This window comes from Litorimonas sp. WD9-15 (assembly GCF_050271975.1).
GTDB lineage: Bacteria > Pseudomonadota > Alphaproteobacteria > Caulobacterales > Maricaulaceae > Litorimonas.
This window is the reverse complement of record NZ_CP189850.1, coordinates 2516343-2631685: the sequence shown is the minus strand read 5'-3', so window position 1 is coordinate 2631685 and position 115343 is coordinate 2516343. Positions and strand designations below refer to the sequence as shown.

The following is a 115343-nucleotide window of genomic DNA, read 5'->3' as shown; positions in this document are numbered from 1 at the left end:
TATACAGACCTCAGAAAAGAATGGAGCCCAGATTTCAGTGCTGTCCTCGGCAACCGTTGGGACACAAGTGCGGGCGAGTTTGGCCTCCTGGGTTCGTTCTCATCCTCAGAGCTTCAATCTGAGTTGCACGGTTTTCAAATCGGTCAGGTCATTCCTTTCAATACAGGCGACCAGATAATCGCCTTGCCCAATGGTTTTCAATTGCGGACCAATGAGGTCGACCGTGAGCGTGAAAGTTACTATATAGCCGGTCAGTGGCAGGACCCGTCGGGTGATCTCAGGTTGACGGCAAAATATTCCCGTATCGACAACGAGACAGAAGGGAATGAGCGAACACTTGAATTCTTTGGGGATGGTGAGAGCTTCGGAGCATACAGTGTTGATGGCCTCACGACGACGCCATTTTCTTCATCGGGTATTGCGCAATGCAATGGGTCCAACGATCCTTCCCCTACAAACCCGACTTGCGAAATTACTGTCCCTGTAACGGGTCTCTACGAAACGGGTGTTATCAATAACAGCCTCAGAGACTGGACGGGTGCACGCGGTGCTAACTTTACGAATTTGGGGATTAATCAGGTTGATAAATCCACAACAGATGACATTAGTTTGAATCTGAAGTGGCGCCCATCCGATCAATGGTATGTTCAACTTGATGGGCATAGAACCACAGCTGAATCAACCCGGGAACGTCTGTGGGCCGGATCACGTTTCTTCTCAGATTTTACAATTAATGCAGACCTCGACAACCCGAGTGTCGGGCTTCTTCCCAGAACGGACAGTAATCCTATCCGCCGTGCTGGTGGCGGTGCTCCGACGAGCGGCATTCTTTCGGATCCATCAAACTCTTTCCTTCTTTTTGCGGCTGATGAATTCCGCGATAACGAAGGCGACATGTATGCACTTCGTGGTGATATTGAGTATGAATTCGACAATGATGGTTGGTTTGACTCTGTGAAGTTCGGCGCTCGATATGCCGAACGTGATCAGGTCAATCGTCAGGCTGGCTTGAATTGGGCGGGTGTAGCTCCGCCTTGGACGGGTGCAGTGGAAAGTAATGGCTTCCAAGGTGGATATCTACCTTACACAGAGCTTAATACTCCCGGTTTTGAAGTGGTTGACTTTGCCGGTTTCTTCAGAGGTGGAGTCGTTCAAGGCGCTAATTCTTCCGTTGTTTTTGCCGATCGTGAACTCATTCAAGATTACGATGCCTTCGTCGCTGCTATCTTTAGTGATATTAACATCTCCAATCCCGACGAGGGTTTGAATCCTGACTGGAATCCATTGCGCGACACTAACGGAGTAGTAGCGGCTAATACGGCGTTTGGTGGTGACGGCGTGACCCCATATAGTAGTGATCGGGGGTCTATCGGTGATGTTACCGAGAAAACACAGAATTATTATGCCAGGCTTGATTTTGGCAACGAGTTTAACAACGGTATGTCAATCGAAGGAAATGTCGGTGTCCGTTACACAAAATCAGATGTGAGCGGTGTTGGGGGGTTGAACTTCGGAAATCTACTCTCCGCCGAGGGGCAAGCAGGTAATCTTACGGCGAATGATCTGAGGTTGCTCAACTTTATTCCGGATGCGGTAGCGTTTTCGCAACAAGAAAGCACTGTGAGGGAAGGTACCTTCAGTTCAACCGATTTCTGGCTTCCATCTTTGAATGTAAAATGGAACTTGAATGACAGCAGCTTAATTCGATTTGCGGCAAGCGAAACTATTACCCGACCTCGAATTGACCAACTCAATGGAGCTCAGTTTGCCAATGTTCAAAATCTCTTTATCTCCACTGATGATCTCGATGTGCCCGAAGATGAGCGGATTATTGACATCACGACACAACAGATTGTAATCAGTGGTGGCAATCCAGATCTGCAGCCGATTGAATCGACAAACCTGGACCTCTCTTTTGAGCATTACTTTGGTGATAATAACTCACTGACTTTGTCTCTGTTTAATAAAGATATACGCAACAATATCGTGAATGGTGCGATTACACTCGATACAGTCAGTCTTGACGGTGACGATATTTCCATTCGCTTTGCAGGTGATTTGAATCAGGATGAGGCGACTATCCGAGGTCTTGAGCTGGCATATCAGCAATTTTATGACGGGTTGCCGGGATTCTTGGGGAACTTGGGTGTTCAAGCTAACTATACCTATATCGATGCTGATACGAATGCGCCAATTCCGTTTCTTGACTCGGACCAAGATGGTAATCCGGATGGGCCACAAGATGTCTTACGTTTCGGTGTAACTGACTTTCTCGGTCTTTCCGAGCATGCGGCTAATCTGATCGGTATTTATCAAGATGATAGATTGGAGATGCGCCTCGCTTACAATTGGCGCTCAGAATATTTGGGGTCCTATCGTGATTTTGTCTCTGGAAACCCGATCTTCCAGCAACCGACAGGTTACCTCGATGGATCAATCAAGTATGATTTGACAGAAAATTTCCAAATTCGGGCTCAGATCGCAAACATCACGGATGAGAAAGCCAATTCCGAACAGCAAATCGATGCTGATGGAACACGTTTCGGGCGGACGAGCTTTGTTGGCGACCGTCGTATTCGGATTGGTGCGCGTTACGCATTCTAAATCTAGTCCAGATTTACTTAGACAATGAAAAAGGGGCCTTTGGGCCCCTTTTTTGAACCCTCAGCTCACAAAAGGCTTTTACATGATCCGCTCCCTTTCCTTGAAAACAGTCTCTCTTGCCGCTTTATCCCTCGCGCTCGTCGCCTGTGGTGGAGAGGCTGTGAATGAAGCTGCAAGCACGACATCGGATGCGCGTGTGCCGGGTACGGTTAATCCCGCAATTTGGCCAAAGGTAGAAAGTCCTGTTGGCCTCGATCCGGCGATGGAGCAACGCATCACAAATATCATGGCGCAGATGACGCTTCGTCAAAAGGTGGGGCAGATTATTCAGGCCGATGTAGGCTCCATTTCACCGGAAGATGTGAAAATTTATCCCTTGGGTTCAATTCTGAACGGCGGAAACTCTGCGCCAAATGGCGATAACCGCTCGCCGGCTTCGGCTTGGGTTGAGCTTGCCGATGAATTTTATGAAGCGTCAAAAGAAGCCTATGGAGATAATCTGTTTATCCCAATGATCTGGGGCACGGATGCGGTTCACGGTCATAACAACATCCCCGGCGCGACGGTTTTTCCGCATAATATCGGGCTTGGCGCGACACGAAACCCGTCATTGCTCGGCCAAATCGGCGCGATCACAGCGCAGGAAATTCGTGTCGGTGGGCAGGAATGGACATTTGCCCCGACCATCGCCGTTGTGCGTGATGATCGCTGGGGCCGGACTTATGAGGGTTACTCTGAAAACCCGGATGTGACAGCGTCTTATGCGGGCGAACTTATTCGCGGCATTCAGGGCGAGGTCGGCAGTGATGACTGGTTGAAGGGTGATCACGTGATTGCGACGGCAAAACATTTTCTTGCGGATGGCGGGACGGAGCAGGGCCGCGATCAGGGTAATTCCATCGAATCTGAGGAAGAAATCCGCGACATTCATGGTGCGGGTTACCCACCTGCATTGGAAGCTGGCGTGCAAACGGTCATGGCGAGTTTCTCCAGCTGGCAGGGCCGTAAACTGACGGGGCATAAGGGGCTTTTGACGGATGTTCTCAAGGGTCAAATGGGATTTGACGGTTTCATCGTTGGCGATTGGAATGCGCATGGACAGCTCGATAGCTGTACGAATACGGATTGTCCCGAAGCCCTCCATGCCGGGCTCGACATGTATATGGCGCCGGACAGTTGGAAAGGGTTGTTCGAAACGACTCTGAAACAGGCGGAAAATGGCGAAATCCAAATGGACCGTTTGGATGATGCGGTCCGTCGTATTCTCCGCGTGAAGTTACGATCCGGTCTCTTTGAAGCGGGCAAACCATCTACACGCGGCGTTGCGGGAAAGTACGACCTCTTGCAAGACCCGAAATCGAAAGAGGTCGCTCGTCAGGCTGTCCGCGAATCGCTCGTGCTTCTTAAAAATGACGGTGTTCTGCCATTATCAAAAGACGCAACGATTGTGGTTGCGGGCGATGGCGTCGACAATATCGGGAAACAATCCGGGGGTTGGACACTCTCTTGGCAGGGCACGGGGAATGAGAACTCAGACTTCCCCGGAGGCTCCTCGATGCTGGACGGAATTGAACGTCATTTGGCGTCTGGATCCGGCACGGTCATTCAGGCAGATGATGACGGTATCTATACAGGGAACCCCACGGTTGCCGTTGTCGTTTTCGGTGAAGACCCTTATGCCGAATTCAAAGGCGATATTGATACGCTGGCTTACAAGCCGGGTGATGATAGTGATCTGAATTTGCTCAAGAAATTCCAAGCGGATGGCATTCCAACTGTCGCGGTGTTCCTGTCCGGTCGTCCTATGTGGATGAACCGCGAGATTAATGCGTCTAACGCATTTGTCGCGGCATGGTTGCCGGGCTCCGAGGGCGGCTATGCGATGGATGTCTTATTTGGCGATGCAGATTTTAAAGGTACACTGCCTTATAGTTGGCCACGCACGGCCATCCAGACACCGCTAAATTATGATGACGAGGATTATGATCCGCTCTTCGCATATGGTTATGGCATGACCTATGCGGCTGAGAACATTCTAGGCGTATTGCCCGAAGAGGCGGGCATTGAGCTTTCGCAGAAGAATGAGAGTGAGTTCTTCAAAGCCGGTAAAGCCGTTTTCCCGTGGTCCATGAGTGTTGGGGACGCGGAGGGAAGAACGACAGTTAACACATCCAGAGCGACCAGCCCGGCCGGGACAGTAGAAATTATCTCTGCCGATGATGGTGTTCAGGAAAATATCCGAACTTTGTCGTTTAAGGGTCCCGGACGTTTCGAGGTGCGCGGCACGCCAATTGATTTGCGACGTCAAAATACAGGCGATATGGCGATTTATATGCGCCTCCGTCCGGAAGACGGAGCGGTTGAGGGTGTCCGTATGGGACTGGATTGCGGCGGCGATAGCTGTGCGGTTGACCAAAATCTCTCAAGCGTTCTTTTGGCGGGTAAAGCCGGTGAGTGGAGCGAAGTTTCTGTGAAACTCTCCTGCGTCGCACCCGCTGCAAATATGGAATATGTCAGGTCCCCGATTGTCATTGAAACGGATGGCCCTGCAAAGTTCAGTCTCTCAGATATTCGTCTTGTTTCTAATGAAGGACAGGCTGTCTGTCTGGATTAAGTCTACCGGATGCTAAAAATACGCCCGTCCAGTGAAAACCGGACGGGTTTTTAAATCCGGGGACGGGCAGCGCCTCCTGCCTGTGTATTTTACAGCTTAATCTTTGATTTAAATAAGCTTCATTGGGTTTATTTCATAAAAATATGGCTTTTTGTCACACCATTTCATATGGGTGTCTTGTATGACTGCGACGGAGATCGCGGCTGAGAAGGGGACGCGAGGTATCGCATGAAAGCTACGATAACAGATGTTGCGAAACGCGCAGGCGTCTCAATGAAAACGGTTTCCCGTGTTCTAAACAATGAACCAAATGTAGCGGAGAAAACGCGGGAGCGTGTAAAAGCGATTGCGCTGGAACTGCGTTATTCCCCTAATCTGGCGGCCAGAGGCTTGGCGACCTCAAAATCCTATCTTGTCGCGCTGATGTATGACAATCCGTCGCCAAATTATATAGCCCATATGCAACGTGGTGCCATCGATGCCTGCCGTGAGGTTGGCTATCATCTCGTCGTAGAGCCTCTGTCGCTCGGTTCAGCAAAAACTCAGGATGAGAAAGCACAAGCGATACGGACGGTGTTGGACCAACTTCCGGTCGATGGTGTCATTTTGACACCGCCGCTCTGTGATAGTGCCACAGTGCTCGAAACGCTTTCTGAACTCCGAATTGATTGTGTGCGCGTTGCCCCTAAAAACGGGGGTTTGCAGCCTTTTGTGGCCATGGATGACGAAGCTGCGGCCTATCAAATGACTCAATATTTGATTCAACAAGGCCATAAACGGATTGGTTTTGTTAAAGGTCATGTTGGCCATTCTGCCACCGTTTGGCGCTATCAAGGTTATATGAAGGCGATGGAAGAAGCTGGAGTTGAGGCTTCACCGAAAATTGTCGCGCAGGGCGATTTCTCGTTTGAGTCCGGTGCGACCGCTGCGCGGGACCTTTTATCCTTGGACGCGAAAGAGCGGCCAACAGCAATTTTTGCATCAAATGACGATATGGCGGCGGCGATTTTTTCTGTAGCCGGGCAATTTGGTATTGATGTCCCGCGTGAACTTTCCGTTTGTGGTTTTGATGATACGCCATTGGCGCAAGTTATCTTTCCTGCACTCACGACTGTGCGTCAGCCGATATATAAAATGGGGTATGAGGCCGCCAGACAACTTGTGGCTTCAAAAAAGGTCGGCCTAGAGCCGGAACAGATTCTCGACTTTGAGATTATGATCCGGGATTCTGTGGCGTCGCCTGCATCTTAATGCCCAAGTTTTCAGCCTCAAACCTACTGTGATGATTGACAGCGCTGTCACGTAGACTTACCTGTTAGAAAACCGCATGAGACGGTGACTTTAAACGACAGGCGGGGATCGCGTCTGATAAAAGGGAACCCGTTGTGGAAGATATGAATATCGAATCCGCCGATAAAGCTGAACATATTGAGAGTGCCGCTGGCGAAAGTGCCGGAGAAATGAGTTCGACTTTTGTCCCCGTTGAGCCCTTCGAAATCGTTGTTTTCGGGGGGACGGGTGACTTGGCGAGACGCAAGCTAATACCCTCACTTTACCACAGATTTTGTGATGGTCAGATCCCGGCGCAATCAAAAATTATCGGGGCGTCCCGTTCAGTTATGTCACGCGACGATTATCTTGAGATGATCCAGACAGCTTATCTGCAATTCAGCAATGATGACCAATTCTCGGAAGAAAAATGGGCGAGTTTTTGTAATTTGGTTGATTATGTCTCCGTTGACGTCACGAAAGATGATGACTGGGCCGATCTGGGTAAAGCCTTGGATAAGTCAAATAAGCTCATTCGGGTCTTCTATCTGGCCATGCCGCCAGGACTGTTTTCCGATATTTGTCAGGGGCTGAAAAAAGCGAAATTGGCACATAAGCAGAGCCGTGTTGTTCTCGAAAAACCATTGGGGCGGGACTTTGAGTCTGCGAATGAAATTAATGAGGCCGTTGGGCGCGTGTTCTCTGAAAACCGGATTTACCGGATTGATCATTTCCTCGGAAAGGAAACTGTTCAGAATTTGCTCGTCTTACGTTTCGGCAACGTCCTGCTAGAACCGCTCTGGGATAAAAACAGTATTGAACATATCGAGATTACGGTTGCCGAGGATATCGGGGCAGGCGGACGCGGGGCCTATTACGACAAATCCGGGGCGCTGCGCGACATGGTTCAGAACCATCTGCTCCAACTGCTCTGCCTGACGATGATGGAAGCACCGGGATCAACGGATGCGGATGATTTACGGTTAGAAAAAATCAAAGTCCTCAGGGCGTTAAGCCCGATTGACGCATCAAATGTCAAAGAGAAAACGGTTCGCGGACAATATGTTAAGGGTCGCGTCAAAGATGCATCTGTTCCCGATTATCTCAGCGATGTTGAATTTGATGAGAGCACGACCGAGACCTATGTTGCCCTCCATGCCGAGGTGAATAATTGGCGCTGGGCGGGTGTTCCGATCTATATCCGCACGGGCAAACGCATGAGCGCGAGACGCTCCGAAATTATCATCCAGTTCAAACCCGTGCCGCATTCTATTTTTGGCCCTGAAATCAAGGTCAATCCGAACAAGCTCGTCATTCGCTTGCAGCCCGATGAAGCGGTAAATCTCTGGATGGAGATTAAAGAGCCGGGGGCGGGTGGTTTGCGGTTGAAAACGCTGCCACTAAACCTGTCTTACGCCGATAATTTCACCGTGCGTTATCCCGATGCCTATGAACGTCTTCTCATGGATGTTGTGCGGGGTAATCTCTCGCTCTTCATGCGACGGGACGAAGTTGACGCCGCTTGGCGCTGGTGTGACGGTATTTTGGAAGCTTGGGAGTCCACAGGACAGCCTGTCTCCTATTATCCCGCGGGGTCTGATGGACCTGATGCTGCCGACCGCATGCTCGCAGAGCAGGGCGATGAATGGTCGGCCATCTGATGATTGACACTTACGTTATGAACGATTGCGGCGACCCTGTTGCTGCCGCTGCGGAGGCGATTGAGACGGCCCTGCGCACTGCCCTGGCTGAAAGAGGTAAAGCGTCACTTATGGTGTCGGGTGGAAGCTCTCCACGACCGGTCTATGAGAGACTATCAAACGCGGATTTGGGCTGGTCAAAAGTATCCGTAGGCCTCGTCGATGAACGTTGGGTCGATCCGGGGCAGGCAGGTTCAAATGAGGATTTTATCCGTGAGACACTCATTCAAAATGCTGCCAGTGATGCAAAATATGTCGGGTTGAAAACATCCGCTAAGACGGTTGAAGCAGGTCTGAAAGAGGCTGAAAACCGTCTCGCCAGTTTCGCAAGTCCTTTCGATATTTGCGTCATGGGGATGGGGACGGACGGTCATACGGCCTCCTGGTTCCCGAATGCAGGCGGTTTGGATGCAGCTCTCTCCCTGACGAATGAGAAAACGCTCTGTTATGTTGACGCCACAGGCTGTCCTGTCGCGGGCGACCATACAGACCGGATCAGTTTGACCCTGAAGGCTGTCTTAGAGTCCCATAATATTATCCTGTTCATCCCGGGTGAGGCAAAGCGCAAAGTCTTTGACAAAGCGACGGATAAACCTCTCTCAGAGGCGCCTGTCCAAGCGCTCCTGCGTGCGGGTTCCAAACTTCATGTCTATGCGAGTCCTGCATCATGACCCATTCTGTCATCAAAAAAGTCACGGACCGTATCGTTGAACGGTCCAAAAAATCTCGCGAGGGCTACCTCGCCGCCTGTGAAGCGCAGATGCGAGAAGGCCCGCGACGCAAGCGTTTGTCCGAAGGTAATATCGCTCATGCCTCAGCAGGTTGTGCTGTGCTTGAGAAGACCGAACTGCTCGGCGCGAAATGGCCAAATATCGGCATTGTGACGGCTTATAACGATATGCTTTCGGCGCATCAGCCGTTTGAGCGTTTTCCCGAACTGATCCGCCATGCCGCGCGTCGCAACGGTGCGACGGCGCAGGTCGCAGGCGGAGTACCCGCCATGTGCGATGGTGTGACTCAGGGACGTGAGGGGATGGAACTCTCGCTATTCTCCCGTGATAATATTGCGCAGGGGGCCGCGATTGCACTGTCTCACGATATGTTTGATGCTGCGATTTATTTGGGTGTCTGTGACAAAATCGTACCGGGCCAGCTTATTGCGGCGCTCCGCTTTGGCTGGATCCCACAGATTTTCGCACCTGCGGGGCCAATGCCATCTGGCATTACAAATCCCGAAAAAGCGCGCGTGCGTCAGGCTTTTGCGGCGGGCGAAGCGACCCGCGCTGAGCTCCTTGCAGCTGAAGCTGCCAGCTATCACGCACCGGGTACATGCACATTTTACGGCACGGCCAATACGAACCAGATGCTGATGGAAGTCATGGGAATGCAACTCCCGGGGTCCAGCTTTGTCCATCCCAATACGCCGCTTCGAGACGCTTTGACGGCGCAAACAACGCGCCGTGCGACACAAATCACCAGCCTTGCTAAAGGCGACAATGCCGCCTTTACCCCGGCCTGCAACGTCATTTCGGAAAAGAGCATCGTCAACGGACTCGTTGGCCTGATGGCGACGGGCGGCTCCACCAATCTCACCATTCACATGGCGGCAATTGCGCGGGCCGCGGGCATCATCATTGATTGGGATGACTACGCGGAAATTTCCAAAGCCGTCCCGCTGATCTGCAAAATCTATCCGAATGGTATCATGGATGTGAACCATTTCCACGCGGCGGGGGGGATGGCCTATCTCATTCGCGAATTGCTGGACGGTGGTTTGCTGCAAGAGGATGTCGTTACCGTCGCAGGCGGAAACGGGCTTCGTGAGTATACAAAAGAGCCCATGAAGAACCTCCATGCCGAAGCCGATACTGTGCTCTGGCGCGACGGCCCAACGGAGAGCCTTGATAAAGAGATTCTGACGACCGTTAATAATCCCATGCGCCCTGATGGTGGACTGGCTCTCCTGACTGGAAATTTGGGTCGAGCCGTCATGAAGGTCTCCGCCGTGAAACGCGAGAACTGGCTGGTAGAAGCGCCTGCCATTGTCATCGAGGATCAGAACGAATTGATTGCGATGCACAAAGCCGGAGAGTTGGAGCGTGACTTTGTTGTCGTGCTACGCTTCCAGGGGCCGCGCGCGAATGGTATGCCGGAACTTCATAAGCTCACGCCGATTTTGGGCTTGTTACAGGATAAAGGTTTCCGTGTTGCAATGGTCACGGACGGTCGTATGTCCGGCGCATCCGGTAAAATTCCAGCGGCTATTCACATGCATCCGGAAGCCCTCATGGGCGGTGCTATCGCGCGGGTTCAGACAGGCGACATTGTCTGTGTTGATCCGGAAAACGGCTCGGTTGAAGTTCTAGATGTTGATCTTTCAACGCGCACGCCTTCGCAACAACCATCGCAGCCACAGCATGCGGCGCTGGGTATGAATATGTTTGCGGCCCAGCGCGCGATTGCAACTGACGCCGAAAGCGGCGCGTCCACACTCGGCGAAATGCCGTGGATGCCGGCGAATCGGGAGTGTAGCTAATGGCTTTAAATGGGGGAGCAAACGGGTTGACGCTTGTTGGCGATGTCGGCGGGACGAATTGTCGTTTGGCTTTGGCAGAACGCAACGCGTCCGGCGAGATCGAACTGCATCATTCCGAGCGTTACGCGGTCGCGAAGTTCAAACATTTTAACGATGTCGTCGCCAGCTATCTCGACAAACATTCCATTAGTGCACGTCAGGGCGCCTTCGCTTTTGCAGGCCCAAAATTTGATGATGAAATCCGGATGACGAATATTAACTGGATTGTCTCAGAAGATGAGCTGCGGAAAACCTTCCATCTGGAAACCGCAGTCGTGCTCAATGATTTTGTCGCCATGGCCAATGGCGCGACAGTGATCCCAGATGATGGATTTGATGTCCTGATTCCGGGTAAAGTTAATTATAACAAACCTGTTGCGGTGCTTGGACCGGGAACAGGGATGGGTTTGTCATGTATCCTGCCCGGAACGCCTTTACAAATCGTGCCGACAGAAGGTGGCCATACAGGGTTTGCTCCGATGGATGCGCTGGAACGCGATATTCTGGCCTATTGGTCAGAGCGATTACCATTTGTCTCTGCTGAAGCATTACTGTCAGGACCGGGCCTCGTTCGCCTTTATACTGCAATCTGCGCGATCCACGGAGAGGCTTGCAACGATCTCACAGCGCCCGAGATCGTTGCGGCGGCGGAGCTTTCGGCCAGATCACTCGCGAGGAAAACGGTCAATCAATTCTGTTCCATGCTGGGTGGCTTTGCCGGGAACGCGGCGGTCACCCAAGGCGCATCCGGCGGCGTTGTTGTGGGCGGCGGAGTGTCCCGACACATTGCGCCCTTTATCGGCGCATCTGACTTTGTTTCCCGCTTCAAAGATCGTGGCCCGGGCAGTTGGTATGTTAAAGACATCCCCGTCCGCCTTATCCAGGCGGATTTTGTGCCGCTTTACGGTGCCGCCGCGATGGTGCTTCAAAAGCCGAATTAAAAGGTTCTATTATGCGTTATGCTCTCTCGACCCTCGCGGTGTTAATGCTCACGGCTTGCGCGGCCGGGGAGAGTTTTGAGGCACCAGTCTATGAAACGGTTGGTGCCATTACGACGACGCGCACGGACTTAATTTCACCGCGGACGAAGATCGAAAAACTCGGGGGAGAATATGGCTGGTCCGAAGGTCCGGTCTGGGTGGAGAAGTTGGGAGCCGTTCTCTTTACAGATGTGCCCGGTAACACGATCCATAAGTTCAAAGACGGTGAGGGTTTGTCCGTCTGGATGAAGCCCTCCGGCGCGGTCCCGCCTCTGCCGGATTACACGTCCAGTCCCGGTGCGAATGGCCTCATCATGTTTGACGCAGACCACATCATTGTGCCCGATCACGGCAGTCGAACCCTCTGGAAACAGAATATTGAGACTCTAGAGCGAACCGTCTTGGCTGATAATTTTGAGGGCAAGCGCTTGAACAGCCCGAATGATGCGGCCCTGCACAGTTCCGGCCTCATCTTTTTCACAGATCCGCCTTATGGTCTAAAGGGGCAGGATGAAAACCCGGCCAAGGAATTGGATTTTAATGGTGTTTTCGCTCTTGCACCTGACGGGGCTATGACACTCATAGATGACACTATCGTCCGTCCCAACGGTGTCATTCTCTCGCCGGATGAGCGGACACTCTATGTCGCGAATTCCGATCCGGCGACGGCAAATTGGATCGCTTATGATGTGTCGCCGACAGGTGAAGTGTCTAACCGCCGTGTGATCGCTGAAGCGTTTCAGGACTTAAAAGCAGGCCTTCGCGGCAATCCGGATGGTATGGCCATGGCGGCAGATGGAACAATTTTTGCGACAGGGCCGGGCGGCGTGTTGATGCTATCCCCCACAGGGGAAAAACTGGGTTTGATCTCAACGGGAACTGCCATTGCGAACGTCACTTTTGGCGGTGAGGACGGACGCGATCTCTATATGACATCTCACACATTCCTTGCGAGGACACGCACCGAGGTAAAGGGCCACGGCTTTTAGTCTACTGATAATCCATTGGATTGATCGAACTGAATTTTGGCGAGGCGGGCATAGAGTCCGCCTTTTTCTATGAGCTCACCATGTGTGCCCGTCTCCACAATGCGCCCGTTTTCCAACACGAGAATGCGGTCGGCTTTCAGGACAGTCGAGAGGCGATGCGCGATAACGAGTGTCGTCCGACCATCTGACGCGCCCTCAAAGGCTTTTTGCACGGCTTGCTCGCTCTCAGAGTCGAGGGCGGAGGTCGCCTCATCCAGCAGGAGAATGGGGGCATCGCGTAAAATAGCCCGTGCTATGGCGATGCGCTGTTTCTGCCCCCCGGACAGCGTTGCGCCCTGTTCGCCTAAATCACTGTCATATCCATCGGGCAAGGCCATGATGAAATCATGCGCATAGGCTGCTTTCGCGGCAGCTTCGATCTCAGCTTGTGTCGCACTGTCTTTGCCATAAGCGATGTTCTCAGCGGGGGAGCCGGAGAAGAGCGGCGTGTTCTGCTGCACAACCGCGATTTGCTGCCGCAGGCTCTGTGGGTTGAGATCGCGAATAGGGTTGTCATCCACCGAAATAACGCCGGATTGGATATCGTAGAAGCGGAGCAGGAGTTGGAAGACCGTCGTTTTGCCCGCGCCGGACGGTCCGACCAAGGCCACGCTCTCACCGGGGTGAACCTGAAAGGACACATCGGTCAGAGCGGGAGCATCTTGCCGCGTGGGATAGGTGAAACTGACGGAGTCAAAGCTAATTTCGCCCGTCGCACGGGTGAGTGAGACAGCATTATCTGCGGCCGTAATGATGGGTGTTTCGTCCAGAATGTCGACCAAACGGTCTGCCGCACCTGCCGCGCGCAGGAGGTTGGTGAAGGTTTCGGTTAGCGAACTCGCGCCGCCAATTGCTAGGAAGGAGAAGAAGACAAAGGCCGTAATATCCCCACCTGTCATCCGGCCATTGAGAACTGACCACGCCCCAAAGTTTAGAATACCAATGATACCGACAAAGGCGATCATGAACATGAGGGCCGTCAGCATGGACTGGACCAGAATGCGTTTACGCTGCGCAGTATAGCTGGCTTCAATATCTTCGCCGAACCGCCTGCGTTCTCCGTCTTCCTGCGTATAGGCTTGGACTGTTTGTATGCCGCCAATGGCTTCGCCGGCGCGGGCGGATGCGTCCGCCAGACGGTCCTGTCCGTCACGGGAAAAGCGTTTGATTTTCTTGCCCGTCAGGATGAGCGGCAAAATCATCGCGGGCGCAATTGCAACCACCATCAGTGCAAGTTTCCATGACAGGAAAAACATCATGATGATGGAGCCCGTAATTGTCGCCAGTGACCGCAGGGCGAAACTGACGGATCCTGTAATGACGGTTTCGACCAACGTCGTGTCTGTCGTCAGGCGCGAGAGAACTTCACCCGTCCGCACGCGTTCAAAATAGGCGGGCGAGAGCAGGGTTAGGCGATCAAAAACAGCCTTACGAATATCCGCAATAACGCGCTGCCCCAGTCGCGTGATGAAAAAGAACCGCAACGCGCCCGTAATCGCGAAGAGAATTGCGAAAACGGCCGCGAAAAGGAAGTGGCGATTGAGATTGCCATCTCCCTCAACATCAATTGACTCACATATCGCAATTGACGTTGTTCCGTCACCAAAGCCGCAATCAATGATGAGTTTGACGATCCAGGGCATAGCCAAGCTGCCTAGGGCCGATAGCGTCAGGAAAATCAGAAAGGCAATTAACTGGCCCGGATAACGTCCGATAAAGGGCCAGAGTTTAGCGAGGGGACGTAGTGAGCGGGCTTTGCTCCGCCCGGCTTTGTCTTGGTCCATTTGCGCGGCAAAGGCCGCACCGGAACTGCGGGAAGGGTCTGTTGAAACGTCAGCCATAATTGCCGCGTTATGACATTTTGCGAGCCACCTGTAAAAGCCTGTTTATGACGCAGAGCGCATGGCTTGCAGTCATCCGCGAACCGCGTCAGATGACGGCTATGACGAGTCCCCACACAGTCCTCGAACAACAGTTCGGCCATAAGGCATTCCGTCCGGGACAGGCCGATATTATCGATCATATTATGTCGGGCCGGAATGTCTTGGCTGTCATGCCAACGGGTGCCGGTAAATCATTGTGCTACCAAGTGCCGAGCCAACTTCTGGACCGTCCCACCGTCGTTGTCAGTCCGCTCGTGGCTCTCATGGATAACCAAGCGGCAGGCCTGCGCGCCAACGGTGTGCCCGTCGCTTGTATTCATTCCGGACAATCGCGTGAGGAGAATGTCGCGCAGTGGCGGGATATCGCGTCGGGTCGCGCCAAGCTCGTTTATCTCTCACCGGAACGGTTGATGACGGGGCGCATGCTGGCCGCGATGAAAGCGCTCGACCCCGCGCTCTTCGTCGTGGATGAGGCGCATTGCGTTTCCAAATGGGGGCCGGCCTTCCGGCCAGAATATGCGGACCTGACACGGTTGCGCGATATGTTCCCTGAGGCCCGGATTGCGGCCTTTACCGCGACGGCAGATGACGCGACACGGAAAGATATCGCGCAGCGATTATTCGCGGGGCAGGGCGAAGTTATCGTGCACGGCTTTGACCGTCCGAACCTCTCGCTCAACGTCGCGCCACTGACGAACCGCACGCAGCAGCTCTTGGGCTGGATGGAAAACCAGCGTGGGAATTCGGGAATCGTGTACTGCCTGTCGCGGAAGAATACTGAGAAATATGCGCAAGTCCTCTGCGATGCTGGCTATAAAGCGCTGCCCTATCACGCGGGTTTATCTGCGGATGTCCGGTTCGAAAACCAGGAACGATTTCTGGCCGAACCCGCCACTATCATCGTTGCGACAATTGCGTTCGGGATGGGGATCGATAAATCCGATGTACGCTTTGTCTATCACCTGAACCTACCCAGCTCATTAGAAGCTTATTATCAGGAAATCGGCCGCGCGGGACGGGACGGCGCGGAGTCAGAGACCGCCATGGTCTATGGTCTCGACGATATCAGAATGCGTCGACAATTCATCAGTGATGATGGCTCTGATGCGGACCACCAACTCCGCGAACATAAACGGCTCGACGCGTTGCTCGGCTATTGCGAAGCCGCACAATGCCGCCGTCAAATCCTGATGTCTTATTTCGGTGAAGATGCGCCGGTCTGTGGAAATTGCGATGTTTGCGAAAACCCGCCCGTCCTGATTGATGTAACGGACACAGCGACGGCGCTATTCGGCGCGATTGAGGAAACGGGGCAACGTTTCGGCGCGACCCATGTCATTGCCGTGGCGAGGGGAGAGGAGACGCCGCGCATCCTGCAATTCAACCACGATAAAGTCCCGTCATTCGGGGCTGCGGATTTACCTAAACCTTATTTCCAAGGTCTCCTCAGACAGGCTGTGGCACTGCAATACATCCACGTGGATATGGAAAATTACGGGCGACTGGAATTGCTGCCCAAAGCCTTAGAGGTTTTGCAAGGCGGGGAGGCCTTCATGTGCAAAGACCCAACTGTTAAAAAGACGAAGACAAAAACCACCACCCGACAGAGACAAATAAAGAGCGCGTCATTAAGCTCGGATGATACCGATCTTCTAACCCGTCTCAAATCCCTGCGCATGGATTTTGCGCGGGAACTCGGAAAGCCTGCCTTTGTCGTATTCTCTGATGCGACCCTGATGGATATGGTCATGAAGCGTCCGCAAACGCGCGACGGCATGATGGATGTGAGTGGTGTCGGGCCCAGCAAATATGAGCGGTTTGGAGAAGCGTTCCTCGCAGAGATTGCGGGTTAGCCAATATTCAAGTTGCAGTTTTTTGGCGGCAAGGCTCCTTCCGTTCCGGGTTTGAAGACGAAAGTCGGCGCTGCGCTTGCGTCATACCGAAATTCAAAAATCACGGCCTGATCGACCACCTCTCCTGGTTCCATTGCTGTTTTGCGGGTGGCGGCATAAATCGGGCTGCCCAAGGCGCTATAACTCTCCGCACAGAGGGATGCTTTACCGGGAAGTTGTGCGGCATCGCCAAATCGACTCACGTCTGAGAGGGATCCGCTTTTTCGGACTTCAATATTGATGACCCCAATGAGGTCGATCGCGTCAACACCGAAACCGTCATTGGACGTGACGAGGAAGCGTGACAGTCCCGCTTCGTCTGTCGGAATTTCTACCGCAACAACCCTTGGCTTGATCTCGAACACGGCCCGATGGACGATTTGCGCAGCGGCGGGAAGGGAGAGAAGTTCCACACCGATAATCGCCATCGCGATATAGCGTTTCTTGCCGTTCAACATGGTTAATGATTTGAGACGATTCTTCATCAGGGAATAGGTGCAAACCCCATGCCGGATAACAGAGGCCGGATGGCGGGGGCCAAATGGGTTCGCGACTTGGCGACGGCGGGACAATCCGCTATGCGCCCCGCCATGACGCAAAGCTCACATATTGCAGGTCTCCTTTTTTCGGGGGGGCAGGACTCGGCCACATGTTTAGCTTGGGCGCTGGACCGGTTTGACCGTGTTGAGACGATTGGGTTTGATTATGGTCAGCGCCATGATGTCGAGATGCGATGTCGGTTAGAGGTACGAGAGGCTGTCCGTGACGCCTTTCCGCAATGGGCAGAAAAGCTCGGCGAAGACCACGTGATTAATCTCGCAGGGTTGGGACAGATCAGCGAAACTTCCCTCACGCGCGATGTTGAAATCGGTGTGCATGAGAACGGATTGCCGACGACATTTGTGCCGGGACGCAATCTGATTTTTCTAAATTACGCGGCGGCGCTGGGATGGCGACGCGGTTATACCGATCTCGTCGCAGGCATGTGCGAGGCTGATTTTTCCGGCTATCCCGATTGTCGCAAGGAAACTTTGGACACGCAGATGAAGGCGATTTCCTTGGGCCTGGATAAGCCCTTTAAACTCCACACGCCGCTCATGCATCTATCAAAGGCGGGGGCTTGGGATTTGGCTGATGATTTAGGCGGTGAGCCGCTTATCGAAATGATTCGAACAAAAAGTCATACATGTTACAGAGGGATACATGATAAACTTCATGCATGGGGTTACGGATGTGGAACCTGCCCTGCCTGTGAATTACGGGCCAATGGTTGGTTGGAATACACCGCATCATGACTTATGCCGTAAAAGAAATTTTCCTCACCGTCCAAGGTGAAGGGGTGCGGGCCGGAACCGTCGCCGTCTTTCTTCGCTTCGCAGGCTGTAACCTTTGGAGCGGTTTGGAGAAGGATCGTGCGAGTGCTGTTTGCAAATTCTGCGATACGGATTTTGTCAAAACCGACGGTTTGAATGGTGGGAAGTTCCAGACCGCCAAAGCCCTTGCAGACAAAGTGGCGGAGCTCTGGATCGGTGATGGCGTACGCTGGGTTGTTTGCACGGGCGGGGAGCCGCTGCTGCAACTTGATGATGATATTATAGCCGCCCTTCACGCGAATGATTTCAAAATTGCCGTGGAGACGAATGGTACTGTTCTAGCGCCTGAGGGCATTGATTGGCTCTGCGTATCACCCAAGGCGAATGCGAAGGTTTTGCAAACATCCGGTGATGAGTTGAAACTCGTCTATCCACAAGCGGAGAATAAACCATCAGATTTCACTGATCTGGACTTCACGCATTTTTGCTTGCAACCGCGTGATGACAGCTTTCTCGGCGCAAAAGATAAGGCGACGCATTCCGACGCCGCCTTTCAATATTGTCTCGAAAATCCGCTTTGGCGTCTATCTGTGCAGACGCATAAGGCGATAAATGTGCCTTAGCTGTTCCCGGCCGCACCAAGGGCTGCGAGTTTTTTGGACGCTTTTTTAGAAAAACGGGAAATCGACCGATCCGCGTCTGTCCAAGTTCCAACAGCGTTTGGCGCGATGGGACGATTGGCTAGGCTCGAATAATAGTCATATTCCATTGTGCCCAAGCTTTCGCCGCCTGCGCCAATAACTTCCGCCGTGATTTCCGCGCCCCCAATGCCGAAGCTCTGGAAAGAAAGGCTGACATCCTCGGATAACTGATTGAAAGTTGGACGGTTAGGTTTCGCCATTTCAAGTGTCACACGGAGTAATGTCGGCGCAGATTCCGAGCTGGCAATACCGTATTTCTCAAAATCATCGGCCAGTTCTGCGTTCATTTCTTCGACGAGGCGATCAATGTCTTTCTGACCATAATGACCATTATTTGAGAATGAGCCGTTTAATCGACCGGATCCGCGATCTGAGAGTTTTTTCGGCAGATTTTCCGCGCGGTGGGCGAGATCTTCTGAAACAACGACTTCGACCTTAATGGGGCCCGTAATTGTGCTCGCGAGATTAGAGTCGAAGCCGTTTGCATTTGCAAAGGCTGGCAGGCTCAAAGCCAAGGCAGTCGCTAAAATAGGGGTCAGTTTACGCATGTCATCACTCCATCTTTTGGAATTGTATAACACAAATTTGCCCCAACGCCAAAACACGACGCTGTGTTCACTCTAAAATCAAGGTGAACTTAACCTCTGGCAACGTCCACAACGACTGACAGAATGTTCCTTGCGCGCTTCACATTTTTTAACTCCGCATCCAACTGCATGGCGGAAATGTCACGGGAAACGGTCACGACCTTACCGGTCAGGTCGACCATTTGCGTTGTGATTGTGAGCATTTTTGAAGTTGTATCCAGCGCCGCATCCGTAATTTTGACGGGAACAGACCCAATATAATAAACGCCTTTGCCCGTGGCCCAGACACCTTTGCCGACCATTTTCGTGGTCCCAAAAGCCGCTTTCCCCGTGAGTTTCGTGGCTCCGACTGCGGTTTTGCCCGCAAATTTCGTCGTTTCATAGACGCCTTTGGCGGGAACGGTGACGACTTTATGGACGCCACAACCGGATAAAACCGTGGCCGCGAGGCATGTGGAAAGGATGAGTTTTGTAGTCCGCATGGCGAATGTTCCTAAACGTCGCGATGATTTGAGCTCAATCTATACAACACCGTCATTGAACAAAGCTTAAATGACAGGGCAGGCCTTCATTAACGTCCCTCGCGACGCCAGCCCCAAGCGATAAAGAGGAAGAACAGCCCGAAGATAAAGATACCAGGCGCAAGGGGTGTTCTGCGGCTTTGCGTGACGGTATAGGCCTCATGCGCGACTAAACCTATCCAATTTGATCCGCTCGCCGTGCGCCCCAATTTCGTCCTGCGGAGATTGGGCAGATTGGTCGCGTCCAGTTCAACACTTTTGACAAACCCGCCTGTCGCGTCTGAGACCGGACCGAGCGTCTCTTCTGTCGGGAGGAGGTTCGAATATTCGCGTGGGTTTAGCGCACCCACCGCTGTAACAGCGGAGATATCCTCATTCGAGAGCCGATATGCGCCCTGTCCGGCGAGTGGGACAACAGCGCGGTAGAGACCGTCCGAGATACGGTCCAGCGATGCGCGACTGCGTGTGCCGTCCGGGGCAATAATTTCGACGGGTGTGTCGACATCATCGAGCGAACGCCGTGTGATGACGAGTTGGTCGCCATTTCTCACAGCAGACAAGGTATCCGCATCCAGTTCCGGCTCGCCCATCAACCAATGGGCGGTCCGGCGGAACATTTCGCGATAGGGGCCGCCGCCTTCATGGCCTTTCGCCCAGAGCCAAGCGTGGTCACTCATCAACATGGCGACGCGACCTTGGCCGACCTTGTCGATGACGAAGAGCGGGACGCCTTCCGGTCCGTCCATCAACACGTCTCCATCTACGGGATCATTATCAATCGCGCGGTACCAGGGCCCCCAGCTTTCCGACGTTTCGCCGACGAAATCCGATGTAATGGGATGGCGGCGGCCTTTGGTGTTCAACTCCGGCTTGAACGCACCCGTCAAAACATCTCCCGTCGGGCGTGAGGGGAGGATGGTGACGAGTGGTGTGCGGTAGAGGCTGGCATTGGTCGCAAATGCGGGACCGGTGGCGAGGAGCAGGGCACCACCATCCTCGACATAATTTGCGATATTCTGGAAATATTGTGGCGGAATTGTCGGGCTGGACCGGCCTGCGCGGCGGGAGAGGGACCGACGTTCATATTGATCGAAAATCACGAGATCGAATTCGTCCAGTTTTTCCTCGAAGAGTTGGCGAGTCGGGAATTGGATGAGGGAAAGCTCTCGCTCACCCGCATTTACATATTTCGCGCGGCTGGTCAGAATGGTGAATTGAACGAGGTCCAGCGCCGGATCGGATTTCAGGAGGTTTCGCCAAGCCCGCCCGCCGGAATGGGGTTCTCCCGTCACGAGAAGAACGCGAAGGCGATCCCGCACACCCTGTATCTCTGAGACGAAGAGATTATTGTTGAGCGTGAGTTCTCCGGCGACGCCCTCCACCACGAGTTCGACCGTATTGCTGCCGCGTTGTTCAATTTCCAGTGGGACCGAGAGCGGGCGTCCGATAGTGATAGGGAAACGGGCTTTCACCGTGCCGTTCAATTTCAACTCGATACGGGCGCGCTCACCTTCAAAGCCGAGGTCTTCGACGAGGATTTCGAACTCCGCCTGTTCACCGACAACACCAAATTTCGGCGCTTTTGTCGCGAGGATACGGCGGTCGCGGGCATTGGGTTTGCCAATGATCAGGCTGTGGAATGGGATGTCTTCAGGTAAGAGAGCTGCGGTTGCTTCGGCCACATCATGCGCCCGCCCATCCGTGAGCGCGACAACGCCTGCTAAACGACCGGACGGTGCTGCGGCGAGGGCATCACTTAATGCAGCGGCTAGAAGTGTACCGTCACCCGCCTGCGGGACATTGACCGTAATGATGTCGAGATCTTCGCTTGCGCGGAATTCAGCTTTTAGTGCAGCAGACATGGCGTCCAACGCTTCGGTCCGCCCGCCAAAACTCATACTATCAGAGCGGTCTTCTATGACGATAACTGTGTCAGGGAGCGTCTGGCGTGCTTCTTCCACAATTTGCGGATTGAGGAGGCCGAGTAGCAGAAATAGCCCTGCCGTTAGACGCGTGAACTGACTACGCAGACGTCCTGCTCCTGCGGCCAGTGAAGCGATGAAGACTGCCGCACCAAGGACATAGACCCATGGCATCGGCAGCAGCGGATCAAAGGCGATATTTCCGAATAGCGCGACCATTAATCAATCTCTGTCGGGAGCGGTTGATTGCCCTGACCCAGACGTTCGACAAGGGCAGCGGCATGAACCTGATCGGCTTTGTAATTGCCGGAGAGTGTATACATCGCGACATTCACGCCAAACCGGATGGCCATTTCGCGTTGGCGCGGGATGTCTTTTTCAAGATCGACCAGCGCGCCCTCCGCATAGGTCACGGCCCAACCCGCCGCCCAATCATTGGACCCGATAATCACGGGGGAGACACCGTCCCGTCCGCCTGCGCTATTCTCTGCTGCCTGAACATAGACAGGACCATTGGCCCAGCGTCCGGGATAGACTTGGAGGAGGTAGAAGGACTTCGTCAGAACATGATCTGTCGGGACTTCGGTGAGGCGGGGAATGTCCAGACCTTCGGATACGCGCTGCAATCCGGGATGGGGCTGGCCTGCACGCAGGGCGCGGTCACCTTCATCGCCGGTGTCAAACACAACGGTCCCGCCCGCATTCATATAGGCGTTGATATTCGCGCGGGCTTCCGGTGTCAGGGCGGCGCTATCACGGCGAATAGGCCAGTAGAGGAACGGGTACATCTCCAAACCTTTTGAGTCCGGCGTGACGCCGTGAACACCTGCGGGTTCAATTGTCGTGCGGCCATTCAATTGTTCTTTCAGACCCTCCAGCGCGACGCGGGAGAGTTCATCCCGCCGGACATCGCCTGTCTCGATATAGGCGAGGTGGAGACCATTGGCAGCTTCCAAAATGCGTGTCTCATCCTGCGCGAAACTGTCAACGGGGAAGAAGAGTAATCCCGCGAGTAAAAGCGGGGCGACGCGTTGTGGTTTAAGATAGGCGAGACGTCCGGACGCCATAAGAGCAAAGAGCGCATCCAGCGCGAGGGCGGCGAGGGCAAAGCCGAGCAGTTTCCCCGTCAGGGAGCGATCCGCTGTCTCGCCGTAACTGCGTCGCGTGGAGGCAGAAGAAATTGGGATATCCTTGACAGATCCCGCATCGCGGATGACGGGTAGGGCGCTTTGTCGTGTCCCTTGGCGATAATATCCTGGCGGCGTGTCGGCGGAGGCTGTCACCGTCGCAAAGGCGATGTCAGAGACAGGCGCGAGGCCGGGAGTTGGGCTCTGCAAACGGCCAAAGGCGTCCAACTCGCGGTCCAACTGCCAGTCGGCGGCGCTTTCCGTCGGCTCGACCGCCCGGCCTTTGGCGAGGGGAAGGATGCGTTGCAACATATCGACATAGAGACCGGATAGGGCGAGATTTGACCAATCGGGTCCAGCCGTGACGTGAAACAGGACGACGCGACCCTGACCGAATGGCGCACTCGTCACGATGGGACTACCATCTTCTAGCCGCGCCCAGGTGCGCGTATCCGTTTCGATACCGGGTTCGGCCATGACCTGTTTGGACACGGTCACATCTTCCGGCACAGCCAACCCTGAAAATGGACTGTCACCGGAAAATTCGGCCAGCATTTGTGGATCTTCCCATGCCAAAGCGCCGCCAATCCCGCGCTCGCCGTCGCGTAGGGTGACAGGCAGAAGACTGTCATTGCGTTTCGCGAGGCGCGGTCCGGCAAAGCGGATCAACACGCCGCCCGACTCGACAAATTCACGCACGGCGTCGCCATCATCGCGTTGCGAGTCCGGCATAACGAGGATGGAGGGTTGCACGGCTAGCATAGACTCGAGGTCGCCTTCAAAGACATCGGCGAAGGGTTCCAAGGCTTGCTTGGCGTAGAAGGGCTCTGACAGAAGCGGGCTGGACGTATCGGCTGTGGCGCGGAGGACGGCGACAAGCGGGCGTCCGAAACTATCATCGAGCAATTTAACTGACACCGCAGAGCGTACACCCGCCACGCGGAGCCGTGCCACACGAGACCGGAGTTGCGCGGGAAGCGTGAAGCTGACGGTCGCGAGGTCCGCACCGGGGGCGAAGCTAATATCTTCCGCCGCAATCACGCCGCCGCCTTGGCCGAGCGCTTCAATCGTCTGCGTGCCCGCGCCACGGCTGGAGGGACGGAACCAGTCAGAGTCGAAGCCTTGTGCCGTCTCGCGGACATCTCCGGGTAGGAGGATCGTTTGGACGGCGGGGATAAAGATGTCACCGCGTTCGACCAGTGCCGTCTCGTTGTTGGAAATACCTGAAGTTAGAAAGGCGATATCAGAGTTTTCAATGAGGTCAGGGTCGACACTAAAATTTTCGACAAGATAATTGACGGGTTGCAGCGTTTTCAAAACCTCAATCGCTTCCCGAGCGGGTTTGAACGTTGGCGTTTCATCACTGGCCGTCGGGATGAGTTGGACCTCCAAATTATTGCGCTGGGCTTCGCGGGCGATGACTTCGGCCTCGTCAATCATGTCCTCCCAGATCGGAGCGCTCAAAACGCTCTGGTCTATAATGATCGTCGGACGTTGTGCCGTCACACCTTCTGCGGCCTGTATGATTGGACGCGCCAGCGCAATGGCCACGAGGGCAACCATGAGCAGGCGGAAGAGGAGGAGCCAGAGCGGTGTTCCTGCAGGTGTTTCTTCCTCGGCCTGCACGCCTTCCAAAATACGCAGGGGTGGGAAAATTTGTTCGCGGGGTTTGGGCGGGCTGATACGCAATATCCACCAGACGATGGGCAGGGTCAGCAGGCCCAACAAGACAAGCGGTGTCAGAAATGTCAGGCCCGCAAAACTCATCGCTCACCCGCCAGTGTTTGATATAAAGCGTTGAGCGCCGTCGTTGCAGGTTCATCTGTGCGGTGGCGGATAAGAGTCCAACCCAGTCGGGCGGCCGTATTCGCAATCCGCTCATTATGTGCAGCCAGGCGGGCTTGGTATTCTTCGCGGGCGGTCTCGGCGCGACCCAACAGGAACTTTCGCGCTCCGCCGGGCAAGCGCATATCAAGACGGCCTTTGAAAGGGAAACTCTCCTCCGCCGGATCAATGATTTGTACCATAACGCCCGTCACCGGACGTCCGGACAGACGCGAGAGGCGCACGCGCCAGTCTTCTACGGGGTCCAGAAAATCGGATGTAATGACGAACCGCGCATGGGCGGCAATATCTGCGTTCAACGCGTCGACATCCGGCGTGCCACGCATCATTGTCTCGGCCAGCCGTTCATATCCGACCCGTCCCGACCGCGCGCGGTCCTGTGCGCCGACCAAGGCGCAGCGCTCGCCCGCTTTCATCAGGAGATTGGCGATAGCAAGGGTGAGCACGCGCCCTCGATCTGCTTTTGTCGGGAGGCTTTTATCGCTACCCCATTCCATACCCGCACGGGTATCGGGCCAGAGATAGACCGTATTGGCAGCTTCCCATTCATTGTCGCGGACAAAGATCTGATCGCCACGGGCCGAGCGCCGCCAGTCAATCTGGTTCGCCGCATCTGTGGTTTGATAATTCCGATATTGCCAGAACGTTTCGCCCTGACCCGCCCGGCGGCGACCATGGACGCCCGACGCGACAACAGCAGCCACGCGCTCCGCCTCGGCAAGGAGCGCCGGATAGCCTTGGCTGAGGGAAAGGGCCTCGCGGCGAATATCGCGTTTGCGGGAGAGAAGAGCCATTCCTACCGGATGCGGTCTTTCAGGGTTTCAATCACAGAGCCTACCGTTTGCCCATCCGCGCGTGCGGCGAAGTTCAGGGCCATACGGTGTTTCAAGACGGGTTCTGCCAGAGCGAGGACATCATCAATAGAGGGCGAGAGGCGACCATCAATTAGCGCTCTCGCACGGCTGGCCAGCATCAGGGCTTGGCCAGCCCGTGGTCCCGGTCCCCAAGAGACTGATTCGCGCACGCTCTCGATCTCGCTCTGCGCGGGACGCGCATTTCGGACGAGGGTTAGAATGGCGTCGAGCACATTCTCCCCGACGGGTAATTTCCGGACGAGAGCCTGCATATCCATTAGCTGCTTAGGCGTGATCGCTTTCTTCGCGCCGGCCGTCTCGGTCCCCGTCGTGCGGACGAGGATGTTGCGCTCCGTTTCCAGCGTTGGAAAATCGACATCAATGCGCAGGAGGAAACGGTCAAGCTGTGCCTCGGGCAGGGGGTAAGTCCCTTCCTGTTCAATCGGGTTTTGCGTCGCGAGGACGTGGAACGGTTTGGGCAGATCGTGGCGCACACCCGCAACGGTTACGAATTTCTCCTGCATCGCCTGCAGAAGCGCGGATTGTGTACGCGGCGAGGCACGGTTGATTTCATCCGCCATGAGAAGTTGCGTGAAGACCGGACCCGGAATGAACCGGAATTCGCGTTTGCCCTTCGCGTTTTCTTCCAGAACCTCAGACCCTAGAATGTCTCCCGGCATCAGGTCCGGCGTAAACTGCACGCGTTTATCATCCAGTCCTAAAACCGTGCCGAGTGTTTCAACCAACAATGTCTTCGCCAAACCCGGCACGCCAACCAGCAGCGCATGACCGCCCGACAGGATCGCGGCGAGGGCGAGCTCGACCACGGCATCCTGTCCGTAAACCACTCTGCCGATATTGGCTCGGGCGGTGCTGAGTTTTTCGCTGGCCGCGCCTGCGGCTTTTTCGATATTGGCGGGAATGTCTTGCATCAATTTCTTGGCCTGTGGAATACTGTCAGGGAGTCGTTCGTTCACTCCGCATGAAAGTTGATAAACACCTTGTCCAGTCCAAACACCTTAAATGGCGGTAAGTCGCAGTTCTCTCTCGAAGATTTGATGACGGCTTTGGCGGATACATCCGATGATCGGCGGCCCGTAGAACGCTGGAAGCCTGATCACTGCGGGGAAATCGACATCGTCATCAAAGCGGACGGATCCTGGTGGCATGAGGGCGGGAAGATCAACCGCAAGGGCATGGTCGAATTGTTCGCATCCGTGTTACGCAAGGACGAGGACGGTGTGACCTATCTCGTCACGCCTGTTGAGAAACTGTCCATCACGGTGGAGCGCGGGCATTTCGTCGCCATACGCCTGGATGCGAAAGGAGAGGGGCAAGACCAGCGTTTGTTCTTCACGACCAATCTCGGCGATGTTGTCGAGGCTGGACCGGAAAACCGTTTACGGATTGAGACGGATGCAGAGACGGGCGAACCCGACCCTTACGTTAATGTGTGGGGGCGGTTGGAAGCGTCGCTCTCCCGTCCCGTTTTTTACGAGTTAGTTGATTTGGCCGTGGAACGTCAAACGCCGGACGGAGCGCAGCTCGGCGTTTGGGGCGGGGGTGAGTTTTTCCCGCTTGGCCCGGCGGGCAGTCATAATGTCTGATAAAATGATGACATCCATCAAACGCGCGGTTTTGCCCCTGCCGATTCTCGACGGGACGGACAAGGTCACGCGGGAAGGACAGCGAAAGGCGGCCGTTCTGTTTCCGCTCGTCATGCGGGATGACTGGCATGTTATCCTGACACAGCGTCCTGAAACCATGCCGTCCCACCCCGGGCAAATCGCCTTTCCCGGCGGTAAGGCGGAAGCGGGCGAGACGATTGCGCAGACGGCCCTGCGGGAGACGGAAGAGGAAATCGGCGTGGGGGCGAAGGATATCCAGCTTATCGGGCGCTTGCCGAGTTTTGACGCGGTCAGCAAATTCCGGGTGACGCCCTATGTCGGAGTCGTCTCCTCTCACGCGACCATCACGCCGGACCCGCGTGAGGTCGAAAGCGTGTTCGAAGTCCCGATGTCCTTCCTGATGAACCCCGACAATCACATCCGCCGCGAAGTCTTTTTCGACGAAAAAACGCATGTCCTCTTCGACATGCCTTATGACGAGCCTGACGGGACGCATCGCAATATCTGGGGTATGACGGCGATGACGATTTACCGGATGTGGCAGCGCGGATTTGAGGCAAAAGCGGCATGATGGATCGACGCGGATTTCTGATGGGGGCAGCGGCGGTCGCTGGCTTGACCGCTTGTTCTGTGAAACCGCAGGGATCTGCGATCGATCAAAAGCGCATGGCGATTACCATGGACGATTTCACACAAACTTTCGATATCGGCCTCAGCCTCGAACAGCGTAATGCCAATATTCTCGACGCTTTTGACGCCGTCGGTCACAAAGCGGCAGGCTTTGTCACGGGCAGTTTCGTCGAGAGCGAATGGGGAGAGCAGGTCGTCGAGAGCTGGACATCTCGCGGTCATCTAATTGGAAATCACACATGGACCCACCCTCATGCGAATGAAACACCGACACAGGATTATCTCGCTGACATAAAGCGAAATAGCGATTATCTGCGTTCGCTCGGTCATCGCACAGACTATTTCCGTTTCCCATTTTTGGATGACGGGCGGGACCGCGCACAGCAGGTTGCTCTATTTGAAGGCCTGAATGAACAAGGGCTCCTCAACGCGCCCGTGACATTCGATACAGTCGATTGGTACACGACGAGCCGGATGGAAGCTAAATTGCGAGAGAACCCGCAAATCGACCTCGGACCTTATCGCGATTACTATGTCGAGATGTGCGTGATCCTCGCTAATTACTGGGAAGAGACGGCACGTATGTTGGGCAATATTGCGCTGCCGCATCTCACCCTCATGCATCACAACGTCCTGAACGGACACTTCCTAAAAGATGTCCTGTTGGCGCTCAAAGCCGACGGTTGGGCCTTTGTGGATGCGGCGGATGCGCTGGACATGACTGCCTATCACGACCTGCCACCGGAACCCACAATGGGCCGAAATTGGCTGACCTTGAAACGGCGTGAGATGGGAATAGAGGCCCTGCCTTATCCGCAGAATTACCTGCAATTCGGTAAGCCGGGAATGGATGCACGCGGATTATGACCGATCTCAACCCTCAACAATTTCCGTGGATGCGAAGTGAGGCTGTGACGCAACTCTTCGCAGCTTTGCCGGAAGGCTCGCTTCGTTTCGTCGGCGGCTGTGTCCGTAATGCGCTCTGGGGTGAACCTGTCAGCGATATTGATCTGGCCTGCCAGTTGGAACCGGAAGCCGTGATTGCGGCTTTGAAAGCGGCTGAAATCCGCTTTGTCCCGACAGGCATTGACCACGGGACTGTGACCGCTGTGATTGACGGGCAGCCTTACGAGGTCACCAGTCTGCGCCGCGATGTCGAAACTGATGGCCGTCGTGCGACGGTTGCCTATACCACGGATTGGGCGGAAGATGCGCAGCGTCGCGATCTTACGATTAATGCGCTTTACGCCGATTTTGACGGTGTGATTTATGACCCGACGGGGCAGGGCTTGGATGATATCAAATCCCGTAAATTTCGTTTCGTCGGGGACGCCGCAATGCGCGTTCAGGAGGATTATCTGCGTATCCTGCGATTTTTCCGATTCCTCGCCCATTATGGCGGGCAGGAGAAAGTGGATGCGGCTTCGCTTCGCGCGTGCCGGGAACATCGTCGTGGGTTGAAACAGCTTTCCGCCGAACGCGTCTGGTCAGAGGTCAAAAAATTGCTCTCCGCCCGCAATCCCGTCCGTGCCACGCGTATCATGCTGACAAATGAAATCCTCGATACGCTCCTGCCGGAGTCCAGCAATGTTGACGGTCTGGATGCGATTGTCCGACTGGAAGCCCGCGAAGGCATCAAGCCGGACCCGCTGCTCCGTCTCATGGCGATGAGTGCGCGGGAACCGTTGCAAATGGCGCTGCTGACGAAGCGGTTGAAAATGAGCAAGGCCGAAACCACGCGCCTGCGCAACTGGTCGGATGATGATGCACAGCTCTCCACCGATATGCCGGAGCGTGAGCGCCTCGCTGCGATTTACCGCTCCGGAAAGCAAACTATTCTCGACCGCGCCAGATTGCGGGCGGCGGGTGAGGCGGACCCCATCCAAAGCTCCCGCTGGATGGTGCTCGCCGACCTCGCCATGGGCTGGCAACCGCCGGACTTTCCGGTTACGGGCAAGGACCTCGCCAAAGCGGGTGTTCCCAAAGGCCCCGGCATGGGAAAAGCATTGAAAGCGCTGGAGGCGTTATGGATACGTTCCGGCTTCGCAACAGAAAAACCGCAGCTCCTCGCGGCTCTAAAATTAATGGGTTATTAGATGTCCAACCTCACGCTCTACATTGGCAATTATAACTATTCGAGCTGGTCGCTCCGCGCGTGGCAAATCCTGCGGAAGACGGAATTGCCGTTTGAATCCGTGATGATCGATCTCGATATTCCGGGTTACAAGGAGAAGCTGCTTCAAGTCAGCGACGCCGGAACAGTTCCTGTTTTGAACGTCAATGGCGATGTTATTCCGGATAGTCTCGCCATCGCGGAATTCTGTGCGAAAGCCGTCCCAAACCTCTGGCCGAAAGACCCGAAAGACTTGGCTGAGGCCAAACGTATCGTCCGAAAAATGCACGAAGGGTTTGACGCCATCCGCCGCGAAGCCCCGATGAATCTACGCCGTCGGACGGAAGGCCCTATGCCTGATGATTGCTTGAAGGAAGCGGAAGAAATTTCCGCGATGTGGGATGAGCTTTTAGGTCGTCATAATGGTCCGTTCCTCTTCGATGACTGGACAATTGCGGATGCGTTTTACACGCCCGTCGCGACACGATTTGCGAGTTATGGCCTCCCGCGTTCCGTCCGTTCCGACACTTATATTTCGGAACTCATGGCGGATTATCATTTCCTCGAATGGGAAGCGTTGGCCTTTACGGAAACGCATATCCTGCCGGAAACGGACGCGGTGAACGCTTAGGCCTATTTGATCTCCGCGATGACGATGACTTCGGCAACGCCACCAATCGGCACGTCACCGCCACTGAACCGCACGACGCAAGGCGTGACGCCGCAATCCTGATTGGTCGCGGGGAGGTCGGGCGTGCCAAAACTGCCGCCCGTAAATCCGGTTGTTGAAGCGGAAATGAATTTCAGATTGGGCGGGAGCGTGTCCTGAATATCGACATCTTGTGCGCTGGCCGTTGCGGTTGCGGCATTTGTCGCCGTAATTTTGTAAAGCACTTCATTTCCGGGCGTCATGTAAAGACCAAGCCCGCCCGGGTCATTCACCTCAACCGTTTTGACGGCTGACAATTCTGCTGCCGTGCGCGGGCACATTGCAAATTCATGAACGGAAATGATTTGGAAAGCCGGATTAGTACCAACATCGGGATGATTGTCATAAACGAATTGCAGGCTGTCTATGGGGTTTAAAAAAGTAACGTCCACATTGCCGTTAGCTGTGGTGTTATCAGCTGTCACATTGCCAATGGCGGCATTGCCGCTAATGAAGTTTGCGCCGCTCCGCGTAAGTGTAACAGGTTGGTTCGTCCCATCCAGCGACCCGGTAACGGTGATACGGTCAATCCATCCGCCAAGATCAACATCGAAAATTGAAAACTGTAAGGAATCAACGCCCACCCCCGGCTCTCCGACATCAATCGCCATGGTGAGTGATTGAGACTGTAAGGCGTAATCCACTGCAATATGTAAACTCGGGTCAGCAGGCGATATGCCTCCCGTGACATTGCTTTGCACGACGGGTGTATTCGCCCCGGCAGAAGCCCCCAATCGCGCCGTATCGCCTGTTAGGGTAAAGACGAGCCGTTCTTCGCCTGCCGGTACAGCAGTCCCTGTCGGCGGATAAGATTGCGGATTGGCCGCGCCGGATACCCCGGTCGGCCAGCTATTGGTGCCTGTCGCTGCCCACTCAAAAACAAATTGATCCGTCATCGGGCAAGTCAGGCTGGGTTTAATAGGCGAAGATTGTCCTATTACGGTCACCGTCGCATCGTCATCTTCTGTCGTCGAGCTATTGCCGGGGGTCGAGTCCGGGTCCGGGCGATTAGACGTCAGAACTTCAGCCTCAATCGTGTAGCTCGTCTGAGTTGTGACAATCACATCCAGAATAATCGTTGCGCTGGCCCCATCTGCGATATTTGCTGGTGGCGTCCAAATGCCAGTGGTGTCATCATAAGTGCCGTCACCGGATTGCGCGTCATAGGTGACGCCCGCCGGGAGTGGGATCGAGACCGTGCTGGTCGCGGAGAGGGCACCACCATTCGTCAACGTGACCGTCAAGGGAACGATGGTGCCGGCCTCCGGGAAATTTGTTCCCGCCGTCATGGCGAGAGAAAGGTCGGCAGCGTTAGCAGCCTGAAAAATCAATTCTGATCGACGGTAAACGCCGCTTTGACCTTGAAAATCATCACAAATATCCAAGGTCCAAGTGCCGTTCGGATTAATGCCGTCAAAATTGTCTAAATTCCCATCCGGACGCACACGCCATACATAGGGGGCGTCATTGACATCATGCGGCCCGCCGGAATCCGTGGTGCCTGTATTGACGTCAATCGGGCCTTCATCGTCCAACTCGATATTGTAATTATCAACATTCCCGGCATTGGATGTGTCCTCATTAATGAGAACAATCGGTCCCACACCCGTTCCCGCTGGCGGAGTCAGGGTGACACGCATATCGCCCCGCCAAGAATGGTCAGCAATCAACCCCAAATTAACGTCGCTGACAGCCGATAGACCTGTCACATTGAAGGTCCGCGATACATTCGCGGTCGTGCCTGTGCCCGTTGCACCCGGGCAGAGAGTGGCATCGCCAATTGCAATTGTCGCCGTATCAACAAAGCTCTGGGCTTGGGCTGTACTGGCCAGCGCAAATAAGCCCGTTGCAAGACAGGCGCTTTTGAATATCGATAATCTCTTCAGGAGACCCATTTGTCGTTCCCACAATCTTTCGCCACAGTAAAAGGGACGGATTTTGAATTGGTTAATTTTCCTTAGCGGTCAGAGTTTTGGGGGCGTAATTTCAAACGACTGTCTGACGTAGAGGCCTCAGGTGTTGGCGACAGGCGAGAACTGCGAAATTGCACCCCGATGGGCACAGGTGTCTGTGCCTTTCTCTCTATATCCGGTGCATTTGCGGGCAGTCTGCCATCAATCGAAATTTGAATTTTTCCATCTTCAATCCCGCAAGTAATTGTGATTTTATCAGCGGTATTCGGACCGTGATCCGGATTAGCGATTTCCCAGACTTTCAGGCCACTTCGCTGGATTTCCGGATCACCAAATCTTGATGTGATCGCGGCATCAATTTCCTTTGCCGTTGCCATATCCAAACTCTCAGAGAGCTTGATATAGCGGCTATCGCTGACAGCCCGCGATTGACCTTCGGTCAGGGCGAGGGCCTCTGTGAAGACATCAGCGGCAGAGGCCGTTGACGCGGTACCGAGTAAAACAGCCGCTATGATTGCGGCTTTGAATGTAGAGCCAGACATGCGGCCTCCGGTGTTAAACTGAAGGCGCACTGTCGTCGACTAATGTTAATAGAGTCAGAATCCCGCCTCGCGACGAAAGTCTGTTCATAGCGCGTTCAGACGTTGAATTTGAACAACATGATATCGCCGTCCTTGACGAGATAGTCCTTGCCCTCCTGCCGGACTTTACCGGCCTCTTTGGCCCCGGACTCGCCGCCATTTGCGACGTAATCGTCATAGGCTGTGGTTTCGGCACGGATGAAGCCTTTTTCGAAATCGCCGTGAATGACGCCCGCACATTTCGGCGCGGTCCACCCGTCGCGGAAGGTCCAAGCCCGGGCCTCTTTCGGGCCAACGGTGAAATAGGTCTGTAGACCCAGCAGGGCATAGCCCGCCCGGATGAGGCGGTTGAGCCCGGGCTCTTCCAAGCCAATCGCGTCCAGATATTCCGCCTGTTCTTCGTCTTCCAGCACGGCCATTTCCGACTCGATCTGCGCGGAAATGACGACGGCCTGCGCACCCTCGGATTTGGCATGTTCCAGAACTTTGGCGGAGAAATCATTGCCCTCCGCCGCGCTGTCTTCATCGACATTGGCGACATAGAGGACGGGTTTGGAGGTCAGGAGCTGAAGCATGCGCCACGCTTTCTTGTCGTCCTCATCAATCTCGGCGACGCGGGCAGGTTGGCCTTCTTCGAGCAGGGCGATGGCTGTTTCGATCAGGCGCATGGTTTGCAGCGCGTCGGCATCCTTCTGCTTGATCTTCTTTTCCAGCCCCGGTTTACGCTTTTCCAAACTTTCCAGATCGGCCAGCATCAGTTCGGTCTCGATGGTTTCATAATCGGCCATCGGGTCAATGCGGCCCTCGACATGGGTGATGTCTTCATCTTCGAAACAGCGCAGGACATAGACGATGGCGTCAGTTTCACGGATATTGGCGAGGAATTGGTTGCCCATGCCTTCGCCCTTGGAGGCGCCTTTCACGAGGCCAGCAATATCGACGAAATTCATGCGGGCAGGGATGCGCGTGGCGGATTTTCCGATATCGGCGATAACGTCAAGACGGGCTTCCGGCACGGCGACATCGCCGACATTGGGCTCAATCGTGCAGAACGGATAATTCGCCGCTTGCGCATTTGCCGTCTTGGTCAGCGCGTTGAAAAGCGTCGATTTCCCGACATTGGGAAGACCGACAATACCGCATTTGAAACCCATGAGATTGGCTCCGGAAGGAAGTGTGAGTGTTGGCGCGGGACGTGGAGAATTGTACGGGAAATTGCAAGGGCGAAACGCTTGCATTTGACCCAGTGGGTCAAATGCAGTGCAGCGCCGAAACGCCATGCGTTTCGATTCCTCGATATTTGAATGACAATTAAATGCCGCTGTGACCCCGCACTTGTTGCAGGGCCTGACGTTGTGAACGCAGGTTGAGACCGCAGCCGATAGGTCCCGCATCACGTGCGGGATGACGAAAGCATTTGATTGATAATCAAATGCTGAGGAACCGAACCGCATGGCGGTTCGGCGCGACACTGCAATCGAACTCACCGGGTCGATTGTGGGCGTTCCGCGCCTCGGAGGCTCTTACCTCCTGTATCTCTTAGTTTTCCGTTTTGTTTCATTCAAAATAAAACTGGGTGTCCGCGTGGTCGTCTGGGTTCTGGTCGCAAACCAAATATAAGCTATGTTTTCGAACCTTCCGGTCCCACGCGGCGATGCCTTTCTGCGCTACCGGCCGAACCATTCAGTCTGGGAACGATCAGCTCTCGATAGGCCACCCAACTCGACTGACATTACCCAGTTCCGTCCAATGACAAGCACCGCTTCTTTCCAATCAAGTCAATGTGCACATGACCGCCCGTGAAAGAAGACAGCTTTAAAATGACACATGTCCAAGGGGGTGTGGATACGATTGTCGAAATTTAGCTTATACCATTGAAATCATTGAGGTCTGACAGACGCTTAAACGGGGATATAGTTTTGAAGATTGCAAAATGCCCCGTATGTCACCCCGCACGTGATGCGGGGCCCATCATTTGTGAACGCCAGCCTAAGAGAGTGGCCGACAGGTCCCGGATCAAGCCCGGGATGACATTGAGAGAGGGTTGGAATTTAGATTTTCACGAAAGTCTCGCTACAATCCCTATTTGTCACCCCGCACGTGATGCGGGGCCTGTCGTTTACAGAACGCAAATTTGAGAGAGCAAACGTTAGGTCCCGCATCTTCGCTACGCTGCGTGCGGGATGACTTTGGGCGTATTAAGTTAAGTTCGATAACTAGCCCTAGATCCTGAGATAATCCGGTCTCTGCTAAGGATAATTTACAGCCTCAATCACACTCCGCATCGGGCAGTTCCAACCGGTCGCCAACATCAATCATATTCGCACGTCCCAAACCGTTCAGCCGCGAAATCGCCTTCACACTCGTGCAATGCTCGCGCGCGATATCCCAAACCGTGTCGCCGCGTTGGACCACATAGGTGAGATTGCGTTTGCGCGTGCGGGTTTTCTTTTCAGGTTCCGGTTCGACATAGCGGGTGGAACTGCGGATGACTTTGGGCTCTGTCGGATAGACGGATTTGCGCAGGAAATAGTCGCGGCAATTGACTTCAACTTCGTGGAGCACGCGACTGCCGCTTTCCTCGTCCTGGACGATCATCACGCGGGCCATGTCATTATCGACATCGCGGTCGAGGGCTTTGGTCCGCATATCGTCATTCTCGCAGATCATGGAGGCCTCACTCGGCATTTCGTCCATGACATAGCTGGCGGATTGAACAGATTTGCGTTTCTCAATCTTAACGGTCGGAATGCTTTCAGAGACAGAACCACAGCCTGCGAGCAGGGCGGCGGTACTTATCAGAATAAAAATGCGTTTCATGGTCTCAGCCCTTGAGAGAATTGACTGCAAACTGGCATGAACAGGGTTAGCAAAGCCTTAAATTAACGTTTAAAGCGCGGGGATGAGACGGACTTTGAATAAATATCTAACGCGGGTGCATAAATGGGCGGGGCTGATTTTGGCCTTCCAGATATTGGCGTGGTTCGGGTCGGGCTTCTTCATGACCCTCTTCCCGATTGATCAGGTGCGCGGGCGGCATTTGGTGGATCAGCAGGTCTTTTCCCTGACGGATGAGGACCTGATTCCAATTGAGATTGCGATGACCGCCTATGACGGCACGCTGACGGGGGCGCGTCTCGCCAATATTGCGGGGCGTCCAGCCTATATTCTTTTGGGTGGAAACGGCACAGTCATGCTTGACGCGCGGACGGGGCAGGGTTGGGACGGCGTGGGTGAGGCGGATATCCGGCAGGTCGCCGTATCGAGCTATAAAGGTGAGGGCGTCATTTCGGCGATGACGAAATTGGATGCGGCGCCGAAAGATTATGCGGGTCCGCTCCCCGTTTGGCAGGTCCGCTTTGACGATAGAGCCCGCACCCGCCTCTATATTGATCCCGATACGGCGACTATTCGCTCCACCCGCACACGGCTCTGGCGCGTCTTCGATCTCGCATGGAAATTCCACATCATGGATGTCACGGGCGAGGATAATTTCAACAGTTTGTGGCTGAGACTGGCCAGCGGTGCAGCGTTGTTGTTCGCGCTGAGTGGGGTAGGGCTGTTGTGGTTCCGGCTTTTGGGACGACCGCGGCGGCGGAATAAAGCGAAGCTCCTCTCCTAGGGGAGAGGTCGCCGCGCGCAGCGCTGGCGGGTGAGGGGAGAAAACGTAGGCGACAGCCTGATCAAGAGCTATCGGAATAGAATGAGCGCCTGCGGCGCACATGTTTTACCCTCACTCCGCTATGCGCTTCGCGCTGCGGACCTCTCCCCCTGGAGAGGAAGAGAAGTCTTAAATCGACTGCCCCGTGCCTTCCCAGTCCTTCAAAAATGCGGCCAATCCTTTATCGGTCAACACATGGTTGGCCAGCGATTTCACGACACCCGGCGGCGCGGTGATCACATCCGCACCGACCAGCGCGCAATCCTTGACGTGGTTCACATTGCGGATGGAGGCGGCGAGGATTTCCGTCTCAAACCCGTAATTGTCATAGATCGTGCGGATATCCTCAATCAGCTCCAACCCGTCCAGCGTGATGTCGTCAAGACGTCCGATGAAGGGTGAGATGTAAGTCGCGCCGACTTTCGCGGCGAGGAGGGCTTGGTTCGGGGAGAAGCAGAGTGTGACATTGGTAGGGACTTCTTCTTTGGACAGCGTGTTGCAGGCTTTCAGCCCGTCCATAGTCAGAGGCAGTTTTACACAGACATTATCTGCGATCTTGCGCAGGATCCGGCCTTCCGTAATCATGTCTTCGGCCTTGGTCGCGACGACTTCGGCGGAGACGTGACCAGGAGTCAGTTTGCAGATTTCCGCGATGACTTCTTTAAAGTCGCGTCCGGATTTGGCGATGATGGAGGGGTTGGTCGTCACACCGTCCACGAGGCCGATATCGGCGAGTTCGGAAATGGCGTCTATGTCAGCGCTGTCAATGAAGAATTTCATGGCGGTTATGTCCCCTGATATTTAGCAGATGCATGAGGTGTTAAAGTCGTGCGTCTGCTATCACGTCCCTATCGTGAATCAAACCGCCCAAATTCTATTCCCTGTGAATGTGCCGACGGCCTTTGACTATGCCGTGCCCGCGGGCCTGTCCGTCTCGCGCGGGGATTTCGTCTATGCGCCGATTGGCAAGCAGATGAAACTGGGCGTTATCTGGTCGGTGGGCGCGGCGCAGACGGATAAAAAGTTGAAAGAGATTGTGGATGTGAAGGCGACGCGACCACTCTCGCCGGACATGCTCGATTTCGTCGATTGGACGGCACGATATAATGGCGCGTCGCCGGGCAATGTGCTGCGCATGGTCATTCGGAATTATAAGGCGCTCGATCCGTCCGCGATTGTAACTTTATATAAGCCGAGTGGCGAAACGCCGAAAAACCTGACGCCGTCACGCGCGGCCGTTCTGCGCGAAGGCGGACCTTGGCCTGCGCGGGCGAGCGAGGCGGCGGCGCGGGCGGGCGTCTCGTCGGGCGTTGTGAAGGGCTTGGTCAAAGCGGGTGGGTTGATCGCGAAAGAGGGGCCCGTTGACCCGCCTTTTGACAGGCCTGACCCTGACCATCCCGGACGAGACTTGACGGCGGGGCAGGACGAAGCCGCGCAGGACCTTGTCGCGCAGGTGCAGGCAGGCGCGTTTAATGTCTCGCTGCTCGACGGGGTGACGGGATCAGGCAAGACCGAAGTCTATTTCGAAGCCGTGGCGGAAGCGCTGCGGCGTGGGCAGCAATGCCTCATCCTCGTGCCGGAAATCGCACTCACTCAGGCGGGGTTGCGGCGGTTTAAGGAACGATTCGGCGCGGAACCCGCAAGCTGGCATTCGCAAATGGGCGAAGCTGCGCGGCGTCGGGTTTGGCGTGAAGTGGCGCAGGGACGGTGCAAACTTGTCGTCGGAGCCCGGTCGGCGCTTTATCTGCCCTTTCCCAACCTCGGCTTAATTGTTGTCGATGAGGAACATGACACATCCTATAAGCAGGAAGAGGGTGTCATATATAATGCCCGCGATATGTCTGTCGTGCGGGGACATTTGAGCGGTCATAGCGTCATTCTCGCCTCGGCCACGCCAAGCCTTGAGTCTCTTCATAACGCGCGGACGGGGAAGTTCGCGCATATTATATTGCCCGAACGTCCGGGCGCGGCGGTCCTGCCCGACATCGCATTGGTCGATTTGAAAGATAACATTCCAGAGAAGGGGAAGTTCCTCTCGCAACCCCTGTTGGATGCCGTTGCCGAGGTGACCTCTCGGGGAGAGCAAGCGCTGCTCTATCTCAACCGCCGGGGCTACGCGCCGCTCATCATCTGTCGAAACTGTGGGGAGAAATTGAAATCGCCGGATACGGATAGTTGGCTTGTCCAACATAAACGCACGGGGCGGGCGATGTGCCATCTGACGGGGTTTTCTATGCGCATGCCGCGCGAGTGTCCGAACTGCAAAGCCGAGGACAGCTTGACGAGTGTCGGCCCCGGCGTGGAACGGATTGCGGAGGAGGCGCAGGAGGCGTTTCCTGACGCCCGTGTAGAAATCCTATCTTCCGATACTGCGGGCAATCCTGCGGAACTGGCCGAGCGAATGAGGCGAATGGAGCAGGGCGAGATCGATATTCTCGTCGGGACGCAAATGGTCGTGAAGGGCCATAACTTCCCGCGTCTCACCTTTGTCGGCGTAGTCGACGGCGATCTCGGTCTGGCTGGCGGCGACCCGCGCGCGGGGGAGCGGACCTATCAAACGCTAGTCCAAGTCGCGGGACGGGCCGGGCGGGCGGATAAACCGGGTCATGCGCTCATCCAAACGCATCAGCCCGAACATGAAGCCCTCCAAGCCCTCGCGGCGGGCGATCGCGAGATGTTTATCAGTGTCGAACTGGCCATGCGCGAAATGCTGGGCCTGCCGCCTTTTGGAAAACTCGCGGCCGTCATTTTCTGGGGTCCGGACCCAAAGAAAGTTGACGCGCTGGCCAAAAAATTCCTGTCCGCCGCGCCACGTGCAGATGGCATTGACATTCTGGGGCCATCAGAAGCCCCAATTGGCAGATTACGTGGCCTATACCGCCGCCGCCTCTTCATTCAGGCGGAATCAGGGGTGAATCTCTCAAAATATATGTCGATCTGGCGCCAAAAGGTCCGTCCGCCTACAAAATATAAGATTCAAATCGACATCGACCCGCAAAGTTTCATGTAATTTCAGCAAGGCCTGCTTCATCTTCATGGCATAAATGCACAATTGTGGTGCAGATTTAACACACTTGCGTAAAAAATATTGATTTTTGTCCATCTCACAGCGTTTTCAAATTGAACAGGTTAAAAGACTGTCATAGCTCCCTTCGCTAATTACGTCAGGTAGAGAAGCCTAGACGTAGATGTCTGCAATTCGCAGACGCCAATTTAAAGGGAATCTTTCAAACATGAGAATGTCCACAAAATCCAGACTGCTACTGTCAGCTGTCACTGCGGCTTCGATCGCGGCAACAGCTGCGCCGACTTTTGCGCAAGATAATGACGATTTTGAAGGCGACGTCGTCGTCACAACGGGTTCGCGTATTCAGAACGCCAACATCGTTTCTTCATCCCCTGTCACCACATTGGACGCCGACGCATTTGAGCGTGTTGGTGTGATTGATGCGGTTGACGTTCTTAATCGTCTGCCATCCGTTACTGCGGCTCAGGACTCTAATGTCTCCAACGGTGCAACAGGTACATCTTCGCTGAACCTTCGTGGTTTGGGTACAATCCGGAACCTCGTTCTCATCGACGGCAAACGTCTCGGCCCTGGTCGTCCAGACATCGCGTCTGCTGACTTGAACCAGATCCCGACACCGCTCATCGAGCGCGCAGAAGTTGTGACAGGTGGTGCATCCGCCGTGTACGGTTCCGATGCGATTGCCGGTGTTGCCAACTTCATTCTCAAGCGTGACTTTGAAGGTCTTGAAATCAATGCGCAGTTTGGCGCTTTCTTGGATAAGAACACGAACGATTTCGCTCAGGACGTCACGGACCTCTCCTCAACAGACGGTATCACACCAAGCGATACACAGTTTGATGGTGAGACAATCGACATCTCCGCTGTTTTCGGTACAAATTTCGCCAATGATCGCGGTAACGTCACAGGTTATGTTCGTTACGTAAATCAGGGCGAGGTCCTGCAGGGGACACGCGATATCTCACGTTGTGCGATTGTTGACTTTGGACCATTGGCGGGCGACGATAACTTCTGTGTCGGTTCGAACTTCGGTCCTAACCCAACAACTCTTACGCTCGGTGCTATCCGCGGCGCAGATGGCCTGCCTTTGGATCCTCAGCCAGGTATCACAGGTGTTATCTCGCTAGACGCAAACGGTAACATCCCGCGCGCAGGCGATGATATCGTCACAGGTAGTTCCAACGCCTTTAACTTTAACCCAACAAACTTCTTCCAGCGCCCAACAGAGCGTATTCAGGGTGGTTTCCTCGCGAATTATGATATCACGAACCAAATGGAAGTCTATTTGGATGGTTTGTTCTTCCGGAACACAACTGATGCGCAAATTGCGCCATCTGCTACGTTTGGTGAAGTTCAAAGCATTAACTGTAACAACCCATTCCTGACAGACGAACTCGTCGACGTTATTTGTACGCAGCGCGGTTTCAGTGGTGCGGATGAAGCCCAGGTTCAAATCAACCGTCGTTTTGTTGAGGCCGGTGGTCGTAACAGCTTTATCGAACTGGATAATATCCGTTTGGTGGGTGGTGTTCGCGGTGATTTCACAACTGGTGAAAATAGCTGGTCCTATGACGTCTTTGGTCAGTATTCCACAACATCCCAAACTGACACGAACACAAATGATGGTAACATCAACCTGCTTCAGGAAGCTCTGCTTGTTGAAGAGTTGGCTGATGGTACCCTCGCTTGTACATCCGGTCGTGATGGCTGTTTGCCACTTAACCTTCTTGGAACAACGCCTGTTGACACAACAGCACTGGCTGCGATCCTGACGCCAACTATTCTGGCAGGTGAAGTCACACAGCAAATTCTCGGTGGTACAACACAGGGTGAGCTTTCATTCCTGAAATCCCCGATGTCAGATACAGCTGCAAACCTCCTCTTTGGTTTCGAAGTTCGTAAAGACTCACTGCGCAGTCAGCCTGACTCAATCTTGTCAGTCGGCGGCGCAACAGGTCTGGGTGGCGCGGCTCTTCCTGTTGAAGCGTCTACAACTGTTCAGGAAGTTTACGGCGAGATCGCTTTGCCTTTGGCAACAGAGCAGGCCTTTGCTCAGGATCTGACACTGACAGGTCAAATTCGTTATTCCGACTATGATTACACCAACGATGTTGCGGGTGGTCTTCAGGCGGATGGAACGTCTTCCACAGCCTACTCGGTAGGCCTTTCTTGGACGCCAATCGATGATATCCGTCTCCGTGGTCAGTATCAGCGTGCTGTTCGTGCACCAAACGTGTTTGAACTCTTTGATCCACAGGGCTTCAGCCTCTTTAGTGCGTCAGACCCTTGTTCCGGTGCGGTTGGAAGTGACAACTTGACAGCGACACAAGCGCAGTGTGCAGCGACAGGTCTTCCTGCCTCACTCTTCGGTTTTGTTGCAGAAGATGCCGGTCAGCTTCAGCAGTTCGGTGGTGGTAACACGACATTGTCACCTGAGAAGTCAGATACGTTCACATTGGGTGCCGTTATTCGCCCAACAGCAGTGCCAGGTTTGTCTGTCTCTGTTGACTATTTTGACATCCAGATTGATGACTTCATCACAAACATTCCTTCGACAGCGATTTTGAGTGGATGTGTTGATGGAACTCAGCCTGATTTCTGTGGTTTCATTAATCGTGACGCTTTGGGTACGCTGCAGGTCGATGGTTTCATCGAAGCAACAATCCAGAATATCGCGCAACGCTCCTCCAAAGGTTTCGATTTGGCCGTGAACTACGGTATCAATGATGTACCTTTCTTGGGTGACGTTGATGTGAACTACATCTCCACAATCTACACAGAACTTGAGCAGCAAAGCTTCCCGGGTGCGGATGTTGATGATTGTTTGGGCTTCTGGGGTGGTGCTTGTTTCACAGGCGAGCCAAACCCAGAATATGCGCATAATGCTTCAATGGGCTTCTCACCGCTTGACGGTCTGAATGTCACAGCGACATGGCGTTATATCGGATCCACTGAATCTCTCGATACTGGTGAAGAAGCTCGTGGCTTCACATTCGGTGATGAGAACTTCTTTGATCTCTTTATGAGCTATGATGTGCGTGAAAACCTCACAATCAATGCCGGTGCGAACAATATCTTTGATAATGATCCGCCAATCACTGACTTCCGCTTCACTGCGAACGGTAACACATTCCCGTCGACATATGACTCGGCTGGTTCTTACCTCTTCGTTGGTGCGAAGCTGAAGCTGTAAGGCTTGATTACATAAGTTTCAGAAAGCGGTCCTTCGGGGCCGCTTTTTTTATGCCCTCTGCTGAAGGTGACTTACGTTTATATCTCTGACTGAGCGTCAGGTTTTTGAAACCGGTTCAATTGGTTGCTCACGCTTAGTTTTGTCATCTCGCTCACGCGCTCCACGCCCGCATTGATACCTCGCCAAATCCGAATGATTCCGTAAATCAGCCCGCCCGAGAGCACTGTTGGGAGGGCCACGCTCCAATGTGAGACGGAGGCGAGCCACAGAAATAGGAGTGTGAAAAGCGTCAGGACGATAAGGGCGACCGCCATCCAGAATTTCGCAATCCTGATTGGCCAGCTTGCATATTCGACGGCGCCATCTACGGCAAATTCTCCCGCGATTTGAGAGGCGAGCGCACGATCTTTGCGGGCTTTAAAGAGTTTTATAGCTGTGTTGAACATATCTATAAAAGGCGTCTCATTTTGACGTCTGTCAAGCGTAATTCAGTCATGTCATCCGCCGCGACATCGCGACTGTACGCTGTCGGGATTCTAACCTTGGCATCCTGTTTTTTCCCTGCTATGGCCCGCGCGACTGAGGGCAGGGGTGTGTTTTCGCCTGCTCTATAATTCCAATTCCCAACGGTTTGACCGCCGTTTCAGCAGATTAGGATTGACCCGTTTTGTCCGATACCGACGTCATCACAGGTGAAGCCCCCACGCGCTATGCGCTTGCTCTTCTCGATCTGGCGGAAGAGGCGAAATCCATTCCCCGGGTTGAAAAAGATCTTAAATCTTTCAAAGCGATATATGAATCCAGCGCGGATTTAAAGCATCTCGCCGAGAGCCCCGTTTTTGCGACTGAGGATAAGGTTGCAGCTCTGACCGCCGTCGCGAAAAAGGCAAAGCTCTCCGTACTCACAACGCAATTTATTGGGACTGTCGCGGGCAATCGTCGCGCAGATGAGCTGCCGGGAATCATTTCTGCCTTCACTGAAATGCTCGCCCGCCGTCGTGGCACTCAGGTCGCTAAAGTGACGAGCGCGTCAAAACTGACCGCCGCTCAGGTCACATCCATCAAATCAAATCTGAAAAAGACGCTCGGCCGCACGGTCGATGTTGAAACGTCTGTCGACCCCGACTTGCTCGGTGGATTCGTCGTGCGGATCGGCTCGCGTCTTTATGACAGCTCACTCAAGACAAAACTCGAAGACATGCGTCTCGCGCTCAAAGAAGCATAGAGGACCCTATTATGGACATTCGCGCAGCAGAGATCTCCACGATCCTCAAAAAACAAATCAAGGGCTTTGGTAAAGAAGCCAAAGTCTCCGACGTCGGGCAAGTCCTGTCCGTCGGTGATGGTATCGCCCGTATCTATGGTCTGGACAATGTCCGCGCCGGTGAGATGGTTGAATTCCCGGGCGGTATTAAGGGTATGGCCCTGAACCTCGAAACCGACAATGTCGGTGTCGTTATCTTTGGTGATGACCGCGGTATTAAAGAAGGCGACACAGTTAAGCGTCTCGGCGAAATCGTTGACGTTCCTGTCGGTAAAGGTCTTCTCGGCCGCGTCGTGAACCCGCTGGGTGAGCCGATTGACGGCAAGGGCCCGATTGAAGCGACAGAGCGTCGTCGTGTTGACGTCAAAGCGCCGGGCATCATGCCGCGTAAAGGTGTGCACGAGCCGGTCCAGACAGGTATTAAAGCGATTGACGCCCTGATCCCAGTTGGCCGTGGCCAGCGCGAACTCATCATTGGTGACCGTCAGACGGGTAAGACAGCCGTCGCCGTAGACGCCATCCTGAACCAGAAAGCGGCCTTTGATGAGGACCGTGAGAACGACAAGCTCTATTGTATCTATGTCGTGATCGGCCAGAAGCGCTCCACTGTTGCGGGCCTCGTCAAGACCCTCGAAGAGAACGGTGCAATGGATTACTCCATCATCGTTGTGGCTTCCGCATCCGAGCCTGCGCCACTGCAATATCTTGCACCTTTTGCCGGTTGCGCGATGGGCGAATATTTCCGCGATAACGGCATGCACGGCCTTATCATCTATGATGATCTTTCCAAGCAAGCGGTTGCTTATCGTCAGATGTCCCTCCTGCTGCGTCGTCCTCCGGGCCGCGAAGCTTATCCGGGTGACGTTTTCTATCTTCACTCCCGTCTGCTCGAACGTGCGGCGAAGCTGAACGAAGATAATGGCTCCGGCTCTCTGACGGCTCTGCCTATCATTGAGACACAGGGTAACGATGTCTCGGCCTTTATCCCGACCAACGTGATTTCCATTACGGATGGCCAAATCTTCCTCGAAACTGATTTGTTCTTCCAAGGCATCCGTCCGGCGCTGAACGTCGGCCTCTCCGTCTCGCGTGTGGGCTCATCGGCCCAGATCAAGGCGATGAAGCAGGTCGCGGGTCCGATTAAAGGTGAGCTGGCGCAATACCGCGAAATGGCGGCCTTTGCGCAGTTTGGTTCCGATCTGGATGCGTCCACACAGGCTCTTCTGGCTCGTGGTGAGCGTCTGACAGAGCTTCTGAAACAGCCGCAATTCTCTCCACTCCAAGTGGAAGAGCAGGTTGTCGTTCTCTATGCGGGTACGCGTGGCTATCTCGACGGCATTCCTGCGAAGGCAGTTCAAAAATATGAAGCACAGCTTCTGACCCACCTTCGTGGCGATCAAAAAGCACTCTTGTCCGAAATCGCAACAGGCAAGAAGTTGACGGATGAAATCGAAGAAAAGATCAAATCGGTGCTGAAATCCTTCACGGATAATTTCGCGGCTTAAACTGTTGCTGCTACGGTCCTTCATATCCTTCTCGGCTCTGCTTATCTTAGCAGCGCCTGCGATTGCGGCAGAGAAACTCTCTGTTGAGTCTGCTTTGCAGCAATTGGCGGTGTCTCAGTCTAGTGTCGACGAAAACCTTTGTTCTTCCGTTGAGCTGGTTTCGGTGATGCGGGTCGATTTGGAACGTTATCAAAACTATGCGGGTTTGACTGATGCGGAACTCCGCTCTTCCATTTCTTCGATTGAAGATGTGGTGACGATGCTTGCTGAAATTGAGTGGGATTTTCAAGATCACGGCGCAATGCTTCCTGATGCGAACCGCTGCGGTTTGAACTATGATCGTCTTGCGACGAAACTTGGGTATTAAAGATGGCGTCTTTGAAAGAGCTAAAAAACCGGATCGGCAGCGTTAAGAACACGCAGAAGATCACGAAGGCCATGCAGATGGTTGCTGCAGCAAAGCTGCGGAAAGCCCAAGAGGCTGCCGAAGCGTCACGTCCATATTCTGAGCGTTTGGGGTCGATTATCAGTAATCTGGCGACATCTATGGTTGGGTCTGCTGGCGGACCCGAACTGCTTGTCGGGAATGGCCAATCTGATACAGTTCTGCTCGTCATTGCGACGGCGGATCGCGGTCTTTGCGGTGGTTTCAACACCAATATTGTGCGCAAGGCGCGCGAGGAAATTGTTGCGCTGGAACGTGAAGGCAAGACGGTCAAACTCTACCTGATTGGTAAAAAAGGCTATGACCAGCTCAAGCGCCTTTACGCTGACCAGATTGTGAAATTCATCTCGCTCAAAGAAGAGCGTAAACTTCATGCGGGTATCGCGCAGAATATTGGCGAAGAAATTACCGGCATGTTTGAAGCTGGCGATTTTGATATCTGTAAACTTGTCTTCTCTGAATTCGTCAATGTGATGCAGCAGGATGCTGTCGCTAAGACACTTATCCCCGCGATGGAAGGCATGACCGACCTACCGGAGGGCGGCGAGACGACCCAAGATCTTGACGGTGCAATCTACACCTATGAGCCGGACGAGGCGGGTATCCTTCGCGTTCTCCTCCCGCGTAATATCAATACGCAAATCTTTTCGGCTCTGCTGGAAAATCAAGCGGGCGAGATGGGCTCTAAAATGTCGGCCATGGATAATGCGACGCGCAATGCGGGCGAGATGATCGACAAGCTGACAATGACATTCAACCGGACGCGTCAGGCACAGATCACGTCCGAACTTATCGAGATTATTTCCGGCGCGGAAGCGTTGTAAGAGACTTTAGAAGGCTAGAGGAACACACTCATGGCAAAAGCACCTGCTAAGAAGACGGCGGCTAAAAAGCCTGCTGCAAAGAAAACCGCCGCGAAGCGCAAGCCCGCCGCGAAAAAAGTCGTGAAAATGTCCAATGCGGCAAACACGAATAAGCTCGGCGCGGGCCGCATCAGCCAGGTCATCGGCGCGGTCGTTGACGTGGAATTTGAAGGCGGAAACTTACCCTCCATCCTGAACGCGCTGGAAACCGATAATAACGGCAACCGTCTCGTCCTCGAAGTGGCGCAGCATCTTGGTCAGAATACAGTCCGGACCATTGCGATGGACGCAACAGAAGGTCTCGTCCGCGGACAGGCTGTCACAGATTTGGGTCAGCCAATCACCGTTCCAGTTGGACCGGAAACACTGGGCCGCATCATGAACGTTATCGGTGAGCCGATTGACGAACGTGGGCCGCTAAAGGCGAAAATGTCCGCTTCAATTCATAAATCCGCACCGGCCTTTGTTGACCAAGCGACAGATACAGAAGTCCTCGTCACAGGTATCAAAGTTATCGATCTGCTTTGCCCTTACTCTAAGGGTGGTAAAATTGGTCTCTTCGGCGGTGCCGGTGTTGGTAAAACCGTTCTGATTATGGAACTTATCAACAATATCGCGAAACTGTTCGGTGGTTACTCCGTTTTTGCTGGTGTGGGCGAGCGGACACGCGAAGGGAATGACCTCTATCACGAGATGATCGAATCCAATGTGATCAACCTCGACGGTGAAAGCCGTGCGACCCTCGTTTACGGTCAGATGAATGAACCTCCGGGAGCGCGCGCGCGGGTTGCCCTGACAGGTCTGTCACAGGCTGAATATTTCCGCGATGAAGAAGGCAAAGACGTGTTGTTCTTCGTCGATAACATCTTCCGCTTCACACAGGCCGGTTCCGAAGTGTCCGCGCTTCTGGGCCGTATCCCGTCCGCTGTGGGTTATCAGCCGACATTGGCCACAGAAATGGGTCAGATGCAGGAACGCATTACCTCCACAAACAAGGGTTCCATTACATCCGTGCAGGCGATTTACGTCCCGGCCGATGACTTGACCGACCCGGCGCCAGCCACATCCTTTGCCCATTTGGATGCGACGACCGTTTTGAACCGTGCGATTTCGGAAAAGGGTATTTACCCCGCCGTTGACCCACTCGATTCGACGTCTCGTATTCTCGAGCCACGGACAGTTGGTGAAGATCACTATATGGTTGCCCGTCGCGTTCAGGAAATTCTGCAGCGCTATAAAGCTCTACAAGATATCATCGCCATTCTCGGCATGGACGAGCTGTCCGAAGAGGATAAAATGGTCGTCTCCCGTGCGCGTAAGGTTGAGAAGTTCCTCTCACAGCCATTCGACGTGGCCGAAATCTTCACAGGTTCCCCGGGCATTCAGGTCCCACTCGCCGACACAATCAAGTCCTTTAAAGGTCTGGTTGAGGGTGAATATGATCACCTGCCGGAACAAGCGTTTTACATGGTCGGCGGCATCGAAGACGTCCTCGAAAAAGCGGCCAAAATGGCAGCGGAAGCGGCTTAGAGCCACTTAAGGGTTAGGCAATCATGGCTGACAAACTCAAATTCTCTCTCGTTTCTCCGGAACGTGAACTCTATTCCGGTGATGTTGACCAAGTCGATATGCCGGGTACAGAGGGTGATCTTGGCATTTTGCCGAACCACAGCCCGCTCATGGCGGCACTGAGCACGGGTTTGATTACGGTCTATAAGGACGGTGTCGAGGATCAATATTTTGTCCAAGGCGGCTTTGCCGATGTAACGCCTGCGGGTTTGACGATATTGGCGGAACGATCCGTTCACATGGACGAGCTTGATCATGATGATTTGAGATCACGGATCGAACGTGCCCAAAAACAGGTCGCGAGTCTCGAAGGTGACGCGCATGTCGCCTTGTCCCGCGATATCGATGCGATGCTCCGTATTTTGGGCGGGAAAGCGGCTTAATCTCACAATCATTTGACTTTAGAATGGCCTCTTACCTTCGGGTGAGGGGCCGTTTTAGTTTAGCCTAATCAATAGCGTTAACTTTGAACGACTGTAAAACCGTAACAAAGTTTTGCTAGTCGCAAAGCATGAATTACCGTTTCGAAAATACTTACACATATGCTGATTTTGTCAGTTGGGGCTTAGAGGTTAGAAATATTCTCAATTCTGCGGGTAGCGGACCACAACTGATTTGGGCGGCTTACGTTGTTCAATTTTGCCTTTGGGCCCCGATCTCGTATTTCCTTTTGACCTTGGATATCCCGTTTGCTCTTCAAACGATCTTGCTTTTCGGAGCTCTGGTCTTGGCGGGGCGCTTTTATGAGACTTTTATTTTCTCTAAGCTTTCAGCCCATCTTGACCGCAAGTCTGGAAATGAGCTTCCGCAAAAATTCTCATCAATTATCGAAGTTGATGATACCGGTATCAAAGTCTCTGACCGTGCCCGGGAGATAAGTTATTCTTGGGATGCGTTTTATGCTGTGCGGGATACGGAGAAAAATGTCATATTTATCTCCGATACAATTCACTGTGTGATACCAGCTGGATGCTTTCCCGGTTTTCTTGAGAAAGATGCCTTTGTGAGGGCGTGCTCAATGAAAGTTGAAGCCACAACACCTCAAGGGCAAGCCTTCACTTAAGACGCGAAGCGTCTATAGCTGATGAATGTCCTCACCCAAAGTTATCGCCGTTGCCGCAGATGATAAGCACAATATCGTCAAACCCGTTCGCGAACATATTAAACTCATCGCAGGGTGGGGTGTTGAAGGCGACGCGCATGCGGGTAAGACGGTGCAGCATCGCTATGACAAGCGCCGCAACCCTGACGCACCGAACTTGCGGCAGGTGCATCTCATGCATGCGGAGCTCTTTGATGAGGTCGCGGAGCACGGTATGAATGTCGAACCCGGACAGATGGGCGAGAATATTACAACGCGAGGTCTCAATATTTTACATCTTCCGCGTGGGACCCATCTCAAAATTGGCGATGCGGTTATTGAAGTGACCGGGCTGCGTAACCCTTGCAAATACTTAAACCGGATCGCGCCGGGCTTAATGAAAGCGACCCTGTCGAAAGACGAATCGGGTCAGCCTTTCCCAAAGTCTGGTGTGATGGGCGTTATTTTAACGGGCGGAGAGGTGAAAGCGTGTGATGCGATAGAGGTTATTCTCCCTGATACGCCGCATGAACGGCTCAGACCTGTCTAAGCAGAGCTTATGAAGCGCGTCATTTTTAAATCCATAGTCGCGCTAGCCGTAATTTCGCTGGCCTGTGTGCTTTACGGTCTCCTTATTGAACCCCGCCAGTTGAAAATCCGGCAGGTCGCGTTTGTTTCTGATAAATATTCCGGCCCTGAAGTCAGGATAGGGCTCATCACCGATATCCATATTGGCGGGATGCATGTTCCGCCGGACCGCGTCGCGAAATTGGTGCGGGATATGAATGCCCTCAATCCCGACATTGTTCTCCTGCCCGGTGACTTCATCGATGGGCACATCCCTCATGAAGATAAGTCAGACGCGTTTAATGACGCCGTGATGAGCGGTATGTCCCATCTGGGGGCGTTACAAGCCCCGGCTTTTGCGACTCTCGGTAATCACGATGCTTGGTATGGGGCCGCAAAGGTCCAAGAACTTTTAGCGGATGCAGACATCTCAATTCTTGAGAATAGCGTCGCGATATTTGAGGGGCTTTGCCTCGTCGGATTGGCCGATTATGACACGGCCACGCCGGATAAATCCGCGTTTTTAGAGTGTCCGCAAGATGTACATCCGCTCGTCTTCACGCACTCACCACAAGCCTATGAGAGTTTTCGGTCTGATACTGTACTTGCCGTCGCAGGCCATACGCATGGCGGGCAGGTCAACCTGCCGCTCATCGGGCGACGGGTGAATTCAACACGATTAAGCGCGGAACATAGTTATGGTTTCTCAGAACTCCGTGGAGTCGATGTTTTTGTGAGTGCAGGAGTAGGGACATCCATCCTGCCTGTCCGCTTTCGTAGTCCGCCTGAGATCGTTTTGATTACACTACAGCCGGCACCGGAATAGAGCCGTCTTCCTGAATATCTGAGTCCGCGTTGTCCGGCGCGTAGCGCGCGTCGCGATCTGTTTTATTGGTCACGAGTAAGAAGGTGATGAGTGCCAGCAGGGATAGTCCTGCCGCGAGGAGGAAGGGCGACCCCGGAATATAGGGCGTCTGCGTCATGCCAAACATATATTGTCCGACGCCAATTAGGTTCTCTGGAAAGCCCTGCATCTGACGCAGGGCGCGATTTGAGGTTTCGCCAAAGAGCGAGAAGGCGCCCGTCATAGCGAGTGGGCCTGCCATGAGCGCCAAGCCCTGTGCTGCACCGATGGCCCCCTGTAACTCGCCCTGTTCGCTCTCGCTGACGCGGCTGCTCATCATATTGGTCAGGGCGGGGCCGTATAGTCCGGCCAGTGCTGCGAATGGGCCGGCCGCATAAATGATCCAGCCCGCATCCGCGCTGCCCATCATTGTATACCCTATAACCGCAGAGACGATGCCAATGAAGCCCGCCCAGAATAGGCCAATCTTCGGAATGATAATTCGAATTAATCCGCCTTGCACAATCATAGAGGCAACCGCAAATGCGCCTAGGGAGAAGCCGACATCGCCGGGCGTCCAGCCTAATCCTTCCATCGTCGAAAATGTATAGGTCGTTGGGTAAACTGTGTGAGCTGTTGCTAAAACGAACATTACAAAGATGAGGCTCTTCACGCCTTTAATTCGCCCGAGTGATACCAGCGATCCAATCGGGTTGGAGCGTTTCATGGAGAAGGCACGACGCTTGGTTTTGGCCAGTGTTTCCGGCAGAAAAAACAGGCCGTAAATGACGTTGATGAGCGAGATGATACCTGCGGCGTAGAACGGGACCCGCGTGCCATATTCGCCCAATATTCCGCCAATGACGGGACCAAGGAGGAAGCCAACGCCAAAGCTCGCACCGATTAGACCAAAGTTCTGCGCGCGTTTTTCAGGCGGGCTTACATCCGCGACATAGGCATTGGCGGTCGAGAAGGTTGCGCCGAACATGCCTGAAAAGGCGCGGCCCAGATAGAGCCACGCGATTGTTGGGGCGAGGGCGATGAGGAAATAGTCGAATGCTAACCCGGCGAGGGAAATCAACATGATGGGTTTGCGCCCAAATCGATCTGATAATCCGCCAACAATCGGCATGCAGATGAATTGCAGGAACGCATATGTCAGGGTGAGATAGCCGCTATGCCAGACGGCCTCGCTATTCTCCAACCCCGTCAGTTCCTTGATGAGGTTTGGCAGAACAGGAATCATGATCCCGAAGCCGACGGAATTGATCATCACCGTGATCAGAACGAACATCAATGCGTTCTTTGAATTTGGAGCTGTCCCAGCCATGCGTCGGACCTAAGCTATTGGATAGGCTTTGCGAAGGGTGCAAATTCGACGATGAGTCGTTCATAAACCTCGCGCTTAAACGGCACGATTGTATCCGCAATTGTATTGAGGTCTGCCCAGCGCCAGTCAGAGAATTCCTGTTCGCCATGCGCGGTCAGGTCCACGTCCGCGCCATCCCCGTGATATCGAAAGGCAAACCATTTCTGACGCTGTCCAATATTATTAAATCGCTTCCGTTTCTGCGCCAGCAGTTCCGGTGGGAAATCGTAATAGAGCCACCCTTTAATCCGACCGAGATAGTCCATCCTGTCAGCTTTTAGGCCCGTTTCTTCGAATAACTCTCTTTTGGCGGCGGCTTTGGGTTTTTCTCCCTTGTCCATCCCACCCTGTGGGAATTGCCAGCAATATGGGCCGTCCTCACTGTAACGTTTGCCGAGCCAGACTTGGCCTTGCGCGTTGAAAATCACGACGCCGACATTGCGGCGATAGTCTTTTTTGTTGCGGGACATATCGTTACTTTAGAGCGGCAGAGGCTGGCGTGAGTTGAAGGCCTTGCCCGTCGAGGCTCGCAATCCATGCCTGTGCTTCCTGTAACGTTTCGGCATAGGCATAGCCGACGCCAACCGGATGCCCCCCCGATTTCGCTGCACCCGTCAGCTCAGTCAGTCGCGCTTGGATAACGGGTTCAACCGGGCTGGGGTCGATCAATCCGTGACCGGCTTTGAAGGGTTGATTGACGGAGATCGCCAGCGCGCCAAGTGTCGGCGTCTCGAAGTCTCCGTCTGTAATAAAGCCCAGACCCGTCGCGGCGAGGGCGTCCATAAACGGCGCGGCCACATCCGTGCGGGTCAGGAAGGCATCGCCGTTAAAATTGGTGACACCGAAATAACCTTGCGATCGGGAGAGCAGCCAATCGAGATTGCGCGCATTTTCCTGCGCTGTCGCCTCCAGCCGCAGCGCGCGATCTGCGCCGGGCTCGAGCGGATTAAAGTTTGTCGACTCGAGTGGAATTTCGATCAGGACTTCATGACCGGCCCGTCTGGCCGCATCGACCCAGCGCTGCAAGCCTGTGGCATGGGCGGCGAAAGACAGGGTCACATCGGGGGGTAATTCATCAATGGCGCGTTGCGTCAGGATGCGGTTCAGGCCAAGCCCACCAATGATGAGGGAGACGGGTTCGCGGTTAGACTTCGCACGGAATGGGCGTTTATATTCTGTCAGTGCGGATCTCGCGCCGGATTTTGGGACCGGACCAAACCGTCCCTGTCGCGTCAGGCCCGCAATTGGGGCAGGAGGCAGGGCCGCAGAGACGACCTTGGGTAATGCTGGGGCTGGTGCATCTGCTGCGGGGGTTGCGGGTTCAGGCGACAAGGTTTCCGTCGGATTTGCCCCGTCAGGAACTTCTCCCGCCAGTAGGTCCGGCGTGTCCAGTGTTTCGTTATCCAAGGCCGAAACAGGTTCAGCAGGCGGTAATTGGACGACAGCCACTGTGCCGCCTGCAACGGCGTCCATGGGGTCACCCAATAAACGGGCGGCTAAAACGGGAATGGCAAAACCAAGCAGTAAAACAGTTCCTGCCAATACAAGGTGATTGCGGCGGGAGGGCAGCTTCAGCGGGGCGCGGCGAGTCGGGGACGAGGTCGGCATGACTCGCTCTTATGGGGAAAAAGGGGCGGCGTAAACGCGCGACCCGCGATCAATTAAAACCGCTCATCCTGCGCGTCTAATATCGTTTGATATTGCGATGTCTTGAGGATTTCGATCGTCTTATTGAGTTGAAAATCCTCATCATCCGGATGATCTTCTGGCGGATAGATGATGTCCTCGTATTTCTCCTCATAATCAGTTTCATCAGGATTGATGAGGAAATTGCGGAGACTGTCTTCGCGGAAGCGGGACCGGATCTCGCCTGTATCCTCGACAAAGGCGACGAGAACATCCGGCAAGATGCCTCGTCCCTGAATGGATTTGCCTGAGGGTGTGTAATATTTCTGCGTTGTCAGACGGAGTGCGCCTTCACTCTGGCCCAACGGGATGACGGATTGAACCGACCCTTTCCCGAAACTGCGGCGGCCCACCACAATCGCGCGTCCACGGTCCTGCAATGCGCCCGCCACGATTTCAGCGGCAGAGGCGGAGCCAGGGCTCATCAGCACGGCGATTTTCATATCGGGATAAAGCTCGCCGCGTTCGGCGTTGTAGCGTTGATGATCGCTTCCATCCCGACCACGGGCGGAGAGGACCTCACCACCATCGAGGAAGAGGCCGGAAATGCTCACGCTTTCTGTCAGCAGTCCACCCCGATTGCCCCTTAGGTCGATCACAAGGGCCGGAATATCACCGCCGAGCTGACGTTCTATATCCGCGAGCGCACGTTTCGTGTCGCGTGTCAGATTATCATTTGTGAAGGTTTCGATCTGGATATAGCCAACGCCTTGTTCGACACGGTGACGTACGGCACGGCCGCGCACAATCGCGCGTGTGACGACCACATCGCGCTGGATTTCACCCGGGGAGAGGACCGTGACCGTCACGGGTTCACCTTCTGGTCCGCGCATGCCGGAGACGGCTTCATCCAGTGATTTGTCCTTGATAACGACTCCGTCGACCGCAGAAATGAGGTCGCCCGACCGAATACCGGCTTCATAGGCAGGACCATCTTCAAGCGCATGATTGACTTTGACATATCCATCCTCGGACACGACCTCGATCCCCAATCCGCCATATTCACGGCGGGCAGATTCGCGCTGTTCGACAAATTGAACGGGCGGGACGTAGGAGGAATGCGGATCCAGCGATGACAGCGCCCCGTTTAAGGCGTTTTCAATCAAGGACGCCGTATCGACCTCCTCGACATAATTCTCCTGAACAATCGATAGGACGTTCGCGAAAACCTCCATTTGATCGTAAATAGCTTCAGGCTTTTTCTCATCATCCGCAGTCGCAGAGAGCGGTAGTGCCAAACAGGTTGCCAGCAATATCCCTTTCAGGGCCTTATGCATGTCTAACCCTGAACCTCTGCCAGTTTTTCTGCATAAGTGCCGGATTTCAGAAGCTCGATCGCTTTTTGAAGCTGATAATCATCAGACACGTCAAAATCTTCCGGCGGATAATCAATCGTTAGCTCCTCCGCGAGATTGGCTTCGTCATCCTCATTGGCAATCGCATTGGGGAGGCTGGATTCTGAAAAACGCTGGCGTTCCTCTCCATCATCCGGAATGGCAGAAACAGCAATATCTGGCGCGATACCGCCGCCCTGGATACTGCGACCCTGCGGCGTATAATAACGCTGTGTCGTGATTTTCAATGCACCGTCTCGACCGCCACGAAGGGGAATGACGTCTTGGACAGAGCCTTTGCCGAACGTCGTCATACCCATCAGGATACCACGCCCACGATCTTGGACCGCACCAGCCACGATTTCAGAGGCGGACGCAGACGCACCGTCCACGAGAACGACGAGGGGAACGCCCTTCGCCATCTGACCTTTTTCGCCATTATAAACGTTTACATCATCGGCACGACGTCCGCGGGTCGAGACAACTTCTCCGCCATCCAGAAAGACGGAGGAGACTTGTACAGACTGAGTCAGGAGGCCGCCGGGGTTTCCGCGCAAGTCCAGGACGAGGCCGGGAATCTTCCCGCCATATTCCTGCTGAAGTGACGCAATCGCGTCTTTCAGGCCGTTTGCCGCTTTTTCGTTAAATTGGGAAATGCGGATATAGCCGATACCGTCTTTGTCTTCGAATTTCACAATCTGGCGTTTGATAACTTCGCGGGTGATGTCGAGCGTGATCGGGTCTTCGCCTTCGCGGACAATTGTGATGTTGATTGGCTCACCTGGTTTGCCGCGCATCTGACCCACGGCTTCAGAGAGTGTCGCGCCAAGCAAGGACTTGCCTTCGATTTCCGTGATGAAATCTCCGGCTAAAATGCCGGCTTCTTTGGCGGGGGTATTGTCAATCGGTGAGATGACTTTGACAAAGCCGTCTTCCATTGTGACTTCCATGCCGAGGCCGCCATATTCACCTTTGGTGTCCATGCGCATATCGCGAAAGGCTTCCGCGTTGATATAGGAGGAATGCGGATCTAGCGAGGCCAGCATCCCGTTCATCGCATCCTCAATCAGCTCGCTATCATCGACATCAACAACATATTGACTGCGGACGCGGGCGAGGACATCAGCGAAGAGTTCCAACTGCTCGAATGTGTCGTCATAGGCGGGGCGTTCAACGGCAACAGCGGATTGCTGCGTTGTCGAAAAGGCAAACAGGGCCACTGCGGCGACAGAACCAAGGGCGGGTAGAACAAATTTCACACGATTACTCCAGCTAGTCCTCAACACTTAGACAGGCGATTTGCGCTTTGCCAGTCAAATTACTGCGATTAAGTGACATGCTTAACCAGATTTAACGTCATTCGGGGCGAGCCAGGGCGCTGGATCAACGGGGGAGCCGTTTTTGCGGAGTTCGATATAGATCTCGGGTTGGCTGTCGCCGGGTAGGGCACCCACGGGTTCACCACGCCGCACATCATCGCCCGCACCGACATTTAGGCGTTCCAGCCCCGTTAGAAGGACGAAATAACCATCCCCGACATTCAGGATGATGACATTATCATAATTCTTAAAAGGTCCGGAAAATTCCACGCGTCCGGCATAGGGTGCAAGGACCTGTCCATTGGCGCGACCCGCAATGGTGAGCCCTTTTTCCCCGCGACCGTATTTTTTGATAATCTGTCCCGAAACCGGACGGATCATCCCGCCCTTGGCTTCCGCAAAGCGCTTTGTGCCTTTGGGCAGGGTCACGGGGGCAGCAGGCGCTGCGCCACGCCCCGGCTTCGCACGGGGGACCACGCGCATGGCCTCGGCTTCCAGTTTTGCAATGAGGTCGAGGAGGGATTTTGACTCTGCGGCCAACCGGTCCGCTTCTTTCGCCGCGGCGGAGCGTTCATCGGAAAGTTTGGCCTCCAATTGCCCTTTGGATTTCAGACCCGTCTCAACCTCGGCCTGACGCCGCCTAAGGCGATCCCGTACCGTGCCGAGTTCTGCCTGTTTGATTACGAGTTGCGATTGCGTCACGTCCAAAGCTGTTAGGTTCAGAGCTAGTGCTTCCGCTCTCTCTTTTAACTGAGCCGATAAATTAGCCATCAGCCGCCCGGCCATAGCGGCCTCTCTCGCATCGCGCGGGGAGAGAGCGAGGGTTGGCGGGGGGGTGGCTTCCAAGCGCTGGAGGGCCGCAAGGAGCTCGGTATATTTGGCTTTATCCGCCGATATACGAGACTGTAGAGACGCGGCGCGGGATGTCAGCTCTTCTGTCTGGCTTTCCAATGCGCTCAGCTCCGCTTCGACAGACTGGGCTTCTCTGGCTGTCTTTGAGAGTTGTTGTTTGAGGCTTGAAATATCTTTCCGAACCTCTTGACGCTCCGCTTCCAACTGTTTCGTTTTATCCCGTGCCGCTTGTTCCTTCTTGGTCAGAACATCCACATCGCTCGCGGTCTGCGCAAAGGCGGCAGGCGAAAGGAGCAAGGCAAGGGATATGGCGAGGGCAAAGCGCATAGTGTCCTATCGCGCGATAGGCTTTACTTGGCGTTAACCGCGATGCGATCAGTCCCGATGATAGGGCGTCCCTGCGAGGATTGAGAGGGCGCGGTAAATTTGTTCTGCCGCCATAACGCGGACCATTTTATGGGGCCAAGTTTGTGACCCAAAGCTCCAATGTGTGATGCGACCGGGGCGTAAATCCTTGATCGTCGCAGGATCAAACCCATCCGCGCCGCCAATGAGGATATAGGTTGACCCAATCCCGTCATCGCGGAGGTTGGAGAAATGTTTCGCAATCTCTCTGGATTTCGGACTCCTGCCGCGTTCGTCGAGTATTATCAGTTCGTCAGACGGGCCAATACCGGAGAGGAGTTTTGCAGTTTCCGCCGCGCGGTCATGCTGACCTTTTAAGTCAACACCCTGTTCTTCGACGGCGAGGAACCCTGTGCCTCTCGCAAGGCCCTGGGCCCGCGTGATGTAATCCTTCACGAGGTCATATTCGGGACCGTTCCGTAAAACGCCGCCCGCTCGAAGGATGATCTTCATGATTAGCCTTGAGGCAGAGGCGTGTCGTCGGGCGCTTCCTGTCTCACATTCTGCAGCCCTTCGGGGAGGGGAACGGACCAGATTTTCTCGAGATTATAGAAGACGCGGACTTCGGGTCGGAAGACGTGCAAAATGACGTCACCGGCATCGATCAGGACCCAGTCGCTGGCTTGTTGCCCCTCAACGCCGAGATCTTTCAGACCGCGTTCTTTCAGTCCGCGCTGAACATAGTCAGCCAAAGCCGAGACATGACGATTGGACCGACCGGAGGCGACAATGAGATAATCCGCAATGGAGGACTTTCCGCGAACATCAATTTCAATGACATCCTGTGCAGAATTTTCGTCCAGCACGCTTTGAATAAAGTCGGAGAGCGCCCGTGAGTCCGGATTGTCTTTGACCGTGACGCTCGCAGGCGTTTCGGGCACGAATGGCTTGGAATTAGAGGTGGTCAGAGGTCTCTCCTGGAGATGAAATCATGGTCTTCATATTGGCTAGCATAGATAGTGGCCTGTGGCCAACTCTGCAATTTTAAACGCAGCTATGCGGTGCGGGCGCGTATAGCGGAAGAACTGCGTTTATCCAGCGGTAGAGTCAGGTAGGTCCAAGCGGGCGCTGTGAAGTCTTTTAGTGCGTGGGCCTGATCTTCCGGTAGACGCGCAAAGTCATATTGACGGGCCGCTTGACTCAAGCGGGCTTTGATGGGGGAGCCCGGTCTGGCAATCACCGCAATCGGGATGGTTTCCACAATCTCTCGCCAGCCTTTCCATTTTGGTAATTGTGCCAAATTATCCGCGCCCATCATAAACACGAAGCGCTTATCGGGCTGGCGTGTTTTTAGGGTTCGCAACAGGTCGACCGTATATTGCGTCTCATATTGGCGTTCGACATCGCTAACTTTCATCCGTGCGGGTAGCGGCAGACTAAGCACGGTTTCCGCGCGACTCTCCCAACTCGGCTGTTCGGGCTTGAGCGGATTTTGCGGACTGACGAGCCACCAGATTTCGTCCAATTGCAATTCACGCAAACCTGCCCGCGCGACATGAAGATGTCCGCCATGTGCGGGATTAAATGACCCGCCGAAAAGTCCGACCGAGATAATTATAGTCTGACCCTCATGGTCTGGCTTGGCCAGTCCCGCGCACCTGATATTTATAAGTCGTCAAATGTTCCGCGCCCACAGGCCCGCGCGCATGAAGGCGGCCCGTCGCAATGCCGATTTCAGCGCCAAACCCAAATTCACCGCCATCGGCATATTGGGTTGAGGCATTGTGGAGGACGATGGCGCTGTCGACTGAATCGAGGAAGGTTTGCGCGGCGGCGGCATCTTCCGTGATGATTGCATCCGTATGTCCGCTGCCATATTTTGCGATATGGGCGAGCGCGTCGTCCAGGCCGTCGACAACTGCGATATTTAGAATCGCTGCCAGATGTTCCGTCGCGAAATCTGCATCTGTTGCGGGCGTTATCCCTGGCAGAACTTTCTGTGCGCGTGTGTCGCCGCGCAATTCACAATTTTCGCCAATTTGACCTTTCAGCAGCGGTAAAAAAGAGTCAGCAATTAAATAATCGACTAAGAGTGTTTCGGTCGAACCGCAAACACCTGTGCGGCGAAGTTTAGCATTTTCAATGAGTTGCAATGCCATCTTCATGTTTGCGTCGGTATGGACATAACTGTGATTCAATCCTTCCAAATGCGCGAGGACCGGGACGCGGGCATCTTCCTGCACACGGGCTACAAGGCCTTTCCCGCCGCGTGGGATGATAATATCGATCGTCTCATTCAGGCCACGCAACATTTCGCCGACAGCCGCGCGGTCCGTTGTGTTGACGAGATTAATTGACGTTTCGGGGAGCCCGGCTTGTGTTAATCCAGCTTGCAGGGCCGCGTGAATGGCGGCGTTGGACCTTGCGCTTTCCGACCCACCGCGCAGAACACAGGCATTGCCGGATTTCACGCAGAGCCCGCCCGCATCCGCCGTCACATTTGGACGCGACTCATAGATCATGGCGATCACACCGATGGGGACGCGGACCTTGTGAAAAATGAGGCCATTGGGCTGTGTCCAGCTTTTCTCCACCGCGCCAACAGGGTCTGGCAGGGCGGCAATATCGTCAAGACCTTTGGCGATACCGGCGACCCGGTCCGCGTCGAGTTTGAGACGATCCAGCATGGCGGCCGAAAGGCCTTTGCTGTCCGCCGCCGTCATATCTGCCGCATTGGCCGAGAGTATATCTGCCTCACGGGCGCGAATTTCCGTCGCCATCGCGCTCAGAGCATCATTACGTTGGGCTTCACTTGCGAGCCGCAGCGTGGCCGAAGCGGCTTTCGCTTGAGCGCCGAGCTCACCCATATATTTTTGAAGATCAGTCATCAGAGCATTACCAAATTATCGCGGTGGATGAGCGCCGCTCCATTTTCATATCCAAGAACGGCGGAGATTTCACCCGATTTCAGCCCTTTAATCCGGTCGGCTTGCGGATGATCATAGGCGATGAGCCCGCGTGCGATTTCCTGTCCATCGGATAGAATAGAGACGGCGTCACCTTTTTCAAACGTGCCTGAGACCGAGGTCACACCGGCGGGCAGAAGACTGCTTCCGTCGCGCAAGGCTTTCAGCGCACCTTTATCAATCGTGACGCAACCACAGGGCTTCAACGTCCCGCCAATCCATTGTGCGCGGGCTTTCCTTGGGTTGTCTTTGGCTTTGAACAGTGAATGGCGCCCACCGGACCAAAGCTTTGCCAGCGCACCGGGCTCTCGCCCGTCACAAATCACCATGTCAGATCCGGCGGAGGTTGCGATGTCAGCCGCCGCGAGTTTTGTGGCCATGCCGCCCGTGCCCATGCCTGTTGCGGCATTGGGTTCGCCGCCCATGGCTTTGATCTCGTCCGTGAGAGACGTGATGACCGGGAGATGTTTTGCCCCCGCATCCTTGCGCGGGTCCGCCGTGTAGAGGCCGTCAATATCGGAGAGCAAAATCAGCATGTCCGCGCCAATCATCTGCGCCGTCCGCGCGGCGAGGCGATCATTATCGCCATACCTAATCTCATCCGTCGCAACGGTATCGTTTTCATTGATGATCGGGATGGCTTTCAAGTCCAGCAATGTTTCCAAGGTGGACCGCGCGTTCAGCCAGCGGCGGCGATGTTCCGTATCATTCAGCGTCAGCAGGGCTTGCGCCGTGACAATCCCACGCGCGCCTAACGCATCCTCATAGGCGCGTGTGAGCCGAGATTGCCCCGCTGCCGCGCAAGCTTGTTTTTGTGCCAGTGTGAGAGATTTTCCAAATAGTCCGAGCCTCTGCCGTCCTAAGGCAATGGCACCTGAAGACACGAGGATGATGCGCTTATCCTGTAAAGCGGAGAGGTCAAGCGCGAGGGCCTCCAGCCAGTCTTCTCGCAAACGGCTTGTCTCCGCGTCCACAAGGATGGCAGAGCCAATTTTGATGACGAGTGTCTCGACATCCGTCAGCATTTATGGCGTCCAGCCTTTGACATCTTCGATTTCACCACTCGCGACGGCTTGAAGGCGGCGTTTTTCCGCGCGTTCATCTTCTTCGTCCGCTCGCCGAATTTCGACATGCTGATAGAGAGCCGCGAGGACAGGGGTGAGCCCTTGTTGCGCAACGGAGGACATCGGGAGAGGGCGTTGGCCACATTTGGCCTCCATCTCGTCCTGTAATTCCGCAATCCTGTCCGCGCTTAACGCGTCGCATTTGGACAGGGCGATGACTTCGGGTTTGTCCTCGAAGCTCTCATCATACTCTTCCAACTCTTTACGGATCGTCAGGTAATCGCCAACCGGGTCTTCCGAGGTGCCCGCGACCAAGTGCAGGATCGCGGCGCACCGTTCCGCATGGCCGAGGAAGCGGTGGCCAAGACCTGCGCCTTCTGCCGCGCCTTCGATCAATCCGGGCAGGTCGGCGATGACGAACCGTTCCGCTGCGCCCATACTGACAACACCCAAATGTGGGTGAAGCGTCGTGAAGGGATAATCTGCTGTTTTTGGTTTGGCCGCTGTAACAGTGGAAAGAAAAGTCGATTTTCCGGCATTGGGGAGGCCGATGAGGCCCGCATCCGCGATGAGTTTCAGGCGAAGCCAAATCCATTTTTCTTCGCCTTCTTCGCCCGGATTAGCCTTACGCGGTGCTTGGTTGGTGGAGCTTTTGAAACGGGCATTTCCCCAGCCACCATTGCCGCCTTTGGCGAGGAGCACGCGTTCGCCGTCTTCCGTCAGATCGACGAGGACTTCATCCGTTTCGGCCTCAATGACCTGCGTGCCGACGGGAACTTTCAGGACGATATCGTCTGCGGCCGCACCGTGACGATCCCGACCCATCCCATGCATCCCAGTCTTGGCCTTGAAATGCTGTTTGAAACGATAATCAATGAGCGTGTTCAGGCTGCGGGTCGCTTCCAGCCAAACGTGACCGCCGCGTCCGCCATCCCCGCCATTGGGGCCACCAAAGGCGACGAACTTCTCCCGGTGAAAGGAGACAGATCCGCCGCCCCCATTACCGGACTTCACGAATATCTTGGCTTGATCGAGGAATTTCATGAGAGGTCCTTACGCGTCCATGTCCGACTTGGCTAGAACAGAGGTCTTTGCAGACCTGATGTAATTGTGTGATGGTGCCTTCTTCAGTCTCGCCATGGAGAAGAACATGTCCGTCGCCCCGTCTTTCTGAAAGCCCAGCTTTTCCAGCACGCGTTGGCTTCCCGGATTGTCCGTGAAAACACCTGCTGCGACCCTCTGCGGACCGTGTTGTGTTTCGAGTTCCGCTAGTAAAACCGCACAGGCCTCTGTGATATAGCCTTTGCCCCAATAGGGACGTCCGATCCAATAGCCGAGTTCCCAAGGCTGAGCCGTATCTGCGCGGAAGAGGTCCGCAACGCCGATTAATTTATCCTGTCCAATTTCTGTCACGGCATAGGCATTGCCAATGCCGCGGCGTTTCTGTGCGCGCAGATACATGACTTTGAATTCGACGGAAAGGCGCGGGAAAGGGTAGGGGAAGCTGCCCGTCATGCGCGCGATATCGCGATCATTCGCGAGTTCGGCAAAACTCTCGGCATCGCTATTTTCGATCTGGCGTAAAACCAGTCTTTCGGTTTTCAAAACATCACGCATGACAATCCTCCCGGAATTGTCAGCAGGGGACCGCTTGTCTTTATTTGCGGCATAAAAAAAGGAAATCGAGCGAGCCCGATTTCCCTGCTGTTCTTTAATCGGGTCGCCTATTTGGCGGTGACCCGAAAATATTCAGGTCTTTATTCTGCGGCTGCCGGGAGGTCGACGGACACATATGTGCGCGCATTGCGTTTTGTTGTAAACGAGACGCGGCCTTCCGTAAGGGCGAAAAGAGTATGATCTTTACCCATGCCAACATTGGCGCCCGGATAATATTTAGTGCCGCGCTGACGAATGATGATGTTACCTGGAATGACGGCTTGGCCGCCGGATTTCTTGACGCCAAGGCGACGGCCTGCACTGTCGCGACCGTTATTGGATGAACCACCAGCTTTTTTATGTGCCATGTCTAACTCCTGCGAATTGTTGTGAGGGGGCCTTAGCCCTTGATGCCTGTGATGCGGACGACTGTCTCGAGCTGACGGTGTCCTTTCTTGCGGCGATAGTTCTGACGACGCTTTTTCTTGAACACGATGACTTTGTCACCTTTGCGTTGCTCAAGAACTTCGCCAGTGACGGAAGCGCCTTTGACGAGAGGCTCGCCAACTTTAACGTCGCCGCCCGCGCCGTGCATCAGCACGTCATCGAAAGAGACTTTCTTTCCGGTTTCGGCGTCGAGCTTTTCGACGATGATGATGTCGTCTTTGGCGACCTTATATTGCTTACCGCCGGTCTGTATGACTGCGAACATGGCATTTTCCTGTTCTTCTAAGTGATCCTCCTACGAGGGTACACGGTCCTAAATACATAAAAGCCGCGCTGGGCGAATCCCGCGGCGGCCAATTCGTCGCCCTTATAAAGACCGGAGCCCCTCTGTCAATCATAGGATGACTTTGGCCTCAGCTTTGAAAAGCGATGTTTTGACAGCAAAAAGCCCCGCCGACTGAAAGCCGACGGGGCAAATTTTGTTATAAGCGCGAGGGCTTAGTTACGCGGGCGAACCCGACCAATGACTTGGCCATTGGCGATGATTTCGCCATTCGCATTGACCTGACCGATGACGTTTCCGGATGTGTCAACGACCGTACCGTCAGCGCGGACCGTGTAATCGCCGGACGTGACGCTGGTCACTGCTGATCCAACAGTGCCGCCATTCAGAAGGTTACTTCCGGATGTTGCCGCTGTTGTGGACAGACCGCTGATGACGACTTGTCCTGAAGAGTTCACAACATCTCCATTTGTACGGAGCGTTCCGATAAGATTACCGCTCGCATCGCGGACGGAGTTATCAGAACCGATTGTGTAGCCTGTCGTCGATCCGCCACCTGCGGAGAAGCCGCGAAGGACGACCTGACCAGAGGAGTTCACAACGTCGCCGTTGGCGCGAAGCGTTCCAAGAACTTGGCCGGCGCCGGTGCGGACAACATTGTCAGAGCCGACTGTATAGCCGGATGTTGTTGTCGTGACCGTGGTCCCGGTGGTGAAGCCACCTGTCGTACCGGTCGTCGTTCCGCCTGTTGTGAAGCCGCCATTGATACCGACATTTGTGCCGGAGACCATGGAGCGCCAATCAACACCCAGAGCATCAACAGTACGGAGTGTCAGACCACCTGTGGACAAGCCACGAGCTGTCTGGAACGCCTCAACCGCCGCATAAGTCTGGCGACCCAGCTGTCCGTCAAGTGCACCATTATAGTAACCTTGCGTTTGCAGGGCACGTTGGATGGCGCGGATGACTGTCACATTGGCATTCGCTTCACAGAGGACCTGACGCCATTCGGCTTTCTCAGGGGATGTCTGTGTCCGACGTTCAATCGTGCCGAACTGAGCCGGTATGGCAATCGTTTCCGTGCGGGCCGGTGTGGCAACGCGCTGAACCTGGATTGTCTCATAGCGGGCCGGGATGACACGACGCTCAATCCGCGGTGCACCATCAACGACGCGACGTGTTACCGTCTTCGTGACCGCCGGAATACGACGCTCAGTCGTTGTCGCCGGTGTCTTGACGACGCGGCGCGTGACTTCACGTGTAACCGCCGGGATACGACGCTCTTGCGTTGTAGCCGGTGTTTTGACGCGGCGACGTGTTTCCGTTTTCGTGACGGCCGGGATACGACGTTCCGTTGTGGACGCTGGCGTCTTCATCACGCGACGTGTGACAGTATCTGTCACGGCCGGGATTGTCCGCTCAGTCGTCGCAGCCGGTGTCTTGACGACGCGACGCGTGACCTGCTTCGTGACGGCTGGCGTTGCACGCTCAACTGTCCGGGCCGGTGTCTTCACAACACGACGCTCAACAGTCTGTGTCCGAGCCGGGATAGCCCGTTCCGTTGTCCGTGCAGGTGTTTTCACGACCTGACGGGTCACTTGCTTGGTCACAGCCGGGATACGACGCTCTGTTGTCGACGCCGGTGTCTTCACAACACGACGCTGCTGTTGCTTGGTCACAGCCGGGATACGACGCTCTGTCGTAGAGGCTGGTGTCTTCACAACACGACGGGACACTTGCTTCGTGACCGCTGGAACTGTGCGTTCCACCGTACGGGCCGGTGTCTTCACGACGCGGCGTGTTTCCTGCTTGGTCACGGCCGGGATACGACGCTCTGTTGTAGACGCAGGCGTCTTCACAACACGACGTGTTTCCTGCTTCGTAACCGCCGGGATACGACGCTCAGTTGTCACAGCCGGTGTCTTCACGACACGACGTTGAACCTGCTTCGTGATCGCCGGGACACGACGCTCAGTTGTTGCCGCCGGTGTCTTCACGACACGACGTGTAACAGCTTTCGTGACCGCCGGGATTGTGCGCTCGACTGTACGGGCCGGTGTCTTAATCCGACGACGTGTCTCAGTCTTCGTGATTGCTGGCACGGCACGTTGTGTCGTCGCTGCCGGTGTCTTGACGACACGGCGGGAGACAGTCTTCGTGACGGCTGGAACAGTCCGTTCAATCGTTGCCGCCGGCGTTTTCACAACACGACGTGTTTCCTGCTTAGTCACAGCCGGGATACGACGCTCTGTTGTAGAGGCCGGTGTTTTCACGACACGACGCTCAACCTGGCGGGTGACCGCCGGGATTGTGCGCTCGACAGTCGACGCCGGTGTTTTGACAACACGACGTGTTTCCATCTTCGTGACTGCTGGAATGCGACGCTCAGTTGTCGCCGCCGGTGTTTTGACAACACGACGGGAGACAGTCTTCGTCACAGCCGGTGTTGCACGTTCAATTGTGCGAGCCGGTGTTTTGACGCGACGACGGGCTTCCGTTTTCGTGATCGCAGGGACGCGACGCTCTGTCGTGGCCGCTGGCGTTTTCACGACACGACGGGACACTTGCTTCGTGACCGCTGGTACGGTCCGCTCAACAGTTGCCGCCGGTGTCTTGAGGACACGACGTGTTTCCATCTTTGTGACAGCCGGGATGCGACGCTCAGTTGTCGCCGCCGGTGTTTTCACAACACGACGGGAGACCTGTTTCGTCACGGCTGGAACGGCACGTTCAATGGTTGCCGCTGGCGTTTTCACGACACGACGTGTTTCCTGCTTTGTGACAGCCGGAATACGACGTTCTTGTGTGGACGCTGGCGTTTTCACGACACGACGGGACACTTGCTTCGTGACGGCAGGAACTGTGCGCTCCACCGTACGGGCAGGGGTCTTGACGACGCGGCGTGTTTCCATCTTCGTGACAGCCGGGATACGACGCTCAGTTGTCGCAGCCGGTGTCTTGACGACACGACGGGACACTTGCTTCGTGACCGCTGGTACACGACGCTCAACCGTAGCGGCTGGCGTTGCGATACGACGACGTGTTTCCGTCTTCGTGATCGCCGGAACACGACGCTCAGTTGTCGCCGCCGGTGTTTTCACGACACGACGGGACACTTGCTTCGTAATCGCCGGGACGGTCCGTTCGACAGTTGACGCCGGTGTCTTGACGACACGACGTGTTTCCATCTTCGTGACGGCCGGGATACGACGCTCAGTTGTCGCGGCTGGCGTTTTCACGACACGACGCGAAACCTGCTTCGTGACCGCTGGAACGTTACGTTCGATAGTCGACGCCGGTGTTTTGACGACGCGGCGTGTTTCCATCTTCGTGACGGCCGGGATACGACGCTCAGTTGTCGCAGCCGGTGTTTTTACAACACGACGTGTGACCTGTTTCGTGACCGCCGGCGTTGCACGTTCAATCGTGCGGGCCGGTGTTTTGATGACGCGACGGGTCTGTGGCTTGCTGATCGCAGGCACAGCACGCTGTGTTGTGGCCGCTGGCGTCTTGACGACGCGACGTGACACTTGCTTCGTGACAGCCGGGATTGTGCGCTCAATTGTGCGGGCCGGTGTCTTCACAACACGACGCGCCTCAGTTTTTGTCACAGCCGGGATACGACGCTCGGACGTAGAGGCCGGTGTCTTCACAACACGACGGGACACTTGCTTCGTGACGGCAGGAACTGTGCGCTCAACCGTACGGGCAGGGGTCTTGACGACGCGACGGGCTTCCGTCTTCGTGACAGCCGGGATGGTACGCTCTTGCGTAGACGCCGGACGATCGACGACCTTGCGTGTCACAGTCTGTGTCACAGCTGGGATACGACGCTCTGTCGTGGCCGCTGGCGTTTTCACAACACGGCGTGTGCGTGTTTTCGTGACCGCTGGAACATTACGCTCAATTGTCGAAGCCGGTGTCTTCACAACACGGCGGGAGACAGTCTTCGTAACAGCTGGGATGCGACGTTCTGCTGTTGAGGCAGGTGTCTTAATCCGACGACGTGTTTCCACCTTCGTAACCGCTGGCACAGCACGCTGTGTCGTGGACGCTGGCGTTTTGACGACGCGACGTGTGACTTGTTGCGTAACCGCTGGCACCTGACGCTCGATTGTTGAGGCCGGTGTCTTCACGACGCGGCGTGTCTCAACTTTCGTGACCGCCGGGATACGACGCTCTGTTGTGGACGCTGGGCGATCCACAACACGACGTGTGACCTGCTTCGTGACCGCCGGGATACGACGCTCAGATGTACGGGCCGGTGTTTTCACACGACGGCGTGTTTCCGTCTTCGTGACCGCAGGAATACGACGCTCTTGTGTCGAAGCAGGTGTTGCAACGACACGACGTGTAACCGTGTCAGTAACAGCCGGGATTTGACGCTGAGTTGTTGACGCTGGTGTCTTCACAACACGACGGGTCAGAGTCTTCGTGACCGCCGGGATACGACGCTCAACAACTTTAGCCTCTTCAGCAACAACACGTGTCTCGACCGAACCAACGCGCTGGCCGAACTGACCGCCATTGATGTTAGCCGAACCATTGCCACCGACGAGGCGTGATCCGCCTGCCGCACGGTCTGCACTGGAAGCATCGCCGGCGTTCAAGCCATCACGGTCATCACGACCATCGCGGTTGGCATCAACAAAACCGCTGATCCGTGTTCCGCCTGCGAAGGTTGAACCACCTGCATCAACGACGCGGGCCGGTGTCTTCACAACACGACGTGTGAGTGTTTCCGTGACTGCTGGAACCGGAATTTCACGAGTTGTGGCTTCCTGGTCAACGACACGACGTGTGATCTGACGGGTCACGGCAGGAATTGTGCGCTCAACGGCACGGGCCGGAGAGACGATAACCTGTTTCGTGATCGTCTTGTACTTGGCCGGGATCAGAACACGACAGAGGATTTCACCTGTCTGGTTCACGATCGTTTCAGTTGATTCAACAACCTGCTCGGAGACGCCGTTAAAGACAGTGAACTGTCCGCGTGTCGCCGTATTAACCCGTCCGCCGGTAAAGGCGCCGGAGTTGATCGCTTGGCTACCAGGCTTCCACTCTTCACGTGCCGGCTCGATGAGAACGCGCTCAGAACGTGTTTCATATTTGGCCGGGATGACGTCGATTTCAGTCCGTGCTTCGGTCACAACAACTGTCTCAGTGACAGTACGGTACGTGGCCGGAACGACTTCAACGCGTGTTGACGCTTCCTGAACAACGATAGTCTCTGTGACGGTTTCATATGTCGCAGGGATGATTGTCAGCTGGTTGGCAGCTTCCTGTTGGATATATGTCTGGCTTTCCGTGCGGAATTTCGCAGGGACAGCGACATATTCAACGGTTTCAGGCTGAACAACGACAGTCTCTGTGACGGTCTCGTAAGTCGCCGGAATGGAGACAAGCTCCGTGCTGGCTTCCTGAACGACGACAGTTTCAGTGACGTTGCGGAAAGTCGCCGGAACAGAGACGAGCTCTGTGGAGGCTTCCTGAACAACGATGGTCTCGTTGTAAGTCTCATATTCCGCAGGAATAGTGACATATTCAACCGTTTCAGGCTGAACAACGACAGTCTCTGTAACGTTTTTGAATGTCGCCGGAACGGAGACAAGCTCTGTTGTGGCTTCTTTCACAACGACAGTCTCGGAGACAGTTTCAAACGTGGCCGGAACCGCGACGAGCTCTGTTGTTGCCGGCTGAACGACGACTGTTTCCGTCACGTTTTCGAACGTAGCTGGAATGGAGACGAGCTCACTGGACGCTTCCTGAACAACGATGGTTTCGTTGTAAGTCTCATAGACGGCAGGAACGGAAACATACTCAACAGTTTCAGGCTGAACGACGACTGTCTCTGTGACAGTCTCATAAGTGGCCGGAACGGAGACGAGCTCTGTAGTGGCTTCCTGAACGACGTAAGTCTCAGTCACGTTCTCGAAAGTTGCCGGGATAGAGACGAGCTCTGTGGACGCTTCCTGAACGACGACTGTTTCTGTCACATCACGGAATGTCGCTGGAATAGTGACAAGCTCTGTGGACGCTTCCTGAACGACGATAGTTTCCTGAACAGTCTCGAAGACAGCTGGGATTGTCTCGTAAGTCACGGAGGCAGGCTGAACGACGACTGTTTCAGACACAGTCTCGAAAGTTGCCGGGATAGTCACCAACTCTGTGCTGGCTTCCTGAACAACGATGGTCTCGTTCACTGTTTCGAACACAGCCGGGACTGTTTCGTAAGTGACAGAGGCAGGCTGAACGACAACTGTTTCAGTGACCGTCTCGAAAGTTGCCGGGATAGCGACCAGTTCTGTGGACGCTTCCTGAACGATGACGTTCTCTGTGACAGTTTCATATTCGGCTGGAACCGTCACATATTCGACGCCAGCGGGCTGGACGACAACTGTTTCTGTGACGGTTTCGAATGTTGCTGGGATTGCGACCATTTCAGAGGACGCTTCCTGAACAACAACCGCTTCCTGAACGGTCTCATAGACAGCCGGGACAGTCACATATTCGACTGTTGCAGGCTGGACGACGACAGTTTCAGTCACAGTTTCGAATGTCGCCGGGATCGTGACGAGCTCTGTAGACGCTTCCTGAACGACGACCGCCTCTTGGACTGTCTCGAACACGGCTGGGACAGTCACATATTCGACGCCAGCAGGCTGGACGACGACAGTTTCAGTCACAGTCTCGAATGTTGCAGGGATTGTGACCAGCTCTGTGGACGCTTCCTGAACAACGATCGTTTCCTCATAGGTCTCGAACTTGGCTGGAACAGTCACATACTCAACTGTTTCAGGTTGGACGACGACTGTTTCAGTGACCGTTTCGAATGTCGCTGGAATAGACACCATCTCGGAAGAGGCCTCTTGCACGACAACGGCTTCTTGAACTGTCTCATAGACAGCCGGGATGACTTCATAAGTGACGGAAGCAGGCTGGACGACAACAGTTTCATTCACTGTTTCGAATGTCGCAGGGATCGTGACCATTTCAGTCGACGCTTCCTGAACGACGATTGTCTCGGACACAGTCTCAAACACGGCCGGGACAGTTTCATAAGTCACAGATGCCGGCTGAACGACGACTGTTTCAGTCACAGTCTCAAACGTGGCAGGGATTGTGACGAGTTCTGTGGACGCTTCCTGAACGATAACAGGCTCGGATACAGTCTCATAGACGGCAGGAACGGCCGCATATTCAACCGTTGCAGGCTGAACAACGACTGTTTCTGTGACAGTCTCAAATGTGGCCGGAATTGTGACCAGTTCTGTTGACGCCTCTTGGACAACGATTGTTTCGTTATATGTCTCGAATTCCGCAGGAACGGACACGTATTCGACGCCAGCGGGCTGAACGACGACTGTTTCAGTGACCGTTTCGAATGTCGCTGGAATTGTCACCATCTCTGTTGACGCTTCCTGAACAATGATGGGCTCCTGAACGGTTTCATAAACCGCTGGAACCGCAACATACTCGACAGTCGCAGGTGTTACGACGACAGTTTCAGAGACAGTTTCAAATGTCGCCGGGATTGTGACGAGCTCTGTGGAGGCTTCCTGAACAACAACTGTCTCGGTGACTGTGTCATAAACAGGCGGCACAACAACATATTCAACCGTTGCAGGCTGAACCACGACAGTCTCGGAGACAGTCTCGAAAGTTGCAGGTATGGAAACAAGCTCTGTGCTGGCTTCCTGAACAACGATTGTCTCGTTGTAAGTTTCATATTCAGCAGGGATAACTGTGTAATCAACGGAGGCCGGCTGAACGACGACTGTTTCTGTGACAGTTTCGAATGTCGCAGGGATCGTCACCAATTGTGTGGACGCTTCCTGAACAACGACTGTTTCACTGACAGTTTCAAAAACAGGTGGGACTGTAACAAGTTCTGTTGTTGCTTCTTGAACAACGACAGTTTCTGTCACGTTCTCGAAAGTCGCCGGGATCGTGACGAGCTCAGTCGCAGCTTCTTGAACAACGATTGTCTCGGACACGGTCTCAAAGACGGCTGGGACAGTTGTATATTCAACAGAAGCCGGCTGAACGACGACTGTTTCAGTCACAGTCTCAAATGTCGCCGGAATAGTGACCAGCTCTGTAGACGCTTCCTGAACAACGATTGTCTCGTTGACTGTCTCGAAAGTCGCAGGGATTGTAACGAGTTCTGTTGAGGCCTCTTGGACAACAACTGTCTCTGTGACGGTTTCATATGTCGCTGGGATTGTGACGAGCTCTGTAGACGCATCCTGAACAACAACTTGCTCAGTCACAGTCTCGAATGTCGCCGGAATTGTTGTGTACTCAACACCCGCTGGCTGAACGACAACTGTTTCAGTGACAGTTTCAAATGTCGCCGGGATTGTGACGAGCTCTTTGACCGCATCTTTAACGACAACTGTTTCGGTGACAGTTTCAAACGTCGCCGGGATTGTGACCAACTCTGTAGCGGCTTCCTGAACGACGACTGTTTCTGTGTAATCCTCATAGACAGGTGGGATTGTCACATATTCAACAGATGCAGGCTGAACAACGACAGTCTCGGAGACTGTTTCGTAGACGGCTGGAACTGCGACGAGTTCTGTCGACGCTTCCTGAACCACGACAGTCTCTGTGACTGTGCGGAATGTTGGTGCGCCGGATGTTGAACCGGGACCGTAAGCGTTGACCGCGGAGCGGGAAACAACTCGACCGCCGGAGGCGACGATGTTGCCTGAATTGTCGAGCGAGCCGATTGAAGATCCGGAGGCGTTATAAACGGTTCCGTTGGAGGCGACTGAATAAGTCGTTCCGCCAACCACGAGACGCGTCCGCGAAGAGCCTGTGCCGATCAATGTCAGCGGGTTAACAGCATTTGCTGCCAGAACGTTTCCGTTCGTGCCGACGATGTTGCCGGAGGCATCAACAGAGCCGATGCGTTGGCCGGAAGCATTTGTGACGGTTCTGGCGGAGTCGATTGTGTAAGGTGTGCCGTTAATCGTAACGGTGACTGTGCCACGACCCGGGATGATGGAACCACCGCCCGCAACAACAAGCTCATAGCTTTCTTCTTGAACAAGAACGCGCTCAGTGACGGTTTCCATTGTTGCAGGAATTTTACGAATCTCTTCGCCAGCCTGACGCAGAACAACTTGCTCTGTCGATGTCGTGTACTGCGCGGGCACGATGACCCGTGCGAAACATTCGCCTGGAAGCGGATTACCCGGGGGCAATTCCTGCGCGAATGATGGTGCAGCAAGAACTGCGGCCGATGCGGCCATTAAAAGTGTACGTTTCATATTACGAAAACCCCCAAAGTCTTCAGTTTTGTTTAGTCGCGACATGCGAACCCTCCAGATTGTCTCATTCTCCGCCGGACGACGGATTCAGGACGTTAACTTCCTCTTAAACTCTCGAGAAAGTAATTCAATTGCTAATTGGCGACACGCGAAAAGGTCGGAAGTAAGACGCCTCTGCGGCGTGTAACATCTCCCAATCTCCCCTAGTATCTCCGTAAGCCTCCAATATTTTCACGGATTGAGGCGCAAATTGGTCAAAAATGCGGCGAACCTTGTTGGCTCCCCATACATTATATCCTTTTAGCCCCCCGGAAGCCGTAGCTCCGTCCGATTCTAACTCAGTTGCCATGACGTGTGCAGGATGAATGCCAGTTGAACGCGCCCAGTATCGTAAATACGGACCGATAGAAGCACTGCACATATATAATGAATCAGGGCCTATATTCGCATCTGCTAATTTCGCCTTCACATGCGCTAGTGCGGCGGGACGAATATAGCGAGGTATCACGTCTCTCGCGAAACTTTCCGCCATTGATTCGATTCTTTCAATTGATCTACCCGCGAAAAACCGGTGCACAACGGCAGCTTTCACGGCATGGCGATCAATACGGCCCAGCTTGTAAGAGATAAATGTCGGCATCAGTCGTGCGATATTCCCTAGCCATCGCGGTGTCCCTGCATAATAGCGTAAAAACAGTGCAAACGTGTCTTTCGTCGTAATTGTGCCGTCAAAATCGAAGGCGACAATCTCGTGGTCAGCGTTTTTCTGTGACACTACATTTGTAGGGGATTCGGACATTTGGGCCTTTTCATCTCTGTCGATTATAGGTTGCGGGAACCGGACACACAGTTCAAGGCGGCGCGGGTCTTGTCCTTTATAAAGACCTAAAACATCCGGAAGTTCCACGCCCTCCTTTAGGATGCCTGTGGAGAAGGGCTGTGATTTCCATCTTGCCCCCACCCGCAACGCAGGTCAGAGCGGTCATCTTATTTACCGCATTTAAGAATAGGATGCCTCATGCGCACAGGATTACTTCGAACGGTTTCTCTTATCGCCTCTTTGACCCTGATCGCCTGTTCCGGTGCGAGAGATGCACCCGTGAGAGTGGAAAATCCTGATTTCGCGCAAGAGGCATCAGACCTCGCCGTGGATGAGGCCGTCACATATGGTAAATTGCCCAATGGATTGCGCTATGCCGTCCGGTCCAATGCAACCCCCACCAAAACCGCGACCCTGCTGATGCGGATTGATACGGGGTCACTGAACGAGACTGAAGAAACGCGCGGTCTCGCCCATTTCTTAGAGCACATGGCCTTTAACGGTTCGGAAAATATAGAAGAGGGCGAGATGACCAAGCAGTTAGAGCGCTTCGGTTTGGCCTTCGGCGCAGACACAAATGCCTCCACCAGTTTCGATGAAACCATTTACTCGCTTGAACTGCCGGATGTCTCCGAAGAAATGTTGGACGTAACATTAGGAATTATGCGCGAAACAGCGGAACGCCTGACGCTTGCCCCCGACGCGATTGAGCGGGAGCGGGGTGTCATTCAGGCGGAGCGACGCGCGCGGTCCAATCCCGGCTTCCGCGCTTTTCTGGATCAACTCGATTTCCTCGCCGGACATACAATCCTGCCGGATCGCTTGCCCATTGGGACAGAGGAAACCATCCAGACCGTCACGCCTGAACAGTTCCGCGAGTTTTACTCTGCTTGGTATCGCCCTGAAAACACATTTGTCACATTAGTGGGCGATTTTGAATCTGACTATGCCGTTCAAAAGATTGAAGAATTTTTCGGCGACTGGCGAGCACCGGAGGGCGTGGAACCCGGGGTCAGCGTCGAAATCAACTCTGCGGCTCTAACCGCCCCTCGCAGTCGCGTTTATTCCGATCCGGAAATCCAGACGAGTGTTTCTGTCAATTTGGTCAAACCTTTCACGCCTGAGCCCGATTTACTGACGACACGCAAGGAAGGACTGATCGAAAGCCTCGGAAATTCCATTCTCAACCGCCGTTTGGGCAAGCTCGCCCGGACAGAGGACGCCGCCTTTATCGGCGCGGGTGTTGGGACATCGAATTTCTTCGATGCCGGAGAGATTTCGTCTTTGAGCATCAGCACGCAACCTGAAAACTGGGAAGCGGGACTCGCACAGGGGGAACAGGCACTTCGGCGTGCCCTGCAATATGGGTTCACGCAGGCGGAATTGGACGAGCAGCTCGCCAATCTCGAAAATTCTCTGAAAGTCTCAGTTCAGACCTCACCTACGCGCCGGACGCCAAGTCTCGCGCGGTCTATTCTAGGGTCTTTTTCCAGTGAGCGCGTTGTCACGACACCCGAGAGTAATCTGGAGCGATTCTTGGGGTATAAGTCAGAGATCACATTAGAGGCCGTTGAAGCGGCCTTCCGCGAGGCGTGGGACGGCTTGGCAGATGCGCCGCAACTCTACCTCCAGACTTCGGACTTGATTGAAGACGGCGAAACCAAACTGGAAGCCGCTTTCGCCGCGACCCGGGCTGTGGATGTTGCCCCGCGTGCGGAAGAAGCGAAGCTTGAATTTGCCTATGATGATTTCGGCACGCCCGGAACAGTCGCTAAGCGCTCCCGAATTGACGACATTGATGCGACACTCATCACATTCGACAATAATGTCCGTCTGAATATCAAAAAAACGCCCTATGAGGACAATGTCATCCGTCTGTCGGCCCGTATCGGGGCAGGGATGCTCTCCGCACCCACGGACATTGCACCGGGATTTGAAGTCTACACGCAAAACATGCTCTCGCTCTCCGGTTTGGGGCAGCACAAAGTCGATGATATCTCGACCCTCATGGCAGGCCGTTCGGTCGGCGTGCGTCGCGGATTTTCTGATACGGCGATGACACTTTCAGGCTCTACAACGCCGGATGACCTGGATTTACAGATGAAGCTCATGGCGGCTTACGCAACTGATCCGGGCTACCGTCCGGAAGCGCAAGCGCAATATGATAAATATATCCGGTCTTGGTATCCGACTCTGGATAGCACACCGGGCGGCGTGGCGAGCCGCGATATTGGGCGTATCCTGCGCAGTGGGGATAAACGTTGGGGTTTCCCGTCCGAGGCGGACCTCTTGGATGTCGATATGGATCTCATCCGGAACTGGATGGAGGCCAATGTCTTGGGCGGCTCTATCGAAATTACAGCTGTCGGGGATATTGATGAAGACGAATTGATTGAGGCCGTCGCGGCAAGTTTTGGCGCCCTGCCGGAGCGCCCGCTTACCGTCTTTGAACCTGACCCGGCTTTGACCAAAGTTTCTTTCCCGGACGGCTCGAAACGCCCGATCTTGCTCTCCCATGCGGGAGATGCCCAGACGGCGCGGCTTTATATCTACTGGCCCGCAGCAGACGCGACGGATGTGGTGCTCTTGCGACACACTCAGATGGTCTCTAATATGTTCGATCTTCGCCTGACGGAAGTTCTACGCGAAGAGGAGGGGGCGACCTATTCCCCAGGCGTGTCCCAGACCGGCTCGCGCCTTTATAAGGGCTTCGGATATATCGGCGCACAAATCGAAGTCTCGCCGGATAAGATTGATCTCATGGCCGAGAAAATCCGGGAAGTGGCGGCCGAGTTTGAACGTGGTGAAATTGAGCAAGATGTCTTTGACCGCGCCATAAAACCCGTTCTGGAGTCCTTGGAAACGAGTCTTGAGAGCAATTCCCTATGGATGAGCGTGCTCTCACAAGCTCAAACCGATCCGGAAGATATCGCCCGTTTCCGGACGCGGGACGAGGTGTATCAATCCATGACACTGGCGGATCTAAAACCTGTTGCGAAACAGGTCTTTGTTGATGCCAATTCCATAGAGATCCAGATTTTACCGGAAGAATGAGTCAAAGGTAAAATCTGGCTTAACCTTTGCAAGATTGAAGAAGTGACGGAAAAATAACCCTTTTTAGTCACCTTCTCTTAGTTTTTAACCTGATTTTAACCATAAAAAATACCAATCTGTTTCATCCTGCTACAACTTCCCCTCTTGGCAGAGTGGGTGCAACACCCCTCCCATATCGCGACCTCACCGTCCCATTTTGGGCAAAGAGGTCAAATAAGGATGTGGATGATGAAACGGACCCTTAATCATATCGCGGCCGACTACCGTTCTAAAAAGGACGGAAATGTTGCCATTATGTTTGCCATGACAGTTTTTGCGATTGTCGCGGGCTTGGCTATTTCGGTTGATGTATCGAACGCCTATTTCGCAAAACAGCGTTTGCAGGATACGACCGATGCTATCGCGCTTATGGCGGCGAAAGATAAATCCTTGGATAGCGAGGCCAAGTTACAAGCCACGGCCCAAGCCCTTTATGATGCAACATATCCAAGCAAGACAGGTGAGCGGATCGTTATTGAGAGTATTAAGCGTGACGGGGACCGTGTTATCGTTCAGTCAAAAAATAATATCGACACGTATTTTACAGGTATTTTCAAGACTACCAATATGGATGTGGGCGTCACGTCCAGCGCCATATTTGCGGATAAAGCGATGGATGTTGCCTTTGTTCTGGATACGACATTCTCAATGAATGGCAGCAAGCTTTCAAATCTGAAATCCGCAGCAGGAAACCTCGTGAAAACTTTTGACGAGCTCGATAATGAGAATCTTCGCGTCTCCGTCGTCCCGTTTTCGCAATATGTGAATGTCGGTTTATCCCGTCGAAATGCCAAGTGGCTGGATGTCCCGCAGGATTCCAGCACAACGGGTCCACAAGTCTGTAAGATGAAACGCAAAGTCGTGTCGCGCTCGAATTGTCGGCGCGTGCAACGCACATGCAAAAATGACGGCGTGTCCTATGATTGCTCCTACACCAAATGTGATAACACATATGGTCAGCCCTATAAGAGTTGTTACACACCAACATCCAAAGCGACTTGGAAAGGTTGCGTCGGATCTCGTGAGAATGGCTATGATGAGCGTCCGGCCTATGACAGCCGTAAAATTCCCGGCCTCATGAACGTAACATGCGGAGCTGAACTGCAAACCCTGTCCAGCAATATGACACAGGCGAAGTCTTCTATCTCCGGATTAAAAGCCCAAGGCGAGACATATCTTCCTGCTGGTATTCTCTGGGGATGGCGGACATTGGACACAACAGTTCCGTTGAGCTCAAATGCTGGTAACCCTGCTAAGAAACGCGAGAAAATCATGATTGTCATGACAGATGGTGAAAACACGCTGTCCAAGAAGGGTATTCTTCACAATGGAAACAACGCTAACGCGGCCAACACAAAGACGGATACACTGTGTAAGAAAGCGAAAGCGGATGACGTCACAATCTACACGATTGCCTATGATGTGAAGGATGCGACGACAAAGAAAATGCTCAATCGTTGTGCAACGGACGGTTCCAAATTCTTTGACGCCAAGAATGCAGGTGATTTGAATGATGCTTTCAAATCCATCGGTGAGAGCCTCAGCGAACTTCGCATTACCGCGTAACGCTCACTCCTATTCAAAGTAAAAAGGCCGGGATAAATGTCCCGGCCTTTGTTTTTTTTACTGTTCGACGCCCAAGAGCTGCATGTGGAATAACAGCGTCGCATTGGGTGGAATTTGACCACGACCGCGTGGGCCATAGGCGATATCACCCGGGATATAGAGAATACGCGCTTCGCAGACTTTCATATCGGCGAGGCTCTCATTCCAACCCGCGATAAAACCATTCGCATTGTGGTTCATAGTGACGTCACGCTCAATGGAGCTGTCAAAGACAGATCCGTCCGGGAAGAATCCGTGATAATGCATTTCGACCTTTTGGCTGCCAACGGGTGTTGCGCCTTTTTTCAGGCCTTCCTGAATGACTTTGTACTGCAACCCGCTTTCTGTCGTCACAACGCCTTCGCGCTGGGCATTGGCGGTGTGATAGGCGGCGAAATCATTTGAGGCTTCAATTCTGTCGATATCGACATAATCGGCATTGGCCAGCCATTGATCTTTCGGACATTCATAAACGGCTTGGGCAGGGTCAACGGGACCGTCGCTTGCACCGGAACAGGCGGCGAGGGCGGCGGCGGCCCCGATCAGTAAATACTGTCTCATTCAAATTCTCCTTTGATAATCTGTATTTTAAACACGCGACCTAACGCGCGAGTTCCTTCATCGCGGCCTCAAGGCCGGTCAGGGTCATGGGATACATCCGGTCCGGGCCGATAATATCCTGTATCATTTTGGTCGATTGCGAATAGGCCCAGTATTTTTCTTCCGTCGGGTTGATCCAGACGAGATGCGGATAAATATCGACGAGCCGTTGCAGCCAGACCGCGCCGGCTTCCTCGTTCCAATGCTCGACCGAGCCGCCGCGCATCGCGATTTCGTAAGGGCTCATCGCGGCATCGCCGACAATCACGACGCGGTGGTCGCTGCCGAATTTGTGGAACACATCCCAGGTCGGCGTGACCTCGCTCATCCGGCGCACATTATCTTTCCAGACCTGCTCATAGAGACAGTTGTGGAAGTAGAAATATTCTAACCGTTTAAATTCTGACCGCGCGGCAGAGAAGAGTTCTTCGACCTGTTTTATATGGCCGTCCATGGATCCGCCAATATCGAAAAAGGCCATGACTTTGACGGCGTTACGACGTTCGGGCCGCATCTTGATGTCGAGCCAACCCTGCTTGGCTGTGCCTTTAATTGTGCCTGCCAGATCCAATTCATCCGCAGCCCCGTCGCGGGCGAATTTGCGCAGACGGCGCAGAGCGACCTTGATATTGCGCGTCCCGATTTCCCGGTCTCCGTCAAGGTTTTTGAAGACCCGCTTGTCCCAGACTTTCACGGCTTTGCCGTGGCGGCCTTCCTTCTGGCCGATACGGACGCCTTCGGGATTATAGCCATAAGCGCCGAAGGGGGATTTCCCCGCTGTGCCGATATTCTTATTCCCGCCCTCATGGCGCTTGTCCTGATTGTCGAGCCTTTCTTTCAGGGCTTCCATGATCTTGTCGAAATCACCCAGCGCTTCGATTTCTGCCATCTCTTCAGGTGTGAGATGAAGCTCCGCCATTTTCTTGAGCCAGTCGGCGGGAATGTTGGCATCATCCTGCCCGAAAATATCTCCGAGATAATCGACGCCGCGAAAGACGTGAGAGAAGACCTGATCAAACTTATCCAAATCCCGCTCATCTTTGACCAACGCCGTGCGGGAGAGGTAGTAAAAGCCGTCGAGGCTTTCGCTCGGCACATCTTTCTCAATACCTTCCAAAAGCGTCAGATATTCCCGAATGGAAACGGGGACTTTGGCGCGGCGGAGCTCGGAAAAGAAATGATGGAACATGAGCTTTGTCTAACAGGTTCGATTGGAAACGAAACGAGGAATTGCGGCTCTACTCCCCGCCCAACTCTTCCGGCAATTCCGGGTTCGGGTCTTTCGGCGCATGCCCGTCCTGCCCCGAATATTTAAACACGACAAATTCCAGTGGACTGTCCGGCGCAGCTTTTACGCCGTGATAATCCCAGGCACGGGCAAAGAGGATGTCGCCTTCATTGGCAGGGCTTTCCTCGCCATTGAGATACCATGTCCCCCGGCCTTTCGTGACCATGAGATATTCCTCATCCGCGTGACGGTGAGGGGGATGGATTTCCTGTCCGGCATCTATCTTGGCCACGCCGACGAGCACGGGTTTCAATACGTGCGTTTCTTCTGTGAAATAAGGGAAGAAACTGCCCCAAGACGCGATATCTTCCGATACATCGGATTGGGAGAGGATGGCGGACTCGCCCGCCATATTCTCAATGTTGTCATGGTCGTGATCATGGGCGGCAGGCGCGCAGGCGGTGAGGGCGAGTGCGCCCGTCAGAACGAGATATTTCATGATGTACATTCTCCGGCATAGGCCGCGCTAACACCTTTGGCATTGGCGGCGCATTCATTGGAATAGGTCTGTCCGTCGCAGCCACAGACGGGATTGTAATCCATGGTGCACATTTCGGGCATTGGGCGACAAATGCCCGGCGCATCGGCCGCGCCGCATTGGTCCGCCATTGTCCGGTGGCAATATTCGCCGTCGTCGCATTCCGGTCCGGGAGTAGCAACCATTCCGCCACAGCTTTGACCCTCTGTTGGGCTACTTACCGGGAAGGCGGGTGGCGGCAAGTGAGGTTGGTTGACGTCGGTGACGGGTGGCTCTGAGGCCGCGCATGCCGCTAGGAAGAGCGCAATAAAGGTTACGAGGAGAAACCGCATCAGCCCGTTCTCACATCTGTCTCAACCCGCGCTGCGATTTCCGGATCTAGCCTGAGTTCCATCGCGAGACGGTCGAGATAGTCCCGTTCTCGTGGGTTCAGCCCGTTCGCAATCCGACAGGACGCGGCATAAACTTCAAACGCCGTCTGGTCGTCTTTCACCTGCGCAGCGACGGCTTTAGGGTCGGCATCGCCTGCGAGGACGGCTCGGATATCTTCTGCATTCACACCTTCAATACTGTCCAGCATCAGGGCTTCCTCGTCTGATATTTCGCCATCGGCTTTCGCGGCATGCACCATGGCGAGGAGGAGAACATCGGCGCGATTGGACGGTGCCTTATTATTCAACAGGTCAACGACATCCTGAAAATTCTTCGGCATCGTCCCCGCCTGTTGCGCTTTATAGGCAATAAAGCCGAGCGCGCCGAGACCGCCCAGTGCCGCGAATTTCCGCTTGGACCGATTGCCGAGTAGGAGCGCCAATGCGCCTGCCGTGGCTGCCGCGCCAATACGAAGCTTTTTGCGTGACTCTCCATCATCCTCGACGCCCAGCTTATCCGCGAGCGCATCTTCGGCTTGTTTATACATAGCCTTACCTTTGGCGGTCAGCTCCGCTGTGTCAGACGTCTTGGCTTTCTTGACGAGGTCGGACCCTGTGCCGAGAATTTGGTCCAAGAGCGATTGTGCGGTGGTGGGTGTGGTCATGCGAGTCTCCTATGCGTGATTATTCATAGCGGCGCGGCGGGGCGGTGACAAACGCCTCTTGATTTTTAGCGAGAGTAACGAAATGGCTGTCACATGGAAACAGGGCGACATCACAAATGATCGGATTTTCCGTACAGGACTATACCGCAAAGGCGTCTGAGGCTTACCAGTGCGGCGATAGTGTTGGCGCATTGGCCGTTCTGGCGCAGGCGTTGAAAACCTATCCGAAAGAGCCGAGTCTGTGGCATCATACGGGCGGCCTCATGCTGCAATCCGGTAATGGAGAGGGCGCCTCTGAGCATTTTGGGCAGGCCTTCGCACTCGCACCTGCCGAGTTTGATTTCGCCATTGATCAAGCCATCGCGCTGACAACGCTGGAAAAATATCACGACGCGCTGAGGATACTGGCAGGCATAGAGAAAAAAGCGCGTCGCCATGCGCATTACTGGTCCACCCGCGCGAATGCGGCACGGGGTGCGGGCGACCGCGATAATGCCGCGCGGTGGTATAACCGGGCGCTTTCAATCGAACCGACACGGCCCAAAGCTTTGCAGGGTCGCGCCAGTGTTGCCTTGGAACGGGGTGAGCCCGATGCCGTCAAACGGTTTGAGAAGGCTTTAACCGTCCAGAGCGACCCCCAACTCTGGCTGGGTAAAGCGCAGGCGCTGGATGTAGAAGGCAGGTCGGCAGAGGCCCGTGACATCGCCGAAGGATTGGTGAAACAATTTCCGCACTGGATCGAGGGGTTGAAATTTCTAGCGCAATTAAACCTTGGCGAAGGTGTCGAGAGTTTTGACGCGCCCTTTCATATGGCCGCTGAACGTTTGCCTGATGATCCAAATATTCCGAGGGAGCATTGCCGTCAGCTTGGGGCGCTTGGCGTGGCAGAGGAGGCCGCAGACATCGCCGCTAAAGCCCGTAAGCGGTTTCCGGACGATCCCTATTTTGCCATGCTGGAAGCTATGCAGGCGGGCATCGCGGGGCAAGACGCACGTGCAGAGGCTATCTGGGCAACGCTGGAATATGACCACGCCACCCGCCACAGTTTGGAAGCCACCCATTGGGTCCGACAAAAAGACTTTTCCCGCGCAGATAACGTGCTCAACAAGGCTTTCGCCTTGCAGCCTTGGAATATCGACGCTTGGGCGCTGCGTGACATAATTTGGCGTAAGACGGCGGACGCGCGGCATGACTGGTTGCACGGGCAGGACGGTCTCGTGCAATTCCTGCCTTTGCACAATGCTGATCGGGTTCTCCCAAAAGCGATGAAGGTCCTGAACAAGATACATGACACGTCGCATCACCCGCTTGGGCAGTCCTTGCGTAAGGGTGGCACGCAGACGCGAGCCCGGTTATTTGATCGCTATGAGCCGGAGTTGAAAGCCCTACACAAAGCGATCCTCGCGACGCTTGAGACCTATCGGAATGCCTTGCCGCCTGCGGACGAAACGCACCCGCTTTTACGACATCGTGATGCGGATTGGAGGCTTTTCGGGTCGTGGTCCGTCCGCTTTTTAAAAGGCACGGCCCATCACGCGCCGCATCTGCATCCGGAAGGTCTGCTGTCATCGGCCTGCTATCTCATCCTCCCCGACGATCTGGGCGCAGGAGGAAATTTAAAAGAAGGCTGGCTCGAACTTGGGCAGGCTTCGCCGGATATGCGGCTCGATCTTCCATCCTTACATGAATTGAAACCGCAAGTCGGACATCTCGCGCTCTTTCCCAGCACACTTTATCACGGGACGCGGCCCTTCAATATCGGCAAGCGCATGACGGTGGCGTTTGACGTGCAAGTCCCTTGATTTTTAACCGTAAGAGCGGAATGGCTGTCCCATGAAAAAATGGCTTTATGGCGCGGGTGCGCTGGTTGTTCTCACCGCAATTGGCGGGGCGCTTTATCTGCGGACGCCTGCGGGACCGCATTTTGATGCGGCAGCGGCAAAAACTGCGGCTGAATCCTATGATGCGCGGATTATCCGCGATGCTTATGGTGTGCCGCATATTTTCGGCGTGACGGATGCCGATACGGCTTTTGGTTTTGGCTATGCCCATGCCGAGGATGATTTTGCGACGATACAGGATACCCTTATCGCCGCGAGGGGTATGACCTCGCAATATAAGGGGAAGGCGACCGCACCGCAGGATTATCTCTATGACCTGTTCAAGGTGAAAGAGAGCGTCGCGGCAGGATATGCCACCGAAGTTAGCGCCGAGGCGCAGGCCATAGCGCGGGGATATGCGGCGGCGATGAATCTTTACGGGGCGGAACATCCGGATGAGGTTTTACCCGGCGTGATGCCTGTCACAGAGCAGGACGTTCTCGCAGGGTTTGCGTGGGCGACGCCGTTTTTCTACCGTCTTGACGGATATTTACAGGACCTCTTCGCGGCGGAGGACCGCCCCAATGTCTCGCCTTGGGCGCAGCAATCCTCTGAGCTTGGATTGCCGGAGGCCGTGCGCGGATCAAACGCTTTTGCCGTCGCACCGTCACGCTCTGCCGATGGGCATACGCGTTTGGTCGGCAATTCGCATCAACCGCTGACGGGCCCCTATGCGTGGTATGAAGCGCATTTGGTGAGCGAGGACGGCATGAACACTTTGGGCGCAACATTCCCGGGTGTGCCGATTATGGCGCAGGGCGTGACACCCAATCTGGCCTGGACCCATACGGTCAATCGCCCGGACCTGATCGATATTTACGCGCTTGAAGTCGATGATGAGACAAAGCCGACACAATATATGTTGGATGGGGAGTGGACGGATTTTGACCGTTCCAAATCCAAATTCCGTGTGAAACTGGCAGGACCGTTTTCCCTGCCCGTGACGCGGGATGTCCTCTGGTCCGAACATGGCCCCGTCCTGTCAACACCGAGCGGCCATTACGCCTTGCGCTATGCGGGTATGGCGCGACTCGAAGAGGGCGGTCCTGTCCAGAATCTCGGTGCGCTGGACCAATGGCTGGCGATGAATAAAGCGACGAATATGGGGGAGTGGCGCGAGGCTGTGAAAGCGCGCGGTGTCCTCTCGTTTAATATCGTTTACGGCGATAAAGAGGGCAATATTGGCAGCGTCTACAATGCCCGCATGCCGCGTCGGATTGAGGGGCCGGAATGGGAAGAGATCCTTCCCGGAGATAAATCCGAGCTGATCTGGGATGATTTCCGCCCGACCTCTGATCTACCCCAACTCTGGAATCCGGATTGTGGCTGGGTATTCTCCGCCAATGCCACGCCTTTCGCGATTACGGACGCGGCCTGCAATAATGATCGCGCGGCGTTCTCGAGCACTTTCGGGATAGAGGACCGCGTCACGAACCGTTCCCGACGCGCTCTGACCCTGATTGAGGACGACAGCTCTATCACCCGCGAAGAACTGCTCGCCTATCGTGCCGATGCGAAATATGCGCCAGAGAGCACATTGATGAAATTTGTCGTCGAACTCGTGACAACAGAGTTCTGATGACCCGCTCATCCAACAGGCACAGGAAATTTTGCGAAACTGGGACGGGGATACATCAAAATCCAGCCAGGGTGCGGCCCTCGCCGTGATCACCGGAACGCGGGCGCTCGGCTATGAATATATCGAAACTGAAGCTGATCCGATGGAGGCGCTGGCGCAGACGGCGAATGACCTCATGGAAAAATTCGGACGGCTTGATCCCGAATGGGGTGAGGTCAACCGCATTGTGCGCGGGGATGTCAGCGTGCCACTGGACGGTGCGCCGGACGTTTTGCGCGCCATCTATGCGGACCGGGACGGCGTTGCCAAGGACGGCGTCATGAATGCGTTTGCCGGGGACAGCCATATTTTCATTGCCGATTGGGCACCCGATGGCAGTCTACGTGTCGACTCCATCCATAATTATGGCAGTGCAACGCTGGACGAGACCTCGCCGCATTATGCTGATCAGGTCGAACTCTTTGCTAATGGGGGATATAAACCTGTCGCGATGACGCTGGAGGCTGTACTGAAAGAGGCGACACGGGATTATCGCCCGGGACAAGGGACGGCCGACTAAGCCCGACCGCCACCCCAAGATTCAGATGCAATCATTTCGTCATAATAGGCGCGATCAGAAATCATCCGTGCAGATGTGTCGAACCGTTTTCCGAGATCGTCCCGTTCTTCTTTCGAGAGAAGCCGGTCTTTTATCGCGAGTTTCAGTTTCTCGATCTGATCCATCATGATCTCACGCTGTTCTGGCGTTTTACAGTTGGCGGTAATTTCGGTCAGCACGGTCAGCATTTTCACGCAAACATTCCGGTCTGCGGCGACATAGGGGCGGCTCTGATCGAACATGACACTGACGAAACGCTCAAACGACACGGGGAAAGCCACAACGCGGGGTGAGCCGTCATCATCCCGTCGAATGGGGTTGGGCGGTGCAACGGATTGTAGTGCGTTCATCGCGCTGTGAAACCAATTAATGCAATTGATCGCGGTGAAAGGATCGTTGATGCCGGGCGAGAGTGCGCGCGCCAGAATTTCCACCAATTCATCGGCGAGGAAAAGGATGTTCTGGTGCGAATTCCGATCCTGTCCCATGGCATAGGTGCCGCGCAATGATTTCAGCGCTTGGTCTTTGAGTTCAATATCATCTTCTTTGTCAAACCAGACATGCATCAGACTATTGCCTTTGACGGTGAAATCTCCCGGTCGGTATTGAAGCCGCACGATCGCTTTATGCTCTTTCGCCCAGTTCAGGATGGCATTCTCATTCACGGCCTGAATATAGCCTTCGGCTTCACCATAAACATCGTGACGGATTTTATTTTCGAATAGCGCGTTTATCTCGTCTTTTGTCGGTATATCGTCCTCGGCTTCGCCAATATGGCTTGGAAACCTTGCGTGAATTTCCTTGCGCAATTTACGCCCGACATTGCCCGTTATATTCCCAACGTTGAGCGTTTCAGGGATGTGGTGAATGAAGAAAATCATGACACCGACGCTAAAAATTGTCAGCACCATCGCCACTAGCAGCGAGACATTGGGCACAAATTCGGTAATGGCGTCTTCTGCGCCCGTACTATCTCCCGTCCGCGCCACGCGTAGGATGAGCAGGCAATAGACAAAGGTCGAGGTAAACGTGCCGAGCGTCACCTGATTGGCGCGGTCCCGCATGAAATTCCCGATTAGGCGCGGGCCGTATTGTCCGGCGGCGCTCGTTACCGCGACCATGGTGATGGAGAATGTGACGGCGGCGACGGTCATCATGGAGCCCGCAATCGTTGTAAGGATCGCCCGCGCCCCATCAGCTTTATTGGAGTAAAACCAGCCTAGGTTTTTTGCGAGCGCATAATCCCAGATGCGGTCGATATGTGTTGTGATAACCGCAAGAAGGATGGCACCCAGCACCATTAGGCCAGGAATAAAATAATAACTGCTCTGAAGGTCGTTCCAGAGTTTAATAAGGCGAGCGTTCATAAGACAGTCTTTGACACGGTTACAAGGCTTGCGCCAGCGTGCACCGTCGCAGGAAATCTAACCTGTCAGTTTGTGAATCGTTCCATTGGCTTGCCGGGCTTTTTACCCTCATCCGTTTTTTTCGGCTTCCAATAATCGCGGCGGCAGCGCTGGCCCATGCGAACGAGCAATTCATAATTGATTGTGCCCGCGCTTTTGGCTTCGGCTTCCAGATGTTTCCCGCGGAAGATCACGACGCCGCCGACTTCGACGGCCAGATTGGCATTGGTTGCGTCGATCATCGTCAGGTCCATACTGACGCGGCCGACAATCGGGACTTCCTCATCGTGCAGGATAGCTGTGCCACGATTGCTCTCATTGACGGGTATGCCATCCGCATAGCCTGCCCCGACAATCGCAATCCGCATGTCGCGCGGTGCGGTGAAGGTCGCATTATATCCTAGTGTCTCACCCGCCTTAACCCAACGGACTTGCAGGATAGGCGCGAGGAGCGTGGCGACGGGGGTGGAAACTTCCTGCCCCGGCTTATTCGTCGCGACTCCGCCGTAAAGCCCAATCCCAGGCCGGACCATTTGGAAATGATAGGGCTTGCCGAGATAGATTCCCGCCGTATTGGCGAGGCTGAGCGGGGTGAGGGGGAGTTGCGCCGCGGCTTTGCGGAATTTTTGCAATTGGGTCTTATTCATCGGATGAGCTGCATCCGAAGCGCAGGCCAGATGGCTCATCACCCATTCCGGATTGAGGGCTTTCCAAAGCCGTTTATCACGGCCCAACTCAACCGCGTCCTCATGCGAGAGGCCGAGGCGGTTCATCCCTGTATCGATGTGAATGGCCGTGTAGGGCGGCTCATTCACGCTTTCCGCGACCTCGCCCCAGAAGCGGGCCTGTTCCATCGAGTTGATGACAGGTTTGAGCTTCGCACCCAGTAAGACGCCTTTGTCGCGCGGGGCGGGGCCATTGAGAATATAGATTGCGGCATTCGGTCCGACACCGTCGCGCAGTAATTTGCCTTCGCCCGCCGTTGCGACAAAGAAAATCCGACAGCCTGCGCCGTAAAGTGCCTTTGCGACAGGTACAGCGCCTAGGCCATAAGCATCCGCTTTCACGGATGCGCCAATCTTCGCCGCGCCAACTTTGTTTTTTAACGCATCATAATTCGCACGAATCTGCGCGAGATCGACCCGTAGGGTTGGACGGGTGGAGTAGCTGGGCTGATGAGAAAATGATTTGTTGTTTGACATAGAGCGCCCTTAGACTGTTTGTGCGGCCACAGAAACAGGAGAGTGCAATGCAAAAGACACTGATTATTTTGTCGGGGTTGTTGTTAATGAATTGCGCCAGTTCGGGGCCTTCAAAAGCAGATGCGCGCCGGGCGATATTACTGGAAGATGTCCGCGTTGGAGAACAGGTTGAAGAGATTTGCTTCTCTCGCCAGATTGACCGATTTCGAGAGAATGGCCGCGATAGCGTGGTTCTGACACGCGGGGCATCGGATGAATTTCTCCTGATGATCCGGGGCTGCCCGCTTTTAAGTCGCGCGCAGAGCATTCGAACGGGTAACCGGGGCTGCCTCCGCGATATGGGAAATATTTTCGTGAGTGACACGGTGTCAGCGCCTCTTTCCGGTGTTCCGCAAAGGATTGATACTTGTCCTGTCCATGCGATTTACAGGTGGAATGAGGACGCTGAGGACCAGCCTCCCGTCACGGAAAAGTGAGCGAAATTACGCTCGCTGTTCAGATTGCATTCAACCAACGTAACTTAATAACACATATGCGCGGTAACAGCCGTGCATACCGTCCGGCGACACTCTCTCTCCTTGTCCGGATTGACCGCTGCAGAACTCTGGCACGAGATCTGGCGTAAAGGTCAACGGTAACGCGCAGCAAGGCCGTGGCTGTCTGGTTTTTCTCTCTCTTGACCAGACAGTGCGGCTTTGTCTTTTCTAGGCCCTCAAATGAAAACGGACGCCGAAGCGTCCGCCTTTACTCTTATGCGCTGGCCGTGCTGATGGCCGGAATGCGAAGCACTTGGCCCGGATAGATTTTGTCCGGATCAGAGAGCATTGGCTTATTCGCCTCAAAAATTTCCGGATAGAGTTTCCACGTGCCGTAATATTTCTTGGAGATCGCGGAGAGGGAGTCGCCGGATACAACCGTGTGGAATTGCGATTCGCGACCGCCCAGACCGGATTTGGCTTCGTCTTTCACGCCGCCCACACCTTCGACATTGCCGACAGCAAGGATGATTTTTTCTTTCATTTCCTGCGAAACGGCTTCGCCTTTGACGGTCACTACACCGTCTTCGGCGACGTCAATGTCAACGCCGTCTGTATTCAGGCCGTAATCTTCAACTTCTTTTTTCAACTTTTCCTTGGCGTCTTTGCCTCCGAAAAGTCCACCCATCGCCTTACCGGCGGCTTTTGCAAACGGAATCATTCCAAACATATTAGGTCCTTTTCATTTAGCTGAGACATTCCGTCCCAGTCTTGCAGTGATGCTACAACAATTGACACTAATGGAAAGTTCCAATTTATTCCCTGACAGCGCGGTGAATGACCCTGCATCCGACCCGTAACAAGGCTTGGCGTTTGGCCTCGACCTCGCTATAGCACGGCGGAATATACCCGGTTTGGACGGGCAGATAATTTTAAAGGTCACGTTATGGCACTCATTCAAGCGGGCATTTCCATTTTCGGTTTGTTCAACATGGATCCGGCACTCTTTGCATTCGCATTTATTGCCCTCGCATTTGGCGGTCTGAATCTCTTAGAATATAAGCGTTTCGATTAAGCCTGATTTTCAGGGCATTTGCTCATGCTAACCGCTTTTCTTCTTCTTACCATTGGCTTGGTCATTTTGATTGTGGCCGGGGATATCATGGTACGCGGCGCTGCGGCGCTGGCGCGGCACTGGGGTGTGCCTGCACTTATCGTCGGGCTCACAATTGTGGCGTTTGGTACGTCCGCACCGGAAATGGTGGTGGGTGTACAGGCTGCTCTGATGGGGCAGGGGGATTTGGCGGCGGGTAATGTCGTCGGATCGAACATCGCCAATGTGCTTCTGGCGTTGGGTCTGCCCGCGTTAATTCTCGCCATACCGACAAACATGGCGGGCGTGGCGCGGAACAGCTTTATAGCGCTTTTTGCGTCAATCCTTTTTATTGTACTCGCATTCCTCGGAAACCCAATGGTTCTGTGGCAGGGCGCGATCCTTTTTGGCGGAATAATCTTTTATCTTGGCTATATGTTCCGCCTCGCAAAAGCAGGCGCGGATGACCCCATTCTCGAAGAAATGACCGAGATTGATGAGGGCGAAGACGGACTTCCGACCAATGTTTGGAAATCGGTAATTTACCTTATTCTCGGTCTCATCGGTCTGATTGGTGGGGGATCGCTGATTGTCAATAACGCTGTGATTATTGCCGAAGGTTTTGGCGTTTCAGAAACAATCGTCGGTCTGACAATTGTTGCAATCGGGACTTCTCTGCCGGAAATCGCGACCGTTGTGATCGCAACCTATCGCGGACATCCGGAAGTCGCCATTGGCGGTGTGTTGGGGTCGAATGTATTCAATGTCTTTGCCGTGCTCGGTGCGTCGGCTCTGGCGGGGCCGATCATGATTGATGATACGCTGAAGGTTTTCGATTTCTGGGTTATGCTCGTCTCGTCCTTTGTCCTGCTGGCCTTCGTCCTGACGCGCAAGCCGATTGGGCGTAAAACAGGTGTTATCTTCACCGTCGCTTACATCCTCTATATTCTGGCGGTTGCCGCCCGCATGATGTGATGCGGTTCGAGATTGAAAAAGATTTCCAGTTCGAAGCGGCCCATTATTTCGGCCATGCGGACGCGAATGACCTGTTCAAGAAAATCCACGGTCACAGCTTCAAGGGCACAGTGACGATCTCCGGCGATCCGCAGGATGAGAAGGGTTGGATCCGCGATCTCTGGAAGATTGAGCAAATTATAAACTCTGTTGTCGAACCTCTCGATCACTCGCTATTGAACGAGATTGACGGGCTGGACCAACCCGCGCTGGAACAGATTGCGGCGTGGATATTCGAACGGCTCGCTCCGAAACTCCCCGGATTATCCTGCGTCGAAGTCGGACGTCCCAGCTGCGGCGAGCGGGCGCGCGTTTATGGGTAAATCTGTCCTGATAACCGGCGCGGGCGCGCGGGTTGGTGCGCATATCGCGCGGGGCCTCGCCAAGGATGGATGGCACATTTGCATTCATTATTTGCGGAGCGAGGCGGGCGCACAGTCTCTTGCGGACGAGATTATCGCTGCGGGTGGTTCTACCTCGATCGTCAAAGCTAATCTCTCGGTCCCGCAAGAGGTCAATAGCCTCATTGAGCGCTGCGGCAGACCGCTTCACGCGCTCATCAATAATGCCTCGACCTTTGCACAGGATAGCGCGGAGGATTTTACGACCGCGACATTGGATTACCACCGCGCGGTCAATCTCGACGCACCGCTGCGTCTCTCTGCGGATTTCGCGGCGCAGGCAGACGCTGGCGGGTGCATCATCAACATGATCGACCAACGCGTCCTCAAACCCAATCCACAATTTTTCACATATAGTCTTGCCAAGGCGGGACTCTATTGGGCGACAAAAACCATGGCGCAGAGTTTTGCACCGACTGTGCGCGTCAATGGCGTCGGTCCCGGCCCGACGCTGGAAAATACCGAACAGGAAGAGGGCGAATTCTCCGCCGAAGCCAAATCCACATTGCTGGGCGAGGGTAGTCCGCCTGACACCATCCTCCACGCCGTGCGTTACCTGTTGGGCGCGAAAGCCGTCACGGGACAGATGATCGCCGTGGATGGGGGACAGCATCTCGTCTGGCAAACACCCGATCTCGCCTTTGGAGGGGCTGTCTCATGAGCGACCGTAAAACTATGTTGCAACGTTTCCGTTCGCGGAAAGCGCTGCCCGTCTCGACGCGCATCTTTGTGCGCGGCTTGCTGATACAGGCCAGTATCGGTGTGCATCCCCATGAATATGAATCGACCCAGCCGATCATAATCGACGTCGAACTCGACATGGCGGATATGAACCTGCCCAAGGAAGACCGCCTCGCCGAAACACTCGATTACGGTCTGGTCGCGGAAAAATGCGAGGAACTGGCCTTAGAAGCCCATGTCCAACTCGTCGAAACGTTAGCCGAGCGCATCGCGGACTGGGCACTCTCTGCGGACAAACGCGTCCAATCCGTCGCCGTGCGCATCGCAAAGCCGCAAGCGCTACTGAAAGCCGACACTGCAGGTGTGGAGGTCGTGAAAACACGATGACCTCCCGTCTAAACTCCCTCAATATCCTCGGCACGCCGCTGCAGACCTGTTCGACCGACCCGATGACGGGGTGGTTTCGGGATGGGTGTTGCGAGACGCAATCCGCCGATCGCGGGCGACATTTGGTTTGCGCAATTATGACGGAGGACTTTCTCGCGTTCTCGAAAGCCAAAGGCAATGACCTCTCCACGCCGCGACCGGAATATCGCTTCCCCGGATTGATGGCCGGCGACCGTTGGTGTCTCTGCTTGGAGCGGTGGAAGGAAGCCCATGCCGTGGGTAAAGCGCCAAAGGTTGTGCTGGAAGCCACGCACCAAATGGCACTGGAACGCGTGCCGCTTGAGACGTTTCAACAGTTTGCGCATCCGGTTGAGACACCCTAACTAAGGGTCGTGTCTGACTCGAAACCCACAGAGAAAAAGCCGAAATACGGCCCGAAACTCATCGCCGATTATGTGAAACGCCTGCCGGGAAAGCCTGGCGTGTATCGCATGTTCGATGAGTTTGGGACGGTGCTTTATGTCGGCAAGGCGAAAGACCTGAAGAAACGGGTCACGGCCTATACGTCCTATGACCGCCACCCGACGCGTCTGCGCCGCATGATCCGCGCGACGACGGCGATGGAATTTGTCATTACCGAGAGCGAGACCGAAGCGCTCATCCTCGAGGCGTCGCTCATCAAACGGCTGAAACCGCGCTATAATATCCTGCTACGCGACGATAAGAGCTTTCCCTATATCCTCGTGCGCAAAGACCATCCGGCGGCGCAGGTCACGAAACATCGGGGTGCGCGCAAGATCAAGGGTGACTATTACGGACCCTTTGCGAGCGCGGGCGCGGTCAACCGGACGCTTGACACGCTGCAACGCGCCTTTCGCCTCCGCAATTGTTCCGACAGTATTTACGAGAGCCGCACGCGCCCCTGTCTGCAATATCAAATCAAACGCTGCTCTGCGCCCTGTACGGGGGAAATCTCGCTGGAGGATTACGGTAATCTGATCGGCGATGCCGAGGATTTTCTCTGCGGAAAGTCTGATAAACTCCGCCAACGTTTGCAGGGCCAGATGGAGGCCGCGTCTAAAGAGATGAATTTCGAAAAGGCCGCCGAACTGCGTGACCGCATCCGCGCCATGGCGCAGGTCAGCACCAAATCCGGTGCGGCCAATATCAATCCGACGACTTTCTCCGATGCGGATGTCATCGGTATGTACAATGCGGGCGGCCAGACCTGTATTCAGGTCTTCTTCTTTCGCGCGGGGCAGAATTGGGGGAACAGTTCCCATTTCCCGCGCCGGTCTGCAGAGGACACGCCGGAGCAGATTATCGAAGCCTTCATCGCGCAATTTTACACGAATAAACCCGTCCCAAAACAGGTCCTGCTCTCCCACCCGCCCGAGCGAATTGACCTGATCACGGACGCCTTGTCCGAAAAGGCCGACCGCAAAATCGACGTCCTCATCCCGCAACGCGGCGAGAAGAAAAAGATTGTCGGGCAGGCCGTCCGCAATGCGGAAGAGGCACTGGGCCGCAAAATGGCGGAGACCGGCGCGCAGGCAAAACTCCTGAAAGACGTGCAGGACCTGTTCGGGATGGAAGACATTCCACAACGGATTGAAGTCTATGATAACAGCCATATCCAAGGCACAAATGCGATTGGAGCCTTCATCGTCGCGGGACCGGAGGGGTTCCGCAAACGCGATTACCGGACCTTCAATATCAAGGACGCGACCGTCACACCCGGCGATGATTTCGGGATGATGCGCGAAGTCCTGCAACGGCGTTTCGCGCGGCTAAGTAAAGACCCGAAATTGGAATGGCCCGACCTCGTCATTATTGATGGCGGGAAGGGACAACTCTCCGCCGTGACGGAAACGTTGGAAAAGCTGAATGTGCTGGGTCGCATCACCTTGGTCGCGATTGCCAAGGGACCGGATAGAAATGCGGGGCGCGAGACCTTCCATATGAACGGGCGGGACATGTTCACGCTGCCCATGCGGACGCCCGCGCTCTATTATTTACAGCGCCTGCGCGACGAAGCTCACCGCTTTGCGATTGGCACACATCGCGCGCGCCGTAAGAAATCCATGATTGCAAATCCACTGGATGGGATTGACGGCATCGGCCCGGGGCGCAAGAAAGCCCTATTGAGTCATTTCGGCTCGGCCAAAGCCGTCAAAGGTGCCACGGTCGATGATCTGGCATCGGTAGAGGGGGTCAGTCAAAAGCTGGCACAGGTAATCCATGACTACTTCCACGAATGAAAATGACCTCATCGACACGCCGGAAGAGGCGGGCGGCGCTTTCGCAGATGCCCTGACGGTCCTGCGCATCGCAATGATGCCGATTATCGTCTACCTGATCTGGAAGGGATGGCAGCCCGTTGCGGAAGGCGGGATTAATATCGGACTGACCGTTTTGGCCTCCGTCCTGTTCTTTGTCGCAGCCTTGACCGATATTTTCGATGATTTTCTCGGCGGGAATGAGCGGTCGATCTACCGCCGCTTCGGCTATCTCGACGATATTGCGGATAATATCCTCGTCATTGGGACGCTCGCGGCACTGCTCTTTGTCATCCATCGTGCGGATATGCTGACCTGGACCTTCGCACTTCCGGCCCTGATTTTCATCGGGCGCGAGATTTTCGTCGGCCTGTTCAAGGGCTATGAACTTTCCCGCTATATCTGGCCGGACACGAAACTGTCCAATGCGAAAGCAGGGTTGGCGATGTTGGCGACATGCCTCCTTCTGGCTTCGCCCTGGTTGCAAAACTGGATAGATCAGATGCGGGCCGGGACCGACAATGTCGCGGAGGTCTTCGCGACGACGTCGCCTTGGGTCTGGATCGCGGGCACGGTTATTCTTTGGATTGCCGCCATTCTTTCTATCATTACAGCTGTGATTTTGTTCCGCACGGAACTGGATGACACGCTCTTAGAAGACGTTTCTTTGGAAGACGGGGAATAATGGCTGAAACGCTCATAACGGACCCTTCGGACCGTCACAAATTATGGTGGGTGCCGAATGCGCTGACCGTCGGACGTATCCTTGTGATTCCGATTATCATGGCAGGTATTCTCGCGCTCGGTTTGCGGACGGAAAGCGTCTTTGCCAGCTTCCCGATTGTCGCGGGCGTTTTTATCGCGGCGACGGCGACGGATTGGCTTGACGGATTTCTGGCGCGCCGCTGGAAAGTCGTCTCCGGCTTTGGACGGATGATCGACCCGATAGCGGATAAGCTCTTGGTCGCCGGTTGCCTCATCGCACTGATGATCGTCGCAAGAGGGGACTGGCTGTTCACGGTGCCCGCCGTCGCCGTGATATTCCGCGATGTCCTCGTCTCCGGTGCGCGTGAACATGCGGCCCTGACGGGAAAGGTTATGCCACCGACGAAACTTGCCAAGTGGAAGACAGCCTGCGAGATGGCCTCGATTGCCGCACTAATCGTTTGGGTTTTCGGACGCGCGTCCCTGCCGATTGATGATATGGTTCCGTCGATAACATCGGCGGCGAAGATGATTGGCTTGGTGCTGCTCTGGCTGGCCGCGACGCTCTCGGTTTATACGGGCAGTTTATATCTGCGGGCGGCGGTGCGGGATTGAGTGCAGGTGTAACCTGATTGCTTTGACGCCGTTTTGAGACTGCGAAAAATATAGAAGTTTCTTCATATTGTCATCCCGCACGCAACGGAGTGGAGATGCGGGACCTATCGGCTGTGCTCTCAAACCTGCGTTCATAAATGGTGGGCACCGCATCTGCGAGCTTCGCTCTTGTGCGGCGTGACAAGGGGGTCTTGCGCCGGGCACGCGCTTGCGCGGTACCGTGCGGTTCGGTTCCTAAGCTATTTGATTGATGATCAAATAGCTTCGTCACGCATCACGTGCGGGGTGACAGCATGTGCGTGTTCTTAATCCCGTCGCATTTCGCGCATGGCCTCCACGCGCGAGTCGCGCTAGGTCGCATCGCGTGAGCATTTGGACAGATATCTCCGGCGCAGCGGCGCGTCTTTTTGGTCCGCCCTCCCGCGAGAATGCGGATGGTCGGGCGAAGTCTGTCAACGAATCAAAACTGGTCGCGGCGCTCGTGGCGCTCGGCGCTAAAATGGCGAAAGCGGATGGGCAGGTGAGGCCGGAAGATGTTGCGGCGTTTCGGCAGGTCTTCCGCGCGGACGCCAAAACCGAAGAGACCATTGGGCGGTTTTTCAATCTCGCGCGTCAGACGACGCTGGGTTATCAGCGCTATGCCCGGATTATTGCGAAGGCGTTTCGGGCGCAACCTGCGGTTTTGGAAGATGTCTTGGACGGTCTGTTTCATATCGCCCTCGCGGACGGAATCGTCACAGCGGAGGAAGCGGAGTTCCTTGAAACGGTCTCCAATGTTTTCGGCTTTTCCGAGCGGGAATATCGACGGATTCGTAATTCCCATTTGGGCCAGGATGCGGATGACCCTTATCTGATTCTAGGTGTCGATCCGGATATTTCGGATAAAGATCTGAAACGGGCCTATCGCCGTCAGGCCGCAGCAAATCATCCCGACCGTCTCGTGGCACGGGGATTGCCGCGCGAAATGGTGGGCCTCGCCACGCATAAAATGGCGATTATCAACCGCGCCTATGCGCAGATATTGGAGGAACGGAAGTCCCGCGCACCTTTGCGTCTCTGAGCCTTGCGAATTTGACACATAAGTAAGTCTTGACGAAACGTGAATCTCCCCCGACATTGGAAACATGACACAGACTTTTTATGTTCAAGGTCGCAGACCCGGCCTTTTGTCAACCATCGCTCGCGCGGCCTTCCTCGCGGTGGCGGCGATTGGCGGGATTTTCATGCTCATCTTTGCGACGGCCTTTGCGTTTTTCGCGGTCGCGGGCATTGCTGTGATCGGATTTCTCGTTTTTGCTTTCTTTTGGACGAAAGCGAAAATCACGGGCAAACCCTTTGGCCCGAAAGCGCAGTTCGAGCAGATGCGTAAGGATATGGAATCGCAAATGGGCTCGCTCAACGGTCAGTCCAACATGCGAAGCCAGAGTGATGGCCCCGTTGTCGATGCCCACCGGACGCCGGATGGTTGGTCGGTTGACGACTAAACGCTTTCAATCATCGCTACCCTTGATAAGCCCGCCTCATGCGGGCTTTTGATTTTTGGATAATGATGATTTGCTGTCTCTTCTGGGGCGGCAATTTTGTCATGGCGGCTTGGGCACTGGGCGGGACGACTGTGCCGCCCTTCATGCTCGCGACGGCGCGGGCCGCGCTCGTGCTTTTGCTCATGGGCGTATTTTTATTCCGTCCACTGCCGAAGCAATTCTGGCGGATGATGTTTGTGTGTCTCTGCGTTGGCCCGCTTCATCTCGGCTTTCTTTACACGGGGCTTCAGACAGCGTCGGCATCGGCGACATCCATCCTCTCGCAATCCATGATTCCCATGGCGACGATTCTCTCCGTGTTTTGGTTGAAGGAATCGGTGGGTTGGAAACGCGGACTTGCCATTGTCGTCGCGATGGTCGGTGTCTTCGTCATGATTTACGAACCCGGCGCGCTTCGCCCTGATATCGGCCTTGTCTACATCATGGGCGCCTACATCGCGATGGCCGTTGGAACCGTCGCAATGCGCCGCGTCCCGGATGTGGATTGGCGCGTTTATGTGGCGTGGACGGCGGTGATCGTCTTCCTCTTTGGAGGTCTTGCGTCATTGCTGTTTGAAAGTGGTCAGGCAAAGGTTTGGGAGGTTGATAAAGTCCCGCTTCTTACCGCGGCGGCCTATGCCGCGCTTTGCGTGTCGGTTTTCGCGCATGGGCAATATTTCAGGTTGTTGCAGACCTATCCCGTCAATCGCGTTGTACCTCTAGGCATCATGACGACCGTTTTTGCGACTGTGCTGGGCGTCGTGTTGTTGGACGAGACGCTCTATCAACGCTACATGTTCGGCGCGATTTTGATCCTGCCCTGTGTCTGGGTCATCGCAAGGCGGGGCACGCCCGCGCCACTGGATGTGGATTGAGGGAGAGAGGTTATGGCGAATAAAACCGTGCTGGCTGGTTTGAAAGTTGAAGATTACCTGAATCAAATCGAAGACCCGCAACGCCAAGCGGATTGTCGCCGCATCCATGATATGATGTTCGAGATCAGCGGAGAGACCCCGAAGATTTGGGGCAGCAAACTCTCCAGCGGAATTGTCGGGTTTGGGGAATATCACTATAAGTATGACAGTGGTCGCGAGGGGGATGCGCTCCGCCTTGGTTTTGCCAATCGTGCGCAGAGCATTTCGATTTATATCATGCCGGGCTATCAGGATTTCTCCGTTCAACTCGCGCGTTTGGGCAAACATAAAATTGGTAAAGCCTGTCTTTACATCAAACGCCTTAGCGATGTTGATGAAGATGTTCTGCGTGAAATCATGGTCGAAGGTTTGCGGCAGATGGATGAGAAATATCCGCGATGAGCAGTCCGAATTTCAATGACCGGAAACTCCCGATTTCTATCTTGGTGCTGCACTATACCGGCATGGAAAGCGCGGACGCCGCCTATGATCGTCTCTGCGATCCAGCGGCGGAAGTTAGCGCGCATTATCTCGTGCGGGAAGATGGACGCGTCGATAATTTGGTCGAGGAAGACAAACGCGCCTGGCATGCCGGCGTCGGCAGTTGGAACGGCATCACGGATGTGAATTCTGCGAGTATCGGAATCGAGATCGTCAATGGCGGGCATAATGTGCCACTGGAAGATGGCAGCCTGCCGCCTTATCCCGATGCGCAAATCCTGTCCGTCATCAGACTCTCTAAGGAGATTATTGCACGGCATGACATCCAGCCACGAAATATTGTTGGCCATTCCGACATTGCGCCGGAGCGCAAAGAGGATCCGGGCGAGCATTTCCCGTGGGCGGGTTTGGCAGCGGCAGGGGTCGGGCTTTGGCCGGGTGAGTTGCTAGAGGATGAGCGTGTCTTATTTGAGCTCGGAGATCGCGATCGCGGTATTTCCATCTTGCAGCGCGGGCTGGCCGATCTCGGTTATGGTATCAGCGTGTCGGGACAATTGGATGACCAGACTCAAGCCGTCATTCGCGCGCTGCAACGTCGCTACCGCCCATTGAGAATTGATGGCGTGATCGACATGCAGATTTTGGAAGTGATAAAAAGGTTGAGCGAACTCAGCCGGACTACCGTTTCAGCAGCGTAAAAACCAAAGCTAGCAGAGCTGGGAGCGCCTGTACGACGATGATGGACGGGCTCACGGTGAGCGACGCAAAAACACCCGCGACTATTACGCAGAGCAGGAAAAATATCCGCACGTCTCGCTTTGCGGCAACCAAACTCCAGATCAATCCAGCTGCGAGGAAACCGTTATAGAGTCCTTGGTTCTGAGCCATGAATGCTGTTGAGGCGGCAAATTCTGCCGTTATATCGAACATCATCCGTCCGACCTCATGCTCCCAAAGAAACATTTCGACGACTAGAAAGAAGACGTGCTGCAAGGCAACCAAAGCCGTGAGAATTTTCGCTAAGGCTTTCATGGGTTCACTCCGCTGCGGACAAGGCGTCCCGGACGGGCCTCTGTCACTTTATCATTTGCGATGACTTGCTCACCCTTCACGAAGGTCGCCATATAGCCTTCCACGGGTTGTAGAAGGCGCTGTCCACCTGCTGGCAAGTCCTTGACCATGACGGGCACGCCGAGGCTCAGGGCCTCGTAATTAATGATGTTGAGGTCGGCGCGTTGACCGATTTTAATCCGTCCACGATCGGACAGGCCGAGATAATCCGCTGCATCCGCTGTCAGCATTTGAATGGCGCGGGGCAGTGTGATGCCGGGCTTTCCGCGCTGCAGACGATCCCGCGTCCAATGGGCGAGGAGATAGGTCGGAAAACTCGCATCGCAAATCGTGCCGACATGTGCTCCTCCATCGGATAATCCGGGCAGAGCTTTTGGATGCCGCATCATGGTCAGGACATTATCGTAATTCATGTGTGTGTAATTGTAGACCGGGAAGTAGAAGAGGGCGTGGCCGTCATCTTCGAGCAGGAGGTCATATGCCATTTCCCAAACGCTCACACCAGCGTCTCGCGCCAGTCCCGCGATGGAGCTTTCCGAGGACGGCTCGTAATCGACGCTGCCTTCATGGCGGTTCATCGGGAAGACTTTTTCGGCCAGTTTCGGGAAGGTCGCAATCATCATATCGACTAGGGGCGGAACGGGACTGTCATCGCCGGAGAGTTGGACGGGCGACTCAGAGAGAAGTTTCGCCTTGAAGGCGGGGTTGCGCATCCGTTCCACCCGCTCTGCCAAGGATAGATGCGCAATTGCGATATAACTCGGATGTCCCATAATCGGGTGGAAGGTACAATTCAGCCCGTTAATCGCGCCAATCGCACGTGGAGCAACTTGGAAGGAGATATCCAACCCGTCCGCGTTCAACTCTTCGGTCCGTTTGATAATATTCTTCCAATCATCCGGCGCGAAGTCACGTTCCATCAGGCTCATCGAGCCCGGGCGACCTGCGCCCGCGCGGAAGAAAGCTTCCATGAGGGCGAATTCTGTATCGAAAGTTTCGCCCGGACGGACCATGTCGAAATCATTCACGGCTTGCAGGACGCCGTGACCCGAAGCGGCTACCGCGCGAGCGAGGCCTTCCAACTCGTCTTTTCCGGCTTCTGATGCGGGCGTCCAATCGCCATCACTGGATTTGTGGAAATCACTGCGGCCTGTAGAGAGGCCGATAGCGCCAGCCTCCATCGCTTCCGAAACCAGTCGCTCCATTTCCGCAATATCAGCGTCATTGGCGGGTTGGTTGAAAACCGCGCGGTCACCCATCGCGAAGACGCGCAACGGGTCATGCGGGATCATTGCGGCGACATCTATCGTGCGCGGCATGGCGTCGAGCGCGTCGAGATATTCGGGAAAGCTCTCCCAATTCCATTGCAAACCTTCATGAAGGGCAGTCCCGGGAATGTCCTCGACACCCTCCATCAGTCGAATGAGTTTGTCGCGGTCTTCCTTGCGGCAGGGCGCGAAACCGACGCCGCAATTGCCCATGACGGCTGTGGTGACGCCGTGATTGACGCTGGGTTGGAGTTCCGCATCCCAACTGACCTGCCCATCATAATGGGTGTGCAGGTCAATAAAACCGGGGGTCACGATGTGGCCTGTGGCGTCGAGGGTCTTAGCGGCTTGGCCAAGGTCGGACCCTATGGCAATGATCACGCCGTCTTTCACGGCAATATCTGCGACTTGGCCTTCTGCGCCGGACCCGTCAAAGACTGTGCCGTTCTTAATCAGTAGATCGTGCATCTTTCCATCTCCAAAACAGGGCCAGTCCGCTTCCGCCGATAAGATGCCAGACACCCCATAATCCTGCAACCGCACCCGCGCCGCCCACACCGCCAAGCTGGGTCAGCAGGATGACAATGCCAAGACCGGAATTTTGAATGCCGACTTCGATGGTCAGCGCGCGGCGGCTGGCCGTGTCGGTCTTGATCGCGCGACCCGCGAGATTGCCGAGCGCGAAGGCGAGGCAGTTATGCGATATCACAAGAATAAAGATCCCGATTCCGAGCGCCATGAAAACTGGCAGCAACCGGATGCTGGCGATGACGATAATTGCGAGTAAGGCAATGCCTGATAGAATGGCGAGAGGTGTCTGAATGCGCTTGGCGATTTTTGGCGCGAGGTGGCGGAAGGTCATGCCGAGCAGAAGCGGCAAGGCGAGAATGAGAAGTGTGTTGGCGAGAAAACTCAGAATATCAATATTGATGTCCGTCAGCAGCGCCCGCGTTGGCAGGTAGAGCCCGCTCCAAAACAGGATGGAGACAGGCGTGACGAACGCGGCGAAGACCGAAGACGTCGCGGTCAGACTGACCGACAGGGCCGTATTCGCGCGAGCGAAAAGCGCGATGAGATTTGACGTATTCCCACCCGGGCAGCAGGCAATCAAAATCATACCCAGCGCAACACTGGGGTGTGGATTGATGACAAAGCACATGACGAGTGTCAGCAGTGGCAATGCGATCATCTGCGCGATCACACCCGTGAAATAGAGGCGGGGTTCCGTTTTGAAAAATGCAAAACTCGCAGGCCGCAATCCGAGGGCGACGGAAAACATCATGGCGGCCAGAACGACCATCATGCCGAACTCTGACGCCCCGCCCAGATCAAGCTGGAAACTATCGAGGGCTTCCCCGTTCACTGGGATTTCTCAATCTTTCTCGGAACGAATTCCCGGGTTGGACCATTGTATAGATGTAACACGCCGACACTCATGTCTGGCGTCGCGAATGAAGACAATAGCGAACTCGCTCCCTTTTACGGGTTGAGCCAATTTCGCCGCGGCTTTCACACCAAACACGAAGGAGGACTCATGTCCAACTTAAACAATTCGAATATTCTCATTCTCGCAACCAATGGGTTTCAAGAAGACGAACTCTTTGAACCACTCTCATATTTTCGGGATCGTGACGCCACAGTGCATCTCGCCTCACCGGAACTAAATGAGATTAGCGCAGGTGAAGGCGATGACCGTCGAATTAAACCCGATCTGAAACTGGAAGATGTCAACGTCAGCGACTACGATGCCCTCATTCTACCCGGTGGATTGGTAAACCCGGATACACTGCGTCAGAACGACAGAGCGATCAGCTTGATCCGCGATTTCGGCGAACAGGGTAAAACAATCGGTGCAATCTGCCACGGTCCGTGGCTACTCGCAGAAGCCGGATTGACGAAGGGTCGGGAAATGACGTCCTATCCGTCAATTAAAACCGATCTGGAAAATGCCGGTGCACGTTGGACAGACAGCGAAGTGGTCTGTGACAATGCGATTGTAACCAGCCGGAAGCCCGCAGACATCCCCGCATTTTGCAACAAAATCGCAGAGGAAATCCGCGAAGGTGACCATGATCGCGAACACTTGAAACGTGCCGCGTAAGACAGACTAAAGAAGCCTGACAAACCTTTGGGTAAGTAGGGCTAGGGGAGAGAACCATCCTTGCCTTTATTGGCAAGGGTGGTTTTTCTCGTTTAAAACCCGTCTTTTTTCTGTCAAAGACGCGTTGTCAGGGGGCCGGACGGCCGCACGTTTTAGGATGTGAGGAAAGTCCGGGCTCCAACGCGTACAGGATGCCGGGTAACGCCCGGCGGGGGTGACCCCAGGGACAGTGCCACAGAAAGCAAACCGCCTTTGTTCGCAAGGGTAAGGATGAAAGGGTGCGGTAAGAGCGCACCGGGGGGATGGCAACATCTCCCGTCACGGTAAACCCCATCCGGAGCAAAACCAAATAGGGACGACGCCGTGAGTCGCGTCATTGTCGTCCGGGTTGGTTGCATGAGATGTGTCGCAAGGCCCATCCTAGATGAATGGTCGTCACTTTCTTTCGGGAGAGTACAAAACCCGGCTTACAGGCCCCCTGACATATTTTCTTCGAGATTAATCCGCCTGTAGCGTCATGGTTAACCACAGCTTAACTCGCTGATTCTAGTGTCATTTTATGACTTACCCACAGGACTCACAGGGGTGGGGTAAGTCCCATGTATAGTTAACAGAACGGTAAAATGGCATTGTTTCCCATCAATTCCCACGCTATCCCATATTTGGGTCAAGCGTCGGGCATGACCCGTCGGGAGGTCGTGTCGGAACGTGTTTTTATCCAACACCACAAATACGCTGGATGCGAAAGGACGGGTCTCTGTGCCGGCTAGTTTTCGGACGACATGCACGGCCTCCGGTTTTGAAGGGATTGTCCTGTGGCCGTCTTTGGATGGGCAATATCTGGAGGGCGGTGATTTGTCCGTGCTCGACTATTACCAAGGCGCGCTCGACCGGATGGATATGTATGATGAGGGACGCGAGGCGCTGGAGCTCGTCATTTTTGGCGAGAGCCAGAAGGTCGGCTTTGACTCCACAGGTCGCGTGAGCCTTCCCGCCGAGTTTCGCGACTATGCGGGACTGGACGGTAAAGTCACATTTATCGGGCGGGGCCGGAAATTCGAAATCTGGAACCCTGACGCGCATGAAGCGCGTAAGGCGGAATTGCGAGAGCGCGCCCGCGCCAACCGTCACCGTATGAAGCCGCCCCAAAACCCATCTGTAGCATCATGAAGCATTACCCCGTCATGCTGCCAGAGGTTCTGACTGCGCTGAAGATGCAGGACGGAGAGACTTGCGTGGACGGCACTTTTGGCAATGGTGGGTATAGTGAGGCCATTCTGAACAGCGCCAAATGTTCCGTCATCGGTCTGGACCGTGATCCGAATGTGATGCCGCGTGCTGAAGAATTATCTGCGACTCACCCAAATAAATTCAAACTCATTCAAACCCCGTTTTCCAAAATGGACGAGCTTGGCCTTGATTCTGTCGATGCAGTCGTGCTCGATATTGGCGTGTCCTCTATGCAGCTGGATGAGGCGGAGCGGGGGTTTTCCTTCATGCGCGAAGGGCCGTTGGACATGCGGATGCAGCAAGGCGGCGGGCCGACAGCGCGGGATGCGGTGCTCAATCTTAGTGTTTCTGAACTTACACGTATTTTCCAGGTTTATGGCGAAGAAAAGCGCGCAAGACACGTTGCCAATTGCATCGCGTCTGCGCGGGCAGAGGGCGATATTGTCACAACGGCCGATCTCGCGACCATTCTCGAAAGCGCCTTAGGGCGTCGCGGTAAAACCCATCCCGCAACGCGCGTATTTCAGGCGCTGCGCATCTTCGTGAATGACGAATTGGGCGAACTCTATAATGGTCTCTGCGCGGCGGAGAAAATTCTCAAACCGGGCGGGCGGCTGGTTGTTGTGACCTTCCATTCGCTCGAAGACCGAATCGTCAAATCTTTCTTCCGCCGTCGCGCGGGTGAGGTTGAGGGGGGGTCACGCTATGCGCCTGCCGTCGTAAATGACGGTCCGGCGGCCAGTTTCGACCTGCCGAAGCGCAGTGTGACAAAACCGTCTAAAACCGAAGTCGAAGAAAACGCCCGCTCACGCTCTGCGAAATTGCGGCTGGCTGTACGAACGGACGCGGATGTCTTTCCGCGCGATGATCGTCTCTTGCCGAGTGTCATGTCGCTGGCGGAATTGGAGGCGCGGTTATGAGTGCCTCTTACGCCACAACCGGACGCGCCGCGCGTCGTATGTCTTGGTTCCTTCTCTTCCTCGTCGGGGTAGCGCTGACTGTGACGCTCTATTTCGTGAAAACCCATGCGCAATCCGCCAAACGCGAGGTGCGTCAACTGACACAATCCATCGCGGCAGAAGAGGCGGTCATCCGTGTGCTGAGGGCAGAGCTGGCTTATCTGCAGAGCCCGACACGGTTGTCCGAATTAAATGATGAGCATCTGAAGCTCGCGCCCATCACGCCGGAGCAGGAGCGTGAAGCGGCAGATATCATTGCCATGTTTCCACTGGTATCTGAATTGGGTGAGGAGGTCGCGCCATGAATGATCACCACACATTCCAAAATCAGCAAACCGTCACTATCGCGGATGAAGAATATCGCGCCGTATCCGAAGGGCGTATTCGAATTCGCATTGGCGTTGTGGCTTTCGCCTTCATGCTCGTCATCGCCGTCGTGCGATTGGCGGAAATCTCGCTGTTCTCGGGCGGCGATCATCAGCGTAATCTGCCGCAAGCTATTCAGATGACGCGGGCGGATTTGACGGACCGTAATGGGGAATTACTCGCAACCACGTTGGAAACCTATTCGCTCTATGCGGAGCCGAGGCGTGTCTGGAATCCGGCAGAGACAGCAAATGAAATCGTCCGTATCCGCCCGCATCTAGATCGCAACAAATTACGCCGGAAATTGGAAAAGGATCGCAGTTTCGTTTGGTTGGAACGCGGGTTAACCCCGAAAGAACGGCAGGCCGTTTTTGATCTGGGTTTGCCCGGGTTGGATTTCCGCAAAGAGCCCAAGCGTGTTTATCCGCGTGAAAATCTTGCCTCGCATCTCGTCGGATTTACGGATGTCGATATGGCGGGTGTCGCTGGGGCGGAGCGGGCGTTTAATGCCGAGTTGACCGCAGAAAATGCGCCCTCCGTTGCGCTATCTGTCGATTTGCGGGTGCAATATGCGGTTATGGATGAGCTCGCGAAAGCGCGGGAGAAGTTCGATGCGCTGGATGCGTCGGGTGTCGTGATGAACCTCAAGACGGGCGAAATCATCGCCATGGCGTCTGTACCGAATTTCAACCCGAATGATCCCGGCGCGACATCGCCCGAAACCCGCTTTAATCACGCCGCAATGTCCACCTATGACTTGGGCAGTGTGTTCAAACCTCTGACCATGGCGATGGCGCTGGAGGACGGGGTGGCCGATCAAGTGGAGTTATTCGAGGTGCAAAAACCCTATAAGGTTTTAAATAAATATATCAGGGATGATCATCCGTCTGATGTGCCTCTCAACATGACGGGTGTTTTAGGCGAGAGTTCGAACCGCGGCACGGCCATGATTGCACAACGTATTGGTGCGGAGCGTCAGCAATATCATTTGCGCGGCCTCGGGCTCCTCAACCGTGTCGATTATGAATTGGCCGAAAGTGCAAAGCCGCAAGTGCAAAAGCGCTGGGGTGAGATGGCGACAGTGACGGTGTCATACGGCCACGGTTTGTCGGTCACACCGCTTGCGTTGACGGCGGCGATTGGCGGAATGCTGAATGACGGTGTTTATGTTTCTCCAACGGTGCAGCGAAATTCGGTCGTCAGTCCCGCAAAATCTCGCCGTGTTTTCCGGTCCGAGGTTTCGAGAGATATGGCCGATATGATGCGCTATGTCGTGACAGACGGGACGGGCGGAAAAGCTGATATTCCGGGTTATGGTGTCATGGGAAAAACTGGGACGGCGGAAAAACCGTCTGCGACGGGCGGCTATGATCGCAATCGTTTGGTGACCTCTTTCGTTGCGGCTTTCCCGCATTCTGATCCGACCTACGCCATGATCGTCACGCTTGATGAGCCGAAAGCTATTGAGGGAACATATGGTTACGCGACGGCGGGCTGGAACGCAGCGCCCGTGGCTGGCGATGTTATTCGTCGTATCGGGCCGATGCTGGTCGGGGCACGTGATACAAATAAATATGCCCAGAGCGAGATAGAGGTGACGCCATGACCCACACGCTTCGCACGCTGTTTGGTCTCGATGATGATACGCCAGTGACGGGTCTCACGGCGGATAGTCGGCAAGTCACAGAGGGCATGGTTTTCGCGGCTCTGCCGGGAACAGCCATGGACGGACGTGATTTTATTCCGCAGGCGATAGAGCAGGGCGCGGTCGCTATTCTCTCTGTCACAGGAACCGTTGCGGATGTTCCCGTGATCGCGGACAGCAGTCCACGCCTCGTCTATTCTCAACTCGCCGCAAAACTTTTTCCGGGTCAGCCCAAGACTCTCGTCGCGATGACGGGGACGAATGGAAAGTCTTCGACTGTAGATTTCCTACGCCAAATTTGGGCCTATGCAGGATTGAATGCCGCCTGTTTTGGAACGCTCGGTGTGACGTCATCTGCGGGCTATAAACCCATGACGCATACGACACCCGATGCACTGGCGTTGCATAAGACGCTCTCGGAACTCGCCGCAGAAGGCGTGACCCACGCCGCGATGGAAGCCAGTTCCCACGGGTTGAAACAATACCGTATGGACGCGGTGAAAATTACGGCGTCGGGGTTCTCGAACCTCACGCAGGACCATTTCGATTATCACCCAACGATGGAAGATTACTTTCGGGCCAAGGCGCGATTATTCATCGACCTGACGCCGCTCGATGCACCCGTCGTCATCAATACCAATGATAAATATGGGCAGCACCTCGTGGAGGTCTGTCAGGGTCTGGGGCAGGATGTATTGCAAGTCGGTTGGACGGGCGCGGATATCCGCATTGACGAAGTCATGCCCCATGCGGCGGGTCAGAAACTGACGCTCGTTATCAAAGGTCAGCGTCATAAAGTTGATCTTCCGTTAGCCGGAGAGTTCCAAGTCCTGAACGCTGTCGCGGCCCTTGGTCTCGCCATGAAAACGGGCGTGAATAAGAATAAAGCTGTGGAAGCCTTGAACCATTTAAAGGGTGTCGCAGGGCGTCTCGAACTCGCGGGAACTAAAGACGGGGCGCCCGTCTATGTCGATTTCGCGCATACCGAAGATGGCCTCGACAAACTCCTCCGCTCCGTGCGTCCGCATACGATGGGAGATATCGTGATTGTCTTTGGATGTGGCGGAGATCGTGACCCGGATAAGCGCGCGAAGATGGGCGCGGTCGCGGCCAAGCTGGCCGATCAGGTCATTGTGACAGACGACAATCCCCGCACAGAAGACGCGGCGACCATTCGGAAGGCGGTTCTAAAAGGATGTCCCGATGCCACCGAAATCGGAGATCGCGCCCTCGCCATTTCCGAAGGCATCCGCCGCCTTGGCTCAAGAGACTGCCTCGTCATAGCGGGCAAAGGGCACGAGCAGGGACAAATTGTCGGCGACAAAGTCATCCCGTTCTCGGACGTTGAAGTCGCACGGGAGTGGTTGTCATGACGCTCTGGACTTCATCACAAATTGCAGAGGCGACGGGCGGTCAAGTCACGGCAGAATTTTCTGTTTCCGGCCTGTCTATCGACACCCGGACGCTGCAAAAAGGGGATCTATTTGTTGCGATTAACGATGTCCGTGACGGGCATGATTTTATTGCGGCGGCGATGAATGCTGGCGCGGCGGGCGTCTTGTGCCAAAAAGCTCCCGAAGATGTGCCCGCAGTCGTCGTGCCAGATAGTGCAAATGCGCTCGAAGCGCTTGGTGTCTATGCCGCGAAAACCCGAAAGGCTCTCCGGATAGGGGTAACGGGTAGCGTCGGTAAAACCTCCGTCAAGGATGCGCTTGCCGTGATGCTGACAGCCTTCGGACCCACGCATAAGTCTATCAAATCATTCAATAATCATCTCGGTGTCCCCATCACGCTCTCCACTTTACCGAAAGACACGGATTATGCCGTGCTGGAAATGGGTATGAACCACGCGGGTGAAATGTCCGCATTGTCGAAACTCGCCAAACCGCAGATCGCCCTCATCAATAACGTCGTCGGTGCGCATCTCGCCCATTTTGACAATGTGGAGGGCATTGCGGATGCCAAAGCGGAAATCATCTACGGCATGACGGCAGGTGACACAATTATCCTGAACGGCGACAATGAATACACGCAGCGTATCCGCGCAAAGGCGGAAGCCGCGCAATTAAATATTTTGACCTTCGGTCATTCCGACACGGATGATGTCTGCATTGTCAGCGCAGACTCTCACGCCGCGGGCGGGACTGCGCGGCTGCGGATTGGAACGGAACAGATCGATGTGACCCTGATGGTCCCGGGCGAGCATTGGTTTATGAACTCAGCGGCGTGTCTGGCCATTGGCCTCGCGGCGGATCTGGATTTACATAAATGCGCTACGGCTCTCCGCAAGATTGTTCCCGCGCCGGGTCGAGGGGATGCGCATGAGCTGACGATTGATAGTAAGTCCATCACATTGATTGACGAAAGCTACAACGCGAATCCGACCTCCATGCGGGCAGCGTTTTCTGCAGCGGCCCTTCGCCCGGGACGAAAGTTGGCCTTGCTTGGCGATATGTTCGAGCTCGGCGCAGATGAATTGGAGTTGCACCGCGCGCTCGCGGAGCCTTTGATTGAGGCGGGGTTCGAGCGCGTTTTCGTCGCGGGCGAATGTATGCGCATGCTCATGGGCGCAATGCCGCAAGCCATGCGCGGAGGCTGGTCGTCAAAACCTCAGACTCTGTTAACCAAATTGAAAGGCGAACTCCTTGACGGAGATATATTGCTCATCAAGGGGTCCAATGCGTCGGGCGTTGGGCGGGTGGCTGAGCAACTCAAGGGGGAGGGCTCTCATGCTCTATGAATGGCTCGCGCCGCTGGGGGATGAATTCCAGCTCTTCAACCTGTTTAATTACATTACATTCCGCGTCGGCGGCGCGCTGATGACGTCGCTCATCATCTGCTTCATATTCGGCCCGCGCATGATCAATGCGCTACGGGCAAGACAGGGCAAGGGGCAACCCATTCGCGAAGACGGACCGGAAGGTCACATTATAAAAAAAGCTGGAACGCCAACCATGGGCGGGTTAATGATCCTGTTTGCAGTCGTTGTCTCCACGCTTCTCTGGGGGAATTTACATAGTCCGTTTCTGTGGACCGTGTTTTTTGTCACAGTCGGTTTTGGCGCGATTGGTTTTTATGACGACTATCTCAAAGTCTCGCGCCAGTCGCATAAGGGGTTTTCCGGTAAGATACGTTTGTTCTTGGAGTTTCTCATCGCCGCGATTGCCGTTTGGGTTTTGACGACGGCGTTCCCACAACAAGGCGATTTTGCAACCGGCCTCGCCATTCCACTGCTCAAGAATTTCACAATCAATCTCGGTGTATTTTTTATCCCATTTGGGTGTCTCGTGGTCGTCGGCACAGCCAATGCCGTGAACCTGACGGATGGTCTGGATGGCCTCGCCATCGTCCCCGTCATGATCGCCTGTATGTCGCTCGCCTTTATCGCCTATCTCGTCGGGAATGCGATTTTCTCGAACTATCTCGGGGTTCCCTTTGTGCCGGGCAGTGCGGAAGTTACGATTTTCCTCGGCGCGATTATCGGGGCGTCTCTCGGCTTTCTATGGTTCAATGCGCCACCCGCCATGGTCTTCATGGGTGATACGGGATCGTTGGCACTTGGCGGGGCTTTGGGTGTGACGGCTGTTGCCACGAAGCACGAAATTGTGCTCGCCATTATCGGCGGGTTATTTGTCCTCGAAGCCGTGTCCGTCATTGTGCAGGTCGCGTCCTTCAAGCTGACAGGTAAGCGTGTCTTCCGCATGGCGCCGATCCATCATCATTTCGAGAAGAAGGGCTGGCAGGAACCAACCATCGTCATTCGCTTCTGGATTATCGCCATCATCCTCGCCCTCATCGGGCTTTCCACGTTGAAGCTGCGTTGATCAAGGCAGAGACATTCCGCGGCCGGACGGTCGCCGTCTTCGGACTGGGCCGCACGGGCGTGACGGCGGCTCTGTCGCTGGCTGCCGGTGGCGCGACCGTTTGGGCGTGGGACGATAATGCCGACAGCCGCGAAGCCGCAGAAGCGCAAGGCGTTACGCTGAAGGATTTGAAAACAGCAGACTGGTTGCAGGTCGATGATTTCGTCCTGTCACCCGGTGTGCCGCATCATCTGCCGAAACCGCATTGGTCAGCGAAAAAAGCAAAAGCTGCGAATGTTCCCGTCATCTGCGACATCGAAATTCTTGCTCGCGAAGTCGCGGCGCGAGCCGAACGGCAGCGTCCGAAGATCATTGCCATCACGGGGACGAACGGCAAATCGACGACCACGTCTTTGATCGGGCATATTTTGAAAAGCTGCGGCAAGGATGCGCAGATTGGCGGGAATATTGGCCGCGGCGTGCTGGATCTCGACCGCATGCATAGTGGTACATATTACGTGATTGAACTCTCCAGCTATCAGTTGGAACGCACGCAGAGCCTCCGCGCCAATGCCGCAATTTTCCTCAATCTCTCGCCGGATCATCTTGATCGTCATGGGACGCTGGAGAATTACGGTCTGGCGAAACAAGCGATTTTCGTCAATCAAACCCATGAGGATACCGCGGTTATCGGGGTGGATGATGATTATGGCAAGGCGCTCTGCACGCAGATGAAAGTCAAAAACGGACGCAGCATCGTGCCCGTTTCCGCGCGTCGTTCGCTTGGGCACGGCGTGAGTGTTCTGGGGGGTAAATTGTTCTGCAACATGTCCCGCAAGGCGCATGAAATCTGCGACCTGCAAGAGGCAAAAGCCTTGGAAGGTCGCCATAATTGGCAGAACGCCGCCGCCGCTTATGCCGCGGTCAGTTCATTGGGTTTGGACGCCAGAGAGATCGGCGAAGCCATCTTGTCCTTCCCTGGATTGGCGCATCGCATGGAAACCGTCGGCACACTCCGCAATGTCCGTTTCGTGAATGACAGCAAAGCGACCAACGCGGATGCCGCGCGACAGGCGCTCGCCAGCTATGAGAATATATTTTGGATCGCAGGCGGCGTTGCGAAAGAGGGCGGCATTGAACCGCTGGCTGATCTGTTCGGAAATGTCCGCACGGCTTATCTCATCGGCGAGGCCGCAGACGATTTTGGCGCGACTTTGGACGAGTCGAAGAAAAAATGGCACGACAAGAAAACGCTTCAAATGGCTTTGCTCTGCGCGACAAAAGACGCGCTAGAGTCGGGCGTTGAAAACCCGATTGTCCTACTCTCACCCGCCTGCGCCAGCTTTGATCAGTTCAAGAATTTTGAAGTTCGCGGCGATGCTTTCCGGACGCAGGTCGAAACATTGATGGGTATCGAAACATCTGACGTTCCCGCGCCGCAAGAGGAAGAGGCGGCATGATCGGCGCGCTCCCCAGTCTTATCACCTCGCGCTCGCGCCGTACCCTTATCGGGGAATGGTGGCGCAGCGTCGATCAGGTCACGCTCTCCATTTTGATTTGCTTGCTGGGTGCAGGCCTCATCCTGTCCATGGCGTCCAGTCCTGCTGCGGCAGCGCGGCTGGATTACGCCAACCCGTTTTATTTTCTGTATAAGCACGCAATTTTTGTCGGAATGGGCGTGTTTGGTATGTTTATTGTGTCGCTTTTTGATGCGGTCAATGCGCGGCGGATTGCGGTGCTGACGCTGGTCGGGTCGTTTCTGATTATGCTGGCCCTGCCCATTATCGGGTATGAGGTGAAGGGTGCAACGCGCTGGGTTCGCATCGGGCCGCTGGGTCTCCAGCCCTCCGAATTTGCTAAGCCTGCCTTTATTGTTTTTGCTGCCTGGATGTTCTCCATCCGCAAGCGTGACCCGAATGTTCCAGCGGTTGCGATTGTTTTTGCGGCCTATGTTGCCCTGATCGGGTTGCTGATTTCTCAACCCGATTTCGGACAATCCTTTCTGCTGACGCTCGGCTTTGCCGCCGTGTTTTTCTTTGCAGGGCTTTCATTGGGTTGGTTGCTCGTGATGCTGGGCATTTCAGTTGTCGGTGTCGTCGCGGCCTATCTGACCCTGCCGCATGTGCGGGCGCGGGTGAGCGCATTTACGTCTCCGAATACTGCGGATAGCTACCAGACGGATAAGGCGCTGGAAGCCATTTCGAGCGGTGGATTTTTTGGCCGCGGACCGGGTGAGGGGACGGTGAAATACTCACTGCCTGACGGGAACACGGATTTCATTTTCGCGGTCACGGTTGAAGAGTTCGGTTTTCTGATCTCCGTCATTCTGATTTTTCTGCTGGCCGCGCTCGTCATTCAAACTTTTCGCAATGCCCTGCGCCTCAATGATTATTTCTGCCAACTCGCGACGGCGGGCCTCGCGACACTTATCGGGATGCAGGCCATCATCAATCTCTTCGTCAATCTGAATATGGCTCCGTCTAAGGGGATGACGCTGCCATTCATTTCGAATGGCGGCTCTTCGATGTTGGCGCTTTGCTTTACAGCGGGGCTTATCCTTGCACTGACACGCCGTCGCCCCGGAGCTTACCAATATGGCCGGTAGGTTGTTGCTCGCGGCCGGCGGGACGGGCGGACATATGTTTCCCGCGCAAGCCCTTGCCGAAATCCTGAAGGCCGAGGGCTGGGATATCGCGATGATGACGGATGCGCGAGGGCGAAGGCACAGCACGCGCATTCCCGCTGATCCCATAATTGAAGTTCAAGCCGCCTCCATTTCTCCGCGCCGACCAATCAAGGCCGTAGGTGGCGTGTTGCAACTTGCCAAAGGTGTACGACAAGCCAAAGCCTTTATTCGCGACTGGAAGCCGGACGTGGTCGTTGGTTTTGGCGGCTATCCCGCATTCCCAGCTATGCGCGCCGCACAGTCATTGAAATTGCCCACCATTCTGCATGAGCAAAATGCGGTACTGGGACGGGTCAATCGGGTCTTTGCGGCCAAGGCGAAACACGTCGTCTCCGGTTTCGAGGACCTCGCCCGTGTTCATCCCAAGGCCAATGTTATCTGTCTCGGTAATCCGCTGCGTGAGCAGATTGTTCAGGCGGTTCCGGAAAAATATGAAGCTCCGATAAGCAAAATAAACTTACTGATAGTTGGGGGCAGTCTAGGTGCGCGTAG

The 115343-nt window shown here is 54.7% G+C and carries 101 protein-coding genes and 1 other RNA gene (2 of these 102 cut by a window edge); 60 read left to right on the top strand and 42 right to left on the bottom strand.

Annotated features, from left to right (window positions below):
• The 8 genes from ACP9M6_RS12360 to ACP9M6_RS12325 form a co-directional block, all read left to right on the top strand.
• A protein-coding gene (locus ACP9M6_RS12360; RefSeq protein ID WP_427451530.1) for a TonB-dependent receptor crosses the window boundary here: on the top strand, positions 1-2604 show its 3' portion. The gene continues 600 nt to the left of window position 1, outside the view; 2604 of the gene's 3204 nt are visible here — the last part of the coding sequence; its start codon lies beyond the left edge, outside the window; its stop codon occupies positions 2602-2604.
• An 82-nt stretch (positions 2605-2686) separates the two neighbouring features.
• A complete protein-coding gene (locus ACP9M6_RS12355) occupies positions 2687-5218 on the top strand; it encodes a glycoside hydrolase family 3 N-terminal domain-containing protein (protein ID WP_427451529.1) in 2532 nt (843 codons plus the stop codon).
• 228 nt (positions 5219-5446) lie between these two features.
• Positions 5447-6469, top strand: a complete 1023-nt coding sequence (locus ACP9M6_RS12350) for a LacI family DNA-binding transcriptional regulator (protein ID WP_427451527.1) — start codon at positions 5447-5449, stop codon at positions 6467-6469.
• A gap of 209 nt (positions 6470-6678) precedes the next feature.
• A complete protein-coding gene (gene zwf, locus ACP9M6_RS12345; protein ID WP_427454790.1) occupies positions 6679-8148 on the top strand; it encodes a glucose-6-phosphate dehydrogenase in 1470 nt (489 codons plus the stop codon).
• Complete coding sequence (pgl, locus tag ACP9M6_RS12340) at positions 8133-8858, top strand: 6-phosphogluconolactonase (protein WP_427451525.1); 726 nt, start codon at positions 8133-8135, stop codon at positions 8856-8858. Before zwf ends, pgl begins: the two co-directional genes overlap by 16 nt.
• Positions 8855-10723 (top strand): phosphogluconate dehydratase, encoded by a 1869-nt coding sequence (gene edd, locus ACP9M6_RS12335; protein ID WP_427451524.1) that lies wholly within the window; start codon positions 8855-8857, stop codon positions 10721-10723. The genes pgl and edd overlap by 4 nt, the downstream gene beginning before the upstream one ends.
• On the top strand, positions 10723-11703 hold the full coding sequence (gene glk / locus ACP9M6_RS12330) for a glucokinase (protein WP_427451522.1): 981 nt from the start codon (positions 10723-10725) through the stop codon (positions 11701-11703). The genes edd and glk overlap by 1 nt, the downstream gene beginning before the upstream one ends.
• An 11-nt stretch (positions 11704-11714) precedes the next feature.
• Positions 11715-12731, top strand: coding sequence for an SMP-30/gluconolactonase/LRE family protein (locus ACP9M6_RS12325; RefSeq protein ID WP_427451520.1), 1017 nt, complete (start codon positions 11715-11717; stop codon positions 12729-12731).
• On the opposite strand, the gene ACP9M6_RS12320 is transcribed toward ACP9M6_RS12325, so the two are convergent.
• Positions 12728-14611 carry an ABC transporter transmembrane domain-containing protein gene (locus ACP9M6_RS12320; RefSeq protein ID WP_427451518.1) on the bottom strand — a complete coding sequence of 628 codons (1884 nt, stop codon included), beginning with the start codon at positions 14609-14611 and terminating at the stop codon, positions 12728-12730. The genes ACP9M6_RS12325 and ACP9M6_RS12320 overlap by 4 nt on opposite strands.
• Positions 14612-14658: 47 nt before the next feature.
• Here ACP9M6_RS12320 and recQ point away from each other — a divergent pair, with 47 nt between their 5' ends.
• Positions 14659-16506, top strand: a complete 1848-nt coding sequence (gene recQ, locus ACP9M6_RS12315) for a DNA helicase RecQ (RefSeq protein WP_427451516.1) — start codon at positions 14659-14661, stop codon at positions 16504-16506.
• Here recQ and ACP9M6_RS12310 read toward each other — a convergent pair.
• Positions 16503-17030 carry a hypothetical protein gene (locus ACP9M6_RS12310; RefSeq protein WP_427451515.1) on the bottom strand — a complete coding sequence of 176 codons (528 nt, stop codon included), beginning with the start codon at positions 17028-17030 and terminating at the stop codon, positions 16503-16505. The genes recQ and ACP9M6_RS12310 overlap by 4 nt on opposite strands.
• Before the next feature lie 105 nt (positions 17031-17135).
• Here ACP9M6_RS12310 and queC point away from each other — a divergent pair, with 105 nt between their 5' ends.
• Together queC and queE are read left to right on the top strand one after the other, a co-directional pair.
• Positions 17136-17840, top strand: coding sequence for a 7-cyano-7-deazaguanine synthase QueC (gene queC, locus ACP9M6_RS12305; protein ID WP_427454789.1), 705 nt, complete (start codon positions 17136-17138; stop codon positions 17838-17840).
• On the top strand, positions 17837-18481 hold the full coding sequence (gene queE, locus ACP9M6_RS12300) for a 7-carboxy-7-deazaguanine synthase (RefSeq protein WP_427451513.1): 645 nt from the start codon (positions 17837-17839) through the stop codon (positions 18479-18481). Before queC ends, queE begins: the two co-directional genes overlap by 4 nt.
• Here the strand turns inward: queE and ACP9M6_RS12295 are convergent.
• From ACP9M6_RS12295 to ACP9M6_RS12270, 6 genes are all read right to left on the bottom strand, one after another.
• On the bottom strand, positions 18478-19107 hold the full coding sequence (locus ACP9M6_RS12295) for a hypothetical protein (RefSeq protein ID WP_427451511.1): 630 nt from the start codon (positions 19105-19107) through the stop codon (positions 18478-18480). The genes queE and ACP9M6_RS12295 overlap by 4 nt on opposite strands.
• An 89-nt stretch (positions 19108-19196) precedes the next feature.
• Positions 19197-19628 carry a hypothetical protein gene (locus tag ACP9M6_RS12290; protein WP_427451509.1) on the bottom strand — a complete coding sequence of 144 codons (432 nt, stop codon included), beginning with the start codon at positions 19626-19628 and terminating at the stop codon, positions 19197-19199.
• 89 nt (positions 19629-19717) lie between these two features.
• Positions 19718-21808 (bottom strand): hypothetical protein, encoded by a 2091-nt coding sequence (locus ACP9M6_RS12285; protein WP_427451507.1) that lies wholly within the window; start codon positions 21806-21808, stop codon positions 19718-19720.
• Positions 21808-24483, bottom strand: coding sequence for a DUF4159 domain-containing protein (locus tag ACP9M6_RS12280; protein ID WP_427451505.1), 2676 nt, complete (start codon positions 24481-24483; stop codon positions 21808-21810). The genes ACP9M6_RS12285 and ACP9M6_RS12280 overlap by 1 nt, the downstream gene beginning before the upstream one ends.
• Complete coding sequence (locus ACP9M6_RS12275; protein ID WP_427451503.1) at positions 24480-25355, bottom strand: DUF58 domain-containing protein; 876 nt, start codon at positions 25353-25355, stop codon at positions 24480-24482. The genes ACP9M6_RS12280 and ACP9M6_RS12275 overlap by 4 nt, the downstream gene beginning before the upstream one ends.
• Before the next feature lie 2 nt (positions 25356-25357).
• Complete coding sequence (locus ACP9M6_RS12270; RefSeq protein ID WP_427454788.1) at positions 25358-26347, bottom strand: AAA family ATPase; 990 nt, start codon at positions 26345-26347, stop codon at positions 25358-25360.
• A gap of 69 nt (positions 26348-26416) precedes the next feature.
• On the opposite strand from ACP9M6_RS12270, the gene ACP9M6_RS12265 reads away from it, so the two are divergent.
• The 5 genes from ACP9M6_RS12265 to ACP9M6_RS12245 are packed head-to-tail and all read left to right on the top strand — an operon-like array spanning position 26417 to position 30417.
• A complete protein-coding gene (locus tag ACP9M6_RS12265) occupies positions 26417-27022 on the top strand; it encodes a DUF1285 domain-containing protein (RefSeq protein ID WP_427451501.1) in 606 nt (201 codons plus the stop codon).
• Positions 27015-27614: an NUDIX hydrolase gene (locus ACP9M6_RS12260; RefSeq protein ID WP_427451499.1), complete on the top strand. Its 600-nt coding sequence runs from the start codon at positions 27015-27017 to the stop codon at positions 27612-27614. Before ACP9M6_RS12265 ends, ACP9M6_RS12260 begins: the two co-directional genes overlap by 8 nt.
• Positions 27611-28540 carry a polysaccharide deacetylase family protein gene (locus ACP9M6_RS12255; RefSeq protein WP_427451497.1) on the top strand — a complete coding sequence of 310 codons (930 nt, stop codon included), beginning with the start codon at positions 27611-27613 and terminating at the stop codon, positions 28538-28540. Before ACP9M6_RS12260 ends, ACP9M6_RS12255 begins: the two co-directional genes overlap by 4 nt.
• Complete coding sequence (locus tag ACP9M6_RS12250) at positions 28537-29769, top strand: CCA tRNA nucleotidyltransferase (protein WP_427451495.1); 1233 nt, start codon at positions 28537-28539, stop codon at positions 29767-29769. Before ACP9M6_RS12255 ends, ACP9M6_RS12250 begins: the two co-directional genes overlap by 4 nt.
• Positions 29770-30417, top strand: coding sequence for a glutathione S-transferase N-terminal domain-containing protein (locus tag ACP9M6_RS12245; protein WP_427451493.1), 648 nt, complete (start codon positions 29770-29772; stop codon positions 30415-30417).
• A gap of 2 nt (positions 30418-30419) precedes the next feature.
• Here the strand turns inward: ACP9M6_RS12245 and ACP9M6_RS12240 are convergent, their stop codons facing one another.
• The 4 genes from ACP9M6_RS12240 to ACP9M6_RS12225 form a co-directional block, all read right to left on the bottom strand.
• Positions 30420-32390: a proprotein convertase P-domain-containing protein gene (locus ACP9M6_RS12240; RefSeq protein ID WP_427451491.1), complete on the bottom strand. Its 1971-nt coding sequence runs from the start codon at positions 32388-32390 to the stop codon at positions 30420-30422.
• A 62-nt stretch (positions 32391-32452) separates the two neighbouring features.
• Positions 32453-32950: a hypothetical protein gene (locus ACP9M6_RS12235; RefSeq protein ID WP_427451489.1), complete on the bottom strand. Its 498-nt coding sequence runs from the start codon at positions 32948-32950 to the stop codon at positions 32453-32455.
• Positions 32951-33045: 95 nt separating this feature from the next.
• Complete coding sequence (gene ychF, locus ACP9M6_RS12230; protein ID WP_427451487.1) at positions 33046-34143, bottom strand: redox-regulated ATPase YchF; 1098 nt, start codon at positions 34141-34143, stop codon at positions 33046-33048.
• Positions 34144-35257: 1114 nt separating this feature from the next.
• A complete protein-coding gene (locus ACP9M6_RS12225) occupies positions 35258-35809 on the bottom strand; it encodes a LysM peptidoglycan-binding domain-containing protein (protein WP_427451485.1) in 552 nt (183 codons plus the stop codon).
• Positions 35810-35891: 82 nt separating this feature from the next.
• On the opposite strand from ACP9M6_RS12225, the gene ACP9M6_RS12220 reads away from it, so the two are divergent.
• On the top strand, positions 35892-36611 hold the full coding sequence (locus ACP9M6_RS12220; protein WP_427451483.1) for a PepSY domain-containing protein: 720 nt from the start codon (positions 35892-35894) through the stop codon (positions 36609-36611).
• 168 nt (positions 36612-36779) lie between these two features.
• Here ACP9M6_RS12220 and fsa read toward each other — a convergent pair whose 3' ends face one another.
• On the bottom strand, positions 36780-37430 hold the full coding sequence (fsa, locus tag ACP9M6_RS12215) for a fructose-6-phosphate aldolase (protein WP_427451481.1): 651 nt from the start codon (positions 37428-37430) through the stop codon (positions 36780-36782).
• Between the two features lie 73 nt (positions 37431-37503).
• Between fsa and ACP9M6_RS12210 the strand changes: the two genes are divergently transcribed.
• Positions 37504-39660, top strand: a complete 2157-nt coding sequence (locus tag ACP9M6_RS12210; RefSeq protein WP_427451479.1) for a primosomal protein N' — start codon at positions 37504-37506, stop codon at positions 39658-39660.
• Positions 39661-39883: 223 nt separating this feature from the next.
• Positions 39884-42871, top strand: coding sequence for a TonB-dependent receptor plug domain-containing protein (locus ACP9M6_RS12205; RefSeq protein ID WP_427451477.1), 2988 nt, complete (start codon positions 39884-39886; stop codon positions 42869-42871).
• A 77-nt stretch (positions 42872-42948) separates the two neighbouring features.
• Here the strand turns inward: ACP9M6_RS12205 and ACP9M6_RS12200 are convergent, their stop codons facing one another.
• Positions 42949-43317, bottom strand: coding sequence for a hypothetical protein (locus tag ACP9M6_RS12200; protein WP_427451475.1), 369 nt, complete (start codon positions 43315-43317; stop codon positions 42949-42951).
• 221 nt (positions 43318-43538) lie between these two features.
• Between ACP9M6_RS12200 and ACP9M6_RS12195 the strand changes: the two genes are divergently transcribed.
• The 9 genes from ACP9M6_RS12195 (at position 43539) to ACP9M6_RS12155 (ending at position 50991) form a co-directional block, all read left to right on the top strand.
• Entirely contained in the window at positions 43539-44096 is a 558-nt protein-coding gene (locus tag ACP9M6_RS12195) for a F0F1 ATP synthase subunit delta (protein WP_427451473.1), read from the top strand.
• An 11-nt stretch (positions 44097-44107) separates the two neighbouring features.
• Positions 44108-45640 (top strand): F0F1 ATP synthase subunit alpha, encoded by a 1533-nt coding sequence (gene atpA / locus ACP9M6_RS12190; protein ID WP_427451471.1) that lies wholly within the window; start codon positions 44108-44110, stop codon positions 45638-45640.
• 4 nt (positions 45641-45644) lie between these two features.
• Positions 45645-46007, top strand: a complete 363-nt coding sequence (locus ACP9M6_RS12185) for a hypothetical protein (RefSeq protein WP_427451470.1) — start codon at positions 45645-45647, stop codon at positions 46005-46007.
• 2 nt (positions 46008-46009) lie between these two features.
• Positions 46010-46909 carry a F0F1 ATP synthase subunit gamma gene (locus tag ACP9M6_RS12180; RefSeq protein ID WP_427451469.1) on the top strand — a complete coding sequence of 300 codons (900 nt, stop codon included), beginning with the start codon at positions 46010-46012 and terminating at the stop codon, positions 46907-46909.
• Positions 46910-46939: 30 nt separating this feature from the next.
• Positions 46940-48478, top strand: a complete 1539-nt coding sequence (atpD, locus tag ACP9M6_RS12175; RefSeq protein WP_427451467.1) for a F0F1 ATP synthase subunit beta — start codon at positions 46940-46942, stop codon at positions 48476-48478.
• A gap of 23 nt (positions 48479-48501) precedes the next feature.
• Positions 48502-48900, top strand: a complete 399-nt coding sequence (locus ACP9M6_RS12170) for a F0F1 ATP synthase subunit epsilon (RefSeq protein ID WP_427451466.1) — start codon at positions 48502-48504, stop codon at positions 48898-48900.
• Between the two features lie 128 nt (positions 48901-49028).
• Positions 49029-49580, top strand: a complete 552-nt coding sequence (locus ACP9M6_RS12165; RefSeq protein WP_427451464.1) for a hypothetical protein — start codon at positions 49029-49031, stop codon at positions 49578-49580.
• Positions 49581-49605: 25 nt separating this feature from the next.
• Positions 49606-50148, top strand: a complete 543-nt coding sequence (locus ACP9M6_RS12160) for an MOSC domain-containing protein (RefSeq protein WP_427451462.1) — start codon at positions 49606-49608, stop codon at positions 50146-50148.
• A 9-nt stretch (positions 50149-50157) separates the two neighbouring features.
• Complete coding sequence (locus tag ACP9M6_RS12155; protein WP_427451461.1) at positions 50158-50991, top strand: metallophosphoesterase; 834 nt, start codon at positions 50158-50160, stop codon at positions 50989-50991.
• On the opposite strand, the gene ACP9M6_RS12150 is transcribed toward ACP9M6_RS12155, so the two are convergent.
• From ACP9M6_RS12150 to ACP9M6_RS12070, 17 genes are all read right to left on the bottom strand, one after another.
• On the bottom strand, positions 50966-52339 hold the full coding sequence (locus ACP9M6_RS12150; RefSeq protein WP_427451459.1) for a TCR/Tet family MFS transporter: 1374 nt from the start codon (positions 52337-52339) through the stop codon (positions 50966-50968). The two genes, ACP9M6_RS12155 and ACP9M6_RS12150, sit on opposite strands and share 26 nt — an antisense overlap.
• A 14-nt stretch (positions 52340-52353) precedes the next feature.
• The gene (locus ACP9M6_RS12145; RefSeq protein ID WP_427451457.1) at positions 52354-52848 is read right to left on the bottom strand and encodes an RNA pyrophosphohydrolase; all 495 of its coding nucleotides are present in this window, start codon (positions 52846-52848) and stop codon (positions 52354-52356) included.
• A 4-nt stretch (positions 52849-52852) separates the two neighbouring features.
• Positions 52853-53986: a divergent polysaccharide deacetylase family protein gene (locus tag ACP9M6_RS12140; RefSeq protein ID WP_427451455.1), complete on the bottom strand. Its 1134-nt coding sequence runs from the start codon at positions 53984-53986 to the stop codon at positions 52853-52855.
• 53 nt (positions 53987-54039) lie between these two features.
• Entirely contained in the window at positions 54040-55341 is a 1302-nt protein-coding gene (locus ACP9M6_RS12135) for a S41 family peptidase (protein ID WP_427451454.1), read from the bottom strand.
• Positions 55342-55343: 2 nt separating this feature from the next.
• Positions 55344-56657, bottom strand: coding sequence for a S41 family peptidase (locus tag ACP9M6_RS12130; protein ID WP_427451452.1), 1314 nt, complete (start codon positions 56655-56657; stop codon positions 55344-55346).
• Positions 56658-56738: 81 nt separating this feature from the next.
• A complete protein-coding gene (locus tag ACP9M6_RS12125; protein ID WP_427451451.1) occupies positions 56739-57896 on the bottom strand; it encodes a murein hydrolase activator EnvC family protein in 1158 nt (385 codons plus the stop codon).
• A gap of 48 nt (positions 57897-57944) precedes the next feature.
• Positions 57945-58427 (bottom strand): 23S rRNA (pseudouridine(1915)-N(3))-methyltransferase RlmH, encoded by a 483-nt coding sequence (locus ACP9M6_RS12120; protein WP_427451449.1) that lies wholly within the window; start codon positions 58425-58427, stop codon positions 57945-57947.
• 2 nt (positions 58428-58429) lie between these two features.
• The gene (rsfS, locus tag ACP9M6_RS12115) at positions 58430-58855 is read right to left on the bottom strand and encodes a ribosome silencing factor (protein WP_427451447.1); all 426 of its coding nucleotides are present in this window, start codon (positions 58853-58855) and stop codon (positions 58430-58432) included.
• Positions 58856-58968: 113 nt separating this feature from the next.
• Complete coding sequence (locus ACP9M6_RS12110) at positions 58969-59526, bottom strand: nicotinate-nucleotide adenylyltransferase (protein ID WP_427454787.1); 558 nt, start codon at positions 59524-59526, stop codon at positions 58969-58971.
• A 16-nt stretch (positions 59527-59542) separates the two neighbouring features.
• Positions 59543-60802, bottom strand: a complete 1260-nt coding sequence (locus ACP9M6_RS12105; protein ID WP_427451446.1) for a glutamate-5-semialdehyde dehydrogenase — start codon at positions 60800-60802, stop codon at positions 59543-59545.
• The gene (gene proB / locus ACP9M6_RS12100; RefSeq protein ID WP_427451444.1) at positions 60802-61905 is read right to left on the bottom strand and encodes a glutamate 5-kinase; all 1104 of its coding nucleotides are present in this window, start codon (positions 61903-61905) and stop codon (positions 60802-60804) included. The genes ACP9M6_RS12105 and proB overlap by 1 nt, the downstream gene beginning before the upstream one ends.
• On the bottom strand, positions 61906-62988 hold the full coding sequence (gene obgE / locus ACP9M6_RS12095) for a GTPase ObgE (RefSeq protein ID WP_427451442.1): 1083 nt from the start codon (positions 62986-62988) through the stop codon (positions 61906-61908).
• A 9-nt stretch (positions 62989-62997) separates the two neighbouring features.
• Complete coding sequence (locus ACP9M6_RS12090; protein ID WP_427451440.1) at positions 62998-63561, bottom strand: GNAT family N-acetyltransferase; 564 nt, start codon at positions 63559-63561, stop codon at positions 62998-63000.
• A gap of 140 nt (positions 63562-63701) precedes the next feature.
• Positions 63702-63968, bottom strand: coding sequence for a 50S ribosomal protein L27 (rpmA, locus tag ACP9M6_RS12085; protein ID WP_427451438.1), 267 nt, complete (start codon positions 63966-63968; stop codon positions 63702-63704).
• A 32-nt stretch (positions 63969-64000) separates the two neighbouring features.
• Positions 64001-64312 carry a 50S ribosomal protein L21 gene (rplU, locus tag ACP9M6_RS12080; RefSeq protein ID WP_427451436.1) on the bottom strand — a complete coding sequence of 104 codons (312 nt, stop codon included), beginning with the start codon at positions 64310-64312 and terminating at the stop codon, positions 64001-64003.
• A gap of 233 nt (positions 64313-64545) precedes the next feature.
• Entirely contained in the window at positions 64546-73608 is a 9063-nt protein-coding gene (locus ACP9M6_RS12075; RefSeq protein ID WP_427451434.1) for a peptidoglycan-binding protein, read from the bottom strand.
• A gap of 127 nt (positions 73609-73735) precedes the next feature.
• A complete protein-coding gene (locus ACP9M6_RS12070) occupies positions 73736-74515 on the bottom strand; it encodes an HAD-IB family phosphatase (RefSeq protein ID WP_427451433.1) in 780 nt (259 codons plus the stop codon).
• A gap of 111 nt (positions 74516-74626) precedes the next feature.
• On the opposite strand from ACP9M6_RS12070, the gene ACP9M6_RS12065 reads away from it, so the two are divergent.
• The gene (locus ACP9M6_RS12065) at positions 74627-77482 is read left to right on the top strand and encodes a M16 family metallopeptidase (protein ID WP_427451431.1); all 2856 of its coding nucleotides are present in this window, start codon (positions 74627-74629) and stop codon (positions 77480-77482) included.
• A 225-nt stretch (positions 77483-77707) separates the two neighbouring features.
• A complete protein-coding gene (locus ACP9M6_RS12060) occupies positions 77708-79087 on the top strand; it encodes a VWA domain-containing protein (protein ID WP_427451429.1) in 1380 nt (459 codons plus the stop codon).
• Positions 79088-79144: 57 nt separating this feature from the next.
• Here ACP9M6_RS12060 and ACP9M6_RS12055 read toward each other — a convergent pair whose 3' ends face one another.
• The 5 genes from ACP9M6_RS12055 to ACP9M6_RS12035 are packed head-to-tail and all read right to left on the bottom strand — an operon-like array spanning position 79145 to position 82528.
• On the bottom strand, positions 79145-79687 hold the full coding sequence (locus tag ACP9M6_RS12055) for an FKBP-type peptidyl-prolyl cis-trans isomerase (RefSeq protein WP_427451427.1): 543 nt from the start codon (positions 79685-79687) through the stop codon (positions 79145-79147).
• A 40-nt stretch (positions 79688-79727) separates the two neighbouring features.
• Positions 79728-80915, bottom strand: coding sequence for a vWA domain-containing protein (locus ACP9M6_RS12050; protein WP_427451425.1), 1188 nt, complete (start codon positions 80913-80915; stop codon positions 79728-79730).
• A 49-nt stretch (positions 80916-80964) separates the two neighbouring features.
• Positions 80965-81453, bottom strand: a complete 489-nt coding sequence (locus tag ACP9M6_RS12045; protein ID WP_427451423.1) for a cupin domain-containing protein — start codon at positions 81451-81453, stop codon at positions 80965-80967.
• Positions 81450-81824 (bottom strand): Kazal-type serine protease inhibitor domain-containing protein, encoded by a 375-nt coding sequence (locus ACP9M6_RS12040; RefSeq protein WP_427451421.1) that lies wholly within the window; start codon positions 81822-81824, stop codon positions 81450-81452. Before ACP9M6_RS12040 ends, ACP9M6_RS12045 begins: the two co-directional genes overlap by 4 nt.
• The gene (locus tag ACP9M6_RS12035; protein WP_427451419.1) at positions 81824-82528 is read right to left on the bottom strand and encodes a DUF533 domain-containing protein; all 705 of its coding nucleotides are present in this window, start codon (positions 82526-82528) and stop codon (positions 81824-81826) included. The genes ACP9M6_RS12040 and ACP9M6_RS12035 overlap by 1 nt, the downstream gene beginning before the upstream one ends.
• A gap of 116 nt (positions 82529-82644) precedes the next feature.
• Here ACP9M6_RS12035 and ACP9M6_RS12030 point away from each other — a divergent pair, with 116 nt between their 5' ends.
• The 3 genes from ACP9M6_RS12030 to ACP9M6_RS12020 are packed head-to-tail and all read left to right on the top strand — an operon-like array spanning position 82645 to position 86546.
• Positions 82645-84330 carry a putative 2OG-Fe(II) oxygenase gene (locus tag ACP9M6_RS12030; RefSeq protein WP_427451417.1) on the top strand — a complete coding sequence of 562 codons (1686 nt, stop codon included), beginning with the start codon at positions 82645-82647 and terminating at the stop codon, positions 84328-84330.
• 31 nt (positions 84331-84361) lie between these two features.
• Positions 84362-85987, top strand: a complete 1626-nt coding sequence (locus tag ACP9M6_RS12025; RefSeq protein WP_427451415.1) for a penicillin acylase family protein — start codon at positions 84362-84364, stop codon at positions 85985-85987.
• A 31-nt stretch (positions 85988-86018) separates the two neighbouring features.
• On the top strand, positions 86019-86546 hold the full coding sequence (locus tag ACP9M6_RS12020) for a penicillin acylase family protein (RefSeq protein ID WP_427451413.1): 528 nt from the start codon (positions 86019-86021) through the stop codon (positions 86544-86546).
• Here the strand turns inward: ACP9M6_RS12020 and ACP9M6_RS12015 are convergent.
• Positions 86543-87952 (bottom strand): DUF2254 domain-containing protein, encoded by a 1410-nt coding sequence (locus tag ACP9M6_RS12015; protein WP_427451411.1) that lies wholly within the window; start codon positions 87950-87952, stop codon positions 86543-86545. The two genes, ACP9M6_RS12020 and ACP9M6_RS12015, sit on opposite strands and share 4 nt — an antisense overlap.
• A 65-nt stretch (positions 87953-88017) precedes the next feature.
• On the bottom strand, positions 88018-89193 hold the full coding sequence (alr, locus tag ACP9M6_RS12010; RefSeq protein WP_427451409.1) for an alanine racemase: 1176 nt from the start codon (positions 89191-89193) through the stop codon (positions 88018-88020).
• 47 nt (positions 89194-89240) lie between these two features.
• Between alr and ACP9M6_RS12005 the strand changes: the two genes are divergently transcribed.
• On the top strand, positions 89241-89669 hold the full coding sequence (locus ACP9M6_RS12005; protein ID WP_427451407.1) for a DUF6491 family protein: 429 nt from the start codon (positions 89241-89243) through the stop codon (positions 89667-89669).
• A gap of 274 nt (positions 89670-89943) precedes the next feature.
• Here the strand turns inward: ACP9M6_RS12005 and lysM are convergent, their stop codons facing one another.
• A complete protein-coding gene (lysM, locus tag ACP9M6_RS12000; protein WP_427451405.1) occupies positions 89944-90399 on the bottom strand; it encodes a peptidoglycan-binding protein LysM in 456 nt (151 codons plus the stop codon).
• 216 nt (positions 90400-90615) lie between these two features.
• Here lysM and ACP9M6_RS11995 point away from each other — a divergent pair, with 216 nt between their 5' ends.
• The 14 genes from ACP9M6_RS11995 to ACP9M6_RS11930 all read left to right on the top strand — a co-directional run bounded on the left by ACP9M6_RS11995 (position 90616) and on the right by ACP9M6_RS11930 (position 100420).
• The gene (locus tag ACP9M6_RS11995; RefSeq protein ID WP_427451403.1) at positions 90616-90744 is read left to right on the top strand and encodes a hypothetical protein; all 129 of its coding nucleotides are present in this window, start codon (positions 90616-90618) and stop codon (positions 90742-90744) included.
• Positions 90745-90768: 24 nt separating this feature from the next.
• Entirely contained in the window at positions 90769-91737 is a 969-nt protein-coding gene (locus ACP9M6_RS11990; RefSeq protein ID WP_427451401.1) for a calcium/sodium antiporter, read from the top strand.
• Complete coding sequence (locus ACP9M6_RS11985; protein WP_427451400.1) at positions 91737-92099, top strand: 6-pyruvoyl trahydropterin synthase family protein; 363 nt, start codon at positions 91737-91739, stop codon at positions 92097-92099. The genes ACP9M6_RS11990 and ACP9M6_RS11985 overlap by 1 nt, the downstream gene beginning before the upstream one ends.
• Positions 92092-92838 (top strand): SDR family oxidoreductase, encoded by a 747-nt coding sequence (locus ACP9M6_RS11980; RefSeq protein ID WP_427451398.1) that lies wholly within the window; start codon positions 92092-92094, stop codon positions 92836-92838. The genes ACP9M6_RS11985 and ACP9M6_RS11980 overlap by 8 nt, the downstream gene beginning before the upstream one ends.
• Complete coding sequence (gene folB / locus ACP9M6_RS11975; protein WP_427451396.1) at positions 92835-93245, top strand: dihydroneopterin aldolase; 411 nt, start codon at positions 92835-92837, stop codon at positions 93243-93245. The genes ACP9M6_RS11980 and folB overlap by 4 nt, the downstream gene beginning before the upstream one ends.
• Positions 93242-93628, top strand: coding sequence for a DUF2237 family protein (locus ACP9M6_RS11970; RefSeq protein ID WP_427451394.1), 387 nt, complete (start codon positions 93242-93244; stop codon positions 93626-93628). The genes folB and ACP9M6_RS11970 overlap by 4 nt, the downstream gene beginning before the upstream one ends.
• 9 nt (positions 93629-93637) lie before the next feature.
• A complete protein-coding gene (gene uvrC, locus ACP9M6_RS11965) occupies positions 93638-95506 on the top strand; it encodes an excinuclease ABC subunit UvrC (protein ID WP_427451392.1) in 1869 nt (622 codons plus the stop codon).
• A complete protein-coding gene (locus tag ACP9M6_RS11960; RefSeq protein ID WP_427451390.1) occupies positions 95487-96209 on the top strand; it encodes a CDP-alcohol phosphatidyltransferase family protein in 723 nt (240 codons plus the stop codon). Before uvrC ends, ACP9M6_RS11960 begins: the two co-directional genes overlap by 20 nt.
• Positions 96209-96844 (top strand): CDP-diacylglycerol--glycerol-3-phosphate 3-phosphatidyltransferase, encoded by a 636-nt coding sequence (pgsA, locus tag ACP9M6_RS11955; RefSeq protein WP_427451387.1) that lies wholly within the window; start codon positions 96209-96211, stop codon positions 96842-96844. The genes ACP9M6_RS11960 and pgsA overlap by 1 nt, the downstream gene beginning before the upstream one ends.
• Before the next feature lie 364 nt (positions 96845-97208).
• Positions 97209-97904, top strand: a complete 696-nt coding sequence (locus ACP9M6_RS11950) for a TerB family tellurite resistance protein (RefSeq protein ID WP_427451385.1) — start codon at positions 97209-97211, stop codon at positions 97902-97904.
• A 64-nt stretch (positions 97905-97968) separates the two neighbouring features.
• The gene (locus tag ACP9M6_RS11945) at positions 97969-98328 is read left to right on the top strand and encodes a hypothetical protein (RefSeq protein ID WP_427451383.1); all 360 of its coding nucleotides are present in this window, start codon (positions 97969-97971) and stop codon (positions 98326-98328) included.
• 62 nt (positions 98329-98390) lie between these two features.
• Positions 98391-99242, top strand: a complete 852-nt coding sequence (locus ACP9M6_RS11940) for a DMT family transporter (protein ID WP_427451382.1) — start codon at positions 98391-98393, stop codon at positions 99240-99242.
• A gap of 12 nt (positions 99243-99254) precedes the next feature.
• Positions 99255-99683, top strand: coding sequence for a DUF1801 domain-containing protein (locus tag ACP9M6_RS11935; RefSeq protein WP_427451381.1), 429 nt, complete (start codon positions 99255-99257; stop codon positions 99681-99683).
• Positions 99680-100420: an N-acetylmuramoyl-L-alanine amidase gene (locus ACP9M6_RS11930; RefSeq protein WP_427451379.1), complete on the top strand. Its 741-nt coding sequence runs from the start codon at positions 99680-99682 to the stop codon at positions 100418-100420. The genes ACP9M6_RS11935 and ACP9M6_RS11930 overlap by 4 nt, the downstream gene beginning before the upstream one ends.
• On the opposite strand, the gene ACP9M6_RS11925 is transcribed toward ACP9M6_RS11930, so the two are convergent.
• The 3 genes from ACP9M6_RS11925 to ACP9M6_RS11915 are packed head-to-tail and all read right to left on the bottom strand — an operon-like array spanning position 100401 to position 103424.
• Positions 100401-100754, bottom strand: coding sequence for a DUF1304 domain-containing protein (locus ACP9M6_RS11925; RefSeq protein ID WP_427451377.1), 354 nt, complete (start codon positions 100752-100754; stop codon positions 100401-100403). The genes ACP9M6_RS11930 and ACP9M6_RS11925 overlap by 20 nt on opposite strands.
• Positions 100751-102529 (bottom strand): N-acyl-D-amino-acid deacylase family protein, encoded by a 1779-nt coding sequence (locus tag ACP9M6_RS11920; protein ID WP_427451376.1) that lies wholly within the window; start codon positions 102527-102529, stop codon positions 100751-100753. Before ACP9M6_RS11920 ends, ACP9M6_RS11925 begins: the two co-directional genes overlap by 4 nt.
• Positions 102510-103424 (bottom strand): bile acid:sodium symporter family protein, encoded by a 915-nt coding sequence (locus tag ACP9M6_RS11915; RefSeq protein WP_427451374.1) that lies wholly within the window; start codon positions 103422-103424, stop codon positions 102510-102512. The genes ACP9M6_RS11920 and ACP9M6_RS11915 overlap by 20 nt, the downstream gene beginning before the upstream one ends.
• Positions 103425-103595: 171 nt before the next feature.
• On the opposite strand from ACP9M6_RS11915, the gene ACP9M6_RS11910 reads away from it, so the two are divergent.
• The 12 genes from ACP9M6_RS11910 to murG form a co-directional block, all read left to right on the top strand.
• Positions 103596-104162 (top strand): type 1 glutamine amidotransferase domain-containing protein, encoded by a 567-nt coding sequence (locus ACP9M6_RS11910; protein ID WP_427451373.1) that lies wholly within the window; start codon positions 103596-103598, stop codon positions 104160-104162.
• A 127-nt stretch (positions 104163-104289) separates the two neighbouring features.
• An RNA gene (gene rnpB, locus ACP9M6_RS11905) (RNase P RNA component class A) lies at positions 104290-104648 on the top strand.
• 222 nt (positions 104649-104870) lie between these two features.
• Positions 104871-105332: a division/cell wall cluster transcriptional repressor MraZ gene (locus ACP9M6_RS11900; protein WP_427451371.1), complete on the top strand. Its 462-nt coding sequence runs from the start codon at positions 104871-104873 to the stop codon at positions 105330-105332.
• A complete protein-coding gene (gene rsmH, locus ACP9M6_RS11895; RefSeq protein ID WP_427451370.1) occupies positions 105329-106312 on the top strand; it encodes a 16S rRNA (cytosine(1402)-N(4))-methyltransferase RsmH in 984 nt (327 codons plus the stop codon). The genes ACP9M6_RS11900 and rsmH overlap by 4 nt, the downstream gene beginning before the upstream one ends.
• A complete protein-coding gene (gene ftsL, locus ACP9M6_RS11890) occupies positions 106309-106656 on the top strand; it encodes a cell division protein FtsL (protein ID WP_427451368.1) in 348 nt (115 codons plus the stop codon). The genes rsmH and ftsL overlap by 4 nt, the downstream gene beginning before the upstream one ends.
• Positions 106653-108323: a peptidoglycan D,D-transpeptidase FtsI family protein gene (locus ACP9M6_RS11885; RefSeq protein WP_427451366.1), complete on the top strand. Its 1671-nt coding sequence runs from the start codon at positions 106653-106655 to the stop codon at positions 108321-108323. Before ftsL ends, ACP9M6_RS11885 begins: the two co-directional genes overlap by 4 nt.
• Entirely contained in the window at positions 108320-109735 is a 1416-nt protein-coding gene (locus tag ACP9M6_RS11880; protein WP_427451364.1) for a UDP-N-acetylmuramoyl-L-alanyl-D-glutamate--2,6-diaminopimelate ligase, read from the top strand. The genes ACP9M6_RS11885 and ACP9M6_RS11880 overlap by 4 nt, the downstream gene beginning before the upstream one ends.
• The gene (locus ACP9M6_RS11875; RefSeq protein ID WP_427451362.1) at positions 109732-111102 is read left to right on the top strand and encodes a UDP-N-acetylmuramoyl-tripeptide--D-alanyl-D-alanine ligase; all 1371 of its coding nucleotides are present in this window, start codon (positions 109732-109734) and stop codon (positions 111100-111102) included. The genes ACP9M6_RS11880 and ACP9M6_RS11875 overlap by 4 nt, the downstream gene beginning before the upstream one ends.
• On the top strand, positions 111092-112186 hold the full coding sequence (gene mraY, locus ACP9M6_RS11870; protein ID WP_427451361.1) for a phospho-N-acetylmuramoyl-pentapeptide-transferase: 1095 nt from the start codon (positions 111092-111094) through the stop codon (positions 112184-112186). Before ACP9M6_RS11875 ends, mraY begins: the two co-directional genes overlap by 11 nt.
• A complete protein-coding gene (gene murD, locus ACP9M6_RS11865) occupies positions 112183-113625 on the top strand; it encodes a UDP-N-acetylmuramoyl-L-alanine--D-glutamate ligase (protein ID WP_427451359.1) in 1443 nt (480 codons plus the stop codon). Before mraY ends, murD begins: the two co-directional genes overlap by 4 nt.
• Entirely contained in the window at positions 113622-114770 is a 1149-nt protein-coding gene (locus tag ACP9M6_RS11860; protein ID WP_427451357.1) for an FtsW/RodA/SpoVE family cell cycle protein, read from the top strand. Before murD ends, ACP9M6_RS11860 begins: the two co-directional genes overlap by 4 nt.
• On the top strand, positions 114760-115343 hold the 5' portion of the coding sequence (gene murG / locus ACP9M6_RS11855) for an undecaprenyldiphospho-muramoylpentapeptide beta-N-acetylglucosaminyltransferase (RefSeq protein ID WP_427451355.1). It continues 496 nt past the right edge of the window; 584 of the gene's 1080 nt are visible here — the first part of the coding sequence; its start codon is at positions 114760-114762; its stop codon lies off the right edge, out of view. The genes ACP9M6_RS11860 and murG overlap by 11 nt, the downstream gene beginning before the upstream one ends.

Excerpts from the sequence above, each read along its gene's own strand:
- ACP9M6_RS12145 (WP_427451457.1), bottom strand. The coding sequence starts at position 52,848 with ATGTCCCGCAACAAAAAAGACTATCGCCGCAATGTCGGCGTCGTGATT.
- ACP9M6_RS12050 (WP_427451425.1), bottom strand. The coding sequence starts at position 80,915 with ATGTTCCATCATTTCTTTTCCGAGCTCCGCCGCGCCAAAGTCCCCGTT.
- fsa (WP_427451481.1), bottom strand. The coding sequence starts at position 37,430 with ATGAAATTCTTCATTGACAGCGCTGACATAGACGCCATTTCCGAACTC.
- ACP9M6_RS12180 (WP_427451469.1), top strand. The coding sequence starts at position 46,010 with ATGGCGTCTTTGAAAGAGCTAAAAAACCGGATCGGCAGCGTTAAGAAC.
- lysM (WP_427451405.1), bottom strand. The coding sequence starts at position 90,399 with ATGTTTGGAATGATTCCGTTTGCAAAAGCCGCCGGTAAGGCGATGGGT.
- ACP9M6_RS12105 (WP_427451446.1), bottom strand. The coding sequence starts at position 60,802 with ATGACTGATCTTCAAAAATATATGGGTGAGCTCGGCGCTCAAGCGAAA.
- ACP9M6_RS12045 (WP_427451423.1), bottom strand. The coding sequence starts at position 81,453 with ATGAAATATCTCGTTCTGACGGGCGCACTCGCCCTCACCGCCTGCGCG.
- ACP9M6_RS11875 (WP_427451362.1), top strand. The coding sequence starts at position 109,732 with ATGACGCTCTGGACTTCATCACAAATTGCAGAGGCGACGGGCGGTCAA.
- ACP9M6_RS12120 (WP_427451449.1), bottom strand. The coding sequence starts at position 58,427 with ATGAAGATCATCCTTCGAGCGGGCGGCGTTTTACGGAACGGTCCCGAA.
- ACP9M6_RS11995 (WP_427451403.1), top strand. The coding sequence starts at position 90,616 with ATGGCACTCATTCAAGCGGGCATTTCCATTTTCGGTTTGTTCAACATG.
- ACP9M6_RS11945 (WP_427451383.1), top strand. The coding sequence starts at position 97,969 with ATGACACAGACTTTTTATGTTCAAGGTCGCAGACCCGGCCTTTTGTCA.
- ACP9M6_RS12025 (WP_427451415.1), top strand. The coding sequence starts at position 84,362 with ATGAAAAAATGGCTTTATGGCGCGGGTGCGCTGGTTGTTCTCACCGCA.
- edd (WP_427451524.1), top strand. The coding sequence starts at position 8,855 with ATGACCCATTCTGTCATCAAAAAAGTCACGGACCGTATCGTTGAACGG.
- ACP9M6_RS12155 (WP_427451461.1), top strand. The coding sequence starts at position 50,158 with ATGAAGCGCGTCATTTTTAAATCCATAGTCGCGCTAGCCGTAATTTCG.
- ACP9M6_RS12260 (WP_427451499.1), top strand. The coding sequence starts at position 27,015 with ATGTCTGATAAAATGATGACATCCATCAAACGCGCGGTTTTGCCCCTG.
- ACP9M6_RS11925 (WP_427451377.1), bottom strand. The coding sequence starts at position 100,754 with ATGAAAGCCTTAGCGAAAATTCTCACGGCTTTGGTTGCCTTGCAGCAC.
- ACP9M6_RS11930 (WP_427451379.1), top strand. The coding sequence starts at position 99,680 with ATGAGCAGTCCGAATTTCAATGACCGGAAACTCCCGATTTCTATCTTG.
- ACP9M6_RS11885 (WP_427451366.1), top strand. The coding sequence starts at position 106,653 with ATGAATGATCACCACACATTCCAAAATCAGCAAACCGTCACTATCGCG.
- ACP9M6_RS11910 (WP_427451373.1), top strand. The coding sequence starts at position 103,596 with ATGTCCAACTTAAACAATTCGAATATTCTCATTCTCGCAACCAATGGG.
- ACP9M6_RS12165 (WP_427451464.1), top strand. The coding sequence starts at position 49,029 with ATGAATTACCGTTTCGAAAATACTTACACATATGCTGATTTTGTCAGT.
- ftsL (WP_427451368.1), top strand. The coding sequence starts at position 106,309 with ATGAGTGCCTCTTACGCCACAACCGGACGCGCCGCGCGTCGTATGTCT.
- atpD (WP_427451467.1), top strand. The coding sequence starts at position 46,940 with ATGGCAAAAGCACCTGCTAAGAAGACGGCGGCTAAAAAGCCTGCTGCA.
- ACP9M6_RS11985 (WP_427451400.1), top strand. The coding sequence starts at position 91,737 with ATGCGGTTCGAGATTGAAAAAGATTTCCAGTTCGAAGCGGCCCATTAT.
- folB (WP_427451396.1), top strand. The coding sequence starts at position 92,835 with ATGAGCGACCGTAAAACTATGTTGCAACGTTTCCGTTCGCGGAAAGCG.
- rpmA (WP_427451438.1), bottom strand. The coding sequence starts at position 63,968 with ATGGCACATAAAAAAGCTGGTGGTTCATCCAATAACGGTCGCGACAGT.
- ACP9M6_RS12030 (WP_427451417.1), top strand. The coding sequence starts at position 82,645 with ATGATCGGATTTTCCGTACAGGACTATACCGCAAAGGCGTCTGAGGCT.
- ACP9M6_RS12255 (WP_427451497.1), top strand. The coding sequence starts at position 27,611 with ATGATGGATCGACGCGGATTTCTGATGGGGGCAGCGGCGGTCGCTGGC.
- ACP9M6_RS12055 (WP_427451427.1), bottom strand. The coding sequence starts at position 79,687 with ATGAGACAGTATTTACTGATCGGGGCCGCCGCCGCCCTCGCCGCCTGT.
- ACP9M6_RS12280 (WP_427451505.1), bottom strand. The coding sequence starts at position 24,483 with ATGAGTTTTGCGGGCCTGACATTTCTGACACCGCTTGTCTTGTTGGGC.
- ACP9M6_RS12135 (WP_427451454.1), bottom strand. The coding sequence starts at position 55,341 with ATGCATAAGGCCCTGAAAGGGATATTGCTGGCAACCTGTTTGGCACTA.
- ACP9M6_RS11940 (WP_427451382.1), top strand. The coding sequence starts at position 98,391 with ATGATGATTTGCTGTCTCTTCTGGGGCGGCAATTTTGTCATGGCGGCT.
- ychF (WP_427451487.1), bottom strand. The coding sequence starts at position 34,143 with ATGGGTTTCAAATGCGGTATTGTCGGTCTTCCCAATGTCGGGAAATCG.
- ACP9M6_RS12290 (WP_427451509.1), bottom strand. The coding sequence starts at position 19,628 with ATGCGGACTACAAAACTCATCCTTTCCACATGCCTCGCGGCCACGGTT.
- ACP9M6_RS12035 (WP_427451419.1), bottom strand. The coding sequence starts at position 82,528 with ATGACCACACCCACCACCGCACAATCGCTCTTGGACCAAATTCTCGGC.
- mraY (WP_427451361.1), top strand. The coding sequence starts at position 111,092 with ATGCTCTATGAATGGCTCGCGCCGCTGGGGGATGAATTCCAGCTCTTC.
- ACP9M6_RS12060 (WP_427451429.1), top strand. The coding sequence starts at position 77,708 with ATGATGAAACGGACCCTTAATCATATCGCGGCCGACTACCGTTCTAAA.
- ACP9M6_RS12220 (WP_427451483.1), top strand. The coding sequence starts at position 35,892 with ATGAGACGGACTTTGAATAAATATCTAACGCGGGTGCATAAATGGGCG.
- ACP9M6_RS12205 (WP_427451477.1), top strand. The coding sequence starts at position 39,884 with ATGAGAATGTCCACAAAATCCAGACTGCTACTGTCAGCTGTCACTGCG.
- zwf (WP_427454790.1), top strand. The coding sequence starts at position 6,679 with ATGAGTTCGACTTTTGTCCCCGTTGAGCCCTTCGAAATCGTTGTTTTC.
- ACP9M6_RS12235 (WP_427451489.1), bottom strand. The coding sequence starts at position 32,950 with ATGTCTGGCTCTACATTCAAAGCCGCAATCATAGCGGCTGTTTTACTC.
- rsmH (WP_427451370.1), top strand. The coding sequence starts at position 105,329 with ATGAAGCATTACCCCGTCATGCTGCCAGAGGTTCTGACTGCGCTGAAG.
- ACP9M6_RS12160 (WP_427451462.1), top strand. The coding sequence starts at position 49,606 with ATGTCCTCACCCAAAGTTATCGCCGTTGCCGCAGATGATAAGCACAAT.
- ACP9M6_RS11860 (WP_427451357.1), top strand. The coding sequence starts at position 113,622 with ATGATCGGCGCGCTCCCCAGTCTTATCACCTCGCGCTCGCGCCGTACC.
- ACP9M6_RS11960 (WP_427451390.1), top strand. The coding sequence starts at position 95,487 with ATGACTACTTCCACGAATGAAAATGACCTCATCGACACGCCGGAAGAG.
- ACP9M6_RS12250 (WP_427451495.1), top strand. The coding sequence starts at position 28,537 with ATGACCGATCTCAACCCTCAACAATTTCCGTGGATGCGAAGTGAGGCT.
- ACP9M6_RS12275 (WP_427451503.1), bottom strand. The coding sequence starts at position 25,355 with ATGGCTCTTCTCTCCCGCAAACGCGATATTCGCCGCGAGGCCCTTTCC.
- ACP9M6_RS12355 (WP_427451529.1), top strand. The coding sequence starts at position 2,687 with ATGATCCGCTCCCTTTCCTTGAAAACAGTCTCTCTTGCCGCTTTATCC.
- ACP9M6_RS11980 (WP_427451398.1), top strand. The coding sequence starts at position 92,092 with ATGGGTAAATCTGTCCTGATAACCGGCGCGGGCGCGCGGGTTGGTGCG.
- pgl (WP_427451525.1), top strand. The coding sequence starts at position 8,133 with ATGGTCGGCCATCTGATGATTGACACTTACGTTATGAACGATTGCGGC.
- ACP9M6_RS12015 (WP_427451411.1), bottom strand. The coding sequence starts at position 87,952 with ATGAACGCTCGCCTTATTAAACTCTGGAACGACCTTCAGAGCAGTTAT.
- ACP9M6_RS12065 (WP_427451431.1), top strand. The coding sequence starts at position 74,627 with ATGCGCACAGGATTACTTCGAACGGTTTCTCTTATCGCCTCTTTGACC.
- ACP9M6_RS12150 (WP_427451459.1), bottom strand. The coding sequence starts at position 52,339 with ATGGCTGGGACAGCTCCAAATTCAAAGAACGCATTGATGTTCGTTCTG.
- ACP9M6_RS12005 (WP_427451407.1), top strand. The coding sequence starts at position 89,241 with ATGCAAAAGACACTGATTATTTTGTCGGGGTTGTTGTTAATGAATTGC.
- ACP9M6_RS12040 (WP_427451421.1), bottom strand. The coding sequence starts at position 81,824 with ATGCGGTTTCTCCTCGTAACCTTTATTGCGCTCTTCCTAGCGGCATGC.
- ACP9M6_RS12125 (WP_427451451.1), bottom strand. The coding sequence starts at position 57,896 with ATGCGCTTTGCCCTCGCCATATCCCTTGCCTTGCTCCTTTCGCCTGCC.
- queE (WP_427451513.1), top strand. The coding sequence starts at position 17,837 with ATGACTTATGCCGTAAAAGAAATTTTCCTCACCGTCCAAGGTGAAGGG.
- proB (WP_427451444.1), bottom strand. The coding sequence starts at position 61,905 with ATGCTGACGGATGTCGAGACACTCGTCATCAAAATTGGCTCTGCCATC.
- ACP9M6_RS11880 (WP_427451364.1), top strand. The coding sequence starts at position 108,320 with ATGACCCACACGCTTCGCACGCTGTTTGGTCTCGATGATGATACGCCA.
- recQ (WP_427451516.1), top strand. The coding sequence starts at position 14,659 with ATGACGCAGAGCGCATGGCTTGCAGTCATCCGCGAACCGCGTCAGATG.
- ACP9M6_RS12325 (WP_427451520.1), top strand. The coding sequence starts at position 11,715 with ATGCGTTATGCTCTCTCGACCCTCGCGGTGTTAATGCTCACGGCTTGC.
- ACP9M6_RS12295 (WP_427451511.1), bottom strand. The coding sequence starts at position 19,107 with ATGCGTAAACTGACCCCTATTTTAGCGACTGCCTTGGCTTTGAGCCTG.
- alr (WP_427451409.1), bottom strand. The coding sequence starts at position 89,193 with ATGTCAAACAACAAATCATTTTCTCATCAGCCCAGCTACTCCACCCGT.
- pgsA (WP_427451387.1), top strand. The coding sequence starts at position 96,209 with ATGGCTGAAACGCTCATAACGGACCCTTCGGACCGTCACAAATTATGG.
- ACP9M6_RS12090 (WP_427451440.1), bottom strand. The coding sequence starts at position 63,561 with ATGCGTGATGTTTTGAAAACCGAAAGACTGGTTTTACGCCAGATCGAA.
- ACP9M6_RS12170 (WP_427451466.1), top strand. The coding sequence starts at position 48,502 with ATGGCTGACAAACTCAAATTCTCTCTCGTTTCTCCGGAACGTGAACTC.
- ACP9M6_RS11970 (WP_427451394.1), top strand. The coding sequence starts at position 93,242 with ATGACCTCCCGTCTAAACTCCCTCAATATCCTCGGCACGCCGCTGCAG.
- ACP9M6_RS12240 (WP_427451491.1), bottom strand. The coding sequence starts at position 32,390 with ATGGGTCTCCTGAAGAGATTATCGATATTCAAAAGCGCCTGTCTTGCA.
- ACP9M6_RS11935 (WP_427451381.1), top strand. The coding sequence starts at position 99,255 with ATGGCGAATAAAACCGTGCTGGCTGGTTTGAAAGTTGAAGATTACCTG.
- ACP9M6_RS12140 (WP_427451455.1), bottom strand. The coding sequence starts at position 53,986 with ATGCCGACCTCGTCCCCGACTCGCCGCGCCCCGCTGAAGCTGCCCTCC.
- ACP9M6_RS11990 (WP_427451401.1), top strand. The coding sequence starts at position 90,769 with ATGCTAACCGCTTTTCTTCTTCTTACCATTGGCTTGGTCATTTTGATT.
- ACP9M6_RS12320 (WP_427451518.1), bottom strand. The coding sequence starts at position 14,611 with ATGGCTGACGTTTCAACAGACCCTTCCCGCAGTTCCGGTGCGGCCTTT.
- obgE (WP_427451442.1), bottom strand. The coding sequence starts at position 62,988 with ATGAAATTCCTCGATCAAGCCAAGATATTCGTGAAGTCCGGTAATGGG.
- ACP9M6_RS12285 (WP_427451507.1), bottom strand. The coding sequence starts at position 21,808 with ATGGTCGCGCTATTCGGAAATATCGCCTTTGATCCGCTGCTGCCGATG.
- rplU (WP_427451436.1), bottom strand. The coding sequence starts at position 64,312 with ATGTTCGCAGTCATACAGACCGGCGGTAAGCAATATAAGGTCGCCAAA.
- glk (WP_427451522.1), top strand. The coding sequence starts at position 10,723 with ATGGCTTTAAATGGGGGAGCAAACGGGTTGACGCTTGTTGGCGATGTC.
- ACP9M6_RS12310 (WP_427451515.1), bottom strand. The coding sequence starts at position 17,030 with ATGAAGAATCGTCTCAAATCATTAACCATGTTGAACGGCAAGAAACGC.
- ACP9M6_RS11920 (WP_427451376.1), bottom strand. The coding sequence starts at position 102,529 with ATGCACGATCTACTGATTAAGAACGGCACAGTCTTTGACGGGTCCGGC.
- ACP9M6_RS12350 (WP_427451527.1), top strand. The coding sequence starts at position 5,447 with ATGAAAGCTACGATAACAGATGTTGCGAAACGCGCAGGCGTCTCAATG.
- atpA (WP_427451471.1), top strand. The coding sequence starts at position 44,108 with ATGGACATTCGCGCAGCAGAGATCTCCACGATCCTCAAAAAACAAATC.
- ACP9M6_RS12225 (WP_427451485.1), bottom strand. The coding sequence starts at position 35,809 with ATGAAACGCATTTTTATTCTGATAAGTACCGCCGCCCTGCTCGCAGGC.
- queC (WP_427454789.1), top strand. The coding sequence starts at position 17,136 with ATGACGCAAAGCTCACATATTGCAGGTCTCCTTTTTTCGGGGGGGCAG.
- ACP9M6_RS12270 (WP_427454788.1), bottom strand. The coding sequence starts at position 26,347 with ATGCAAGACATTCCCGCCAATATCGAAAAAGCCGCAGGCGCGGCCAGC.
- ACP9M6_RS12245 (WP_427451493.1), top strand. The coding sequence starts at position 29,770 with ATGTCCAACCTCACGCTCTACATTGGCAATTATAACTATTCGAGCTGG.
- ACP9M6_RS12075 (WP_427451434.1), bottom strand. The coding sequence starts at position 73,608 with ATGAAACGTACACTTTTAATGGCCGCATCGGCCGCAGTTCTTGCTGCA.
- ACP9M6_RS12200 (WP_427451475.1), bottom strand. The coding sequence starts at position 43,317 with ATGTTCAACACAGCTATAAAACTCTTTAAAGCCCGCAAAGATCGTGCG.